The organism is Wenjunlia vitaminophila DSM 41686 (assembly GCF_000380165.1).
GTDB classification, from domain to species: Bacteria; Actinomycetota; Actinomycetes; order Streptomycetales; family Streptomycetaceae; genus Wenjunlia; species Wenjunlia vitaminophila.
Genome location: NZ_KB904659.1, coordinates 1 through 100,812 on the forward strand (window position 1 = coordinate 1; position 100,812 = coordinate 100,812).

Sequence of the window (100,812 nt, forward strand, 5' to 3'; positions counted from 1 at the left end):
GCGTACTGCAACGCCACGGTGCCGCGGGTCTCGCTGGTGCTGCGCAAGGCCTACGGCGGCGCGTACATCGTGATGGACTCCCGGTCCATCGGCGCGGACCTGACCTATGCCTGGCCGGGGAACGAGATCGCGGTGATGGGCGCCGAGGGCGCGGCCAACGTGATCTTCCGGCGGGAGATCGCCGCGGCTGAGGACCCGGAGACCACCCGCGCCGAGCTCGTCAAGAAGTACCGCAGCGAGCTGATGCACCCCTACTACGCCGCCGAGCGGGGGCTGGTGGACGACGTCATCGACCCCACGGCCACCCGGGAGACGCTCATCAGATCGCTGGAGATGCTGCGGCACAAGGACGGCACCCTGCCGTCACGCAAGCACGGGAACCCCCCGACATGAGCACCTCTTCCCCGGTGGCCGCCCCGGGTCCGTCGCTCGTCGGTCCCGCCGCGGCCACCGAACCGGGAGCGCCGGGGCAGTCCGAGCCGGACCCACCACTGCTGCGGGTGGTGCGCGGCGAGCCGACGGAGACCGAGCTGGCCGCGATGACGCTGGTCTTCGCCCTCCTGGCCGTGCGGGGTCGTGAGGAGGGCGAGGAGGGCTCCGGGCGCAAGCCGGCGCGCTGGCACCGACCCGATAGAAATCGCACCCCAGTTTCGTGGGCGTCCGGGAGCCATTCCGGCTACTAGTCGCTGTACTGTTTCCGAATAAACCATTCCGGGGGACGGCGCCAACGTTTCGCGGGTCATCGGGGAACGACTCCAAGAGAGTGATCCGTCAAGGGGTATTGGCACCCAACGAGGAAAGGAAGCAGTTACTACAGGCGATATTGAGCCCTCCCCGAGAGGTGCTCAACCCGGACATATTTGCCGGAGCGTGACCCAGTCACGCTCTAGTTCAGGTTGAGCCCTTCGTCGGACTCTCGGTGTGCACTGTGCTGTGGGACGCACACCCGCGCGTAACCGGCACCGGTGAACGGGAATCCAACTAGGGGGCGGCTTTGGCCGAGTACCGGAACTTCACCGAACTCGTGAGGGCGCACGTCACTGAAGGACCCGAAAGAGAGGCCCTGGTCCTGCTCAGCGGGGACGGGACCGAGATGCGGGCGGAGCGGGTCACCTACGCGGAGATCGACGTGGAAGCGCGCCGCCTGGCCGCCTGGTTGCAGGAGCGCGGCGCGGCCGGCCACCCGGTGATCGTGGTACAGAACTCCGGCAGGCTTTTCGCCACCAGCTTTCTCGCCTGCCTTTATGCCGGGGCCATGGCGGTTCCCGCTCCGCCTCCAGGAAACGTCAAGCACACCACCGAGCGACTGGTGGGGATCGTCAAGGACACGGCGCCGCACTCGGTGCTCACCGATGCCAGGGGCGCGCCCGGAGTGTCGCTGCTGCTGGCGCAGATCGGCTATGAGCGGGTGCCCTGTCTGGCCACCGACGCCCTGACCGCCGGAGCGGAGGACGACTGGAGTCCACCGGACATGGAGCCGGACGACATCGCGTTCCTCCAGTACACCTCGGGGTCCACCAGCGACCCCAAGGGAGTGATGGTCTCCCACGGCAACCTCATCGCCAACCAGGCCCAGATCGCCGGGGCCCTGGGCACCACCCGGGAGTCCCGGATGGGGAGCTGGCTGCCGTTCCACCACGACATGGGGCTGATCGGACACCTCCTGCACCCGCTGGCGGTGGGCGGCGCCAGCGTGCTGCTACCGCCGACGCTCTTCGTGCGGCACCCGGTCCGCTGGCTCCAGGCGATAACCGAGTACGGCGTCACCTCGGGCGGCGGTCCCAACTTCGCCTACGACCTGTGCGTCAGGCGGATCACCGAGGAGCAGATGGCCGGTCTCGACCTGTCCCGCTGGGAGAACGCCTGCAACGGCGCGGAACCGGTGCGCGCCGAGACCGTGCGTGCCTTCACCCGCAAGTTCGCCGCCGTGGGCCTGCGGCCTGACGCCATGTGGCCCTGCTACGGGCTGGCCGAGGCCACGCTCCTGGTCACCGGAGGCACCAGGAACGGGACGGTGCGCACCATGACCGTGGACGCCAAGGCGCTCGAGCACCACCGGGTGGTCACGTCCGCGCCGGCCGAGGCACCGGTGGAGGGGGACCAGCAGCGCGAGCTGGTGAGCTGTGGCCTGGTGCACGGCGGTCTCGACCTCGTCATCGTGGACCCGACGACCCGTGCCCGGCTCCCCGAGGGCCAGGTGGGGGAGATCTGGGTGCGCGGCGACAGTGTGGCGCGGGGCTACTGGAACCGGCCCAGGGACACCTGCGAGACCTTCTCCTCGGCCACCGCGTGCGGCCAGGAGGGGTTCCTGCGCACCGGGGACCTGGGCACCCTGCTGGACGGCGAACTGTTCGTCACCGGACGGCTGAAGGACATCATGATCGTGGCCGGCCGGAACCTCTATCCGCAGGACATCGAACGGGTGGCACAGCAGGTCAGTCCGCTCTTCGGGTTCTGCACCGCGTTCTCGGTGGGGTCGGAGCGCGAGCAGGCGGTGCTGATCCAGGAGGTGCGCACCGGTGGCTCCTACGACCTGGACCTGGCCAAGCTCGCCGCCCGGGTGCACGAGACCATCTCCCAGGAGTTCGAGATCGCGGTCGCCGGGGTGCTGCTGGTCCGTCCGGGGACCGTGCGCCGCACCACCAGCGGCAAGGTGCAGCGTCCCGCGATGCGGGACCTGTTCCTGCGCGGCCGGATAGAACCGCTGCACGCCTTGCTCTCGCCCGAGGTGCGCGACCTGGTCGAGGCCGGCGGTGGGCCACGCGGGTACGGCGGTGACCGACCGTGATCGACACCCTGCGGGGACCACGCCGGGCGCTCGGAGGGGCTCCGGAACTGTCCTCCGTCGAACGGCTGGAGCGATTCCTGGGGGACCCCTGGGACCCGGGGCAGAAGGTGCGCTACGCGCGTGGACCAGTGGCGGCGCCGCTCGCCGACGCCTGCGCCCACCTCGACGCCTGGGGGCTGCACCGGTACTACGTCCCCGTCGAGCACGGTGGTGAGCTGACCAGTCTCCAGGAACTGTTCGACCTGGTGCGCACCGTCGCGCGCCGCGACCCGGCAGCGGCGGTGACCCATGCCAGGACCCTCCTCGGCGCCGCAGGTGTCTGGGTCGCCGGCGACCGCGACCAGGCCCGGCACCTGGGCTCCCTGGTGACCGCGGGGGAGACGGTGGTGCTCGGGGGCCCGGAACGCCAACACATCGGCGACCTGTTGACCGGTGAGGTCACCGCCCGCCGCAACCGGCGTGGCTACCGCCTGGACGGCGAGCGCTGGCTGCTGGACAACGCGGCCGGGGGACGCCTGATGTGTCTGCTCGCCAGGACCGTGCCGCACGGCGGGCCCCGCGGGTTCAGCCTCCTGCTGGTGGACCAGCGGGACCTGGACCCGGCGACGTTCCGACACCTGCCCGAGGTCCCCGCCGTGGGGTTGCGCGGCGCCGGCACCAGCGGGGTGGCGTTCCACCGGGCCGTGGTGGACCGGGCCGCCAGGATCGGTGCCGAGGGCCAGGGCGTGGAGGTCCTGCTGAAGGTGCTCCAGGTGGTGCGCACCATCAGCCCGGCCGTCTGCCTGGGCACCGCCGACAGGGCGCTGCGCCTGGCGGTGCGGATGGCCAGTGAACGCGAGGCCTACGGCAGCAGTCCCTACGGGCACCCACTGACCCGCCGGGTGCTCGGCGAGGCGTACGCGGACCTGCTGGCCATGGAGGCGCTCGGCGCGGTGGCAGCCCGCAGCGCGCACCTGGCCCCCGGGGAACTCAGCGTCACCTCGGCCGCGGTCCGCAGCCTGCTGCCCGCCGTGGTGGACGGGGTCCTGGCCCGGCTGCGCGAGTTGTTCACCCCGCGCTCCCTGCCGTTCGGTACCCGCCTCACCTGCCCGTTCGACCAGATGGGGCGGGACCACCGGGTGGTGACCGCGCTCGATGGAGCCACCGCCGGCTGCCACGCCCTGGTCTCCCAGTTCCGCGCCCTGGCCAGGCACCACGCGCAGGCCTGCGAACGACAGGTGCCCGCGGGAGTGTTCGACCTGGGCGCCCCGTTGCCCCCGGTGCCCTGGGCGGAGCTGAACCTGGTGGCCAGGAACGGCAGCGGCCTGCTCGGCACCCTTCCGGAGTCCGCCCAGGTGCTGCGCCGGGCGGCGCAGACCGCACCCGAGCTGGCGGCTCCCGCCCGGTTGGCGGCACGTTTCGCGGCCGCGGTGGACTCCCTCCCGGACACCCTGCCGCGCACCCCCCGCACCGCGGCCGGTCTCACCCCGAAGGACGAGGACGCCGCCCACCGCTACGCGCTGTTGCTGGCCGCCGCGGCCTGCCTGGGGGTGTGGTGCCACGCCGGCGAGGTGAACCGGGCCTGGCCGGACGGACTGTGGCTGCACGCCGTGCTGTGCCGGCTGTACGCGCGGCTCAAGCCGGGGGACCGGCCGTTCCTCGCGGTGGCCAGCCCGTGGGGCTCGGGTCGGGACGAGGAACTGTTCGAGCGGATGTCGCAGCGGCTCGCCCTGCAGTGCCAGGCCGGCGAGGCGCTGTCCCTGCTGCCGTCCCGCACCGCGGAGAGTGACCCGTGCTGAGCGCGGCGCAGCACGGTCGGAGGAGGGTTCGGCCGACTACAGCCCCGGTGGATCTGGGTACTGACCAGTTATGGCCCTGCGCACCCCGTCCTTCGACGACCTGATCCACCGTCGGCCCTGGCTCCCGTGGCCACGGGCCGAGGAGTCGTTACCCCGGGACGCCACGCTGATCCACGGCCGTGGTGACCGAAGTCCGTCAGCAACCGACCGCAGTTCCGACCGGTGGCCCTGACCGGCGGTGGCTTTCCGCCCGCCAGCACGGCGCCGCGGCCCGTCGGTGCCCCAGCCTCCGACGGTGCCCCGCGGTGCGCCGGGTCCGCTGGTCCGCTCCCCGCCCGGTGGCCTACGCGAAGGAGTTACCGATGACGATCCCGTTCCCCACGACCGAGGGTGCGGTTCTGCAGTGGCTGGCCGACCGACTGGCCGAGCGCCTCGAGGTGGCGTCCGCGGACATCGGCCGTGCCGTGCCGCTCGAGCAGTACGCCTTGGACTCCATGGCCGCGTTCACCCTGCGCAGTGCCATTCAGGACACTTTCGGTATCACCCTCGACCTGGCAGCGACCCGGCGCTACCCCACGTTGGAGGCGCTGGCACGGCACCTCGTCGAGCGCATGCGGGACGTTCGGGCCGAGGACGGGTGAATCGTTGTTGCGGTTGAACAGTTCATGACTAACCGTCAAAGTCCTTTGTTCAACTATCACATGAGACATCGAGAGCAGCACCAATCCAACTCGACTCCCGGCGTCTATTCGGCGTGATTGTGTTCTACGATTCGCCGTAACCGCGAATGCCGACGGTAGTGGTTCGGCTACCGGTACGCCGCTCGACCTGGGCAGAAGCCGACGACCCGAGCTGCACAGGATGTTGACGGGGGGAGCACGGTGATCAGGATCCTTCTGGCCGAAGACATGAACATGGTGCGGGGCGCTCTGGTCGCCCTGCTGGAGCTGGAGCCGGACATAGAGGTGACGGCGGAGGTGGAGACCGGCGACGACATCGTCCCGACGGCGCTCAAGGTCCGCCCGGACGTCGCGGTGCTGGACATCGACCTGCCCGGCATCGACGGGATCACCGCCGCCGGCGCGCTCCGCCGTGAGCTGCCCCAGTGCCGGGTGCTCATCCTCACCAGCCTGGGCAGACCGGGGAACCTGCGCCGTGCGATGGACGCCCAGGTCTCCGGGTTCATCCTCAAGGACGCCCCGCCAGACCGCCTCGCCGGAGCGATCCGGGGGGTGGCGGCGGGGCAGCGGGTGGTGGACCCGCAACTGGCGATCGCCGCCTGGGACGCCGTGGAGAACCCGTTGACCTCGCGGGAGATCGAGGTGCTGCGCCTGGCCGCCGGGGGGGCCGAGGCCGTGGAGATCGCCGCGCGGCTGTTCCTCTCCCCCGGTACGGTGCGCAACTACCTGACCGCGATCGTGGCCAAGCTCAACGCCCGCAACCGGGTGGACGCGATCCGCATGGCGCAGGAGTCCGGCTGGGTCTGACGGGCGCCGGGCCCCTTCAGGCGGCGGTGTGGTCCGCGTCCTGGTCGGACGAGGTGCCGCCGCCCTTGGCCGGCCGTTGCTCCCCACCTGCCGCGGCGCCGTCGGAATCCGGCCCGCTCCCCTCCCCGCACAGCTCCAGGGGCACCCACGCCTCGAGGTGGAACCGCCCCTCCTCGGTCAGCCCCGCCTCCAGGTCGCCGCCGAGCACCTTCACCCGCTGGGCGAGGTTCTCCAAACCGGTGCCCTGCCGACCCTGGGCGTCCCCCACCGGGGGCAGCACCCCGTCGTTGACGATGCTCAGCCGTGCCGTCCCGTCCAGGACGACGGCGCGGATCTCGCAGTGCTGGGCCTTGCTGTGCCGCAGCAGATTGGTCACCCCCTCGCGCAGGACCGTCGCCAGCACGGTGTTCACCGGGCCGCTCATCTCGTCGGTGACGACGTCGATCTCCACGTCGATGTCGGCCGCCGACAGGATCGACCGGGCCGAGGTGCACTCCGCGCCCAGGGACATCTCCCGGTAGGAACTGGACACCGCGCGCACGTCGGCGAGCGCCTGCCGGGAGAGCACGAGCACCGACTCCAACTCCTGCTTGGCCCGTGCGGTGTGCCGGTCCGCCAGCCGGTACACCAGCTCGCTCTTGAGGGTGATCGCGGACAGGCTGTAGCCGAGCAGGTCGTGCAGGTCCCGGGCGAACCGCAGGCGTTCCTGGGTCACCGCGAGTCGGGCCAGCTCGGCCCTGGTCTCGTACAGCTCCTTGACGAGTCCGGCCAGCCGGGTGAGGCCGAACACCGCGAGGCCGAGGGCCGGGGTGCTGACCAGGTAGTAGGTGGCGTCGTACAGCGAGGCGCCGAGCAGCCGGTGGATGACCGGTATGGAGACGCTGACCAGCCCGAAGACCGGCCAGGCGACCCGGCGGGGCAGCACGAGCAGTGCGGAGGCGGCCAGGAAGTAGGGGGCGCCCACCCAGCCGTTGTCCACCCACAGGAACGGTGAGTACACCAGGACGATCTCCGCCAGGAAGGTCGGTGGGCCCCAGCGGTGCCGAGCGGTGTGGTCGTGCCAGGCGAGGTGACTGAGCTGGAGGGCCGTCAGCACCAGCAGGGTGCCGGTCCCGGCCGCCGCCACGGGCAGGCTGGGTTGTCGTTGCAGCAGGTTGAAGACGGCCGCGATCGGCGAACCGATGATCATCACGGCGACGATGGTCATGGCGAACTGCGGGGCCAGTTCGGCCCGTGGGCTCACACTGTCGTCATGTCCGTCCGGCGGGAAGCCACCCCTGTCCTTAGCCACGCCGAAGCCCTGCCGGTCCTGTCGCTCGGGCGACGCGTCCGGCGCGGCCCGGCGACTCCCTCTCGAGAAACGACTGATGCCCGACATGGATCTCCTCGCGACATGGTGAAGCAAGCAGCCAGTGATCAGACGGGGGCGGCTGTCTGGAGCCTACGCGGCATTCCCCGGCTGCGAACCTGAACGTGTCATTCTCAGCTTCCCGGCGTGGAGCCGCCGCGACAGCGTACGGCCCAGTCGGCGTCGTTGACCGGCTGGGCGACCAGGTCCCGCATGCCCAGGTGGGTGGGCGCCGCACCGGCGCGGGCATCGCCTTCTTCCTGGGAACAAGGCCCCAGGATGAACTCGCCCACACTGGATTCCGTCCGCCAGTCCAGACCGAAGGCACGAGCGGCGGCATCGGAGTCGCCGCCGCCGAGCGCACACGGGGCAAGACCCATGGCTGTGGACACTAAGTACAGCGTTTGTTGGAGCACGCCTACTTCTTTCAGTATGGCGGCGTACCACATTCCGCGGTACTTCCATGACATCCGACTGAACCGCGAGGTCATGGTGAGCAGCACCGGAGGAGGGGCGAGCAGGCCTGCGCCGGTCTGTGCGGCGTAGAGCAACTCCCTGACGTCGTTCTCGTTCCGGCTCACCAGGACCAGGGCATGGCCGTGCGGGTCATAGTAGTAGATGCCGCGGTCGGTGGTTCCGTCTCCCCGGCCCAGCGTCACATAGATCTCCAGTGAGTACGCGGCCCCGCCACTGGGGTACGGACGGGAGGTGGCGATGGGGCGGCCCGAGTCCTTCTCCGAGGTGGAGAACACCGCCCGGACCCGAGCGGACCTGTACAGCAGTTCACCGAGCTGGTCCGTGGTCACCGGCGCGTCCGCGTAGCAGCGCACCGAACGGCGCTGTTCGAGCGCTGCGGTCAACGACATGTCATCCACCAGCAACTGCTCCAGGGGCGGCCGGTACAGCTCCACCCGGGGACCCTCGGGCACGGTCTTCAGCAGGGGCTCGGGGGAGACCATGCCGAGGAACGGGTAGGTGGCCCCGTAGGGCTCGTCGTGCCGACCCCGCCGGCTGCGCGTGTGGAACAGCAGGTCACGACCGGACCAGGTGATCAACGCTGGGTCGCGGTCCTCGGCGAACGACGGCCCGGCGCCCCCGTCCCCCGTCCCCGGCGGGTCCCCGGACTGCGCGAGCACCACCATGCCGGCGGCCACGAGGTACCGTACGATCTGGAGCACCGCCTCCTCGGGCAGCCCCTGGGCCCTGGCCAGGTCCTGGGCGGTGCACGGCCGGGCCAGTGAGGAGACCAGGTAGGCCGCCTCCGGACTGTGCAGCACCACCCGGTGCAGTGACATCGCGGACTCCAGGATCAACGAGCCGTCCTCGGTCCGCATCGACGCGAACCGGGAGAGCCGCGCCGGCATCGAGATGTCATCGGGCAGGGTGAACACCGCCTGCCGGGTCATCGGGACCACCGAGATCAGCGGGGGATCGGTGGACTCCACCGCCAGTGAGCGCACCACCAGGTACTGGAGTTGGTTGAGAAGTGTGTGCAACTGGGCCAGCTCGCCCCGGATCTCGCCGGCCGACCCGCCGGGGCCCTCGGCGTCCTTCAGGCGCGAGGCGACGGCGTTGTTGAGCGACACGGGGCCGAAGGTCATCCGGCGCAGCGCCTCGCGCGCCATGGTGCCGAGGTTCTTCAGGCGCACCACGCCCCATGGTGTGCGCATCAGCGCCTGGTCGGCGTCCAGTTCGAGATCGACGTCCTCGCGCAGCGACCACAGCTCGACCTGCCGCACGCGAGGGTCACCGGTGATGCACGACTCGGTGGCCACGGGTGCTCCTTCGTCGATGCCACCGGGGCCGCAGCGCCACCGGCGGCAGGGGGTGTCGTTCCAGACGGACATGTCAGACGAACATGGGAACGGGGTTGAGCTCCTCGTACGCCCGGGGGCTGGCCAGCCGCCCGAGCCGTACCGGTGCGTCGTACAGGCGGCCCGGCGCGAACCTGGCCCGGAAGTGGCGCAGCCCGGGGACCACGACCTTGACCACGGGCAGCCCGATGTCGGCTCTGGTCTGGTCCAGGACCAGCAGCTCGAGGCCGTGCGCCCGCACCAGTGACTCGATCGCCTCCACGTCGTCCCTCAGGTCGCAGCGCGGGACGAAGGAGAAGTCCCAGGGTGCCCGCGCCGGTGCCTGCGGGTCCGGGCCCACGTAGGGCTGGTCCTCCACCGTGGCCCCGGTCCACCACCGCAACAGCTCGGGGCTGCGTGAACCGTAGCCGGTGCCGTCGGGCTTGGCGTCCACCACGAACGGCAGCATCTGGTTGAGCTCGCCGACCGCTCGCCGCAGCGCGATCAGCGGGTCGAAGTGCGCCCCGAAGCCGAACACGATGTCCTGGTACCCCGTGGGGCGCCGGGAGACCGCGACCACGGTGGGGATGCCCAGGTCGGAGGTGAGGTCGAGCGCCCACAACTCCCGGTCGAGGTCGGCGTAGACCTGCCGTGTCTCCTCGACCCACGGGTCGCCGAAGGCGTCGAGGTCCAACGCGGGCTGGATGGTGCGGTTGTACCACCACAGCGCGGCGGCGTCCCGCTCCACCAGCTCGAGGAACCCGTGCACCACGGCGTCCTCCAGGCTGCTGCCCGAGGCGTTGCCGTTGGAGTCGGCGAACGTGAAGCGCCGCCCCGACGCGGCGGGTGCGCGGTAGTACAGCATCGAGGTGGGCAGCATCCGCTGCCGCCGCTCGGTCAGCGACCACAGCGGCGTCCAGTCGATCTCGGCCTCCTCGTCGAACGGCTCGACGACGCGGTGGGACGAGCCGTGCCTGGCGTTCCACGCGTGCCGGTCGGCGAACTGCCTCTCGTGGTAGAGCTGGCAGGCGTCCGGGTGCACAGCCGCGTCGCCGAGTGACCGGTACGAGGCCCGGACGCGCAGCTCGTCGCCCTGGAAGTGGCCGCAGTGCCGCTCCAGTGCCTCGCACAGCGCGCTGACCCGTGCGTGCACCGCGGTGACGCCCTTGCCGCCGTTCTCCCGGCGCAGTCCGGCGCTGATCTCCGCCAGGTCCTCGTCGCCGGTGGCGACGTTGGGCCCGGACCGGAAGACGTTGAGGTGGCCTGGTCCGCGGCGGTCCGGCTCGATCGCCTTGACCACGCCGGTGACCGGGCTGACCAGGTGCCCGTAGGCGGCGAGCATCTGCTCGGGCCGCAGGGCACGGTGATCGCCCGACAGCATGGCGACCTTGGGCCGGGAGTTGATCACCACGGGGCGGGAGGTGGCCTCCGCGACCAGGGAGGGGTCGCCGCAGGCGGAGCACTGCGGACGGGCCCGCAGCGGATGGGTACGGCTCTCGAGGGAGAGACTGTCCAGGACCCAGACGCCCTGCTGGGCCGGGTGGCGGTGGCCGGCAAGCCACTTGACCGCCTCCAGGGCCACGAGCCGTGCGCCCAGGCCGTCGAGGGCGGCGAGACCGCCGACCGGCCGCGGCACCGGGCCACTGCGGCCCAGGGCGCGCTGGACGTGCCCCTCCGCCTGGCGGTGACCCCGCAGCCGGTGCGCGAGGCAGTGCCAGCACGGGCCGCCGGCACGGAAGGCCGGGCCGACCCACAGGTCGGCGCCGACCGGCTTGGCCAACAGCCAGGGCCGGCCCGACGCGCGGTGGGCGGCGTCCACCGCGGCGAGCTCGTCGCTGAGGTAGTCCTCGCAGAGCACCACCGTGAGGTCCGCGGCGCCCACGTCCGCGGCGCCCACGTCCGCCGCGGGGCGGCAGCCGTGGGCGTCGGACGCAGCGGTGCCGGCGGTGGGCCCGTGGTCCGGGGTGGCGGTGTGGTCGGTGGGGGACTGACCGACGACCGCCTCGTCCGGCTCCACGAGCACCTCGACGCCCGAAGCGGCGAGCAGCGCGGCCACCTCGGCGGTGTCCACGGCGCCCACCGCCACCACACGGACCCGTCCGGCGGTGGTGCGGGCATGGGCCGCGACCCCGTCCAGACCCGCGAGACCCCAGTAGACCTCGGCAGCCTCGGCCCGCCGGTCCGGCTCGGCGCCCGCCGGCCGGCGCTGGAGCAGCCCGACCCGGGCGAGCCGGTCCGTCAGACCTTCGATGTCCGAGACTCCCGTGGCCCACGGGGTCTGGTCGGCGAGGGCGGCCAGATCTCGCGTGCCGTCGAGCAGAGGGGCGAGCTCCTCGAGCTCCACCCCTCGAATCACCGAGACGTTCCGTTCGGAGAAGAGGTAGGTTGCCTCTCCGCGGACCACCTCTGCGCGTAGATGACGCTTGAAACCCAGCAGTTCGCCCCCGGGGGGACGGTCATCCGCTGGTGTGGTCACGCGTGGCCGCCGGCGTGCGGTTCGTCGGGCTGCGGCGAGCTGAAGCAGTAGGCGGGCTCGGCGCTGAAGCAGTAGCCGGCACCCTCGGCGTTGAAGCAGTAGCAGAACGCCTGGGCGTCGTTCTCCCGCAGCGGCGCGCCCCACCACGGGTCGAGCTCCTCGATGACAAGCTCGGGCACGATGGTGTCCGGGGCGTCGGTGGCCATGGACGACATGATGGTGTCACTCATCTGGGTCCCCCTCATTCACATGAGCGCCGCCGGAGCGGCGGCGGCTGTCGAACAGGAGTCTGCTGTGATCCACGCCTTGGTCACCAGTGGCAATTTCATGGCCGGGGGCTGAAATCTTCATAGTGGGCGTCGGATGAGGTCAGGAAGAGTCTCATGAAGCCCTCACTGGCCCGCGTGCTCACGGCGTGACATGTTGCATCCACGGTCGGTCAAGTCCGACCGGTCCGGCGGTGCAGGACTCCTCAACTCCGACTCCTGCGAAACCCCGTCGGACTAACCCAAAGCCGGGGGACAAAACGACCATGGAGATTCGAGTACTCGGACCGCTGACGGCGCAGGAGAACGGTGTCTCGATCGTGCCCAGCGCCGGGAAGCCGCGGCAGGTCCTCGCCCTGCTGGCCATCCGGGCCAACGAGGTCATGCCTGTCCTGTCCCTGATGGAAGAGCTCTGGGGCGCCGAGCCGCCGCGCAGTGCTCCCACCACGTTGCAGACGTACATACTCCAGTTGCGGCGACGCATCGCCGACCTGCTTGAGAAGTGCAATCCCGGTAGTGGCCAGCAGGCCAAGGACGTCCTGGTGACCCGGCACGGCGGGTACCTGCTCGACGTCCAGCCGGGTTCCGTGGACGCCCACGAGTTCGACCGCCTCGCGGCAGCGGGGAGCCAGGCGCTCGAGGCCGGCGACGACGAGGCCGCGGTGCGCCTGCTGCGCCAGGCGCAGGACCTCTGGCGTGGCCCGGCGCTGGTTGACGTCCCGGTGGGCGCCCGGCTCGAACTCGAGGTCACCAGGCTCGAGGAGGACCGGCTCGGCGTGCTGGAACGCCGCATCGGCGCCGAGATGCGCCTGGGTCGCCACCACGAGCTGCTCAGCGAACTGGCGGTGCTCGCCGCCCAGCACCCGCTGCACGAGGACCTCCAGGCCCAGTACATGATCGCCCTCTACCGCTCCGGCAGGCCGTGGCGGGCGCTCGACGTGTACACCCGACTGCGCGACACCCTCGTGGGTGAGCTCGGACTTGAGCCCTCCCCGCGGCTCCAGCGGCTCCAGCGTGCCGTCCTGGCCTGTGACCCGGCCCTGGACGAGCGCGGCGGGCGCGGCGGTCGGATCCCGGAGCGCTTCGCCGTCTGACGGCGGCTGCGACGGAGCCTGTGGTTGGGTCAAGGCTCCAGCCACGCTCCGTGGGAACCCGAGTTGTATCTGAGGCGTGATCCCCAAGATTCCGACACAGTGCGTCACATTCACCGGGAGCCTGCTGCCGGGAATCCTGTGAAGGAGCGGAACATGGGGACCCCCGAGGCCGTCGACAGCGAGAGCGTTTTGCGTGACTGGTTGATCGACCGGCTGAGTCTTTACCTCCAGTGCGGTCGCGGCCGGATCGAGGTCGATGTGCCGTACGTCGAGTACGGGCTGGACTCGGTGGCCTCGCTGAGCCTCATCGGCGACATCGAAGCGGAGTTCGGACTCAGTCTCGAACCCACGCTGGCCTGGGACTATCCCACGGTCACGGCTCTGGCGGGCTTACTCGCCAGCCGGCTCTCCGCCTCTCTCGGGGCTGCGTAGTCGGCAACGGCGGTCACGGCTCAAGGCCCCTGTCGGGTGTGCCACACCTGACAGGGGCCTTTGGCGTGTCCGGTCCCGCTGGCGGTACCGCGGGGGGCGTCATCCTGGCGACCGGTCCCGCGCCGCCCGCGGCGTACCGGCCGCTCGCCGACCCGCCGCCCGCCGTGGGACCGCCCCTGTGGTTCGGGCGGGCCTCGCTGCCCGCGGGCGGTGGCCTTCCCCCGGGCGCGAGCGGATTCCGGCAGGTGCCCAGAAGGCGCCCGTGGGGGCGCGGTCTCCGGCGCCGTCGCGGCTCCCGGGTCCGTGCGGCCCTTGCGCCCGCGGGGCTCCAGCGGCGGGCTCCTCCACGGCGGTGGCGCTCGCGAGCCGTTGTGGCGTTGCCCCGGGTGGGCCGTGACGTCCCCGATCCGCCCCTTGGAATGGCCGACTCCGGGTGACAGAAGTCGTACAGGTGTGTCCGATAACCCGACAGGGTGACGTTTTCTGACGGCCGAACCCCGGTTGGGCGGCCGTTTCAGCCATGCGCCGTTCCCGCCAGCGACGTGATCCTGTCATGATCCATTCTTGTGAACCGTCATGGATGGCGCATGAACATCCACTCCCTTGACGTCCCCGTACGCTCCGCCGTCCCACCTTCCCGGTCGATCACCCTCGATGGCTGTGGCGTGTACGGACGGTGAGCGTTCCGTGTCGTTGGGGCTGGCGGGTTCCGGTGCCTGGTCTCGCCGCTTGACCGCGCCTTGAGTGCTTCCTCTCATCCTCACTTCCAATGATGTGAGGGTGTGAGGACTTGGAGGGACGGGTCTATGACGCACGAACACCTCGTCGTCTGTGTGGTCGGAGCGGGCCCGCGCGGCTTGTCGGTACTCGAGCGGCTCTGCGCGAACGCCCGCGAACTGGCCCCTGACACACGCATTGACGTGCACCTGATCGACGCACACCCGCCGGGGCCGGGACGGGTCTGGCGCCGTTCGCAGTCGCGACACCTGCTCATGAACACCGTGGCCGGGCAGATCTCCCTCTTCACCGACGACAGCGTGGACCTGCGCGGACCCCTGGAGCCCGGCCCCAGTCTCCACGAGTGGGCCAGGCTGCTGACGTTCAGCACACCGGACGAGGGTTTCGACGCGGAGACCCTCGACGAGGCCAGGCGCCTCGGCCCGGACACCTATCCGACCCGCGGTTTCTACGGCACGTACCTGGAATGGGTCTACCAGCGGGTCGTCCGCACCGCGCCGAGCCGTGTCACCATCACCACGCACCGCACCAGGGCGGTGGCGGTCGACGACCTCCCGCCGGCCGAGGGGGAACCGCCCCGGCAGACCGTGTTGCTGGAGAACGGCGTGCGGTTGTCCCACATCGACGCACTGGTCCTGGCCAACGGCCACCTGCCGGCCCTGCCGACGACGACCCAGCGGGACCTGCGGTCGTTCGCGGGGGAGCACGACCTGACCTACCTGCGACCGGTCAACCCCGCCGACGCCGAACTGGCCCGCGTCCGGCCCGGGGAACCCGTGCTGCTGCGCGGGCTGGGACTCAACTTCTTCGACTACATGGCGCTGTTCACCGTCGGTCGGGGCGGCAGCTTCCAGAGGGTGGGCGGTCGCCTGGTCTACCGCTCCTCGGGGCAGGAACCCAGGATGTTCGCCGGCTCCCGGCGCGGCATCCCCTACCAGGCCCGGGGCGAGAACCAGAAGGGAGCGACGGGTCGGCACGAGCCCCTGCTGCTCACCCCCGAGCGGATCGCCGAGCTGAGGGCCGACTCCGAACGCGCGGGAGGCATCGACTTCCGCACCGACGTCTGGCCCCTGATCGCCAAGGAGGTCCAGACCGTCTACTACCGCACCCTGATCACCAGGCGGGTGTGCGTGTGCGAGGCCCGCAGGTTCCAGGACCGGTACCTGGAGTGTCCCTGGGGCGACCCGGCCGAGGACCGGGTGCTCGACGCGTTCGGCATCCCGGAGAAGGAACGCTGGGACTGGGAGCTGATCGCCCACCCCGACCGCGACCGGGACTTCTCCGACCCGGACGACTTCCAGAACTGGCTCGGCGAGTACCTGCGCGCCGATCTGGTGGAGGCCAGGGCGGGCAACGTCGAAGGGCCGCTGAAGGCCGCCCTGGACGTCATGCGGGACCTGCGGAACGAGATACGGCTGCTGGTGGACCACGGTGGCCTGTTCGGGGAGTCGCACCGGAACGACCTGGACGACTGGTACACGCCGCTCAACGCGTTCCTCTCCATCGGTCCGCCGGCCAGCCGGATCGAGGAGATGATCGCGCTGATGGAGGCCGGCGTCCTGCGGGTCATCGGTCCCGGGATGCGGGTGGACACCGACCCGGACGGCTGGTTCACCGCCGAGTCCCCCCGGGTGCCCGGGTCACGGGTGCGGGCCACGACGTTGATCGAGGCGATGCTGCCGCCGATCACCCTGCGCCGCACCGCCGACCCGCTGCTGCGCCACCTGATCGTCACCGGCCAGGCCACCACGTACCGCATCCGGACGAGGACCGGGGGGTGGTTCGAGACGGACGGGCTGGCCATCACCCGCAGACCGTTCCGCGTGGTGGACGCCCAGGGGCGCCCCCATCCCCGGCGGTTCGCGTTCGGAGTGCCGACCGAGGCCGTGCACTGGGTCACCGCGGCCGGCATCAGGCCGGGGGTCAACTCGGTCACGCTGACCGACTCGGACGCCATCGCCCGGGCCGTGCTCACCTGCCTGGACGACCGGCCCTGCGGGGCCGACGCCACCGACCACTGACCGGAACACACGCGAAAGGCCGCCCTCCCACCGGAGGACGGCCACTTCACCAGGTGCGCCGCCAGGGACTCGAACCCCGAACCCGCGGATTAAGAGTCCGCTGCTCTGCCAGTTGAGCTAGCGGCGCTCGCTGACACGGGAATACTACCTGACCTTCGGAGATGCTCAGCACCAGGATCGGGCTCCCGGGCCGCACGACCGGGCTCAGATGGCGAGGGAGAGCAGCAGTGGCGCGGCCCGCCGGTTGAGCGTCTCGGCGGCCTCACGGAGCCGGAACGCCTGCGCGACCGGCATGGACAGGGCCAGGGCCCCGGCGGTGGCCCCGGCGGTGACCGGCACGGCGGCGCAGACGGTGCCGACCGCGTACTCCTGGAGGTCCAGCACGGGCACCGTCGCCGGGTGGCCGTCCAGCTTGGTGAGCAGGATCTCCTCGTCGGTGATGGTGTGCGAGGTGAGCGGGGCGACGCGGTGCCGGGACAGGTGCTCCCGGCGGCCCTCGTGGTCGAGCTGCCCGAGCAGGCACTTCCCGATCGCGCTGGCGTGGCCGGTGGCCCGGAAGTCCACCCACTCGCTCACCCGGGGCGCCTGCGGGCTGTCGGCGCAGTCCACCAGGGTGATCTCGCCGTCCTGGTAGCGGCTGAAGTACACGGCGGCGGAGACCTCGTTGTGCAGCGCGGTCAGGCTGGCGCGGAGTCGCTCGGCCAGGTGCTGCCTGCGGTGGGAGCCGCCGAGTCGGAGCAGGGTGTCACCCAAGACGTACCCGCCACCGGTCAGGCGGCGCAGGTAGTTCTCCCGCAGCAGCATGGCCAGCAGGTGGTTGAGCGTTCCTGCAGGCATCCGCACCTCGCGGGCGAGCTGGTCCGCGGACACCCCGTGCTCGTGCTTGTCCACGGCGTCCAACACGCGCAGTGCGTGCTGGACCGTGTGGACCGGTGCGACCTGTCCGCCCTCCAGCGACACGGTATCCCCCTCGCAGGTGTGACCGCTTGCCTCGTCGCCCCCGCCACCGGCCGCGGGTGCCGCCGTTCCCCTCGGGGCGGTGAGGTCTCGGAGCGGCGGTGGGGCCGCTTCCCACCATAGACCCAACACGTGTGCGCCAACCGGTCGTTGCCGAACCTCACGGCTCCGGCCCGCGTCGTCGTGGGGGCCGGAGGCCACGCCGCGTCCGGGGCGGGGTCAGCGCACCGCGCGCAGGAAGTCGCGGGTGCGCTGGTGGTCCGGGTCCGAGAAGATCTTCTCCGGTGGCCCCGACTCCACCACCCGTCCGGCGTCGAACATCAGCACCTGGTCGGAGACGTCCCGGGCGAACCCCATCTCGTGGGTCACGCAGACCAGGGTCACGTCGCCGGAGACGGCGATGTCCCGCAGCAGGTCCAGCACCCCGGCGACGAGCTCGGGGTCGAGCGCCGAGGTGACCTCGTCGAGCAGCAGCACCTTGGGCCGCATGGCCAGCGCCCGGGCGATGGCGACCCGCTGCTGCTGGCCTCCGGAGAGGTGGGCGCAGTGGGCGTCCGCCTTGTCGGCCAGACCCACCATCTCCAGCAGCTCCCGCGCGCGTATCTCGGCCTCGTCCCGGTCCATGCCCAGGACCCGGACGGGAGCCTCGGTGAGGTTGCGCAGCACCCGCATGTTCGGGAACAGGTTGAACTGCTGGAAGACCATGCCGATCTTCTTGCGGATGGGCCGGACGTGCTTCTCGTCGGCCGGGACGAGCTTCCCCCGGCGGACCATGTGGGTGAGGTTGTCGCCGTCCACGGTGATGCTGCCCCCGTCCGGCCGGATCAGGGTCATCAGCAGCCGCAGGATCGTGGTCTTCCCGGACCCCGACGGGCCGATCAGCGTGACGTTGCGGCCGGCGGCCACGGAGAAGTCCAGCTCGTCCAGGACGGTGACGCCGCCGAAGCGCTTGACCACCCGGTCGAACCGGATGAGCGGCGGCGTGGTGCCTCCGGTGGGCGTCCGTTCTTCGGTGGCGGAGTCAGTGGGTGCCAAGGCGTCGCTCCAGGAGTCGGATGAGCAGGGAGGTCGGGTAGGCGATGACGACGAAGAGCAGGCCGACCACTGTCATCGGCTCCAGGTAGCGGAACGATTCGGCGCCGACCTCCTGGGCCTGCTTGAGCATGTCCAGCACCGCGATGGCGTACAGCAGCGGGGTGTCCTTGAACATCGCGATGACGTAGTTGCCCAGCGCGGGGACCACCCGGCGCAGGGCCTGCGGGAGCACCACCGCCACCCAGGTGTGCGTCCGGGGCAGGCTGAGCGCGGTGGCGGCCTCCCACTGGCCCCTCGGGACCGCCTCGATCCCCGCCCGGTACACCTCCGCGGTGTAGGTGGAGTAGTGCAGGCCGAGGCCGATCACCCCGGTGACCAGCGGGGAGAACGAGATGTCCAGCGTCGGCAGCACGTAGAACAGGAAGAAGAGCTGCACCAGCAGCGGGGTGTCGCGGACGAACTCGACGACCGCCCGCACCGGCCAGCGGACCCAGCGGCTCGGCACCCGGAACAGCAGGGTCCACACCAGGCCGAGGCCGAACGCCAGCAGGGAGCCGAGGACCGTCGCCTTGAGGGTGACGACGAGGCCGTCCAGGATCTGCGGCATGAAGTCCCACACGTAGGACCAGTCCCAGTCCACTCAGATCCCCCCGCCCTGGCCGTGGCCGGTCGGTTCGGGAAGCGGCGGGGGCCCTGCCGGGGCCGTGGGCGGTTCCGAGCCGAGCGGTGCTTCGGGGCCCGTCACGAGCCGGCCGAGGCCGAGGTTCGCCTTGGCCCGGCGTTCCAACAGCCGCATCCCGCGGGTGAGGGTGAAGGCGATGACGAAGTACATCCCCAGGATGAGGCCGTAGACCTGGGCGCTCTCGCCCGTCGCCAGTCGCACCGACTGCGCCTGGAAGGTCAGGTCCCCGATGGTCACCGCGGAGGCCAGCGAGGTGGCCTTGAGCAGCTCGACGAGCTGGTTGCTGAACGTCGGCAGCATCTCCGGGACCGCCTGCGGCAGCACGACCAGGCGCAGACGCTGCCACGGGGTGAAGCTCAGGGCGGTGGCCGCCTCCCGCTGACCCGGGCTGACGGCGAGCACCGCGCCGCGGACCACCTCCGAGCCGTACGCGCCGAAGCTCAGCGACAGGGCGAGCGTCCCGGCCCACAGCGGTGCGAGCTGCCAGCCCAGCAGGGGAAGCGCGAAGAAGAGCCAGAACATCAGGACGAGGGCCGAGGTCCCGCGGAAGAACTCGACGTAGACGGCGGCGAAGAAGCGCACGGCGCGCCGGCGGGAGAGCCGGGCGAGTCCGGCGGTGAAAGCAATCAGTACGGCCAGCGCGGCGCTGAACACCAGCAACTGGATGGTGATCCACAATCCGTCGAGGAGTAGTTTGAATAGTCCGAATGTCATGGCTCGGTGGCCTCCACCTCCGGTGCCGTCCGGCGTTCACCCGATCGCACAGAGCTGCTTCGTGGTCAACGTGGTCATTTCCTTCTCGGTGAATCCGAAAGGACGGGCCAGGCTCAGTAGCTCGCCGCTCTCGCGCATGGCGAGGAGTTCCCTGTTGAACGCGGCGACGATCCGGGTCTGGCCCGGACGGAAGGCATAGCCGCCGCCGCTGATCTGACGTTTCCCGTTGATGACGGGCAGGAAGGGCGGGGTGAGTTCCACGTCGTCGTGCCCGCCGTCGCGGACCAGCAGCCGAGCCGTGATGCTGACCGCGGTGAACGCGTCCATCCGGCCCGCGCGCAGTGCCTCGAACCCACTGAGCTGGTCGCGGTAGACGCTGATCTTCTTCACCCCGGCCTCCTTGGCGAAGCCGATCTCGGCGCCTCCGCTGGCCACCCCCAGCGTGGCCCCGGCGCGGGCCACGTCCTGGTAGTCCCGCAGGTTCCCCGGGTTGCCCCTGCGCACGATCAGGGCCTCGGTGACCTGGTAGTCAGGCTCGGAGAACAGCACCTCGGCGCAGCGGTCCCGGTTGATGTACATGCCGGCCGCGATGACGTCGAAGAGCCCCGCCTTGAGGCCGGGGATCAGATTGCCGAACTCGGTGGGCACCGCCTGGACCCGCCGCACACCCAGCCGTTCGAAAACCGCCCCGGCCACTGTGGGGGCCTCGCCGGTGAGCTTTCCCTGCTTGTTGATGTAGGCGAACGGAATCTCACCGGCGATGCCGAGCCGAACGGACCCCCGGTCGCGGAGCTGTTCGAGCAGGTTCCCCCCGTGGGTCGCGTCGGCGGTGGACACCCGGCTGCACCCCATCACCAGGCCGCCGAGCGCCGAAGCGGCGAGGGCGCCACCCCGGAGCAGGGTGCGCCGCTGGGGAAGCCGAATGTTCGGCTGAATGTCGTTCCCTATCCCGGGTCTCATGCTCCTCCATCGCGTCCTTCTTTGTCGCTTTTCTCCTTAAGGCACTTTCGAATGCCGATCCGTATGCGCTCTGGGCGCGCTGGTACCCCCGATCGAGGGATGTATGCCAAGAAATTCCCGGCCACTTGGTCGTGTCGGGGCGCCAGCGAGCTCGATCGTGGAGCGCAGCGCGTTAGAAGTGGGGGAGTGAGCGTTGCGGGAGCGGGGGAGCCGCCCGCGCGGACCAGTGGCGAAGGGCGGCGGTGACCGTGGCGGACGACAGGCACGAGCGACGGGTGGTCGAGGCCGTTCCCCGGTCCCTGCTCATCGACGGCCGGTGGCAGCCCGCCGAGACGGCAGCGGAACTCCCCGTGGAGGACCCCTCCACCGCGGCCACGCTGTGCACCGTGCCCGACGCCGGGCCGCGGGACGCCCTGGCGGCGCTCGACGCCGCCGACGCCGCCCAGCCGGGATGGGCCGCCACACCGCCCCGGGACCGGGGTGAGATCCTGCGCCGGGCCTTCGAGGCCGTCATGGCCCAGCAGGACGACCTCGCCCTGCTGATGACCCTGGAGATGGGCAAACCGGTCCCGGAGTCACGGGCCGAGATCGCCTACGCCGCGGACTTCCTGCGCTGGTTCTCCGAGGAGGCGGTCCGGGTGGCGGGGGACTGGCGACACGCCCCGGACGGCAGCGGACGCATCCTGGTGATGCGTCAGCCGGTCGGGCCCGCCGTGCTCATCACCCCCTGGAACTTCCCCATGGCCATGGGCACCCGCAAGATCGGCCCGGCTCTCGCCGCCGGATGCACCATGATCGTCAAACCGGCCCACCAGACCCCGCTGAGCATGCTGGCCCTCGGCCAGATCCTCCAGCGGGCCGGGCTGCCCCCCGGGGTGCTGAACATCATCACCACCAGCCACCCCGGCGAGGTGGTGGAGCCGCTGCTGCGGGACGGCAGGACCCGCAAGGTCTCCTTCACCGGCTCCACCGCGGTGGGGCGCGCCCTGATCGAGACCAGCGCCCAGCAGGTGCTGCGCACCTCGATGGAACTGGGCGGCAACGCCCCCCTCGTGGTCTGCGCCGACGCCGACGTCGAGCAGGCCGTCGCGGGGGCCCTGGTGGCCAAGCTGAGGAACACCGGCGAGGCGTGCACCGCCGCCAACCGCTTCCTGGTGCACCGGTCGGTGGTCGGTGAGTTCACCGAGCGACTCTCCGGCGAGCTCGGCCGGGTCAAGGTGGCCCGCGGCACAGAACCCGGCGCGCAGGTCGGACCGCTGATCGACGCCCGGGCGCTGGAGAAGGTCGAGGACCTGGTGCGGGACGCCGTCAGCGCCGGGGCCCGGGTGGCCCTCGAGGGAGGCAGGACCCACGACGGGCCGGGTTACTTCTACGCCCCCGCGGTCCTGGCGGACGTGCCGGTCACCGCACGGTTGCTCCGCGAGGAGATCTTCGGGCCGGTCGCCCCCGTCGTCCCGTTCGACAGCGACGAGGAGGCCCTGGAACTGGCCAACGCCACCGAGTACGGGCTCGTCTCCTACGTCTTCACCAGGGACCTGAACCGGGCGCTGCGCTACGCCGAGGGCCTCCAGACCGGCATGGTCGGCCTCAACAAGGGGATGGTGTCCACCCCGGCGGCGCCGTTCGGCGGCGTCAAACACTCGGGCATCGGCCGGGAGGGCGGCCGGGAGGGCATCGAGGAGTACCTGGAGACCAAGTACGTGGCGCTGGCGGTCTGAGGGCCGGGGGCCGGAAGCGCCGCGTCAGCCGGCGGCCGTTCAGCGCGCCAGAGGCGCCAGCTCGACGTCCACCGGGAACGGCACGTCCACCTTGAGCCGGTCCCGCATGATGCCGGTCGAGACGTAGGCGCCGGTGGTGACCTCGAGTTCGAAGACGTGGACCACCGGTTGCGCACCCTCCCTCTCGATCCGCCAGAAGTGCGGGATGCCCGCCTGGGCGTACCGCAGCGGCTTGGTCTCACGGTCGCGCACCTCGGACTCGGGCGAGACCACCTCCACGACGAGGAGCACGTCCTCCGGCTGGTAGACGGTGATGCCCTGGTCAAAGGGACTCTCCGGGTCCTCGCGGAACACCACGATGTCTGGCTGGGGACGTTGTCGTTTCCCGAGCTTGATCGTCATCTCACTGTCAACGCCGAACCCACTGGGCGCCACCCGCTCCAGTTCGGTGGTGAGGCGGCGCAGAACCCTGCTGTGAAAGCGAGCCTGGGGCGACATGAAGATCAGTGCTCCATCGATCAACTCGACGCGCTCAGGCGCCGTAGGCGGCAGTCGGTCCAGATCCTCGGCCGTCCAGCCATCCTCCGGCGGGGGATAGAACCAGGTCGGCAGGGATTCGGCGGACATCGCCACCTCCATCGACGGCTTGCGAGCTTCGCGGACAGGTGTCGTTGTCACGCACTGTACAACCGGGGGTCCGCCACCCGGGTCACGTCGCGCCACACCGGTGTGACCCAGGGCACACTGCCCTGGGTCCGGAATACCCGACGGGGGTGGCCGGTTCGGCTCGGGCGAAGGGACGTGTCAGGAACGCCGCCCGCCCGTGCGGGGCCCTCCTGCCGTCCACCGGACGAAGGAGCCCAGCAACGATGAGCAGCCCCGCCGCGGAACGCCCGACCACCACCCCCACGGCGCGCACCGCCGGCGACCCGGTGCGCGGCGTGGCGCGGGGATCGGCACCCGTCCCGCTGTCCGTGCTCGACCTGGCCACCGTCGGCACCGGCCACACCGCCGGTGACGCGCTGCGCACCAGCACCGAGCTGGCCCGACGCGCCGAAGCGTGGGGGTTCCACCGGTTCTGGGTGGCCGAACACCATTCGATGCCGGGGGTGGCCAGCGCCTCGCCGGCCGTGCTCATCGCCCACCTGGCCGCGGCCACCCGCACCATCCGCCTGGGCTCCGGCGGGGTGATGCTGCCCAACCACGCACCGCTGGTGGTGGCCGAGCAGTTCGGCACCCTCCAGGCGCTGCACCCCGGCCGGATCGACCTGGGCCTGGGGCGGGCCCCCGGGACCGACCCGGCGACGGCCCGGGCGCTGCGCCGGGGGACCGACTCGCTGTCCGCCGACGACTTCCCACAGCAGCTCGCCGAGCTGACCGGGTTCCTGGACGACGCGTTCCCGGAAGGACACCGGTACTCCGGGGTCCACGCGGTGCCGGGGCCGGTGCAGGGCAAGGTGCCCGGAGGGGTGCAGGGGCCGGACCGCCCGCCGATCTGGCTGCTGGGTTCCAGCGGGTTCAGCGCCAGGCTCGCCGGTTCGCTGGGGTTGCCGTTCTCGTTCGCGCACCACTTCGCGCCGGCCAACACCCTCGCCGCGCTTGAGCTGTACCGGGGGTCGTTCCGCCCGTCCGCGGTGCTCGACCGCCCGTACGCGATGGTCGCGGCGGGGGTGGTCGCCGCGGACACCGAGGCGGAGGCGGTGCGTCAGGCCCGGGCGGGGGCGCTGGCGATGCTCCGGCTGCGGACCGGCCGGCCGGGGCTCGTGCCCTCGGCCGGCGAGGCGGAGGCCCACCCGTTCTCCGCGGTGGAGGAGGAGTTCGTCGGCGGGTGGCTGGCGAACCTGGTCCACGGGGACAGGGACGGGGTCCGCGCCGGCCTCGACGCGCTGCTCGACCGCACCGGGGCGGACGAGCTGATGATCTCCTCCAACGTCCACGGGCACCAGCGGCGGCTGCGGTCGTACGAACTGGTCGCCGAGGGCTACGGGCTCGTCTGAGCCGGCCCCACCTGGGTGTCCCTGACCGTGACCCGGGGGACCTGCCGCGCCGCGGTGGGGCGCACCGGTGCCTGACGCAGCATCGACCCGATCTGCTCCGGGGGCAGGGCCCTGGCGTAGAACCAGCCCTGCGCGGTGTCACAGCCGATGGCGTGCAGCCGTTCGGCCTGCTCCGCGCTCTCCACGCCCTCGGCGGTGACGGTCAGTCCGAGTTGGTGGGCGAGCTTGACCAGCGCGGTGACGATGGTCTCGTCCGCCGGGTTGGGGTGCTGGTCGCTGCCGAACCCGCGGACGAACGACCCGTCGAGCTTCAGTGCCCCGACCGGGAGCCGACTGAGATAGGCCAGGTTGGAGTAGCCGGTGCCGAAGTCGTCGATGGCGATCCGCACCCCCATCTCCGACAGCGCGCGCAGGGTCTGCAACGGCCGGCCGGCCGAGCCCATGACCGCGCTCTCGGTCAGCTCGAGCTGGAGGAGCTCGGGGGGGAGCCCGGTCCGGGCCAGGATTCGCGCCACGTCGGCGACGAGGTCGGAGTCCCAGACCTGCCGGACGGCGATGTTGACGCTGACGAACGGGGCGTTGCCCGGGTGCTCGAGCTGCCAGGTCCGGGCCTGCCGGCAGGACTGCTCCAGCACCCAGCGGCCGAGCTGCACGATGGCGCCGTTCTCCTCGGCCAGCCCGATGAAACGATTCGGGGTGAGCCGGCCCAGGTCCGGGTGCTGCCAGCGCACCAGCGCCTCGACGCCGCGCAGCACACCGTCGCCGAGCCCCACCAGCGGCTGGTAGTCCACGGTGAACTCGTCCCGCTCCACCGCCGACCGCAGCGTGCTGGACAGGGCGAGACGGGTCATCCGGTGGGCGTTGCGCTCCGGATCGAAGAGCGTCCAACGGCCCTTGCCGTCCTCCTTGGCCCAGTACAGCGTGGTGTCCGCGGCCTGCATCAGGGCGGTGGCCGTGGTGCCGAGCACCGGCCGCTCCACCACGCCGACGCTGGCCGAGATGGTGAGCCGCTGTCCCTCGATGTCGAACGGGGCCGTCAGGACGGCCAGCACCGTCTCGGCCAGCGCGGTGGCCTGGGCGGTGCCGCGGGAGCCCTCGATCAGCAGGGCGAACTCGTCCCCGCCGAGCCTGGCCACCAGGTGGCCAGCGGGCCGCACGCAGTGCTCGAGGCGATTGGCCACCTCGGTCAGCAGCCGGTCACCGACGTGGTGCCCGAGCGTGTCGTTGACCGCCTTGAAACCGTCGACGTCCAGGTAGCAGACCCCGACCCGGCTGCCGGCGGCGTCCTCGCCCAGTGCTTCGGAAAGACGTTCGAAGAAGAACTCACGGTTGGGCAACCGGGTCAGCGGGTCGTGCATGCGCAGGTGCCGCAGCCGTTGCTGGAGTTCGCGTTGCGCGGTGATGTCCTCGGCGGTGAGCAGGGTCAGGCGGGGCCCGCCGTCGCAGGTGCCGAGTGGGGTGAGGGTCACCCTGGCCCACACCGTGCGCCCGTCCGGGTGTTTGCACCCGCGGGTGTAGCGGAGGCGCTGACGTTCGCCGCGCAACAGCTCCCGGTACCCCGCACAGGTGCCCGGGTCGTCGTGCGCCGTCGGCTCCCACCCGTCGCCGAGCGCGCGCAGCGCGGCGTTCTGGTCCCGGATGCGGCCCTCGAGGTCGACCAGGCCCATGGCGATCCCGGCGGCGGCCAGGGCGTCACGGAGATGCTCTGCGGAGAACGGGTAACGCTCCGTAACCGCGGTGATGGCGTCGGCCTCGTTGCTCGAACTGCCTCCTGGCCTGTCCACAGCTCGCTCCCGCATGCCAGTCGTCTCGCAGTCGTCCGAGTGCCGCACTGGAAATGTGGCGATCATAGAGGGACCCGGCGACGTCTACCAGAGCCGTTCACGGTGATTCCCGGTACCGCACCCGTTCGAACGACCTGGCGGTGTGTTCACTGACGGTAGTGCGCTGATCATTTGTTCGGTGTGCTGACGGTCCGCCTGCTGACGTGCCCTCGGGCCCGCGCCCCCGGCGTGCACCGGCTCGCCGTGCCGCGACCGGGTGTGCTGACCGCCCCGTGATCCCCGGGGCGCTCCTCTACCGGCTCACCCCTGGCGTCCAGCCGGCGTAATAAAACGGGTCGAAGCTTGACAATTGACCCCAGCATGGCGCTATGCGCACCCCCCTCTCCGGCGCCATGGCCGTCGTGGCCGCGCTGACTCTGCCCCTCGCCTCGGCCAGCCCTGCCAGCCCGAGCGGGTCGGCCGTCCGCTGTGCCCCGGTCCGCACCGACGAGCACCACTCCGAGGGCCTGGATACCTGGAACCCCTCGTACACGCGTCCGGTGGGGAGGGTGGACGCGGTCATGGTGTTCCTGCGCTTCCCCGATTCCACGCCCGAGCTGACCACCAGCCAGATAGCCGACGACCACATCCCGGACACCCGGCGCTTCTTCCACACCGCGTCGTACGGCAAGCTGGACTACAACCTGGTCCCGGTGGACGGGTTCGTGACCATGCCCGCCCCTTCCACCGCGTACCGGATAGCCCGGGACTGGGCCGACGAGCCCCGGCGCCGCTACCTCGCCGACGCCCTGGCGGCGGCCGACCGCACGGTGGACTTCCGGGACTTCGACGCCGTCTTCCTGGTGGCCGACCCGCACGCCCCCGGAGTGGACCCGGACGCCACCAAGGTCGTCAACCTCGCCCGGCCCATCGTGGCGGACGGCGTGCCGCTGTCCCACATAGGCACGATCTTCGAGGCGCACCCTCCCGACCCGCACGTGTTCGCGCACGAGACCGCCCACGTCTTCGACCTCCCCGACCTGTACCGGCGGCCGGACAGCAACGCCCCGGGCCGCGACTGGAACGACCAGGTGGGTGACTGGGACCTGATGGGCGACCAGAAGGGCCTCGCCCCCGACCCCTTCGCCTGGCACAAGTGGAAGCTCGGCTGGCTGACCCCCGCCCAGGTGGTCTGCCTCGACCGCCCGGGGTCCGTGCGGGCCAGGCTGTCCCCGGTGGAGGTCCGCGGGGGGACCAAGCTGCTGGTCGTCCAGTTGGACCGGCACACCGCGTACGCGGTCGAGGTCCGGGCCCGCAGGGGGAACGACCTGCGGACCTGCTCCGAGGGCGCGCTGGTGTACCGGGTCCGTTCCGACGTCCGTTCCGGCTCCGGGCCGGTGCGGGTGATGGACGCCCACCCGCGCCGCGCGGCCTGCCCCGACACCGCCGTCCACCCGCCGCTGGCGGACGCTCCGTTCACCCGGGGGGAGGAGTTCCGGGACCGGACGACCGGAACGGTGATCAGGGTCCTGGACCGGGACCGGCGGGGCAACTACGTGGTCCAGGCGGAACGCACCCGGGACGCCTGGACGAGACGGGGCTGAGGTGCCGGCGACCAGGGGGACCGGCCGGACGCCGGGCCTGGTGCGACGAGCCAGGACCGCGGCGGTGATCCTCGCCGTCGCCACGACGACCGCCGCCCCCGTCGCGACCCCACCGTTCACCGGGAGGTACGTGCCCGACCGCACCGGCCACCCGTGCGCCCTGCGGGCGGTCCCCGGGGTGACCATGTCGGAGGGGTTCCCTCCCGACCACTCGGTCTACGCCCGGGCCACCGGGAGGGTCAGGGCGCTGGTGCTGTTCGTGGACTTCCCCGACGCCCAGGCGCCGAGCAGCGCACAGCACCGGTACCGCGAGTTCTTCCCCGCCGCCACCCGCTGGTTCGACACCAGCTCCTACGGCAAGCTCGACTACCAGCCCCATCCGGTCATGAAGTACTTCCGGATGCCCCGCAGCTTCAGTGCCTACGGCGTCGAGCGCGGCTACGGCTGGCCGGTGCACGAGCGGATGATGCAGGACCTGCTGACGGTGGCCGACCCCGAGATCGACTTCAGCCGGTACGACCTGGTCAACGTCCTGGTCACGCCGAACGCCGGCCCGCCGGCCCAGCGCAGCGTGCTCTCGGTCACCTGGACCGGGGCCACCGCCGCGGTCAGTGACGAGGGGGCGCGGCTGGACAAGGTCTCGGTCCTCTACAGCCACGACGCGGCGGGGCACCGGGTCCTCAACCACGAGAACGCCCACATCTTCGGACTGCCCGACCTGTACGCGGAGCGGGACTTCCGGCGCACCGACCAGTGGGCGGGCCAGTGGGACATGATGTCCCTCGACTGGGGCCTGCACGGGGACTTCCTGGCGTGGCACAAGTGGAAGCTGGGCTGGATCGACGACCGCCAGGTGGACTGTGTGTACCGTCGGGGCACCACCGAGCACACCGTGACCCCGGTGGAACTGCCCGGCGGCACCAAGCTGGTGGTGATCCCCGTGCACGACTCCGGTGCCTTCGCGCTGGAGGTGCGCAGCCGGCACGGCAACGACCGGGCGGGCTGCCGGGAGGGCGTGCTGCTCTACTGGGTCCGCACCGACGTGCCGTCCGGCCAGGGGCCGGTGCGGGTCCTGGACGCCAACCCGGACACCGAGGCGTGCTCGGACAGCAGCGTGGGCTTCAACTCGCGCAACGACGCCCCGTTCGGTGTGGGGCAGGAGTACCGCCACGAGCCGACCAGGACGCTGGTGAAGGTCGTCTCCCGGGACCGCCAGGGCCGGTACACCGTGCGGGTGACCAAGGGCTGACGCCGCCTTTAACGAGAATTGAGTGACAGAGCTCACGCTGGGCGGGCACCGACGGCAGGAACTCGTGGCAGGAAACAGCCGGGCGGACCAACGTCAGCCTCGGGCGGGGAACGGGGCTGGCAGCTAGAAGACCTCTAGGCCGGCTCGAGGCCCCGGCCACGCACTCGTCTCAACATGGGTAAACGGTCGTCACCACAGGCGCACCTACCTCTACGCTCACTGCCGTGGGGCACACCGTCGGCGCCCTGGGCCGGGAGTCCGTCGCATCTCGGCCAAGGGGGTTTCGCACCATATCTCCACACCACCACCACTCTCCGCCGAATGGCGCCGGGCAACTGCTGCGGTCCCGCACGGGTCCGCGGTCCCGGCGTTCCGGACGGAGCCACCGCATGTGGTCACCGACCGCAGGACACTGAAGGAGCAGTAGATGGCCCCACCTGGTTCCGTGCGCGTGGAACCGCGGTTCCACGACCGGACGGTCACGCGCCTGAGCCGGAACCCGCACCGCACCGCCTCCCGCACGGCCCGCGCCGGGTCGGGGAGCCAGCGGTGAGCGCCGCGGCTTTGCGCCCCGGCTCCCCGGTGGCCTTCCTGTTCACCGGGCAGGGTGCGCAGTACCCGGGGATGACCGCGCGGCTCTACCGTGAGTCCCCGACGTACCGCAGGCACCTGGACGAGGCGTCCGAGGCGTTGCTGCCGTACACCGGCGAGTCCGTCTCGACGCTCCTGCTCACCGGCGACGCCCGGGTGCACCTGACCGGCTTCACCCAGCCGGCGCTGTTCGCGGTGGGGTACGCCCTGGCCCAGACGGTGCTGGAGCAGGAGGTCAGGCCCGGCGCGGTGCTCGGCTACAGCAACGGCGAGTACGCGGCCGCCTGCGTGTCGGGGGCGTTGAGCCTGGCGGACGCCGCACGCCTGGTCGCGCTCCGCGGCTCGATGATGCAGGGGCTGCCGGTGGGCGGCGGGATGCTCAAGGTCCTCGCGGGACGCGCCGAGGTGCAGCGGCTCGTGGACGCGGAACGGACCGTGGGCATCGGCGGGGTCAACGGGCCGGGCGAGATCGTGCTCTCCGGTGAGTTGGCCGCGTTGGCCAGGATCGGCGGGGCCCTGCGGGAACGCGGTCTGACCGTCGTTCCGGTTCAGGTGTCCCACGGCTTCCACTCGCCGCTGATGGAGCCGGTGGTCACCGGGTTCGCCCGGGGGGCCATCAGGGTCGGCGGCCGGGTGCCCCGGCTGGCGTTCTACTCCACGGTGCGGGGCCGCAGGCTGGTCGGCGAGCCGCTGGACGGGCCGTACTGGACCGAGCACATCAGCGCTCCCGTCAGGTTCTCCGAGGCCGCCGCGGCCATGGTCCGGGACGGCTACGGGCACCTGGTGGAGATCGGGCCGCGTCCGGCGCTGACCCGGTTGGTCAGCCGGCTCGGCGTGGCGGAACAGGTGCGGAGCTGCGGCAACCCGGTCCATGACGCGGAGTCCGGCGTGGCTGAGCTGGACCGACTGGTCAGTGAGGTGCTCCAGCGCACCGGTGAGCCGCTGGCCCCCCTGGGCGACCAGGTGCGGGAGCCGCAGGCGGTGTGAGAACGGTCAGGGCTCCCCTCGCCACGAGCGGAGCCCTGGTCGGTTGTGCGGGCCCCGGCGTCGGCCGGCCCCGACTCGCGGTGGCCGGGGACCTCCTTACCGGACCGCGCGATCCGCCCCGGAACCCCGTCGACCGGGCGGACGCGAAACGGCCCCGCGCCGGAAGCCGGACACGGGACCACGGTGGGAAGAACCAGCCGCCCTGCCCCTGCCTGATGGCCGTAGCGAGGTGAACCGGTGTGGTGCGCCGCCAGGGACTCGAACCCCGAACCCGCGGATTAAGAGTCCGCTGCTCTGCCAGTTGAGCTAGCGGCGCTCACTGACGTGGACAGAGGTTAGCACCCTCGCCGCGTCCACCAGAAATCGTTATGAGCGCACCGGCCCCCGCGGAGCCGGGTCGTCCGGGCGACCGGGCCGGGAGGGCGGCTCAGTAACAGGGCCCATACCCTTTGTGGTCGTTCTTGATCAGATCGCGACCGAATTCGATCATCTTCTTGGTGTAGTCCGGCGTCCAGTTGGCCTGCTCGGCGATGCTCTCCACCGAGAGCTGGTCGAACCGCCGGGGGTCCGCGAGCTGTGCCGCGGCGATGGCCTGGAACTCCGTGGCACGCTGGGCCGCGGCCCGGAACGCCAGCGTCAGCTCGGTGGACCGGGCCAGCAGCTCCCGTGGGTCGTCCAGCGACTCCAGGTCGAAGAAGTGCTCAGGGTCGCCGTCCGACATGCCCGGCTCGAACCGCAGCGGCGCGGGCCGCAGGCGGCGTTTCGCCTCGGCCTGCCGCTGCGGCTGGGATGGGTGCGGCTGTGGCATGCGGTGAACCTCCCTGACGTCTCTCACCCAATTGTCCCGCGAAACGCAAGTGGCCCCCTCGTGTACCCGTGGACCCTGCCGCACCACCCCCGCGGACGGCTCCCCCGGGACCGCCCACCCCCGGCCCGCCGGCGCTCACGGCCGGTACCGCACCCGGTGCTCGGCCAGATGGGCGAGCACCGCGTGGTTCGCCTCCCAGCCGTCGGGGAACCGCACCGTCACCCCGAGCTGCACCGGCTCGGTCGAGGGGTGCTCGTCGAGCAACTCGGCCACCCCGGCCCGGGAGACCACCACACAGGCGTGCCGGTGCCGGGAGGTGAGCACGCACAGCCGTCCCGTCTCCAGGTGGAACGCCGTCGCGTCCGACCGCCCGGACAGCGGGTGCAGGACCACGGTGACGTCGTACTCCCGGCCCTGCAACCGGTTGGCCGTGTCCGCGGTCACCCCGGTCACGCCGCGCTCGGCCAGGGCCGCCCGCACCGCCGCCGCCTGGTCGCGGTGCGCGGTGCCCACCGCCACCCGCTCGGCGGTCAGCGGCCCGGTGCCCCGCTCGGAGACGGTCACCCCGCCGCGGTCCAGCAGCCGGCGCACCAGCGTCGCCACCGCCGCCACGGCCTCCGGGTCGGTGCGCACCGTGCGCCGCCGCGGCAGCTCCAGCAGGCCCCAGCCGGACTCCGCGGCGATGTCCAGCGCCCGGTCCGGGGCCGAGCCGTCGCCGGCCACCCCGAACGACAGCCGCCGCACACCGTGGCCGGTGCCGGACCGGAACGGCGTGTACGGGTAGAAGGCGGCCGACACCAGCGGCGCGGCCGTCGCCGGCAGCCGCCAGGACACCGGCAACCGGTGCTGCGGCAGTCCCGGGTTGTGCGCCAGCAGGGTGACCACGGCGGACGCCGACGGGTCGTACGACAGACCGGCCCACTGCTCCGCGCCCACCACCGTGAACGGGTCGAGCTGACCCGGGTCGCCGACGAACAGCGCCCGCTCGAACAGCCCGGCCACCTTCAGCAGCGCGTCCGAGCGCATCTGGTAGGCCTCGTCCACGATGGCGTGCCGCCACACCGGAACGTCCTGCACGAAGGCCCACTTCGCCGCGGTCGCCACCACCACCGGACACTGCGCCAGGTCCCCCGCCGAGGACGACAACGTCACCGCGGGCAGGCGCGCCACGCCCGGGTCGGGCTGGGAGTCGCTGCCGTGCAACCGGCCCACGGCCAGCTCGGGGTCCTGTTCGGCGAGCCGCTTCACCAGGTCGTCCACCTGGCTGTTGGTCTGCGCGACGATCATCAGGCGTTCCCCGGCGCCCACCAGCTCCCTGGCCGCCCGCACCACCAGGGTGGACTTGCCCGCGCCCGGCGGTGAGTCCACCACCACGCCACGCCGGGTGCCGTGCAGGGTGTCGGCCAGGATGCGCTCGGTGACCGACGCCGCCCTGGCCGCCGGGTCGCCGTCCTCACGTTCGGGAGCGATCAAAGGAAGTCCTCAGCGGTGTGGGGGTCGGGGGAGAGGGGAGTGGCGTCGCCCGGCGGACCGCCGTGCGTCCACGGCGTCTCCTCCGGCGGGGGCAGTGGTGCCGCAGGACGTGGGTCGTGCTCGAAGGAGGTGAAGCACAGCCGGTCTCCCGGGGCGGGGACGCTGCCCTCCGCAGGCTCCCTGCCCCGCCCCATCCGGTTGGTCAGGCGGACCACCACGAGACCCGGCTCCACCTGGACCACCTGGGCCTCCTGGGCGGCCCCGGCCAGGGCGCGGAAGACCCGAGCGCCCGGCTCCAGGTGCGGCACGTCCTCGGTGCGCACCGACACCAGTGGCCGGGGCCTGGGCGCCCGGCCCTCGCTGTACGCCAGCTCCACCGACTCCACCACACCGGCGAACGCCTCACCGGCCAGCCGCCGCTCCGCCATCACCAGCGGATCGTCCAACGCCTCGTGGGCGTCGAGGCGGGCCTGCTCGACCTCCCGCCGCACCAGCTTGGCCGCGGCTGTCACCGCGTCGTCCCTGCGGGGTTGCGGTGGCTCACCGGCCAGGACCCGGTCCCGGTGCCCGGTGTACGACCACCGGTCGCTCTCCCACCGGGCGGCGACCCGCCCCCCGACGGGCAGCTCGCGCAGCCTGGCGAGCCCCTGCCACACCAGCTCCCAGGTGGGCCGCAACTGGCTCTCCACCAGGTCCCGCACCAGGCGCTCGGCGCCCGGCAGCCCCGCGTCGAACCGGGCCACGGCCGGAGCGAGCACCCGGTTGTCGAACTCCGGGTCGGTGGCCGGCCCTGCCGGCGGACAGTACAGCAGCCCCCGCTCGTCCCGCGCGGTCTCCACCCGTGCCGCCGCCACGGCCCCCCCACCGTCCCGTGGGGGGTCGATCCACGCCAGCAGCGCGCCCAGGTGCTGGTCCTCGAGCGCGCTCTGACCGGTGGCCCAGTGCCGGGAGAGCAGCCCGGTCACGGACAGGAGCAGACAGGACCCCGGGGTGAGGGCCCGCTCGGCGTAGTGCGTGAGCCAGCGGCCGAGCAACGGAACCCGGGAAGGCACCGGGAACGGCTCGGCCGGATCGTCCTCCGCGGTCCTGCGGAACCGGGTGGAGCGGCCCAACAGCCGCACGTAGCGCACCCCGGCCTCGTTGGGGACCAGGAGCTGCGGGGCGTCCCTGCACACCTCGCGCTGCACCTCGACCCGGGCCCCGGTCTGCGGGTCCTTCTCCTTGCGGAGCTCCACGTCGACGTCGTCCGCGCCGCTGACCAGGTGCGGCAACATGACCTCGGCCAGCTCCGCGAGGAAGGCGAACCGGAGGTCACGGTCCCTGGGCTGGGGCACCACCAGCAACCGGGGGGAGTCCCGGTCGGTGCCGACCAGGGCCCCGAGTGGCGCGCCCACCTCGCCCGCGGTGGTCAACGGGACGAACACCATCGGCCGCTCGCCCAGGTGCCGGTGCAGCACCGTGGTCAACGGCTCGGCCCGCCCGCTGCGCAGCGCCTGTACCCGTGCGAGGGTCCTGATCACTCCGGCCCGTCTCCTCCCGCGCCCCCGGGGAGCGGCCGGTCATCCCGGCCGCAGGCCAGCGCCGCGGCTCGGAGCCGGGCGGCCCGCCGCACCTGGTGGACCACCGTGTCCTCCCCCTCCAGGGCCGCCTCGGCCCCGATCTCCGACGGGGGGAGCGCGTCCAGCACCGCCCGCACCGTGTCCAACGATCCGAACTCCGCGCGCACCGAACGCCCCAGCGCCTCCAACGCCCCCTCGTCGCGGGCCCGCCGCCGGCAGTGGAACGCCAGCTCGCAGGCGGCCAGGCAGTCAGGGGCGTAGCGGGCGGGAACCGCGTCCACGGCCGCGGCCAACTCCGCGACCGGGCGGGTCGGCGCCCCGTCCGGGCCCGGGCACAGGTCGAACGTGGTGCCCTCGGGCAGCTCCGCGGCGATCTCCTCGAGGCGGGCGAGCCTGGCGAGCTGCCGTTCGGTGACGCCGAGTTGTCGGCGCACGTCCACCATCGCACCGGTCGGCAGGTTGGAGAAGTCCCGCGGGCAGACCAGCAGGACCGTGTGGTCCGGACGGCCGGCGCCCAGCGCCCGGGCGACCGAGCGCAGCGCCATCACGTAGACGGCCGCCTGGCGGGCGGCGGCACCCACCTTCGCCGGATCGGCGGAGCCGTCCAGGATCGGGAAGGACTTGATCTCCAGCACCGTCCACCGGCCGTCCGGGTGCACCAGCACCGCGTCCGGCTCCACGTACGTGGTGCACCCGGCCACCTCGAACCCGAGCAGCGGGTGGTCGAGCAACGCCCAGGCGCCCCGGCGCGTCGCCTCGGCCAGCGCCCGCCTGGTGCGCTCGGCGCGCCCGGCCAGGCCCGGGGCGCTCAGGTCGGGAGGGGTGAGCCGGTCGGGCACCGCGAGCTGGAACTGCTCGGTGAGCAGCTTCAGCAGGGCGGCGCACCCGTCGGCCTTGACGCGCGCCTCGAAGACGTTGCCCCGGACGATGGCGAACTGTGACTGCCCGAACGGCGCCGGGCTGCCCAGGTGCCGGGCGAGAGCGCCCTTGTCCGCGCCTGCCGCGTCGAGCAGGGCCCGACGGCGGCATCCGGGGTTCGCGGCGAGCGCGGCGAGGGTCCGCGCGTCCATCGGACGGGGCGGGGCCGCCCCGCGCAGGGTGTCGAGGCGCTCTCGCAGAGTGCTGGTGCTCACGCGCGGCAGTGTCGCATCCCCCTCTGACAGCGCCGGCGGCGCCACGGTTGTGTCGTTACGAGCCGGAGGCGCGGCTGGCGCCGCCCGCTCCCCGCTCCGCCTCGTGCACCGGCTCCTCCCGGGAGATCTGCCGGCCGATCAGCGTGCGCCGTCCGTCCTCGGCTCCGCTCCCGGAGGTGCCGTTGGCCGTGGTGCCGTTCAGGGCCGTGCCGTTGCGCGCCAGCCCCTTCGCCTCGGATCGGGCGCCGCTGGCCGGGTCGCCGTTCCTGCCGTTCTCGGGCGCCTGATCCGCACGGCTCGTACTGCCCTTGCGCAGGCTCGGGGACGGCTGGCCGTTCCGGTCCTCGTCGGTCCTCGACCGCCCCGGGCCGAGGATCCCGGGCGTGGTGCCGCGCAGGGCCATCCTGCGGTCCGCGAGCCGTTGCTCCGCCAAGTTCCGCCACCGGCTGGTCAGCCGCAGCGCCGGACGGACCAGCAGCAGCCCGAGCCCCATGACCAGGGCCCCGCCCACCGCGTCCAGCAGGTAGTGGTTGGCCGTGGCCATGACCACGACGATCGTCAGCAGGGGGTAGATCACGCCTAGTGCACGGACCCAGGGCGCCCGGGCGTACCGCCACAGCAGCAACCCGCACCACAGCGACCAGCCCACGTGCAGGCTGGGCATCGCGGCGTACTGGTTGGTCATCCCGCCGAGGCCGCGCGGTGCGCTGGCCTCCGCCCCCCACCAGCCGAACGAGGCGTACTGCGCCATCGTGTCCACGAACCCGTAGCTGTCGGGGAGGAGTCTGGGCGGTGCCGTGGGCAGCAGGATGAACCCGATCAGACCGAGTACGGTGGAGAGCGCGAGCCAGGTGCGGACCGCCCGGTAGCGGCCGGGGAACCGCCGCCAGACCCAGATCAGGACGGCGGGCGTGACGACGTAGTGCAACGTGGCGTACGCGAAGTCGAAGAAGACGCCGAGCGCGGTGACCCGGGTCACCACCTCGTTGAGCGCCCGCTCGGGGTTGATGTGCAGGAACTGCTCGATCTCCAGGATGCGCCGGCCGTGGTCCAGCGCGGTCTCCACGTCACCCCTGGCGAGCAGGCGCCCTGAGGAGTAGGTCGCGTAGACCAGCACGACCAGCATGATCTCGGTCCACCAACGGGGCCGACGTGCCGGAGGCATGGCGGATGGTCGTCCCGCCGTGGGCGATGTGCTCCCGTCGGTCCTCTGACGAGGCACGGCTATGGACACGGCAACGAGTCTCCTGATCGAGTGAGTTCGTGACTTCTACCGTACGACGTACGCTAGGGGCTACACCCAACAACTGCGAAGATTCCGGCCAAGTGTTTCATTGTTTAGCCTTTCCTTGACTTTTGGCAGCGGTCTTCGCCCATCGCAAGGCGTGCCACCCTCGTCCCCCAACCCACTGACTCCTCGGTCTGCGTCATGACTAGTCCGGACCCGGCCCCGCCCGTACGGCGCCGCGCGCCACGCAACACGCTCAACCGTGAGCTGATCCTCGACTCCGCACTGCGTCTGCTCGACGGTCGGGGCGCCGCAGCCTTCACCATGCGGGCCCTGGCCAAGGAGCTGAACGTGGGCGCCATGGCTCTCTACACGTACTTCCGTGGCAAGGATGAACTCTACGCTGCCGCAAGGGAGCGCCTGCTCAGCGCTTACCGCCCGCCACGGGCGGAGGGCAGCCCGTCCGAGCAGCTCAGGGCCGTTTGTCTGTCGGTGCACCGCTTGTTCACCGAGCACCCCTCCATGATCGAACTGTTGGTCGGGTGTGGACGCGGGTGTGACGCGCTGAGTATCGGGGTCGAACCGATGAACGAGCTGCTGGCCAGGTGCGGGCTCGACCGGCAGGAGGCGGAACGGGCCCGCCGGGCGCTGATGCAGTACACCCTGGGAGTGGCGCTCTGGGTGACCAGGGCCCGGGAGCGCCAGCCAGGCACCGGGGAGGCGGAACGGGCCGGGGGCGGGTCCACCGCCTTCGAGTACGGGTTGGACGCGCTGCTCGCCGGGCTGCTCGGCCACTGCGTCCCCCGCCCGGGGGAGGAGTGACGCCAGGACCCGGCGCGCACCGCCTCGACGCTCCGGTCAGCCCGGATCGAACGCGGTGTCCGGGGGACGGGGCGAGTCCACCGCGCCCGCGTCGAGCACGGGGCTGGCACCGGCGGTGAACCGGTTCAGCTCGTCGCCGTGCACCACCCGGCCGGGGAACGGGTCGCGGGCCACCCGGCCGGCGAGCCCCGTCACGTCCAGGGGCGCCGAGGAGCCCAGCAGGATGACGTTGCCGTACCGGCGGCCACGCAACACCGAGGGGTCGGCGTACGCGCAGACCTCGGGGAAGACGGCGCGGACCGTGGCCACCTGGGAACGGGTGAAGGCCAGGGGAGGGCCGTCCACCAGGTTCGCGGCGTAGGTGCCGCCCGGCCGCAGCGCCCGCGCGGCATCGGTGAGAAACTCCACGGTGGTCAGGTGGGCGGGTGTGCGCGCCCCCGCGTACACGTCGGCCACCAGCAGGTCCGCCCACCCGTCCGGCACCCGCGCCAGCCCCGCCCTGGCGTCGTCGGTGCGCACCCGGATCTGCCAGCCGCGCGGCCAGGGCAGGGCCTCGCGGACCAGGCGGACCAGCTCCGCGTCCCACTCCACGACCCGCTGGCGCGACCCCGGACGGGTGGCGGCCAGGTAGCGGGCCAGGGTGAGCCCGCCACCACCCAGGTGCACCGCCCGCACCGGCTGACCCGCGGGCGCCACGAGGTCCGCCGCGTGCCCCAGCCGCCGCTGGTACTCGAAGGACAGCCGACCGGGGTCGTCCAGGTCCACGTGGGACTGGGGGGCGCCGTCCACCAGCAGGGTCCAGGCACGCGGCCGGTCCCGGTCCGGTACCAGCTCGGCGACCCCGTGACTGACGCACACCCGGACCGGCTCGGGGGTGCGTCGTCCTGACCGCCGCGTGTTGTTCGCCACGGCCACCAGTATCCGCGCCCTCCGGCCGCCGCCGGCTCCGGGTGCACCGGGCCCGCACGGGCACGCCTGGCGGGGGCGGGGCGCTGGTGCGCGGCGGCCGCGGGCCCGCGGCTCGAGCGGCCGGGGTCGGCTCCCGGTGGTGGGTCGGGCAGGTCGGGCTGGCCACGCGGCCTACATCCGGTCGGCGGCCTCGAGGGTGACCGCCGCCTCGCCGAGCGCCCGCCGCAGCAGCACCGGGTCGGTGAACGGGGCGGTGGTGTGCGGGGGCAGCAGCCATTGGGAGTTGCTCACCGGTGGCCCGCCCGCGCGGTCGCACGGTGCGAGTGCGACGGTGCACACGCTGCCGGGCAGGTCCCAGTCGAGCGAGGTGCCCTCGGGCACCAGGAAGCCGAGGGTGTCACCGCTGGCGTCGTGGAGCACGGGACCGACAGAGGTCCGCAGCCTCAGGATGTCCACGGCCTCGAGTCCCTTCCTCGCCTCCACGGTGACCAGTTCGAAGGTCCCCGTGTCCGGCGGTGCGGCCGTCGGGGGCGCACCGGGCCCCACCACCAAGGCCTGCCTCGCCGTCCTGGGGTGCGACGCGCTGTTACTCAAGGGAACCGTCCTCCCTGTTGTCCAGTCGCTGGCCGGTTCGCCCACCTGCCGGACCGTTTTCTCACCGGCCCGCGGTCTCCTGCCAACCGACTCCCTGCCAACCGACTTCCCGCCAACCGACTTCCTGCCGGTCCGTCGCCAACCGACCCGTCCACCGGTGCCGACCCGGCCTCGAACAGCGGTGACCGTGTGGCGCGTCCGGCCGCGGACGGTTGCGTACGAACGGCACCCCGGAACGACGACGCCCGGCACGGAGTGCGCCGCCGCTGCCCACGGTCCGTGTCTGCCGTGGCTACGGCGCTCACGGACCGTGACGCCGGGGACCCGGGAGGTGGGGCCGTCCCCGCGACGGCCCGTGGAACCGGTCCACTGGCTGTGGGCTCCGTGCCGCTCCCGGTCGTTGCTGGTCGTCGGTGGTTGGTGTCGTCTTCGGCCCCGTCCGCGCCCCCGTCGGGTCCATCGTGTCCAACGCTCCGATCTGGAGACGGCCACGGTCGGACGGCACCACACCGCGTGGCATTTCATGGCGGAACAAGGACAGAGCGTGTGCTTTGCGGCCAAACCCCGGGTGAAGACCTGATCACAGCCTGTACCGTCGTCGCGCCGGCCGACGGCGGCAACTGCGACCGTACGGCCTGGGGTTACTCGGTGTCACCGACGGAACGCGCCGTGGTGCGGTGCGCCGGCGCCTGGCGCCGCGGTCAAGGATTCGAACTCCCCCGCCGGTCCGAGCCGGTGGTCCCTTGAAAGTAGGTCTGATGACGTCCTCCACAGACCGTCGCCCCACGCCCAACACCACGTTCCGCGCGCTGCGCGGGGCGCTCTCCCCGGGGGAGTTCGCCTCTCAGGTCCGCCGCGCGGCTCGGGAGATCGGTGAACAGGTCTCCTGCGACGCCCGGTACATCGGACGCGTGGAGTCAGGGGAGATCCAGTGCCCCAACTACGCCTACGAACGAGTGTTCCGGCACATGTTCCCCGGACGCACGCTGCGTGACCTCGGGTTCGTTCCCCGGGAGCTGGTGCGCGGCCGACGGACAGCCGCGGAGCTCTGCCTCGTCAACCCCGCGTCCGGAGGCGTCCGCCCGGGGACGCTGCGGCCCTGGCTGATCGACGTGGAGGACGGCGCCCCCCGGCAGGACGCGCCGGACGCGTACGACCCGTGCGACTTCGACTCCTGCGTCACCGACGCGTGCGAGGGGGCGGCGGACGAGCTGCGCCGCGCCTTCCTGGCCGGCGGCCCCCCGGAGCACGCCGTCCAGCAGGTGGTCCGCCAGATCAGGCTGTTGGACGACCAGCACGGCGCCGACGCGTTCTACGGGCGCGCCGGGCGCTCCCTGCACACCGCGTACCGGCTGCTCGAGGAGGGCGCGCACAGCCGCCGCGCGGCGAGCCGACTCCACGTCGAGACCGGTGAACTCGCGCTGTCCGTGGGCTGGCTGGCCCATGACTCGCTGCGCCCGGACCAGGCCCGCTCGTACTACTCCGAGGCGTTGGCCACCGCCCAACTGACCGGTGACCGGGGGCTTGGCGCCCACGCGTTCTGCCTCACCGCCTTCCTCGCCCGCGACCTGGGGCGGTACCGGGAGGCGGTGCACGCCGCCAGGGCCGGGCAGCACGCCGCCCGGCACCTGGCCTCCCCCCGGCTGCTGGCGCTGCTCGCCCTGCGCGAGGCGGGCGGTCTGGCCGGGCTCGGCGACCGGGCCGGGTGCGAACAGTCCCTGGCCCGCGCCGAGCGGCTGTTCGCCAAGGGCCCGCGCGACGCCGACCCCGAGTGGATGTGCTTCTTCGGCAGGGCCGAGTTGGCGGGGTTGGAGGCCCAGTGCTGGTCACGGCTCGGTGACTTCGCGAGGGCCGCGGACCGGGCCCGACGCGCCGTTGACCTCCAGCCCTGCCACTTCGCGCGGAACATCGCCCTGTTCACCGCCGAGCTGGCACATGACCTGACCGGCCGCGGCGAGATCATCGAGGCGGTCCACCACTGCTACCGGGTGCTGGAACTGCTGCGGAGACAGGTGGACTCGGCGCGGATCCGCGCCATGCTGGTCACCACGGTGCGCGCGCTGCGGGCCCACCAGTCGGTCCCCGACGTGGCGGCGTTCCTCGAGGCCTACCAGGCCTACCGCCAGGAGCGCGCCCTGCCCGTGGCGTCCGTCTAACCCTGGTCCACGGCGGGCAGCACCCCGGTGCGCGCCACCTCGGAGTACCAGCGGGCACTGGCCTTGGGAACGCGTCGCTGGGTCAGGTAGTCGACGTACACCATGCCGAACCGCTTGCCGTAGCCGTAGGCCCACTCGAAGTTGTCCAGCAGCGACCACTGGAAGTAGCCCCGCACGTCCACCCCGTCCTCGATCGCCCGGTGCACGGCGTCCAGGTGGCCGTGGAGGTAGCGGATGCGCTCCGGGTCGTGCACCGCGCCCTCGGGGGTGACGTAGTCATCGAAGGCGGCGCCGTTCTCCGTGATCATCAATGGTAGTCCCGGGCGGTCCCGGTGCACCCTGCGCAGCAGGTCGTGGAGCCCACTGGGGTCCACGACCCAGCCCATCGCGGTCTGCTCGCCGGGCGGCCGGTGGAACGCCACGTGGTCGGAGCCGGGCCAGGGGGAGTGGTCGCTCGGGAGGTGGCCGTCCGCGCCGCGTTCCCCCGTCAGGCCCGAGGACACCACCGTCGGCACGTAGTAGTTGACGCCCAGGAAGTCGATCGGTGCGGAGACGCACGCCAGGTCGCCGTCCTGGACGAAGGCCCAGTCGGTCAGCGCCGCGGTGTCGGAGAGCAGGTCCTGCGGGTAGGCCCCGTCGAACAGCGGGCCGGTGAACACCCGGTTGCTCAGCGCGTCGATCCTGCGCACCGCGTCGGCGTCCCCGGCGCTGTCGGTGAGCGGTCGCACCTCGTGCAGGTTGTGGGTGATCGACACCTGGGCGGTGGCGGGCAGGGCCGCGCGCAGCGCGGACACCGCACGGCCGTGCGCCAGGTTGAGGTGGTGGGCGGCGCGCAGGGCGGCCACCGGGTCGGTGTGGCCGGGGGCGTGCACACCCGAGCCGTAGCCGAGGAAGGCGCTGCACCACGGCTCGTTGAGGGTGGTCCAGATCGGCACCCGGTCCCCGAGTGCCTCCGCGACCAGGGCGGCGTACTCCCCGAACCGCTCCGCGGTGTCCCGCTCCGGCCAGCCGCCGGCGTCCTGCAGGGCCTGCGGGAGGTCCCAGTGGTAGAGCGTGGCGACGGGGGTGATCCCGTGCGCGAGCAGTTCGTCGGTGAGCCGCTGGTAGAAGTCGAGGCCGGCGGGGACGGCCGGGCCGCGCCCGGTGGGTTGCACCCGCGGCCAGGAGACGGAGAAGCGGTAGGCGCCCAGGCCGAGTTCGGCCATCAGCGCCACGTCGTCGCGGTAGCGGTGGTAGTGGTCGACGGCGGTGTCCCCGTTGTCGCCGTTGCGGACCTTCCCCGGGGTGCGGCAGAAGGTGTCCCAGATCGACGGGCCGCGGCCGTCCTCTGCGGCGGCCCCCTCGACCTGGTAGGCGGCGGTCGCCGCGCCCCAGAGGAACCCGGTGGGAAAGCGGCGGTCGGGGCCCGCCGGCTGGTTCTCGGGCGTGTCCCCGGTCAGGGGACCGTCGTTGCGGGGGCGGGTCCCGGTCGTGGACCGGGGCTGGTTCTGGACGGGGTTCATCGAGGACTCCTTCGTGGGGCACGGGATCGTGCCGGAGGACGGGGGGGGACGCGTCCCGGGGACCTGTGGAACGGCATGTCGTCCCGTGTGTCGGCAGCGCGCGGGGACGCGGACGCAGGGACCGGACCGGGGCGGTGTGGACGGGGGCGTGGAGGGACGGGTGGGTCTCGCCATTCACCCCTTGACCGCGCCCTGCATGATGCCGCCCACGATCTGTTTGCCCAGGACGGTGAAGAGCAGCAGCAGCGGGAGGGTTCCGAGGAGGGCACCGGCCATGATCACCGACCGGTCGGGTACGTACCCCTGACCGAGCTGGCTCAACGCCACCTGGACCGTCGGGTTGTCCGAGTTGAGCGCGATCATCGGCCAGAACAGGTCGTTCCAGGACTGGACGAAGGTGAGCATCCCGAGCACCGCCATGGCCGGCCTGGCCACCGGCAGCACCACGTGCCAGAAGATGCGCAGCGAGTGGGCCCCGTCCACGCGGGCCGCCTCGACCAGCTCGGTGGGCAGCGCCTCGGCCAGGTACTGCCGCATGAAGAACACCCCGAACGCGCTGACCAGCGTCGGCATGATGACGGCCGGCAGCTCGTTGCTCCACCCGATGTCGCTCATCAGCATGAACAGCGGGACGACGCCGAGCTGTGGCGGCACCATCATGGTGCCGATGACCAGCATCAGCAGCACGTTGCGGCCGGTGAACTCCAGCTTGGCGAAGGCGAACCCGGCGAGCGTGGCGAAGAGCACCGTGGCCAGGGCCACCGTCCCGGCGACCAGGAAGGTGTTGGCCAGGGCGGTGCCCATGTGGACCTGGGTGTAGGCCTCCTTCAGGTTGTGCGCGAGGTTCGACCCGGGGAGGAACGGCGGCGGGGTCTGCGTGATCCGGGTGTTGGACGTGGACGCGGCCACCACCGTCCAGTACAGGGGGAACAGCGAGAACAGGGCCGCGACGGTCAGCACCAGGTAGGTCAGCGGCCCGCCGTGCATCTGGCGGCCGGCCCCGGGGCGCAGCCGCAGGCGGAGACGGGCCCCCGGCCGTGGTGGCCGGGCGGGTTCCGGGACGGACGCCAGCCGGGGCGCGGTGTCGGTGGTCATGGACGCTCCCGATGGTCAGGCCCGGCGCAGCAGGCGGGTGATGAGGGCGTGGACGGCGGCGATGGCGACCAGGATCAGGAACATCGCCCAGGCGATGGCCGCGGCCCGGCCGAGGTGGAACAGCCCCCATCCCTGCTGGTAGAGCAGGACACCCAGGGTCTGGTACTGGCCGTCGGTGCCGCCGCGGGCGCCCGCGGTGCCGCCGAACAGCAGCGGTTCGCCGAACAACTGGGTCGCGCCGATGGTGGAGACGACGATGGTGAACAGGATGGTCGGCCGCAGCGAGGGGACGGTGACCTTGCGGAACTGCTGCCAGCGGGACGCCCCGTCGATCGCCGAGGCCTCGTACAGCTCGTTGGGGACGGCCTGCATGGCGGCGAGGTAGATCAGCGCGTTGTAGCCGGTCCAGCGCCAGGTGACGATGGTGGCGATGGCGATCTGCGAGGTCCACCGCCCGGCCTCCCAGTCGATGGGGGAGACGCCGAAGACGTCGAGGAACCAGTTGATCATGCCGAAGTCACGCCCGAAGACGAGCGCGAACACCAGGGTGCCGGCCGCCACCGAGGTGGCGTACGGGGTGAGGATGGCCACCCGCCAGAACGCGGAGGCGCGCAGTTTGTAGTTGAGCAGGTGGGCCAGGCCCAGCGCCATCAGCAACTGCGGAACGGTGGAGATCACGCCGATGGTGAAGGTGTTGGTCAGCGCCTTCCAGAAGCGGTCGTCGCCGAGCATGGTGGTGTAGTTGTCCAGGCCCACCCAGGTGCGCTGGTCCTGCGTGCCCAGCTCGACCTCGTGCAGGGAGATCCAGCCGGTGTAGATCAGTGGGTAGAGGCCGAAGGCCGCGAAGACCGCGAAGAACGGTGCGACGTAGGCGTACGGAGCGGCCCTGAAGTCCAGCCAGTACCGCAGGGACCGCTGGCGGCGCGGTGCGTGCGACTCGGGCGCGGGCGGTGGTGCCGGGGTGTCGGTGAGGGTGGAGGTGGCCACGGGGGCGTCCTTCCGGGAAGAGGGCGCGGCCGAGGGGGCGGTCCGCGCGCCCCGCCGCTCCACGCCGCCGTGGGGCCTGGAGTGACGGGGGCGGCAGGCCGCGCCCGCGGAAAATCAGCCCAGGACGTCCTTGTCAATGGTCTCGACGGTGGACTTCCAGGCGTCGTCGGGGTCCTTGCCCTGCTGTTCGACGAGCTGGATGCCGTTGGAGACGTTGTCCTTGATCGCGCCGTCCTTGGGGCCGAGGACGGTGACCGGGATGGACGTGGCCGACTCACTGAAGATCTTGCCGCTGGGGGCGCCGTCGAAGTACTCCAGCGTGGCACCGGAGACCTCCGGCGCCTCCATGGCCTTGGACGAGGACGGGAACAGGCCGTTCTTGGCGAAGAGCTTGGCCTGCTGCTCCGGGGCGGTCAGCCAGGCGGCGAGCTCCTGGGCCTCCTTGACGTGCTTGCCCCCCGAGGGGACGGTGAGGAAGGAGCCGCCCCAGTTGGCCCCGGCGGGGGGAGCGGCGATGTCCCACTTGCCCTTGTTCGCCTCGCCCGCCTTGTCGCTGATGTGCGCGGTCATCCAGGCGGGACAGACCACGGTGGCGAACCGGGAGTTGGAGAACCCCTGGTCCCAGGCGGTGTCGAACTGGCGCAGCTTCGCTGTGAGGCCGGCCTCGGCGGCCTCGGTGGACAGGTCCCAGGCCTTGGTGACGAGGTCGTTGTCCTTGTAGATGACCTTGCCGTCCGCGTCGTAGTACTGCTTCTCGGACGACGCGATCATGGCGTTGTAGAGGCCGCTCGCGGTGTCCATGAAGGCCACGCCGTCGTCCGGGTAGTCGGCCTTGAACTTCTTCCCCGCCTCGACGTAGCCGTCCCAGCCCGACTCCCACAGCGCGGCGACCTGCTCGCGGTCACTGGGCAGCCCCGCCTTGGCGAACATGTCCTTGCGGTAGCACAGGGCCATCGGGCCGATGTCCGTGCCCAGTCCGATGACCTTGCCGTCGGCCGCCTTGGCCTGTTGCCACTTCCAGGGCAGCCAGTCGCCCTCCTTGACACCGGGCGCCTTGGACATGTCGGTGAACTTGGCGGCGTGGGTCTCCACCACCTCGCGGATGCGCCCGACCTCGACCGCCTGGATGTCGGCGAGGCCCGAGTTGGCCGCCAGTCGGGTCTGCAGGGTGCGGTAGTAGTTCTGTTCGTCGGAGGGCGAGGTGTACTTGATCTTGATGTCGGGATGGAGCGACTCGTACTCCTCGAACAGCCCCGCCTCCTCGTAGGGCATGGTGCCGAACAGGCCGAGGTTGAGCGTGACCTTGCCGCCGTCACCGGAGTCGTCACCGTCGTCGCCGCACGCGGTGGCGAGCGTGGCGAGCAGGATCGCCGAGACGGTCAGGGCGGTGCTTCTGCGGGTTCGCTTGTGGACGGTGAGCATGCATCACTCCTCGTGCGACCGCGCGGCGTTGTGGCAGGGCCGCCCTGCGGCGCGGGTGCGGGTTTCGGGAACGTTGGAGGGACTGGTCGGGCGCGGTCGCCGGTACGGGCGGCGCGGTCGGTAGTGAGCGGGTACTACTCGTGCGAACGGGAGCGCTCCCATATAAATCGCTATGCTCCTGAAGGGAACATGTGGGAGAGTGGGCGTCTCGATGGGAGCGCTCCCATCTATGTTGGGGAAAGACTCGTACCGTGTGCGTTGCGCTGTCAAGACGTCACGGCACATGGTTTCCGGAACGATGACCACCGAGGGTGTTGACGCGCAGTCGGCGGGGGACCAGCCCACCGCCGCGGCAGGTTCACGGCAGGCCGACCGCGAGGCCGGGGGAACGAGGTACGCAGATGAGTCAGCCGGGTGCGGTGGGACGCCGGCCCACACTGGAGGCCGTGGCCGCCCTCGCCGGGGTCGGCCGGGGCACGGTCTCCCGGGTCATCAACGGCTCGCCCAGTGTGAGCGAACGGGCCAGGGCGGCGGTGGAGAGCGCCATCGCCGAACTGGGCTACGTGCCCAACCGGGCCGCCCGTTCCCTGGTGACCAGCAGGACCGACTCCATCGCCCTGGTCATCCCCGAGCCGGAGACCAGGCTCTTCGCCGAGCCGTACTTCTCCGACATCATCCGCGGGGTCAGCGGCGTGCTGGCGGACACCGACATGCAACTCCTGCTCACCCTCATCCGCACCTCGCACGAGCGGCAGCGACTGGCCCAGTACCTGACCGCGCACCGGGTGGACGGGGTCCTCATGGTGTCGGTCCACGAGGACGACCCGTTGCCCGACCTGCTGGACCGGATCGAGATGCCGGCGGTGCTCTCCGGACGGCGCTCCGACCTGGAGTCGGTCAGCTACGTCGACGCCGACAACGTCGCCGGCGCCCGGTCAGCGGTGCGGCACCTGCTGCGCCGGGGCTGCCGCGCCATCGCCACCGTGGCCGGTCCGCCGGACATGTACGTGGCCAGGTGCCGGCTGGACGGCTACCGGCAGGCGCTCGCCGAGGAGGGCCTGGAGCACTCCGACGACCTGGTCGCCACCGGCGACTTCACCGAGGACAGCGGTCGCGCCGCGATGCGGGCCCTCCTGGAACGCCGACCCGACGTGGACGGGGTCTTCGCCGCCTCCGACGTGATGGCGGCGGGTGCCCTGCTGGTGCTGCGGGAGTCCGGTCGGTCGGTGCCGGACGACGTGGCCCTCGTCGGCTTCGAGGACTCGGTGGTGGCCCGGCACACCGACCCCCCGCTGACCAGCGTCCGCCAACCCACCGAGGAGATGGGGCGCACCATGGCCCGCCTGCTGCTCGACGAGATCTCCGAACCGGGGCGGCTGCGCCGGCAGGTGGTGCTCCCCACCGAACTGGTCCGCCGCCAGTCGGCATGAGGGGCCGGCCGACCGGCGGCGGGGGGCGCGGACAGGGGGCGGGTGTGACGGCTGCGCGCCTCGTCCGTTCGGCGTCGCGCCTGCCAGCGCCTAGATATCCCGCCTGACCCGGTCCTTGGCGTTCCGGCTCCCGTCCCGCACCCCCGTTCCGCGCTCGGCTCGTTCCCGCGTCCCGGGGGACGCCTCGAGTTCCGACTTCAGCGCCGCCAGCCGCGACCGCCAGAACGCCTTGGACTCGGCCACCTCGTCGGGGCCGGAGAGCCGGTCGTGCTCCAGGGCCACCACGCTCTTGGCGTCGCCCTTCCCGGAGAGGGTGACGTAGATCCGGGTCCGGCCGTCCAGCCAGTCCGCGCGCAGTGACCTCGGCGCGGTGGCGGTGCGGATGGTCAGCTCCCCGACCAGCCAGCGCGCCCGCCGCCCAGGATCGGCGAACGCCTCGAACAGCCGCTCCACCGACACGTTGACCGTCCTGCTGCAGGTGGTCCGGAACCGTCCGTCGCTCGCCTGCCCCGGCACCCGCAGCCCACGTGCCTGCTCGTAACTGACGGTGACGCTCTGCGCCCACCAGCCCGGCACCCCGTGTTCCACGGTGAGCCAACGGGCGATCTCGGTGTGCGTGCGCCGTGCCGCGTCCCAGGCGTCGAGGAGCGCGAACCACTCCTGGCGCCCACGGCCGGTGGCCGCGCGCACCCGCTCGTCGGACACCGTGTCGCTCGTCGCGGCCGGGGTGTCGCCGCGCCCAGCCGGGGGTGGCGTGGCCGGCTCGGCATGCTCCGTGTCGTGGCCCGGCGGCCGGGCCGACCGCTCCAGGAGCTGCCGCCGTGCGGCGGTGTAGCTCTCCCCGGTCTTTCCCATCCGGGACCTGACGCGCGCCTTGAACGACCTGCCTCGGGTCATCATGTCCACCTTGCCCCGGCGCGGGCGAAGGACTCACGCTCCACCGCACCTCACCGGACAGGCGAACGGACAGCCAGTCGGCGCCCCGAGAACACCAGGTCCCCTTTACCCCCACAGGGCCCGGTGGCGTGAGCACCGGAACGGAGGTCAGGCGCGGGACGGCGCCGTCCGCCCACAGTAGGCGAGGGGGACCGAGGGGTGCAATGCCCTGCGCGGGGCTCGGGGTCGGTTCCCCGGGCCCCGCTCGGTCGGCGTGCCCGGTCAACCCGACAGGGACGCCGGCCCCGGCGTGTGGGCCGCGGCCAGCTCCGCCAGCCTGGTCACGGTGTTCCAGTTGCGCGCCGTGCACGTGCCCGGGGCCCGCCGTTCCACCAGCTTGGGCAGTTTGGCCCGGTGGATTCCGTCGGGCAGGTCCAGGTAGACCTCCCGGCCCGTGGCCCGCATCCGCTCCGGGGCGAAGGCCGCCGGGTCCACCTCACCGAGCCAACCGGGGCTGACCGGCTCGCTGAGGAACACCACCAGGAACCGGGCGGGGTCCGACACCGCCAGCGGATTGCCCTCGACCACCGTCCGCAGCTCCTCGGCGGTGCGCACCGTCACCGCCACCCGGCGTCCCAGGGCGTCCTCGAGCTGCCCCTCCACCGCGGCGGCTACCCGTTCCGGCTGGCCCTCGGCCGCGGTGAACACGGCGTTCCCGCTCTGGAGGTGCGTCACCACGTCCAGATACCCGAGCCCGGTGAGACACGCCCGCAACTCCGCCATGGAGACCCTGTTGCGGCCGCCCACGTTGACCCCGCGCAACAGCGCTGCATACCTGGTCACACGCATGGTCCTCCCCGTCTGTGGTGACACGCGTCGGGACCGGGACGGCCCAGGCCCGGAGCGGGATGCGGAACGGTACCAGCACCCATGGGCAGAAAAGAACACAGCGCTGACCGGTCTCCCGGGTCAGCGCTGTGATTATCGGGGTGGACGACGGGACTCGAACCCGCGACCACCTGGACCACAACCAGGTGCTCTACCAACTGAGCTACGCCCACCATCGGCCCGCACTCACCGGTGCTGGCCGAGAAAAAGTGTACAGGGTCGTACCGGGTGCTCGCTCCAGGCTTTCCGGGGGCCACCGGGCGTTGTGCCGGACGGCGCTCAGGACCGCGGCAGGACGTGCTTGGCCGCGATGGCCCTGGCCGTGTCGGTGTCCGGTCCGGGCTGCGGGACGAAGACGGCCTCCCGGTAGTACCTCAGCTCGGCGATGGACTCGCGGATGTCCGCCAGCGCGCGGTGGTTGCCGTTCTTCTCGGGGCTGTTGTAGTACGCCCTCGGGTACCACCGGCGGGCCAGTTCCTTGATCGAGGAAACGTCCACGATCCGGTAGTGCAGGTGCCCCTCGAGCGCGGGCATGTCCCGGGCGAGGAAGCCGCGGTCGGTGGCGACGGAATTGCCGCAGAGCGGGGCCTTGCGCGGTTCGGCCACGAACTGGCGCACATAGGCGAGCACCCGCTCCTCGGCCTCCGCGACGGTCACCCCGTTGTCCAACTCGGCCAGGAGCCCCGAGGCGGTGTGCATGTCGCGCACCACCTCGGGCATCTGCCGCAGCGCCTCGGCGGGGGGGCGGATCACGATGTCCACCCCCTCGCCCAGGATGTTCAGCTCGGAGTCGGTGACCAGGGCCGCCACCTCGACCAGGGCGTCGTGGCGCAGGGAGAGGCCCGTCATCTCGCAGTCGATCCAGACCATGCGGTCGTTCATACGTCTCACCCTACGGCGCGGTCACGCTGTCCCGGGAGCACGGGTCCGCGGCCGGGCCGTGCCGGCATGCCCCGCCCCGGGGCGGCCGACTCCGCGCGGCCACGGTGCCTCCCTCCTTCCGGCTGGTCGGGGCGGCCCACGGGGGCGTCCGCCCAGGCGTGCTGCTCCGGAACCCTGGTCGCGTACGTGTCGGACTGCGGTTTGCCCGACCCGGACCCACCCGCGGCGTCCGCCCGGTCCACGGCGTCCTCCTGGCCGCGCCGGGACCGGTAGGCCGCCCGGTACGACGCTGGGGAGGCCCCGAGCTGCCGGCGGAAGTGTCCGCGCAACGCCACCGGGGAGCGGAAGCCGCAGCGCTGCGCCACCTCGTCCACCGAGTAGTCGGAGGTCTCGAGCAGCCGCTGGGCCTGCAGGACCCGCTGGGTGATGAGCCACTGCAGCGGAGCGCTCCCAGTGAGCGAACGGAAGCGCCGGTCGAAGGTCCTGCGGCTCATGTAGGCGCGGGCGGCCAGGGTCTCCACGTCGAACTGCTCGTTGATGTGCTCCAGTGCCCAGGCCACGACCTCGGCGAGCGGGTCACCACCGATCTCCTCAGGTAATGACCTGTCCAGGTAACGCTCCTGCCCGCCCGGCCGGCGGGGTGGGACCACCAGCCGGCGCGCCAGCGCGCTGGCCGCGTCCACCCCGTGGTCGGTGCGGACCACGTGCAGGCACAGGTCGATCCCCGCCGCGGTGCCGGCGCTGGTGAGCACGTCGCCGTCGTCCACGAAGAGCTCCCTGGGGTCCACGTGGACCGTCGGGTACCGCTTGGCGAGCGTCGGTGCGTACATCCAGTGCGTGGTCGCCGGCCGGCCGTCCAGCAGTCCGGCTGCGGCCAGGACGAACGCCCCGGTGCACAGCCCGATGATCCGCGCCCCTTCCTCGTGCGCCCGGCGCAGGGCGGCGAGCGCCTCGGCGGGCGGAGCCTGGGAGATCGACCGCCAGGCCGGGACGACGACGGTACCCGCACGGGCGACGGCGTCCAGGCCGTGTGGGGCGGTCAGCTCGAGTCCGCCCGTGGTGCGCAGGGCCCCCTCCTCGCCGGCGCACACCAACAGCCGGTAGCGCGGCACTCCGGCGTCCTGGCGGTCCACGCCGAAGACGGACAGGGGAATGGAGCTCTCGAAGATGGGTCCGCCGCTGAACAACAGCACCGCTACCACTTCGCGGCGCCGACGTGCGGAAAGTTTGCGCCCCGCGGCGCCGATCGCTGATGTCACGGGGCGGGGAGACACAACCGCACCATCCGGTGCAATACCGGTCATGGAGTCCTGGCTCATGGCCCTAAAGCCCCCCTCGCTTGTTCCGCCTCCAGCGCCGGTAGGCCCGCTTATCCGGGAAGCCGGCGACTGGCTCTCCAGTCATGCATCTCTGTTCTCCCCCGACGTGTTGCCCAAGATCGAATCTACTGCGTTCGAAGAGGTTGGTGTGACAAGTTCACCACTCACCGCTATGTCGACATGGACACGTGGCGTGAAGCATTCGATCACGAACTGTTGCATTGGTGGGGCTTGGAGGGAAGTGGGCCTAAGTCCGTCTTCCGTGGTGTGGAGGGACCTTGCCCGGTCCCGGCAGTGGTCGCCCGGGGCAGCACCCCTGTTCGGACAGCATGCGGGGAACGGTTGTCGGCCGTCTGGAAGTTGGCCGAAAAAAGAGGGTGGTGGTCGGACTCTGGCGCGTTCGCGCTAGGTCGTGCGCCGGCGTGAGCGCCCCCTCCTCCGTGCGCCGTGTTCGGCGTCTCGATCGGTGTACTGAGCGGCGGCGAGGTCCCGGAGGAGTCCCAGACGGAGTTGCCCGTCGGAGTTCCCGGTGGGGGTGGGTGCGGAAGGTCTGCGGCAGCGCCTGCCGCGGACCCGGGGGAAGGTGCCTGTCGCTGCCCCGGGGCGCCGGCTCGGAGGCGGTCGACGGGCCCTGGCCGGAAGGGTCGGCTGGGGTCGGGGTTCCGGGGGCAGGTCAGGGGCCGGCGGGAGGAGGCCGGTGGGGCCGGGGCCCGGGCGGTCCCGGCGGTCTCGCTGGGAGTGGTGGGGCGCGTCCGGTGGGGTGCCGGCGCACTCGGTGGCGCCGCGCCGGCCCGTGCTACCGGGTGTCGCACCCAGGTGGCCGGTCACCGCGAGTGCCCGGACATCGTCTGTCCTGTGACACGGCGCGCGGCCGAACCGCGGGTGCGTGAGAATGTCACCCCGGCCAGGTTGGGACAACCGGCCCATTGCGGAATTGCCGCTCCTCCGGCATGCTCCGTGCACGACCTGAAGCGGGGGCGGTCGCGGGGTGTCGCACGCCCCGGCAAAGGCAGACGAATCGCAGGATTCGTACGCTATGCGCCTATGCCGGGACGTTGTGTCGCCGTACTCTGGGGGTAAGAGACCAGGGAAGGCGATTCCTAGCCCTTCTAGCTTCAACAGTCCTGTTCCGCCGAGACATTGGCCCAACGCCGAAGCGACCTCAGATGGCCGGTTACGAGAATCCCGACCCCGCAGACGGCAAGAAGCCGCTCAAGCCCCTGGCCGACCCCACATCGGGACCGGAGGCGGCGAGCGAGCCCGATCCAGCCTGCGACCCGGCGTTCCAGCATGGAGTGGTAGTGGGCTTCGACGGCTCGCTGTCCAGCGAACGCGCACTCGCCTACGCCATCGGGATAGCCCGGAGATCCGGGTCCGGTCTGGTCATCGTGCACGTGGCCAACCGGCTGCCGGCCACGGTGTGGGCGGGCTGTGAGCCCCCGGTCTTCGTGGACATCCCCGACCACCGCACCGAGGTGCTGGGCCTCGAGCTCGCCTGTGCGGACTACCTGGAGGAAGTGCCCTGGATTCTCGTCGAGCGCGGCGGTGACATCTGCCACGAACTCGAGGAGGTGGGCAGGGAGTACGCTGCCGACGCGATCGTCGTCGGCAGCACTCATGGCGTCATCGGCAAGATCTTCGGTTCTGTCGCCGCCCGTCTGGCGCGAAGGGCCCAACGCCCCGTGATCGTGGTGCCGTAGGACCCAGGGGAGCACATCGCCGGTCGCGTCTCCGGCGGGGCGAACAGGGAGCCGGGCAGGCCGCCCGCGGCACGCCCTCGAGGAGGGCGTGCCGGACAGGAGGGACAGCTCAGCCGGTGAGGCCCAGCTCGCGGGCGATCAGCATCCGTTGGACCTCGCTGGTGCCCTCACCGATCTCCAGGATCTTGGAGTCACGCCACATGCGGGCCACCGGGTACTCGTTCATGAAGCCGTAGCCGCCGTGGATCTGCGTGGCCTCTCGGGCGTTGGTGACCGCGATCTCAGACGAGTAGAGCTTGGCCAGTGCGGCCTCCTTCTTGAACGGCTCCTCGTGCAACAGGCGGGATGCCGCGTCACGCCAGGCCAGCCGGGCGGTGTGCGCCCGCATCTCCATGTCAGCGATCTTGAACTGGATGGCCTGGTTGTCGCCGATGGGCCGGCCGAACGCCTCGCGGGTCCTGGCATAGGTCACGGACTCGTCCACACAGCCCTGGGCCAGCCCCGTGGCGAGGGCCGAAATCGCGATCCTGCCCTCGTCCAGAATCCGCAGGAACTGGGCGTAGCCACGGCCGGGCTCCCCCAGCAGATTGGCTGCCGGAACCCGGCAGTCGTCGAAGGACAGCTCGCGGGTGTCCGAGGCGTTCCACCCGACCTTGCTGTACTTCTTGGCCACGGTGAACCCCGGAGTACCGGACGGCACGATGATCGAGGAGATCAACGGGCGTCCGTCGGGCTTGCGGCCGGTGACCGCGGTGACGGTGACCAACCCGGTGATGTCGGTCCCCGAGTTGGTGATGAAGCACTTGGTGCCGTTGATCACCCACTCGTCGGTCTCCGGGTCCAGGCGGGCCGTGGTCCTGGTCCCGCCCGCGTCCGAACCGCACTCCGGCTCGGTCAGTCCGAAGGCGCCCAGCATCTCGCCCGAGCAGAGCTTCGGCAGCCAGGTCCGCTTCTGCTCGTCGGTGCCGAACCGGTAGATCGGCATGGCGCCGAGGGAGACCCCGGCCTCCAGGGTGATGGCCACGGAGGAGTCCACCCGGGCCAGCTCCTCAAGGGCCAGGCAGAGGGCGAAGTAGTCCCCGCCCATCCCGCCGTACTCCTCCGGGAAGGGCAGGCCGAACAGGCCCATGCGGCCCATCTCCCGCACGATCTCGTAGGGGAACTCGTCCTGCTCGTAGTACTCGCCGATCTTCGGGGCCACCACGTCGTGAGCGAACTGCTCCACGGTGCGGCGCAGCTCTTCGTATTCGGCGTCGAGGCGGTGGTCGAGAGTCATGACTCTTGCTCCTGGTGAGGGGAGAGGGCACGGACGGTGCGGGACGGGCTCGGTCGTCCCAGCCGCTCAGCCATCCACACGCTCGTGGCGGTGAGGCGGCCGAGATCGACGCCGGTGTCGATGCCCAGTCCGGTGAGCATCCACACCAGGTCTTCGGTGGCGAGGTTGCCGGTTGCGCTCTTGGCGTACGGACAACCACCGAGGCCTCCGGCGGAGGCGTCCACCGTGGTCACCCCGCGCTGGAGGGCGGCGAGGGTGTTCGCCAGGGCCTGGCCGTAGGTGTCGTGGAAGTGCACCGCGACACGCTCCACCGGGGTGCCGCCGAGGACCAGGGCGTCGAGCAGCGCCGTGACATGCCCCGGGGTGGCGACCCCGATGGTGTCACCCAGGCTCAACTCGTCACAGCCGAGCCCCAGGAGGCGGTGGCAGACCTCGGCGACCCGGGACACCGGTACCGGGCCCTCCCAGGGGTCGCCGAAACACATCGACAGGTAGCCGCGCACCCGTAGCCCCGCCTCCTTCGCCCTGGCGACGACCGGCGCGAACATCGCCAGCGACTCGTCCACGGTGCGGTTGAGGTTGGCCTTGGCGAAGGACTCCGTGGCACTGCCGAAGACCGCGATCTCGGTGGCGCCCAGAGCCAGCGCGCGGTCGAGCCCGCGCTCGTTCGGGACGAGCACCGGGAGCCGGACGCCGGCGTCGGCGAGGGCGGTCAGCCGTGGCATCAACTCCTCGGCGTCGGCGAGCTGCGGCACCCATCGCGGGTGGACGAAGCTGGTGGCCTCGATGGTGGTGAGCCCCGCGGCGGCCAGCCGTTCGATGAACTCGGCCTTCACCTCGACCGGCAGCACCGCCTTCTCGTTCTGGAGCCCGTCGCGCGGCCCCACCTCGTGGATGCGGACCCGCGAGGGCAGCCCCTCGACCGGCACGGCCATGGGCAGTCCACTGCTCACCGCTGCTCCCCTCCGGTGGAATCCGCGTGCGGAACGACCACGGCGAGCAGCTCGTCCATCGCCACCTGCGCGCCGCTGCTGACGGTGAGCCGGGTGAGGACGCCGTCGTGCGGGGCGGCGATGACGTGCTCCATCTTCATCGCCTCGACGACCAGCAGGCCCTGGCCAGCCGTGACCTCGTCACCGACCGAGGCCTTGACCACGGTCACGGTGCCGGGCATCGGCGCGGTCAGGCTGTCCTCCCCGCCGGTGGCCACCCCGCGCAGCGTGGCCTCAACGGGGTCGTGGGTGCGCACCTGCCAGGTGTCGCCGTCCCGGCCCAGCCAGTCGCCCCGCTGGTGGAAGGTGTGGGTGACGCCGTCCCAGAGGAGGTGGAGTCGGCCGTCGGTGCCGGCCCGCAACCGGGCGGCCACCGGCGCGGACTCGCCCACCGCCACCTCGGCGGAGTCGGCCCTGCCCCGGACCCGTACCGTCATGGGGTCCGCTCCGGCCACCCGCAACTGGTGGACCGTCCAGGCGTCCTCCCCGATCCGCCAGCCGGTGGGCACGGTGAACGGGTCCGTCCACCCGACGCTGTCCGGCTCCAGCGCGAGCTGCCTGGCCAGTGCCGCGGTGCCCCACACCTCCGCGGGGACCCCGGGCTCCACCAGGGCGTCGAGCTCCCGCTCCACCAGGCCGGTGTCCAACTCGCCGGCGACCACATCGGGGTGGGCCAGCAGCCGGCGCAGGAAGCCGATGTTCGTGGGGACGCCGAGCACCACGGTCTCGGCGAGGGCGGCCCGCAGTCGGCGCAGCGCGGTCGCCCGGTCGGGTCCGTAAGCGATGACCTTGGACAGCATGGGGTCGTAGGCGCTGCCCACCTCGGTGCCCTCGACCAGCCCCGAGTCGGTGCGCACATCGGAGCCCTGGGGCTCGCGGAGGGCGAGGACGGTGCCTCCGGAAGGGAGGAACCCCCGGGAGCCGTCCTGGAGGGACACCGACTCGGCGCACACCCGGGCCTCCACGGCGTGCCCGGCCAGCCGCACCCGCTCCTGCTCGAGGGGGAGCCGTTGACCAGCGGCCACCCGGATCTGCCACTCGACCAGGTCGAGGCCGGTCACGTACTCGGTCACCGGGTGCTCCACCTGGAGCCGGGTGTTCATCTCCATGAAGTAGTACGCCGCCGGGTCCCCCCCGGGAACGATGAACTCCACGGTGCCCGCGCCGGTGTAGCCGCACGCCTTGGCGGCCCGCACCGCGGCGGCCCCCATCGCCTGCCGGGTCTCCTCGTCCAACAGGACGGAGGGCGCCTCCTCGATGAGCTTCTGGTGGCGGCGTTGCAGGCTGCACTCCCGCTCGCCGAGGTGCACCACGTGTCCGTGGCCGTCGGCCAGCACCTGGATCTCGATGTGCCGGGGCCGGTCGATCCAGCGTTCCAGGAGCAGGGTGTCGTCACCGAAGGCGCCGCGTGCCTCACGCCGCGCGGCAGCGATCTCCTCGGGGAGCGCGGACAGGTCCCGCACCAGCCGCATGCCCTTGCCGCCACCGCCAGCCGACGGCTTCAGCAGCACCGGAGTGCCGATCCGGCCCGCGGCGGCCATCAGCTCGGCATCGCTGAGGCCCGTGCCACTGCTCCCCGGGACCACGGGCACCCCGGCCGCCCGCACGGTCTCCTTGGCGCGGATCTTGTCGCCCATCAGCTCCACGGCGTCCGCCGGGGGGCCGATGAAGGTGAGTTGGGCGTCGGCGCAGGCCCGCGCGAACGCGGCGTTCTCCGCGAGGAAGCCGTATCCCGGGTGCACGGCCTGGGCGCCGGTGCGCCGCGCGGCGTCCAGGAGCCGCTCCGCCGACAGGTAGCTGAGCGCCGCCGTGGTGGGGCCGATGTGCACCGCGGTGTCGGCCTCCCTGACGTGGCGGGCGTCGACGTCGGCGTCGCTGTGCACGGCCACCGAGCGGATGCCGAGGCGGCGCAGGGTGCGGATGATCCGTACGGCGATCTCCCCGCGGTTGGCCACCAGAACGGTGTCGAACAGCCCGGCGCCGTCTCCCGCTCGCGCGGTGGCGGTGCCCGGAACGCCGGGCGGCGCGTCGTCTCGGGGGCTGTGGACCGCCCCGGGCGGGCTGCTGGTGCTGGTGGGGGCGGCGGCCGGGCCCACGGGGCCTGACGAGCCGGTGGTACCGGTGTTGGTGCTGGTCACGACGGGATTCCCCTCACATCCGGAAGACGCCGTAGCCGGGCGCGGACGGGTCACGCTGTGGGATGGGCGCGTTGGCGCACGCGGTCAGGGCGAGGCCGAGCACCGTGCGGGTGTCCATGGGGTCGATCACGCCGTCGTCCCAGAGCCGGGCGGTGGCGTAGTAGGCGTTCCCCTGGGTTTCGTACTGGGCACGGATGGGCGCCTTGAACTCCTCCTCGTCCTGCGTCGGCCAGGACTCGCCGCGGGCCTCGAGCTGGTCACGCTTGACGGTGGCGAGCACGGAGGCGGCCTGCTCCCCGCCCATCACCGAGATCTTGGCGTTGGGCCACATCCACAGGAAGCGGGGGGAGTAGGCCCGCCCGCACATCGAGTAGTTGCCGGCACCGTAGGAGCCGCCGATGACCACGGTCAACTTGGGGACCCGGGTGCAGGCGACGGCGGTGACCATCTTGGCGCCGTGCTTGGCGATGCCGCCTGACTCGTACTGGCGACCCACCATGAACCCGGAGATGTTCTGGAGGAACACCAGGGGGATGCCGCGCTGGTCACAGAGCTCGATGAAGTGTGCGCCCTTCATCGCGGACTCGCTGAACAGGACGCCGTTGTTGGCCACGATCCCCACCGGATGACCGTGGATCCGGCCGAAGCCGGTGACCAGGGTGGGCCCGTACTCGGCCTTGAACTCCGCGAACCGGCTGCCGTCCACGACCCGAGCGATCACCTCGCGCACGTCGTACGGGGTGCGCGGGTCCACGGGGACCGCCCCGTACATCCCCGCCGGGTCCACCTGCGGATCTTCCACCGGGGCCACGTCCCACGGCCGTGGCGCTCTGGGCGCGACGGTGGAGACGATGGTGGAGACGATGCGCAGGGCGTGCTCGTCGTTCTCCGCGAGGTGGTCGGTCACCCCGGAGATCCTGGAGTGCACCTCGCCCCCGCCCAGCTCCTCCGCGGTGACCACCTCGCCGGTGGCGGCCTTCACCAGTGGCGGGCCACCGAGGAAGATCGTGCCCTGGTTCCGCACGATGACCGCCTCGTCGCTCATCGCGGGGACGTAGGCGCCGCCCGCGGTGCAGGAGCCGAGAACGGCGGCGATCTGTGGGATGCCCCGGGCGGACATGGTGGCCTGGTTGTAGAAGATCCGGCCGAAGTGCTCCCGGTCGGGGAAGACCTCGTCCTGCATGGGCAGGAAGGCCCCTCCCGAGTCCACCAGGTAGACGCACGGCAGCCGGTTCTCCAGCGCCACCTCCTGGGCCCGCAGGTGCTTCTTCACCGTCATCGGGTAGTAGGTGCCGCCCTTGACGGTGGCGTCGTTGGCGATCACCATCACCTCGCGGCCGGAGACCCTGCCGATGCCGGCGATCACGCCCGCGGCCGGGGCCTGGCCGCCGTACAGGCCGTCCGCGGCGAGCGGGGCGAGCTCCAGGAACGGTGAGCCGGGGTCCAGGAGGGTGTCCACCCGGTCCCGGGGCAGCAGCTTGCCCCGCGCCACGTGGCGGGCGCGGGAGCGCTCCCCTCCGCCCTGCCGGGCGGCGGCGAGCTTGGCCCGCAACTCGGCGACGAGCGCGGCATGGGCCTCGGTGTTGCTCCGGAAGGCCGCCGAGGCCGCGTCGGCCGTGCTGCCGAGAACGGGGGCACGGGTGTTCCCGGGGGCGAGGACGGTCTGCTGTCCCATCGCCGGCTCCTCAAGTTCGCTGGTGAACGGCATCGTTGACTAAACGGCGTCGTTGGCTGAACGCCGTCGTTGGCTGAACGGCGTTGTGGGCCGAACGGCATCGTTGGCCGAACGGCGTCGTTGGCCGAACGGCGTCGTTGGCCGTATGGCTGTCAGGGCGTGTCCGCTGGTAACGGCCGACCGGAGGCCCGGGTCACGCCTGTGCGGCGGTGCGGGTGCGTGGTCGGTGCTGCGTGTCGAAGTGCGCGGTCCAAGTGCGTGGTCGAAGGTGCGAGGTGGTGGTGCGAGAGCGAGGTGTTAGTGGTCGTTAACGTCCGTTCAGGTTAACGCACACTAACTCCGGGTGTCTACAATGGTCAGATGTCCAGTTCCGTGACCGACCAGACAGGCGGGACCGACCGGGGTGACGACCGGGCGGACCGCGCTGGCTCGCGCCGTGAGCAGATCCTGCGCGAAGCCGCCCGGCTGTTCGCCTCCCGCGGGTTCCACGGTGTCGGGGTGGACGAGATAGGCGCCGCCGTGGGGATCAGCGGTCCCGGCCTCTACCGGCACTTCCCGGGCAAGGACGCGATGCTGGCCGAGCTGCTCGTCGGCATCAGCGGGCGGCTGCTGGCCGAGGGCCGGCGGCGCAGGGCGGCGGCGGGGGACGCCGGGGACACCCTGGACTCGCTGGTCCGTGGCCACATCGACTTCGCCCTCGACGATCGGCCGCTGATCACCCTGCACGACCGCGAGCTGGACCGGCTGCGGGACTCCGACCGAAAGCTGGTGCGGCAGCTCCAGCGCCAGTACGTGGAGCTGTGGGTCGAGGTGGTCCGCGAGGTGCACCCGCACGTGGCGGAGGCCCAGGCCAGGGCCGCGGTGCACGCGGTCTTCGGGCTGCTGAACTCCACACCGCACAGCGCCGTCCCCCGCGGCGGGGCCGTGCCGGACCGCACCGCGATGGCGGACCTGCTGCACCGGCTGGCCCTGGGCGCCTTCTCGGCCGTCGGCGGCGAGTAGCCCCCGCCGGCCGGCGCGGGCCCCACCGGTGAGCGCACCGCGACGCGGTGTATCGTTACTGTCCCCGCGGCCGTTCCGCGGACTGTCCCGAGGCAAGGGAGGTTGATGAACATGGCCCGCCAGCCAGTTCCTCAGCATGTCCTTGTCCGGGTCGCACGGGGATAACCAGCGACCCGGTCGTCCAGAACGACCAGGAGCGTCGCGTGTCTCCCTTCTTCCGCACCGGTAACGACCTGACCACTGACCGCCTGTTGCTGCGGCCGTGGTCTTCCGACGATCTCACCGCCGTCCTCGACGGCACCCGACTGCCGCACTGGGCGGAGGACTTCCCCGCCGAGGGAGACCGGGTCATTGCCGGCTTCCTCACCGAGCGACCCGAGGGCCTGCACGAGTACGGCCACCGCCTGGTCGTCGAGCGGTCCAGCGGGCTGGTCGTCGGGTCCATCGGCCTGTTCTGGCCGCCCAGTGAAGGCCTGATCGAGATCGGGTACGGCATCGTCGTGTCCCGGAGGGGCCGCGGCTACGCGTCCGAGGCCACCCGTGCCCTCGTGGCGTTCGCCCTGACCGCACCCGGTGTGCGCGGCGTGCAGGCACAGACCGATCCTTCCAACCCGGCATCGGTCCGCGTGCTGGAGAAGGCGGGGATGCAGCGCTGCGACGGCGATGCGTCCGCCGTCCTGCTCCGTTTCCGCACGGCGACGGTTCCGCCCCGCCCGTAGCCCTCCTGTGGGCAACTCCGCGGTGGGCCGCCGGCACAGGACCACCACCATCACCACGAAAACTGACGAACGGACGTCTTCACATCATGAGCCACACGTGGATCACGCGCGCCGAGACCGGCGCCGACATCCCCGCCATTCGTGACATCGACCTCGCTGCGTTCGAAACCCCCCTGGAAGCCGACCTGGTGGAGGCGCTCCGCGCCGACTCCTCCTGGATCGACGGCCTGTCCGTCGTCACCACGGACCGGGACGGACGACCCGTCGGCCACGCCCTGCTGACCCGTTGTCACATCGGCGACGCACCGGCCCTGTGCCTGGGGCCCGTGGCGGTGCTCCCCGAGCACCAGGGCACCGGCGTCGGGTCGGCGGCCGTCCGTGCCGCGCTCGAGGCCGCCGACGGGATGGGGGAGGCCCACGTCGTCGTGCTGGGACACCCCACCTACTACCCCAGGTTCGGGTTCGCCCCCGCGTCCCGGTACGGCATCCGGGTGACCATCGACGTGCCGGACGAGGCGCTGATGGCGCTGACCCTGCGTGCCGACCGACCGCTCCCCGGCGGAACCATCCGCTACGCGGCGCCGTTCGGCATCTGACCGGAGGGGCGGGGGTGCGGTCGCACCCCCGCCCCGTCCCCGTACCCCTTGCCGCCCCCGCCCCGTCCCCGCGCCTCCCGCCTACCGGCACCGGGCCGTTCGGCCGGGGCCGCCCCGGGCGTCGGCGCGGCCGGACGGCGGGCGGATCACTCCTCGTGGAGCAGCCCCGCGGTGTCCAGCAGGTAGGCGGTCATCGGTGCGTAGAACTGCGGCGGCACGTTGTCGTCCAGCGGTACCACCGCTGCCAGGGTTCCCTCCGCCTCGCCCAGGAACAGCGCGGGGTCGTTGCAGTCCGCGAAGCCCACCGTGCTGATGCCGCACTGACCGGCGCGGCCCGCCCAGCCGTGGTCGGCCAGGACCAGGTCCGGCAGCGGCTCGCCGTCCTCCTCCAGCGCGGCCAGGATCGTGGCCATCGGTTCCGGCGAGTGGGTGTGCATCAGACTGCCCTGGCGGTGGATCATCGCGACGTCGCCCACCTGGCGGATGTCGCCCTCGTCCGCGTAGAGCTTGCGGGACGGCAGCGCGTACAGGGTGCAGCCCACGGCCTTCAACGCGACGGCCACCGCCTGGTGGACGGGGAGCAGCCCCGCCGGGTGGCCGGTGGCGACCAGCACCCGGTGCCGGCCCTCGGCGGCCTTGCGCAGGGCCACCGCCATCCGGTCGAGGGCGTCCACGGTCAGCTCGGGATCGATGGTGTCCTGACCCACCCGGTAGTCGGGGTCGGCCACCACGCCGCAGCGTTCCGCCATGACCGAGAGGACGGCGTGCTCGTCCGTCCAGCGGTCACCGAACTCCAGGCCGAGCCAGTAGTGACGGTTTCCCTCGACCAGTTCCTTGTAGTGCGCGCGGTTGTTCTCACGGGGAGTGGCCACGTCGCCGGCTATCCGGGTCCTGACCAGGTGATCGATGAGCTGGGTTCGGGTGGGGACGGGGGCGGGGACGGGAGGTGTCGACATGCTGACATTGTCCAACGCCGACGACGATCCCCGGCCGGGCCGCGCCCCACCGCGCGGGTGGCACGCGTCACTTCCTGTCCGCTCCTGTCCGGTCCGCACACCGTCCGCCCGGCACGGTCGATCCCGCATCCGGGCCGGTCGGGAATGGAAGGTCCGGTGGACCGGTTGGAGTCCTCGGACGGGTGTGCGGGTACGGAGGTGGCGGGTGACAGGGCGGACTCAGGGCTGGTTGCAACGGCTGTCCCAACAGTGTTGGCGGTACCGCCGGAACGTGCTGCTGGCGTTCGGAGCCTCCCTCCTCGGGATGGGCGTGACCGCGCTGGTCCCGCTGATCCCGAAGCTGATCATCGACGACGTCATCGTGGACGGCTCCCGCCCCCTGGCGCCCTGGGCGGTGCTCCTGGTGGTCGCGGCGCTCGCGGTCTACGGGCTCACGTACGTCCGGCGCTACTACGGCGGGCGTCTCGCCCTGGACGTGCAACACGACCTGCGCACGGCCATGTACCGGTCGCTCGGCCGACTGGACGGCGCGCGTCAGGACGAACTGGACACCGGGCAGGTGGTCGGGCGCGCCACCTCGGACCTCCAGCTCATCCAGGGACTCCTCTTCATGCTGCCGATGATGATCGGCAACGTGCTGCTCTTCGTGTTGTCCCTGGTGGTGATGCTCACCCTCTCCCCGATGCTCACCCTGGTGGCGTTGGCCGTCGCTCCGGCGCTGTGGTTCCTGGCCGACCGCAGCCGCAAGCGGCTCTACCCCGCCACCTGGTACGCCCAGGGCCAGGCCGCGGCCGTCGCCGGGATCGTGGACGGGGCGGTGACCGGGGTCCGCGTGGTCAAGGGGTTCGGGCAGGAAGAACAGGAGATGGCCAAGCTGCGGCGGGTCAGCCGCAACCTGTTCGGTGCCCGGCTGCGCACCATCAAGCTCACCAGCCGCTACAACCCCGGGCTCCAGGCCGTCCCGGCGCTCGGCCAGGTCGGCATGCTGGCACTGGGCGGCTGGATGGCGACCCGGGGGCAGGTCACCCTGGGCACGTTCGTGGCGTTCTCCACGTACCTCGCCCAGCTCACCGGGCCGGTGCGGATGCTGACCATGATCCTCACCGTGGGCCAGCAGGCCCGCGCCGGCGTGGAGCGGGTCTACGAGCTGATCGACACCGAGCCGCTGATCCACGACCGCCCGGACGCCCGGGCACTGCCGAAGGACGCCCCGGCGACCGTCGAGTTCGACCGGGTCACCTTCGGGTACGACGAGCAGCGCCCCGTCCTGCGGGACCTGAGCCTGCGCATCGAGCCGGGGGAGACCCTCGCGGTGGTCGGCGCGTCGGGGTCCGGCAAGTCCACCGTCTCCATGCTGCTGCCCCGCTTCTACGACGTGACGTCGGGAGCGGTGCGGCTCGGCGGCCATGACGTGCGCGACCTCACCAGCGACTCGCTGCGCGCGGCGATGGGCATCGTGCCCGAGGACAGCTTCCTGTTCTCCGACACGGTGCGCGCCAACATCCTGTTCGGCCGCCCGGACGCCACGGAGGAGCAGATGCTCGCCGCGACCCGGGCCGCCCAGGCCGACGGGTTCATCCGGGCCCTGCCCGGCGGCTACGACACCGTCGTCGGCGAGCAGGGCCTGACCCTGTCAGGTGGGCAGCGCCAGCGCATCGCCCTGGCCCGGGCGATCCTCACCGACCCCCGGCTGCTGCTGCTCGACGACGCCACCTCGGCGGTGGACGCCCAGGTCGAGGCGGAGATCCATGACGCCCTGCGCGAGGTCATGCGCGGGCGCACCACCCTGCTGATCGCCCACCGCCGCTCCACCCTGCTGCTCGCCGACCGGATCGCGGTACTGGACTCCGGGCGGCTGGTGGACGTGGGGACCCACGACGAGCTGGAGCAGCGTTGCCCCAGGTACCGGGAGCTGCTCACCGACCCGGACGCGCTCGCCGGGGAGGTGCGCGCCCCCGATCCGGCGGCGCTGGCGCTGGCCGGCGGGCAGCCCACCGGCCGGAACGCGGTGGACGGGCTCACCCCCGAGCTGTGGCGCCGGGAGGAGACCCCCGAGGGGGGCGGCGGGGCTGCCGCCGGAGCCGCCACCTCGACGCCGGGTCCGGCGGGGCCCGCGGGTCCGCCCGGGGTCGCCGCCGCCCTGGCGGGGATGCCCGCCACCCCGGAACTGCTGGAGCGGGTGGCCGCCCTGCCCCCGGCGGACGACCTCCCCCAGGTGGACGAGGGGGCCGCCAGGGCCGCCGATTCCGACTTCGGCCTGCGCAGCATCCTGCGGGACTTCCGGCGCCCCCTGCTGCTGAGCTTCCTGCTGGTCGCGGTGGACGCGCTCGCCGGACTGCTGCTCCCGGTGCTGATCCGGCACGGCATCGACGAGGGCGTGCAGCAACTGGCGCTCGGCGCGGTGTGGACCGCGTCACTGGCGGGGGTGGCCGTCGTCCTGGTCCAGTGGGCCGCCCAGACGGGGGAGATCCGGACCACCGGGAGGACCGGCGAGCGCGTCCTCTACGCGCTGCGGGTCAAGATCTTCGCCCAGTTGCAGCGGCTCGGCCTTGACTACTACGAACGCGAGCTGTCCGGCCGCATCATGACCCGGATGACCACTGACGTGGACGCGCTGTCCACGTTCCTCCAGACCGGTCTGGTCACGGCGGCCGTCAGCCTGTTCACGTTCGGCGGGATCTTCGTGGCGTTGCTCGTCCTCGATGTGGAACTGGCCCTGCTGGTCTTCGCCACGCTGCCCCTCCTCGTGCTGGGCACGTACTACTTCCGGCGCGCGGCGGCCGCGGCCTACGAGCAGGCCAGGGAGCGGGTCGCCGTGGTCAACGCGGCGCTCCAGGAGAACGTCGCCGGCCTCCGCGTGGTCCAGGCGTTCCGCCGGGAGGAGGCCAGTGCCCAGGCGTTCGCCGCGGAGAGCGACGGCTACCGGCAGGCCCGCATCCGGGGGCAGTGGTACATATCGGTGTACTTCCCCTTCGTCCAGCTCCTGTCGTCCCTGGCCGCGGCCCTGGTGCTGATCGTGGGGGCGGGCCGGGTCAGCGGAGGAACGCTCTCGGCGGGCGCCCTGGTCGCCTACCTGCTCTACATCGACCTGTTCTTCGCCCCGGTGCAGCAGCTCTCCCAGGTGTTCGACGGTTACCAGCAGGCCGCGGTCTCCCTCGGCCGCATCAGGGAACTGCTGCGGCTGCCCACGGCGACCCCGCAGTCGGCCCAGCCGGTGCCGGTGCCCGCCCTGGACGGCACGGTGGAGTTCCAGGACGTGCGGTTCTCCTACGCAGGGGACAAGAACGAGCAGCAGGCGCTGGACGGGGTGTCGCTGAGCATCCCCGCGGGGCAGACGGTGGCGTTCGTCGGGGAGACCGGCGCGGGCAAGTCCACGCTGGTCAAACTGGTCGCCCGGTTCTACGACCCGACCTCGGGCACGGTCCTGGTGGACGGCGTGGACGTGCGCGACTTCGACCTGACCGGGTACCGGCAGCGCCTGGGCGTCGTCCCCCAGGAGCCGTTCCTCTTCCCCGGCACGGTCCGCGACGCCATCGCGTACGGCCGTCCGGACGCCACCGACGAGCAGGTGGAGGCCGCGGCCCGGGCGGTGGGTGCCCACGCCATGGTCGCCACCCTGGACGGTGGCTACCTGCACCGGGTGAGCGAGCGCGGGAGGAACCTCTCGGCCGGACAGCGGCAGCTCCTCGCGCTGGCGAGGGCCGAACTGGTCGAACCGGACCTGCTGCTGCTCGACGAGGCCACCGCGGCACTCGACCTGGCCACCGAGGGCCTGGTGAACCAGGCCACGGAACGCCTCGCCGGCCGCCGCACCACCCTGGTGGTGGCGCACCGCCTCACCACCGCGGCCCGGGCGGACCGGGTGGTGGTGCTGGACCACGGCAGGGTCGTCGAGGACGGCACCCACCAGGAGCTGCTGGCGGCCGACGGGCGTTACGCGCGGCTGTGGCGCACCTTCACCGGGGAGGCGGAGCAGGCGGCGGAGGCCGTGGTCTGACCACGGCGGTCCGAGTCTGACCACGGCGGTCCGACGGCGGCCCGGCCGCCGTCGGACCGCGCTCGACCTCACCAGCGCAGGCCGTGCCCCAACGGGTACAGCGTCGCGTCCGGGTCGTCGGCGCTGGGGATCGGGACGGGGAGCTTCCCGGTGGGCGAGACCTCCCCCGCGATCACCTTGGCGACGGCCCGCATCGCCACGTCCGTCCAGGAGTAGGTGGCCAGGGACACCCCGACCTCCGTCAGGTACGCGAGGTCGTACGGCTTCCTGATGGCCAGGTGCACCACCGGCCGACCTGCGGCGACCAGCGCCCGCACCAGCGCCTGCTGACCCGACTCCGCGGCGACGTCGGCCGTGGTGACCACCACGACGTCATGGGTGCCGGCCGCGGCCACCGCCCGGTCGATCGTCGCGCGGTCGGGCGTGGTGCCGGTGGACAGCGCGTCCGCGGGGTGGCCCAGCGCGGTCAGCGCCCTGGCCAGCACGGTGGTGGGCGGGCCACCGGTGCCCGAGGGGGAGGCCGGGTCGGCCCCGACCACCAGCACCGTGCGGTGGCGATCGGTGAGCGGCAGCAGCCCGCCCTCGTTGCGCAGCAGGGTGGTGGTCCGCTCGGTGATCTTGTCCGCCGCGGCGAGGTGCTGGGCGTTGCCCACCGTGCGCTGCACCTCCGCGTGGGACACGTACGGTTCGCGGAACAGGCCCCGGCGCAGCTTCAGCTCCAGGATGCGCCGCAACGACTGGTCGAGGCGCTCCTCGGTGAGTTCCCCGCGGTGGACGGCGTCCAACACCGCGTTCCAGGCCACGTTCAGGTTCGGCGGGTTGAGCAACTGGTCACAGCCGGCCTTCAGGGCCAGCACCGGCACCCGGTCGTCCCCGTACTTCTCCCGGACCCCCTCCATGCCGAGGGAGTCGGTGATCACGACTCCGTCGTAGCCCAGCTCCTCGCGGAGCACCCCGGTCAGGATCGGCCGGGACAGCGTCGCCGGGTCGCCGGACGGGTCGAGGGCCGGCACCACGATGTGCGCCGTCATGATGCTGTCGATGCGCCGGTCGATCGCCGCGCGGAACGGCGGGGCGTCCAGCCGCTCCCACTCCTCGCGGGTGTGGTGGATGATCGGCAGCTCGAAGTGACTGTCCTTCCGGGTGTCGCCGTGGCCGGGGAAGTGCTTGGCGCAGGAGGCGATCCCGGCCCGCTGGTAGCCGTCCACCTGGGCGGCGACCAGGTCTGCGACGGCCTCGGGGTCCGCGCCGAACGAGCGGATGTGGATGACCGGGTTGGCCGCGTTGACGTTGACGTCGGCGACCGGGGCGTAGTTCTGACGGACGCCCATCGCGGCCAGCTCGCTCCCGGCGATCAGCGCGGCGATCCGGCTGTCCCTGGCGCGGCCGTCCGCACCCAGGGCCATGGCCCCGGGGAACATCGTCGCCGGCGCGCCGATCCTGGCCACCGAGCCGTGCTCCTGGTCCACGGAGATCATCAACGGGATCGGCGTGCGCTGGGCCTGGCCCGCCCGCTGGATGCCGTTGGACAGGTCCGCGATCTGGTGCGGGTCGCGGGTGTTGTGCGCCCAGGCGAAGTAGATGATGCCGCCCACGTGGTACCGCTCGATGAGCTGGACGGCGTTGTCGACGCCGATCTCCTTGCGGTTGGCCGCCACGTCCTCCGGCGCGGGATCGCTGGCTGACGACCCGTAGACCCGCATCACGAAGAGCTGGCCGACCTTCTCCTCCAGGCTCATCCGGCCCAGGAGCGCCGCGACCCTGTCGCGGTCGTCACCGGCGTCGCCGGTCTGGCTGCCCGTGGCTCCCACGGCGAACGCGGGTCCGGACAGGGAGGCGAGCGACGCGGTGGCCACCGCGGTGGCGGTCAACAGGGTGCGGCGGGAGGGTCTGTGGCGGGGGTCTTGGTGCTGCACTGGTGCTCCTTCCGGCCAGAACAGGGCTCGCCCGGTGCGGCCGTCGTGTCCTGACGGCCCGTCCTGGATCTGGGTGACCGGCCGTCAGGCAGCCGGCATCCAGCGGCCAACCGTCCGGGGGCCGTCCGTCCGGACATCGGCGATCCGGGGCGGGAAGCCCGGAACGGGTCCCGGGCACCCGGCCCCAGGGAGGGCGGGTCCTGGGTGCCGTGCCGCCCGGGGAGTGAAGGAAACTTGCAGGTGCATCAGTGTTGTTCGAAAGTAATTTCCGGTCAATCCCCTGGCGTCGAGTCTCGTTGGACCGCCTCGGCCGGGCACCTGCGCGCGGGGGCGTCCGCTCGGGTCAGCGCGGGGGGACCGGCGCCAGCGATGCGGGAACGGTGAAGACCGCGACGTAGTGCTCGGCGCGGACGCACCGCACCGTCTCGCCCCCGACGGGCCGCACGGCCAGCGGGCCCTCCTCCGACCGCACCAGCTCGGCGCCGGTCAGTCGGCAGCCACTGACGACGAACGCCAGGCGCCGTTCCTGCTCCGGGACGGTGCCGCCCGCCACCTCGCGGCGCAGCTCGTCGGCGGTCCGGGACGGCAACCGCGCCAGGTAGCCGTCGAGACGGGCCCCGTCGGTGACGTCCGCCTGCGGCTCTACCCGGGGCTCGACCGCCCCCTCGACCTCGGCGAAGGCGACCAGCCTCGCCGGGGCGGGCGGATCGGGCGCCTCCCGGTCGGGGCCGAAGACGGGGTCGGCGGGCATCCGGTCCCTGTCCACCTCGAACAGTGCCGTCACGGCGTTCGGGGCGTAGCACTCGGGCGGCGGGGCGGGGTGGTCGAGCAGGCGCAGGTCGAGCTGGTTGCCCGAGGCGACGAGCTCGGCACCGCCGGCCGTGCCGCACCCGGTGTCGGTCGTGTAGGCCACCACGACGTTCCGCGACAGGTCGGCCTTCCGCAGACCGGCGGCGATGCCCTCGGCCATCGTGCTGTCGCCGGACGGCCGGGCGAACCAGTCGGGGAAGCGGGCGACGTCCTCGCGCGTCCGCAGGACGGTGCGGACCTGCTGCGGTGGACGATCGCTGTTCTGGAAGTACAGCGGTGGGGAGGCGATCCGTTGCGGGGCCGGGCCCTTCCCGGACTCGGCGCCCGCTGGCGTGCCACCGCAGGCGGCGGCGCCGGCGGCCAGTGCCGCCAACAGCCCGGCCGCTGCGATGCGGGCAGGTGTGAACATGGCCATGGGACGGGGACGCCGCGGTTTCGGTTCCCCGGAGTGAGCGGGCACCTGGTCATTTTGCGCTGTCCACGTGGAATGTCGGGGCTTGGACACGCCCGATGTCCTCCTCGTGTGCCGGGGGCGGCCGGTGGCGGTCCCGTCCCGTTCAGAGTGGCAGCCGCCAGTCCTGACTCTCCAACTCCTTCCCGTAGGCCCGGCACGGCGTGCTCGACTCGAGGACGAACCCGGCCCGCCGGTAGATGCGGTGGGCCGCGTGCAGGTTGGCCATGGTGAACAGACGCAGCTCGCGGTAGCCCGCGGCGCGGGCGAAGGCGACGCACTCCTCGACCAGGCGGCCACCGACGCCCAAGCCGCGCGCCCTCGGCTCCACCAGCAACAACCGCAGCAGGGCGACGCCCTCCTGCTCGCCGCGGACCGCGAACACGCTGCCCGCGGGCTCCCCGTCCACCTCGGCGATCCAGGCGCGTTCCCGCCGGGGGTCCCGCCGTTCGGCGAACTCGGTGGCGATCCGGGCCACCAGGGCCTCGAACTCGCCGTTCCAGCCGTACTCCGCGGCGTAGACGGCGCCGTGACGGTGGATCACCCAGCCGATGTCGCCCGGGGCGGGCTCCCGCACCAGGTAGCCGCGGGGGCGGTCGGCGGCGGCCCCCTGGAGCACCCCGCTGACCGTGCGCATCCCGGCGGTCAACCGGGCGCGGTCGGCGGGGGAGAGGGTGGCGAGGAGCCCCGAGACGGCTGCTTCGGAGCGGTGGTCCAGCAGGGCCGCCTCCTCCCGGCCGGACGCGGTGAGCCGCACGAGTTGCCGCCGGGCGTCGGAGGCGGAGCGCTCCCTGACGACCAGGCCCCGTTCCTCGAACCGGCCGAGCAGCCGGCTGAGGTAGCCGGCGTCCAGGGACAGCGCCGAGCGCAGGGCCGGCACCTCGGTGACCTCCCGTCGCGCCAGCTCGTAGAGCACCCTGGCCTCGGTCAGGGAGTAGGGCGTACCCAGGTGGCTCTCGTAGTCCAGGGCGCCGATGACCCTGGTGTAGTAGCGGTTGAACTCACGGACGATCGCAACGGTCATCGCCTACCCCACGAAATCCCTTGACTGAGTCAACGTTATAGCCGGGGTGGCGCCCGGAGGGAAAGGGGATTCGCGGAAACGGTCGTGCGGGAGCTGCCGGGCGCACCCGCCCGCTGTCTGTCGTTGCATAGAACTACAATGAAATGTATGGATTTCCGGACGGTCTCCTTCGGTCACCCCGACGCCGTGGCCCTCAACGACCGGGTGCAGCTCGAGTACGCCGAGCGGTACGGGGACGACGGCGACGCCACGCCCCTCGCCCCGGCCATGTTCGACCCGCCGCGGGGCCTGTTCCTCGTCGTCTACGACGGCCAGGGCACCCCGATCGCCACCGGGGGCTGGCGCAGCCAGGACGCCAACGGCGAGGGGTACGTGGACGGCGACGCGGAGATCAAGCGCATGTACGTGGTCCCCGAGGCGCGCGGTCGCGGACTGTCCCGGAGGGTGCTCGCCGCACTGGAGGACGACGCGCGAGCCGCGGGTCGTACCCGGATGGTCCTGGAGACCGGCACGAAGCAGCCGGAGGCCATCTCCCTCTACCTGTCCAGCGGCTACCAGCCGTGCGCGAAGTTCGGCTTCTACCGCTTCGCGAAGCTCAGCCGCTGCTACGCGAAGCCGCTGCGGCCCGCCGTGCCCCCGCCGCCCGCCGGGCCGAGGAGCGCGGTCCGCTGACCGGACCCGGGGCGCCTCCAGGGGCGGAGGGGCGCCTCACGGGCGCCGGGGCGGGGCGGTCGAGTCGCGGCGGACCACCTCGGCCGGGATGGTGACCAGGCCGTCGGGCGGCGGTGACTCGTGTCCCATGAGCAGGCGCCCGGCCAGGGCGCCCGCCTGGTAGAGCGGCAGTCTCACGGTGGTGAGCCCGGGGAACGCGTCCGCGCTGAACGGCAGGTCGTCGAAGCCGGTCACCGAGACGTCGTCGGGGATGCGCAGCCCCCGTTCGCGCAGCGCCGCGCACACGCCCAGGGCCATGGTGTCGTTCGCGGCGGCGATGGCGGTCAGCCCCGGTTCCGCGTCGAGCAGCGCCAGGGTCGCCCGCCGGCCCGAGGCGCGGTCGTAGGCGCAGTGCGCGATCAGTCGTCCGGAGCCCGCGCCCATGCCGCGTGCCGCCAGTGCGGCCCGGTGTCCCTCGAGGCGGTGACGGGTGGTGGTGCGGTCGGCGGGACCGGCGACGTAGCCGATCCGTCGGTGGCCGAGGGCGAGCAGGTGCTCGGTGAGTTCCCTGGCGCCGTCCCTGTTGGCGAACGCCAGGGTGGCGACCTTCGCGTCGTCGCCGCCCCCGGCGAGGCCGGGCAGCGGGGGACGTCCGCACAGGACGATCCTGGTGCCGGCGGCGGCCAGCCGGCGGAGACGTTCGGTGACGGCGTGGATGTGCTCGGGTTCCTCGATCGCGCTGCCGCTGAGCACGACGCCGGCGGCCCGTTGGCGCTGGAGCAGGGTGAGGTAGTTCAGCTCCCGGTCCGGAGCCCCGGTCGTGTTGCAGACGACGGCCAGCTTGTCCCCGCCGGTCTCCGACTGCACGCCACTGGCGATCAGCCCGAAGAACGGGTCCGCGACATCGTTGACCAGCACCCCGATCAGGTCGGACGTGCTGGCCGCGAGCGCCCTGGCGTTGCCGTTGATCACATACTCGAGTTCCTGGACGGCGCGCAGCACCCGCTGGCGGGTGGCCGGGGCCACCGGGTAGTTGTCGTTGAGGACCCGGGAGACCGTCGCCGCCGAGACGCCCGCGCGTCGTGCGACATCGGCGAGGGTTGCTGCCACACGCTGGCCTTTCCTTCGGTCGTCGCTCCTGGCGAACCATGGTCTCACCCTCGTCCTGGTGGCCCCCGGGGCTTGAAGAGGCCCGCACGGAGGGTTACCGTTGCCCAGGGAAAGAAAGCGCTTTCTACCCTCGGGGCCGGCGGGTCCGGCCCGTCGAGGCAGCACACCGATACATCGGGGCGAAGGGGACGAGTACGTGACGCGCAGGACCGTGGGAGTGGCCATGAACGGCGTGACCGGCCGCATGGGCTACCGCCAGCACCTGGTCCGCTCCCTGTTGGCCATCCGCGAACAGGGCGGGTTGGACCTGGGGGACGGACAGGTGGTGTGGCCGGAGCCACTGCTGGTCGGGCGGAACGAGGCCAAGCTCCGCGCCATGGCCGAGCGGCACGGCCTCTCCCGGTGGACCACCAGCCTGGACGACGCCCTGGCCGACCCGGACGTGGAGGTCTACTTCGACGCACAGGTGACCTCCGCCCGGCAGTCGGCGGTGCGCAGGGCCATCGCCGCGGGCAAGCACGTCTACTGCGAGAAGCCCACCGCGGTGGACCTCAACGGAGCCCTGGAACTCGCCCGGTTGGCCCGCGCGGCCGGGGTGAAGAACGGTGTGGTCCAGGACAAGCTGTTCCTGCCGGGACTGCGCAAGCTCAAGCGCCTGGTGGACGGCGGGTTCTTCGGGCGGATCCTGTCCGTGCGCGGGGAGTTCGGCTACTGGGTGTTCGAGGGCGACTGGCAGGAGGCGCAGCGCCCGTCGTGGAACTACCGGGCCGAGGACGGCGGCGGGATCACCATGGACATGTTCCCGCACTGGGAGTACGTGCTGCACGAGCTGTTCGGTCCGGTGCGCTCGGTGCAGGCGTTGGTCACCACACACCTGCCGGTGCGCTGGGACGAACGGGGGCGGCAGTACGCCGCCACGGCCGACGACGCCGCGTACGGGACCTTCGAACTCGAGGGCGGCATCGTGGCGCAGATCAACTCCTCGTGGTCGGTCCGGGTGGACCGGGACGAGCTGGTGGAGTTCCAGGTGGACGGCACCCACGGCAGCGCCGTCGCCGGACTGCGCCAGTGCCGGGTGCAGCACCGTTCGACGACCCCCAAGCCGGTGTGGAACCCCGACCTGCCCGCCACCGAGTCGTTCCGCGACCAGTGGTCGGTGGTGCCGGACAACGCCGGGTTCGACAACGGGTTCAGGGCGCAGTGGGAGCTGTTCCTGCGCCACGTGGTGCTCGACGAGCCGTGGTCCTGGGACCTGCTGGCCGGCGCCCGAGGCGTGCAGCTCGCCCAGCTCGGGCTGGAGTCCTCGGCGACCGGGCGCCGACTGAACGTTCCGGCGCTGGAGGAGATCCGGTGATCAGGCTGCCCGACGCCCACGGCCGACTCGTCCCCCACCGGCCGCGCGCCTCCGCCCCCCGGTCCTCCGGGGCCGCGGGGCCGCTGCGCAGCCGCCGGGTGTTCTCAGCCGCGCACGTGGTCGCCGACCCGCTGGGCGAGGTGCACTTCGGCGGCGCGGGGAGCGGACGGGCCGCGGTGGACTGGGACGCGACCCTGGCTTTCCGCCGGCACCTGTGGGGTCTGGGGCTCGGGGTGGCCGAGGCGATGGACACCGCGCAGCGGGGCATGGGCCTGGACTGGCCGACGGCGGCCGAGCTGATCCGTCGCTCCTGCGCCGAGGCCGCCTCGGTCGGCGGGGCGATCGTCTGCGGGGTCGGCACCGACCAGCTCGACCAGGTGAAGGACCTCCACGCGGTGCTCGCCGCGTACGAGGAGCAGTTGGAGGTGGTGGAGGGAGCCGGCGGCCGGTCCGTCCTGATGGCCAGCCGGGCGCTGGCGGCGGTGGCCCGCGGCCCCGAGGACTACCTCGAGGTCTACGGGCGGCTCCTGCGGCAGGCGTCCGAGCCGGTGATCCTGCACTGGCTCGGGCCCATGTTCGATCCGGCGCTCGAGGGCTACTGGGGCAGCGCCGACCTGGACGCGGCCACCACCACGTTCCTCCAGGTCATCGCCGAACACCCGGACAGGGTGGACGGGGTGAAGATCTCCCTGCTGGACGCCGAGCGGGAGGTGGACCTGCGGCGGAGGCTGCCGCACGGGGTGCGCTGCTACACCGGCGACGACTTCCACTACCCGGAGCTGATCGAGGGCGACGGCCGGGGGTTCAGCCACGCCCTGCTGGGCGTCTTCGATCCGCTCGCCCCGGTGGCCGCGGCGGCCGTCCGGGACCTCGACCGCGGGGACGCCGCGGCGTTCCGGCGGGCGCTGGACCCCACGGTGGAGCTGTCCAGGCACCTGTTCGAAGTACCGACCAGGTACTACAAGACCGGGGTGGTGCTGCTGGCGTGGCTCGCCGGCCACCAGGACCACTTCCACATGGTGGGCGGGCTGCACGGTGCCCGCTCGGTCCCGCACCTGGCGCGCGCCTACCGACTCGCCGACGAGCTGGGACTGTTCCCGGACCCCGGGCTCGCGGAGGCCCGGATGCGCTCGCTCCTCGACGTCGCGGGGGTGCCGGCGTGACCGGGGACCACCGGGGCGCCGCGACCCGCCCGGGCAGCCCGGGCCTGTCCCGGCTGAGCCTGAACCAGGAGACCGTCCGGCAGTGGTCCCTGGACGAGCTGACCGCGGGTTGTGCCGCCGCCGGCGTGCCGGGGGTCGGGCTGTGGCGGGACCCGGTGCGCTCCTACGGGGTGGACCGGGCGGCGTCCCTGGTGCGGGCGGCGGGGCTGAGGGTCACCAGCCTGTGCCGGGGCGGCTTCTTCACCGCGGTCGATCCCGCGGAACGGGCGCGGGCGCTGGACGACAACCGGGCCGCCATCGACGAGGCAGCGACCCTGGGCACCGACACGCTGGTGCTGGTCAGCGGGGGTCTGCCGGCGGGGGACCGGGACCTGGTCGGGGCCAGGGAGCGGGTCGCGGACGCGCTGGCCGAGCTCGCCCCGTACGCGGCGGAGCGCGCGGTGCGGCTCGCCGTGGAGCCGCTGCACCCGATGTACGCCGCCGACCGCTGCGTGGTGTCCACGCTCGCCCAGGCCCTCGACCTCGCGGAACGCTTCCCGGTCGAGCAGGTCGGCGTGGTGGTGGACACCTACCACCTGTGGTGGGACGACACGGTGGGCGACCAGCTCGCCAGGGCGGGGGACCGGATCGCCGCCTTCCAGCTCGCCGACTGGGTCACCCCGCTGCCGGAGGGCGTGCTGCTGGGCCGGGGACAGCTCGGCGACGGGTCGGTGGACTTCCGCTGGTTCGCCGAGCGGGTCGCCGCGGCGGGCTACCGCGGGCCCGTCGAAGTCGAGATCTTCAACCCCGCCCTGTGGGCGCGTGACGGCACCGAGGTGCTGGCCGAGGTCGTCTCCCGCTACCAGGAGGTGTGCGCGGTCCCCGGCTGATGCCCAGTGGCCCGGCCCGGTGGGTTATCCACAGGCCCCCGCGGGGTGTCGCGCACCGGAGGTAACGTCGGACCGCCAGCCGCGGGAGAGGGGGTCCGGCCGTGAAGACCGCTGGGACAGGCGGGGACACCGCACGCTTCGCCGTGGTCGAGGGGGTGCTGGAGCGGATCACCTATGCCAACGAGGAGACGGGTTACACGGTCGCCCGGGTGGACACCGGCCGGGGCGGCGGGGAGCTGCTGACGGTCGTCGGCGCGCTGCTCGGCGCCCAGCCGGGGGAGTCGCTGCGGCTCCACGGCCGCTGGTCGTCGCATCCCCAGTACGGCAGGCAGTTCACCGTTGAGAACTACACCACCGTGCTGCCCGCCACCATCCAGGGCATCCGGCGCTACCTCGGCTCGGGGCTGATCAAGGGCATCGGGCCGCGGATCGCCGACCGGATCGTCGAGCACTTCGGCCTGGACACGCTGGACGTGATCGAGCAGCAGCCACAGCGGCTGGTCGAGGTCCCCGGGCTGGGCCCCAAGCGCACCAAGATGATCGGCGCCGCCTGGGAGGAGCAGAAGGCGATCAAGGAGGTCATGGTCTTCCTCCAGGGCGTCGGCGTGTCCACCTCGCTGGCGGTGCGGGTGTACAAGAGCTACGGGGACGCCTCGATCTCCGTGGTGAAGGACGAGCCGTACCGGCTGGCGGCGGACGTGTGGGGGATCGGCTTCCTCACCGCGGACAAGATCGCCCAGTCGGTCGGCATCCCGCACGACAGCCCCCAGCGGGTCAAGGCGGGGCTCCAGTACGCGCTGTCCCAGTCCAGTGACAGCGGGCACTGCTACCTGCCGGAGCAGCGGTTGATCGCCGACTCGGTGAAGCTGCTCCAGGTGGACACCGGGCTGGTGATCGAATGCCTGGCGGAGCTGGTCGAGGAGGGCGGGGTGGTCCGGGAGGACGTCCCGGACGCCGACGGGCAGCCGGTGGTCGCGGTCTACCTGGTCCCCTTCCACCGGGCGGAGATCTCGCTGGCCAACCAGGTGCTGCGGCTGTTGCACGCCGACACCGACCGGATGCCCGGCTTCGCCGGCGTGGACTGGGACCGGGCGCTGGCCTGGCTGCGCGGTCGGACGGGAGCTGAGCTGGCCCCGGAGCAGGAGGCAGCGGTCCGGTTGGCGCTCACCCGCAAGGTCGCCGTGCTCACCGGGGGGCCGGGCTGCGGCAAGTCGTTCACCGTGACGTCCGTGGTCACCCTGGCCCGGGCGAAGAAGGCGAAGGTGCTGTTGGCGGCCCCCACCGGCCGGGCCGCCAAACGGCTCGCCGAGCTCACCGGCTGTGAGGCGTCCACGGTGCACCGGTTGCTCGAGCTGAAGCCGGGGGGTGACGCCGCCTATGACCGGGAGCGCCCACTGGACGCCGACCTGGTGGTGGTGGACGAGGCGTCCATGCTCGACCTGCTCCTGGCGAACAAGCTGGTCAAGGCGGTGCCGCCCGGTGCTCACCTGCTGTTCGTGGGGGATGTGGACCAGCTACCGAGCGTCGGCGCCGGCGAGGTGCTGCGGGACCTGCTGGCCCCGGGGAGTCCGGTGCCGGCGGTGCGCCTGACGAAGATCTTCCGACAGGCCCAGCAGTCCGGGGTGGTGACCAACGCGCACAGGATCAACGCCGGACTGTCGCCGATCACGGAAGGGATGTCGGATTTCTTCTTCTTTGTCGAGGATGACACGGAAGAGGTGGGCAGGCTTACGGTGGATGTGGCGGCCCGTCGCGTGCCGGCGAGATTCGGCCTCGACCCGCGGCGGGACGTGCAGGTGCTGGCTCCCATGCATCGGGGGCCGGCCGGAGCGGGCACCCTGAACGGGTTGCTCCAGCAGGCCGTGACCCCGGCCCGGCCGGACGTGCCGGAGCGTCGTTTCGGCGGTCGGGTTTTCCGGGTCGGTGACAAGGTCACTCAGATCCGAAACAACTACGAGAAGGGGCAGAACGGGGTCTTCAACGGAACGGTCGGCGTCGTCACCGCGCTGGACGCGGAGGCCCAGCAGCTCACCGTCCGTACCGACGAGGACGAGGAGGTGTCCTACGACTTCGACGAACTGGACGAACTGGCCCATGCCTACGCGGTCACCATCCACCGGTCGCAGGGCAGCGAGTACCCAGCGGTCGTGATTCCGGTCACCACCGGGGCGTGGATGATGCTTCAACGCAATCTGCTCTACACCGCAGTAACCCGGGCAAAGAGGCTCGTGGTGCTGGTCGGGTCGCGTCGTGCGGTGAGTCAGGCCGTCCGTACGGTTTCCGCAGGTCGGCGCTGTACCGCCCTTGATCATCGGCTCAGGCGGCAGCCGGCCGGAGCGGGGGCGCTGACCATCGGGTGACGCACCGCGAGTAGCCCTTCGTAGACACTGCGTGCCACTCCATTACGGTTTTTGCGACCCCGAGTGCACTGTCCTGGTCCAAATAGGGGAAGGTAGTAGTCAGTCAGGGCTTCCTCGAAGAAGAGGCATATTCGTCGGTGAGGGATGACGTGAGCGACAACTCTGTAGTACTGCAGTACGGGGACAGCGAGTACACCTACCCCGTGGTCGAGAGCACGGTGGGTGACAACGGCTTCGACATCGGCAAGCTGCGCGCACAGACCGGTCTGGTCACGTTGGACAGCGGCTACGGCAACACCGCCGCGTACAAGTCCGCCATCACGTACCTCGACGGCGAAGAGGGCATCCTGCGCTACCGCGGGTACCCGATCGAACAGATCGCCGAGCGCGGTTCGTTCCTCGAGACCGCCTACCTGCTGATCAACGGTGAGCTGCCCACCGTGGACGAGCTGGCGGCCTTCTCCGACGAGATCACCCAGCACACCCTGCTGCACGAGGACGTCAAACGCTTCTACGACGGGTTCCCGCGCGACGCCCACCCGATGGCCATGGTGTCGTCCGTGGTCAGCGCGTTGTCCACCTTCTACCAGGACAGCCTCAGCCCCTTCGACGAGCAGCAGCGCCACATCTCCACCGTCCGGCTGCTGGCCAAGCTCCCGACGATCGCCGCCTACGCCTACAAGAAGGCGATCGGTCACCCGTTCGTCTACCCGAGCAACGACCTCGGCTACGTGGAGAACTTCCTGCGGATGACCTTCTCGGTGCCCGCACAGGAGTACGACCCGGACCCGGTGGTGGTCGGAGCGCTGGACAAGCTGCTGATGCTGCACGCGGACCACGAGCAGAACTGCTCGACCTCCACGGTCCGCCTCGTCGGCTCCAGCCAGGCCAACCTCTTCGTCTCCATCTCCTCCGGGATCAACGCGCTGTGGGGGCCCCTGCACGGCGGCGCCAACCAGGCGGTGCTGGAGATGCTCGAGGACATCCAGGCCAGCGGTGGCAACGTCGCGACCTTCATCCGCAAGGTGAAGAACCGCGAGGACGGCGCCAAGCTGATGGGCTTCGGCCACCGGGTCTACAAGAACTTCGACCCCCGGGCCAAGATCATCAAGGCTGCCGCCCACGATGTGCTCTCCGCCCTCGGCAAGTCCGACGAACTGCTGGACATCGCCCTGGCCCTGGAGGAGCAGGCGCTGGCCGACGACTACTTCGTCGAGCGCAAGCTCTACCCCAACGTGGACTTCTACACCGGGTTGATCTACCGCGCGATGGGCTTCCCGACAACGATGTTCACCGTGCTGTTCGCACTCGGCAGGCTGCCTGGATGGATCGCCCACTGGCATGAGATGATCAAGGAGCCGGGTGGACGCATCGGTCGTCCTCGCCAGGTGTACACCGGCGTCGAACTGCGCGACTACGTTCCCCTCGAGGCTCGCTGACTCGTCAACGGCCCGTCGGGACCAAGCCCCGGGTCGTGTTGGTGGCGCCCCGCATCCGGACCCCCCACGGTTCCGGATGCGGGGCGTCCCCGTTCCGGCCACAGAAACCCCATGGGTCCGTGGCTCGGAAGAACGCCGCACGCCGCCGGGGTGGAGGGCGGGAGGGCCGCTCAAGCTCCCCGACGTGCTCCGCCCCGGCCTTCTGCGCGTGTGAGCCGTCCCCCAAGACGGCTCACGCCACCTCACCGGGGTCCGCCGGGGCCCCGGTGGCAGGCCTCGTCGAAGGCGCCGGTCTCCGGGTCGGCCTGCACCGACTAAGACCCTCGAATGTGCCTTGAGGTTACGTTCGACAGGGTGTGATCTGCGTCTCTTCGCCCGGCCGTCGGGGCCGCCGCTGATCGTGGTCCGGGCATCGCGTAGCGTGTTCGCCGCAGGTGCGAACAGACCTGCGGAACAAGGAAGTTGCTGCACGAAAGAGCGGGCGAGGTGCGATGAACGAGGCGGCTGGCCGCAACGTCGTGGTGACCGGTGGTGGCACCGGCATCGGCCGGGCGGTGGCGCGGAAGTTCGTCGAAACGGGTGACCGCGTGGTCATCGTGGGGCGCCGCGGTGCGGTGCTCCGGGCCGCGGCGGACGAGCTGCGGACGCCCGGGGGACACCCGGTCACCCCGGTGGTGTGTGACCTGGCCGACCCGGACGCCGTGGAGGCCGTGCTCGAGGTGCTGCCCGAGCGGATCGACGTCCTGGTGAACGGCGCGGGCAGCCGGGAGGTCGCGGTGGGGGCCGGGCCGCACGGGGTGCTGGCCCGCTGGCGCGGGGACTTCGAGCGCAACGTGCTGACCGCGGTGCTGCTGACCGATTCGGTCCGGGACCGGCTCACCCCCGACGGGGGCCGCGTGATCACCGTCTCCTCGGTCGCGGCGCTCCGTGGCGGCGGCTCCTACGGTGCCTCCAAGGCCGCCCTGCACGCCTGGAACCACTCCCTGGCCACCCAGTTGGGCCACCAGGGCGTCACCGCGAACGTCGTCGCCCCCGGTACCGTCGCGGGCACCGGGTTCTTCGGCGACCGGCTGAACGAGGCCGAGCTCACCCGGCGCGCGGGTCGCACCCTGATCGGCCGGGTCGGGCAGCCGGAGGACGTGGCGTCCGCGGTGTTGTTCCTGGCGTCCCCGGAGGCGGGGTTCATCACCGGGGAGATCCTGAACTGCAACGGCGGCGAGCTGCTCGGCCGCTGAGCCGCTCGGGTGCCCACGGGGCGACCAGCCCCGTGGGCGGCGCTGACCCGCTCAGGCGCGGCCCACCAGCTCGTACCCGGCCTCGTCGACCGCGGCGCGCACCGCCTCGTCGTCCAGTGCCCCGGTGGCGGTGACGGTCACCCGGCCGCTGCTGGCGTCGGCCGTCACCGAGGTGACCCCGACCAGCGCGGACAGCTCCGCGCCCACGGCGTTCTCGCAGTGGCTGCAACTCATGCCCGAGACGGTGTAGACGATGGTGGTGGGTGCGGCGGCCGGCGTCGTGGTCGCGGGGTCCGCGGGGGTCGGGTGGGACATGGGTACCTCCGTGCTTGGCGGGAAGTCGATGCCTGAGTATGCCCCCCAAGGGTATGGAAGTTCCGAGTGGCGTGGGCGGTGTGTCGCCTTTCCCGAGGGGGTCCGTGGGAATGCGACCAGGGGTGGAGGCGTTGGGCCCGAACGTACGGCCGAGGTAGGTCCCGTCGTCATCCCTGAGTACGGGATGCCCGGACACCACCCCAGGTTTGGCTGAAATCGATTGACGTGGCCTTTTTGGGACGCCAGCGTGGACACGTCGGACCTGGGTGCGACCGGCACGCACCGGACGAACACCCGCCACGGACGGGGGAAGAGGGGGCCAATGAGTTGGCAGTCATGGCTGTCCGATCTCTCCGCCGTGGACGTGACCGAACCCCTGGCCGCGCACCTGGCCGGCAACACCCTGGTCGCCTACGGCATCCTCGGGGCCACCACGCTGCCCCCGCTCGTCCCCAACTCGGCGATCCTGGTCACCGGGGGCGTGCTGGCCGCCCAGGGGCGGCTGAACATCGTTGCCGTGCTGGCCGTGGTGGCGCTGAGCGCCCTCCTGGGGGACATGCTGATCCACCGGGGTGGCGCGGCGATGAACCAGGGGGTGGTGCGCCGGGTGTACCGACGCCCACGGCGCAGAGCGCTGATGGAGTGGACGGCGCAGCGGATGGACCGGCACGGGGTTCCGTTCGTGATCGCGTGCCGCTTCCTGCCCAGCGGGCGCCTCTTCGGTGGGCTCACCGCCGGCGTGGTGCGCTTCCCCACGCGCCGCTACCTGCTGGGTGTGCTGATCGCGGAGATGGTCTGGGCGAGCTACTCGGTGGGCCTGGGGTACTTCGGCGGTCAGGCCACGTCCAGTTCGATGTCCGCCGTGGTGCTGGGGATCGGGGTTTCCTCCCTGGTGGCGGCGGTCGGCGCGGTGGCCCAGTGGGCCGCCCGCCGCGGCGACCGGCACCCACGAGGCCCGGTCCCCGGCACGTCGCCGCCCGGCCACACACCCCCGGCCTCCCGTGGTGGTGAGCCACTGCCCGCAGCGGGGGCAGCACCTGACGCCCCCCAGGCACCCGAGGCCTCCGGAGCAGGGCCCGCCCGGACGTCCCCGCAGACGGTGCCACCGGACACCGGGGGGAGCCCGGGGTCGCCCTCGAGCGCAACGGGGTCCGCCACCCCCGACCGCGTTCAGCTCCCCCGCCCGCCCGGCCCGCACGCCGTGGCGCCCCGGACGGGCACGTGCCCCGGGGCGGGGATCGGGTCGGGGGCGGCCGGCCACCCTCCCCGGGAGGCGGCCGTCGGATGCGCGCGGACCCGGACGCGTTGCACCGGCCGCTTCCCCTCGTACCTCCGTTGAGCCACGGCCCCGCCGGGATCGGGGAGCCACCGACCGGGCCGCCTCTGGTCCCGGGGGTGCTCCCGGCCAACCCGGCTGCGTCGGCCGGGGAGGGAGCCGCAGCGGGCAACGGACGAACCGGTCCGGGCAGCGACGGAGTTCAGTGGGCCTGGGACGGCCGAGTGGCCGTGGGCACACACCCACGTGCTGCCGGCTCGGGCCCCGCCGGTCCCTGGCCGGCGGCCCCGGTTTCCTGGTGTCCGCCCCGCCGGGCGCCACCCGGGCCGGGGCCCAACCGACAACCGCCGACGGCTACCGGCTGGACACGTGGACCCGGGCCGGCGTCGCCCGCACCCTGGTCCGCACCGCCGACGGCGCCTTCGCCGCGCGCGGCCAGGCCGCCATCACCGGCCCCGTGTTCGTCGTCGACCAGGTCGAGACCGATCCCGCTCACCAACGCCGTGGTCTGGGTCGCCTGGTGAACCACGTGCTCGCCGACCTCGCAGCCGGCCGGGGCGCCACGGCAGGTGTGCTGGTCGCGACCCCGCGGGGCCGGGCTCTGTACGAGACGGTGGGATGGCGCGTGCTGGCCCCGCTGACCGGCGCCGTCCGGAGCTGAGGCCGGCCCGGTACCGGATCGGGTTCACGTCGGCCGCGCACACCGCGCCCTCCGGAGGGCCACCTTGACCCGGATCGACGGACGGTGAGGTATGAGGATGTGTCCGGAGCAGGCTCGATAGTCGTTCGCTCGGCGTGTAGTCGTCTGGCAGAGTCGTGCGATGCACGAGACTCCCGAGGACCTGGAACGGCTTCAGCGCCTGATCGATTCTTCGTACGCGTCGGCTGGCGCCCACCTGCGCTCGATCGTCACCGCTGATCGACGGCTCGACGCCGCGGGCGTGGTCGCCGAGATGGGCTCCATGCGCGTGATGGCCCTCGCCACCACCACTGCCAGGGGGGAGCCGCGGGTCGGGCCCGTTGACGGGCTGTTCTACCGGGGACGTCTGCACTTCGGCTCGGGCGCTGATTCCCTACGCGTTCGGCACCTGCGTGCCCGTCCCGCTGTCTCGGCTTCGGTCATCGACGGTGAGCGGCTCCAGATCACCGTGCACGGCACGGCGCGGGAAGTGAGTCCGGCTCAGGAACCAGGGCTGGAGGCGTTCCTGATCTCGGTGTACGGGCGCGAGGCATGGGGGAGCTGGATGCGGGACCTGCCGTGGGCCCGGATCGAGCCCGACCGGATGATCACTTTCCGCAGTTCGACCGCGGGCGAACGGTAGCGGGACGTGATGGCGCCCTGCCGCAGCCACTGGTGGACGACCGCGACGAGGACGGCCGCCGCGGCGCGGACCGTGAGCAGGCACCGGCCGCCCGTCGCGCGGCCGGGCCGGTGTGGTCCCGCGTCATCCACGTACGCGGTTGCTGGGGCGCTGGGCGCTCCAGTCCCGGATGGTGTCGGCGTACCAGAACGGCCTGCCGCCCTCCACCAGGTCGGGCGGGGGCAGGTGCCCGTGCTTGCGGTACGAGCGGACGGTGTCCGTGCGGACCCGGATATGAGCGGCGATCTCAGCGTAGGACCACAGCGACCAGTCGGACATTCACGCACCTCCCAGGGCGGGGCCGGCAGGACGGCGGGGGCCGTCGGGGACGGCGCGGCAGGGACGACGGACGCTCACGGAGGGTCGCCGGTCGGCCGCGCTCGGTGCGACAGCCTGCCGTGCCCGTCCGACGGGCGAGCCGGCGGCGACGGGCTGTACCGAGGCTGTGACGTGATGCCCGAGTAATGGTGACAATTGGCGATGAAAGCCAAGGACTCCAGTTCGCTGACCCACTCGTGCGTGCGATGGGCCGGCCCTCGTCGGCCTCCTGTCGCCCTCAGCCGGGCAGGCTGTCGATCGCCTTGGTGATCCGTTTGTCCGAAACCGGATAGGGCGTGCCGAGGCCCTGGGCGAAGTAGCTCACCCGCAGTTCCTCGATCATCCAGCGGATGCGCGACAGCTCGGGTCCCGGCGGGGTGCCCGGTGGCAGCTTGTCCACCAGCCGCTGGTACTCCTGCCACATGCGATCCACCTTGGCGGTCAGCTCCCGGTCCCGCTGGGGCCCGTTGGGCAGGCGCTCGAGGCGGTGCTCCACCGCCTTGAGGTAGCGCAACACGTCGGCCAGCCGCTCCCAGCCGGTGGCGGTGACGAATCCCGGGTAGACCAGGCCGGCGAGCTGCTCGCGGATGTCGGTGAGCGCGGGCACCAGCGCCAGGCTGGTGGTCCCCTTCATCCTGCGGTCCACCCGGTGGGCCACCGCGAGCACGCTGGCCACCTTCAGCACCGTGTCGGCGGCCACCTGGTACAGCTCGGACCGCACGTGGTCCCGCAGCGCGGCGAAGCCGGCGGCGTCCCAGGCGGGGCCGCCGCGGTCGGCCATGAGCCTGTCCACCGCGCAGGCCACGCAGTCCTCGAACAACGCGTCGGTGGACGGGTAGGGGCTGTGGCTCAACGCCAGCTTCGCCTGGGTGCCCAGCCGTTGCTGGATGGACTTCACGGGGGAGTTGACGGTGAGCAGCAGCAGTCTCCTGGTGCCCCGCCACATCGCCTGTTGCTGCTCCTGCTCCGTCGGGTAGATCCGCACGGCCACCGAGTCGCCCTCGTCGGCGAGCGCGGGGAACCCCTTCATGGTGTGCCCGTCCCGCCGCTCGGTGAAGGTGCGCGGCAGCTCCCCGAGGTCCCAGCTCCGCAGGCCGGTGCGGACGAACCCCGGGGCGGCGGCGGTCATCGCCTCCCTGGTCCTGGGGGCGAGGCGCAACCGGAGCGCGGCCAGGTCCTTGTCCTCGCCGAGCCGCCGGTGACGGCCGTCCACCACCCGGAACGTGATCCGCAGGTGGTCCGGCACCCGGGACGGGTCCCAGGCGTCGGACGGCACCACCACGCCCCTGAGGGACCTCAGGGCGCCCGCCACCGCGTCGGTCAACGGCCCCTCGCCAGGGGTGAGCCGGGACAGGACCGCCCGCGCCACGTCCGGCGCCGGAACCAGGTTGCGCCGGATCGGCTTGGGCAGCGACCTGATCAGCGCGGTCACCAGTTCTTCGCGCAGCCCCGGGATCTGCCAGTCGAAGCCCTCGGCGCTGACCTGGTTGAGCACCGCGAGCGGGACGTGCACGGTCACCCCGTCCGCCTCGGTGCCCGGCTCGAACTGGTAGGTGAGGCGCAGCCGCAGGTCCCCCTGCACCCAGTGGTCCGGGTAGTCGGCTTCGGACACGTCGCCGGCCCGCTCGCTGATCAGCATCGACTTCTCGAAGGCCAGCAGGTCCGGCTGCTCGCGGCGGGTCTTCTTCCACCAGGAGTCGAAGTGCCGGGCGGAGACGACCTCGCGGCCCACCCGCTGGTCGTAGAAGTCGAACAGCGTCTCGTCGTCCACCAGGATGTCGCGGCGGCGTACCCGGTGCTCGAGGTCCTCGACCTCCTCGAGCAGTGCGCGGTTCTCGTGGAAGAACGCGTGGTGGGTGCGCCACTCGCCCTGGACCAGGGCGTGCCGGATGAACAGCTCCCGGGACAGCTCCGGGTCGATCCGGCCGTAGGAGACCTTCCGACCGGCCACCAGGGGCACCCCGTAGAGGGTGACCTTCTCGTAGGCCATCACCGCGCCGCGGTCCTTCTCCCAGTGCGGCTCGCTGTAACTGCGCTTCACCAGGTGCTGGCCGAGGGTCTCCGCCCACTCCGGTTCGATCCTGGCCGCCACCCGCCCCCACAGCCGGGAGGTCTCCACCAGCTCGGCGGCCATCACCCACCGCGGTGGCTTCTTGAACAGCGACGACCCGGGGAAGACGGCGAACCGCGCGCCCCGGGCGCCCAGGTACTCCCGCTTCTCCGGGTCCATCAGACCGATGTGCGACAACAGCCCGGCCAGCAGCGACTGGTGCACCCGCTGGGCGTCCGCCGGCGCGGCGTCCTCCAGGGCTATCCCCAGGGCCCTGGCCGTGGAGCGGAGCTGGCTGTAGATGTCCTGCCACTCCCGCACTCGCAGGTAGTTCAGGAACTCCGCCTTGCACAGCTTGCGGAACTGGTTGGAGGACAGTTCCCGCTGCTGCTCGCGCAGGTGGTTCCAGAGGTTCAGGAAGGCCATGAAGTCCGACGCCTCGCCGTCGCCCGCGGCGGTGAACCGGCGGTGCTTCTCGTCCGCGGCCTGCTGCTTGTCCACCGGCCGCTCCCGCGGGTCCTGGATGGACAGCGCCGCGGCGATCACCATCACCTCGTGCACGCAGCCGTTCTCCTCGGCCGCGAGCACCATCCTGGCCAGCCGGGGGTCCACCGGGAGCTGCGCCAGCTTGCGGCCCAGGGGGGTCAGCCGGCGGCGCGGGTCCTGCTCGTCGGTGTGGAGGGCGCCGAGCTCCTCGAGGAGCTGCACCCCGTCCTTGATGTTGCGCCGGTCGGGGGGCTCCACGAACGGGAACGCGGCGATGTCGCCGAGGCCGATCGCGGTCATCTGGAGGATGACCGACGCGAGGTTGGTGCGCAGGATCTCCGGGTCGGTGAACTCCGGGCGGCCGAGGAAGTCCTCCTCGGAGTACAGGCGGACGCAGATGCCCTCGGAGACCCGGCCGCAGCGTCCCTTGCGCTGGTTGGCCGACGCCTGGGAGATCGCCTCGATGGGGAGGCGCTGCACCTTGAGCCGGTGGCTGTACCGGGAGATCCGGGCGGTGCCCGGGTCGATCACGTACTTGATGCCGGGGACGGTCAACGAGGTCTCCGCGACGTTCGTCGCCAGGACCACCCGGCGCCCGGTGTGCCGCTGGAAGACCCGGTGCTGTTCGGCCGCGGACAGCCGGGCGTACAGCGGCAGCACCTCGGTGTTGCGCAGGTTGCGCTTGGCCAGCGCGTCGGCGGTGTCCCGGATCTCCCGTTCCCCGGAGAGGAAGACCAGGATGTCGCCCGGCCCGGCGGCGCAGAGCTCGTCCACCGCGTCCAGGATCGCCTGGACCTGGTCGCGGTCCTCCTCCTCGGCGTCCTCGGACACCAGCGGCCGGTAGCGGACCTCGACCGGGTAGGTGCGTCCGGAGACCTCGATCACCGGGGCGCCGTCGAAGTGCCGGGAGAACCGCTCCGGGTCGATCGTCGCCGACGTGATCACGACCTTGAGGTCGGGGCGCCGGGGGAGGAGCTGTTTGAGGTAGCCCAGGATGAAGTCGACGTTGAGGCTCCGCTCGTGCGCCTCGTCGATGATCAGTGTGTCGTACCGGGTGAGCATCCGGTCCTGCTGGAGCTCGGCCAGCAGGATGCCGTCCGTCATCAGTTTGACCAGGGTGCTGTCGCCCACCTGGTCGGTGAACCGCACCTTCCAGCCCACCGCGCCGCCCAGCGGGGTGCCCAGCTCCTCGGCGACCCGCTCGGCGACGGTCCGCGCGGCGATCCTGCGGGGCTGGGTGTGGCCGATCACCCCGCGGACGCCGCGCCCCAGCTCGAGGCAGATCTTGGGGAGCTGGGTGGTCTTGCCGGAGCCGGTCTCCCCGGCCACGATCACCACCTGGTGGTCCCGGATCGCGGCGAGGATCTCGTCCTTCTTCTGGCTGACCGGGAGCTGCTCGGGGTACCTGATCTCGGGCACGGCTGAGCGCCGCCGCTCCAGCCGCGACTCGGCGGCGGCGACGGCGGCGGCGATCTGCTCGGCCGCGGCCCGTTGCCGGGACCCGTCACCCATCCGGCGGACGCCGGCGATCCGGCGGCCGAGGCGGTGTTGGTCCTGCGGCATCAGGTCGGGCAGGCGCGCCTGGAGATCAGCGAGCAGGTCCGGGGTGGCGAGCGGGGTACCCATACACGGGCAAGGATAGGCATGGGAGTGCGTGGTCTGGCCACCGCATTTCCCCGTGGCTCAGCGCGCGTCGGCCGCGCGGCGTTGGCGGGCCGCCTCGTAGAGCACCACCGTGGCGGCGTTGGCCGCGTTGAGGGAACTGGCGGAGCCGGTCATCGGGATGCCGACCAGGTGGTCACAGTGCTCCCGCCAGGCCGCGCTCAGCCCGGACGTCTCGTTCCCGACGAGCAGCAGCACCGGACCGGTCAGGTCGAACCCGGCGACGTCCACGTCGCCCCGCTCGTCGGTCCCCACCACGGCCACCCGCCGGCCGCGCGCCCGTTCGCCGTGCAGCCAGGCCAGCACCTCGCGGTGGGAGGGGCTGCGCACCACCGGCACCGAGAACAGCGAGCCGGTGCTGGCCCGCACCGCCTTGGGGTCGTACACGTCCGCCGCGTGCCCGGCCACCACCACGCCGTGGGCGCCGAAGGCGTCGGCCGAACGCACCAGGCTGCCGATGTTGCCCGGCTGGGTGGGGCGGTCGAACGCCACTCCGAGGAAGTCCGAGGGGACGGGTATCCGGGAGAGCTCGTCCGGGGGCATCCCGACCACCGCGAGCACCTCGGGCGCCCCCTCCTGTTTCTCGCCCAGCTCGGCGAGCAGCTCCGGCGCCATGGCCACCCGCTCGGCGGTCACCCCGTCCAGCAGCTCCTCGGCCCACCGGGACAGCGGCCGGTCCCCGTCGTACAGCACCGCCGAGACGGTCCAGCCGCACCGCACCGCCATGGTGATCGGTCGCACGCCCTGGACCAGGAACTCCCGTGCGCGCTGCCGCTTGCCGCGGTTGTGCAGCAGCGCCTGCCACTGCTGGAACCGCGCGTTGCGCGTCGTGACCCGCCGTACCGCCACCCGTGCTCCCCACCGAGGTCGTCCCCGTGTCGTGGACCTGCGGGCAGGGTACCGGCAGCCGGAGTTCCCGCCGGGAAGGTCTATTTGTAGACGTTGGCCAGTGTTGGCTATGCCGCACCGCTTCCGTGGGGCTCGGGGCCGGGCCTAGAGTTCTGCGACTGGGCCCGGCTATTCATGCTCACGTCAAATTCGCCCTCCCTGTCGTTGTTCCTCCGGCCGGGGCCCCGCACGGCCAGGCGCGTGGTGGGCGGCGCCTGGCGCTCGGAGCAACGGCGCTCCGGGCTTCCTCTCCACAAGGAGCTGGTGATGAAACGGACCGTGATGGTGGCCGGGGTCTCCCTGGCGATGATCATGGGCATGACAGGCTCGGTGACCGCTCTGGCGGCGTCGGCGGACTCCTCCGCAGAGGCCAAACCGGCGGCACCCTCCATGTCACGCGCGATAGCCGCGGCTGACCAGGCTGCCAACAGCGGCCTCGACAGCCTGACCAGGGGACCCTACGAGCGGTACGACAGACAGAAGGTCATCCCCTGGATCAAGGGGATGTACTCCATCGCCTACGAGCGGACGTACCGCGGACTGCCGGTGGTCGGCGGGGACGCGGTCGTGATGGCCGACACCCAGGGCCGGGTCCGCGGCGCCCAGTCCGCCTCGTCCGCCGAGATCGACATCTCGACTCAGGCGGCGGTCAGCGCGCAGCAGGCGATGGAGACCAGCAGGAAGCAACTGAAGACGGTCGAGAAGACCGAGTCGCACCGCCTGGTGGTCCACATCCAGGACGACACGCCCCGGCTCGCCTGGGAGACGGTCGTCGCCGGTGCCACCGCCGAGGCGCCCAGCCGCCTGCACGTCTTCGTGGACGCCCAGACCGGCAAGGTCATCGACACCCACGACGACGTCAGGTTCGGGACCGGCACCAGCAAGTGGAACGGCCCCAACCCGCTGACCATCGACACCACCGCCTCCGGCGGCAGCTACTCGCTGCGCGACCCCAACCGTTCGGGTCTGAGCTGCGCCGACTACAGCACCAACCAGGTCTTCACCAAGTCGACCGACTCCTGGGGCACCGGCAACCCCACCAGCAAGGAGACCGGATGCGTCGACGTCATGTGGGGGGCCCAGAAGCAGTGGGACATGCTCGCCAACTGGCTGGGGCGCAACGGCCACGACGGCAACGGCGGAAGCTGGCCGGTGTACGTCGGTGTGAACGACGTCAACGCCTGGTGGGACGGCAGTAGCGTCACCATCGGCCACAACGACGCCAACGAGTGGATCGGCTCGATGGACGTCGTCGCCCACGAGTTCGGCCACGGGATCGACCAGTTCACCCCCGGCGGCAACAACAACGAGTCCGGGCTCGGCGAGGGCACCGGCGACATCATGGGGGCGCTGACCGAGGCGTACGCCAACGAGCCCGCCCCGTACGACACGCCGGGTGACTACCTCGTCGGCGAGATGATCGACCTCGTCGGCACCGGCCCCATCCGGAACATGTACAACCCGTCGCTGGTCAGCGGGCACCCCAACTGCTACTCGTCCTCCATCCCGAACACCGAGGAGCACGCGGCGGCCGGCCCGCTCAACCACTGGTTCTACCTGCTCGCCGAGGGCTCCAACCCCGGCGGCGGCAAGCCGACCAGCCCGACCTGCAACAGCTCCACGGTCACCGGCGTCGGCATCCAGAGCGCCGGCAAGGTCTTCTACGGCGGCATGCTGCTGAAGACCAGCGGCATGACCTACAAGAAGTACCGCACCGCCACGCTCACCGCGGCGAAGAACCTCGACGCGAGCTGCGGCCTGTTCAACCGGACCAAGGCGGCCTGGGACGCGATCAGTGTCCCGGCCCAGTCGGGGGACCCGACCTGCACCGCCTCCGGCCAGGAGTTCTCCATGGCCGTGAGCCCGGCGTCGGGCAGCGTCAACCCCGGTGCCTCCGCCACCGCGACCGTCAGCACCACCACGGTCAGCGGCGACGCCCAGACGGTGAACCTGACCGCCTCCGGCGCCCCGTCCGGGGTGTCGGTGACGTTCAGCCCGTCCTCGGTGACCTCGGGGAACAGCTCCACCATGACGGTGGCCACCACGTCCTCGACGTCCCCGGGCACCTACACCATCACCGTCAAGGGTGACGGCGTCACCAGCCACACCGCCCAGTACCTGCTCACCGTGGGCTCGGGCAACCCCGGCGGTGACATCCCGGACATCGACGTCGCCAACGTCCAGACCCACCTGTCCGCGCTGAACACCATCGCCACCAACAACGGCGGCAACCGCCGCGCCACCACCAAGGGCTACCTGGACTCCGTCGCCTACGTGAAGGGCAAGCTCCAGGCCGCCGGCTACCAGGTCACCGAGCAGCCCTGCACCTCCGGCTGCACCTCCGGCGCGGGACCCAACCTGATCGCCGAGTGGCCGCAGGGTGACGCCAACAGCGTGTACATGTTCGGCGCCCACCTGGACTCGGTCTCCGCAGGCCCCGGCATGAACGACAACGGCTCCGGCTCGGCCGCCCTGCTGGAGACCGCCCTGGTGCTCGCCCAGCAGAACCCGAACATGACCTCCAAGGTCCGGTTCGCCTGGTGGACCGACGAGGAGCAGGGCCTCAACGGCTCGCAGTTCTACGTGGACCAGCTCACCAGCAGCCAGCGTTCGGCGATCAAGGCGTACTACAACTTCGACATGATCGCCTCGACCAACGGCGGCTACTTCATCAACCACATCAGCTCCACCGCCGCCCAGCCGATGAAGGCGTACTGGGACTCCCTCAACCTCCAGCCCGAGGAGAACACCGAGGGCGCCGGGCGGTCCGACGACTACCCGTTCGAGAACGCCGGCATCGCCACCTCCGGGTACGCGATGGGCGCCAGCTACACCAAGACCACGGCGCAGGCGACCAAGTGGGGCGGCACCGCAGGCCGGGCGTACGACCCCTGCTACCACAGCTCCTGTGACAACCTCAGCAACATCAACGCCACCGGTCTGAACCGCGCGGCGGACGGCATCGCCTACACCCTGTGGAAGCAGGCCGTCTCCAGCGACCAGCCGGTGAACGACTTCTCCATCTCCACCAACCCGACGTCCGGCACCACCGACCCGGGCACCACGGTCACCACCACCGTCAGCACGGCCACCACCGCCGGTTCCGCGCAGACGGTGAACCTGACCTCCTCCGGCGCCCCGTCCGGCGTCAGCGTCACCTTCAGCCCGACGTCGGTGACCTCGGGGCAGAGCTCCACCGCGACCATCTCGGTGGGCGCGAGCACCGCTCCCGGCACCTACACCATCACCGTCACCGGCACGGGCACGGCGACCCACAGCACCACCTACAGCCTGAAGGTCAACGGGACCGGCGGCTGCACCGGCGGCCAACTCATCGTCAACGGCGGGTTCGAGAGCGGCACCTCGCCGTGGACCGGGAGCACCGGGGCGATCGGGAGCTACACCGGCCAGGTGGCGCACTCCGGCACCCGGTTCGCCTGGCTCGCCGGGTACGGCTACTCGGCGACCGACACCATCAACCAGACGGTGACGGTGCCCACCGGCTGCGCCGCCCAGCTCAGCTACTGGCTGCACATCGACACCGACGAGTACGGCTCGACGGCGTACGACACCTTCGAGGTGCAGGTGAACGGCACCACCCTGACCACCCTGTCCAACGTGAACGCGGCCTCCGGCTACCAGCAGCGGACCCTCGACCTCAGCGCCTACGCCGGCCAGCAGGTCGAGGTGACCTTCACCGCGACCGAGGACGCCTACCTCCAGACCAGCTTCGTGGTGGACGACGTGACGCTCCAGACGAGCTGACCACCGCGAGCAGGTGACTGACCCGCGCGGGCGGGGCACCCACGGTGCCCCGCCCGCTTTGCACCACCATGACCCGACGGGCCCTGGACGTGGGTTGCGCTCCAGCAGATGATGAGGCCATGCCAGACCAGCACCTCCTCGGGCCGTTGGGTCTGGGCGAGAACGAGAGCGCCCTGTACCTGTACCTGTTGTCCACGCCGCGCTGCACCGCCCACCAACTCGTCGAGGCAACGGGACTGACGGTGTCGCGAGTGAGGCGGAGCCTGACGAGGCTGACCGAAGCGGGGCTGGTCACCCGCCTGGCGGTGACCCCGGCGCGCTATGTCGCCGCGCCGCCGGAGACCGCGGTGGACAGCCTGGCCCGCAAGCGCCAGGAGGAGCTCGAGCAGGTGCGCGCGCAGATCCGCGAGGTGGCCCGCAAGCACCAGGGAGCCAGCGTGGGCACCCCCGACGACCTACTGGAGCTGATCGAGGGCAACGCCCAGATCACCCACCGGGTCCAGCAGCTCCAGCTCGGCACCCAGGAGGAGTTACTGGTCGTCGACTGTCCGCCCTACTTCGACATGACCGCCCAGCACGCGAACCCGATCGCCCTGCAACTGCTGCGCCGTGGGGTCTCCGTGCGGGTCATCTACCACCAACCGTCACTGGAGTTCTGGGTACAGGCGGCGACCGAGTGCATAGCCGCGGGCGAACAGGCCAGGGTGTTGCCCTCGGTGCACATGAAGATGGCCGTCGCGGACCGCAGCGCGGCGATGATCCCGTTGAACTTCGGAGCCTCGGAGACCACCGCCGCCCTCTACCTCCACCCCTCGCCGCTGCTGACCACGCTGATCAACTGCTTCGAGATGCTCTGGGAGCGGGCGACGCCCCTGGTGCCGAGCGAGGTGGCGCAACAGGAGCTGACCGAGCAGGACCGCAAACTGTTGCAGATGCTGGCCAGCGGGATGAAGGACGCCGCCATCACCCGGGCGCTGGGTGTCACCCAGCGCACCACCACCCGGCGGATCGCCCACCTGATGTCCGTCCTCGGCGCCCAGACCCGCTTCCAGACGGGGCTCCAGGCCAGCCGGCGCGGCTGGCTGTGACCGCGCCGCCCCGGCGTCGGGTCAGCGGCCGAGCCACACGGCGGTGTCGCTGGGCAGCCGGCCGTCCTCGAGCGGCCCGCTGGTCAGCAGCACCTCGTGGTGCGAGGGCAGTTCCACCGCCCGCGGGGAGAGGTTGACCACGCACCTGAACCCCGGCTCCCGGCTGAACGACAGCACACCGACCGGCGCGGTGTCGTCCCAGTCCAGGGTGCCGTCCCCGAGGGCCGGGTGCTCCCGGCGGACCCGCAGCGCGGTCCGGTACAGCTCCAGCATGGAGTCGGGGTCGTCCTGCTGCGCCTCGGGGGTGAGCGACGCCCACGCCTCGGGCTGGGGCAGCCACGGCTCAGCCGCGGCGCCGTCCGGGCTGTAGCCGAACGGGGGCCGGTCCCCGCTCCACGGCAGCGGCACCCGGCAGCCGTCCCGACCGGGGTCGGTGTGCCCCGACCGCTCCCAGATGGGGTCCTTGAGCAGTTCCGCCGGGAGGTCCTCGACCTCCCAGAGCCCGAGTTCCTCGCCCTGGTAGACGTACGCGCCACCGGGCAGCGCGAGGGTGAGCAGGGCGGCTGCCCTGGCCCTGCGGGCGCCGAGCTCCAGGTCGGCGGGGAGGCCGGCGAGGTCGGCGAGGGAGCGGACCTGCCCGTCCGGCTGGGGACGGGCGTAGCGGGACAGGTGCCGGGCGACGTCGTGGTTGGACAGCACCCAGGTGGCCGGGGCGCCGACCGCGCCCAGCGCGCCGAGCGAGTCGTCGATGACCCGCCGCAGGTGGTCGGCCCGCCAGGGCGCCATCAGGTAGTCGAAGTTGAACGCGGTGTGCAGCTCGTCCGGCCGCACGTAGCGGGCGAGCCGACGGGGGTTCTCGGCCCAGGCCTCGGCGACGAACACCCGCGGGTCGGCGTAGGAGTCGGCGACCGCGCGCCAGCCCTGGAAGATCTCGTGCACGCCGTCGCGGTCCCAGTAGGGGTGGTCGTCACCCCTGGCGACGTGTATCAGCTTGCCGTCGAGTGACCCCAGGTCGGGCAGGCCGGGGGCCTTGACCAGACCGTGCGCCACGTCGATGCGGACGCCGTCCACCCCCCGGTCGAACCAGAACCGCAGGATCGACTCGAACTCCTCCTTGACCTCGGGGTGGTCCCAGTTGAGGTCGGGCTGCTCGGGGGCGAACAGGTGGAGGTACCACGGGCCGGGGGTGCCGTCGGCCTCGGTGATCCGGGTCCAGGCCGGCCCGCCGAAGTTGCTGGACCAGTTGTTGGGCGGCTGGTCACCGTCGGGCCCGAGCCCAGGACGGAAGATGTAGCGGTCCCGGGCGGGCGCCCCGGGGCCGTCCGCCAGCGCCTGGCGGAACCAGACGTGCTCGTTCGAGGTGTGGTTGGGCACGATGTCGATGATCAGCTTCAGCCCGTGCCGGTGTGCCTCGCCCACCAGGGCCTCGGCGTCGGCCAGGGTGCCGAAGTCCGGGTCGATGTCCCGGTAGTCGGAGACGTCGTAGCCGCCGTCGGCCTTCGCGGAGGGGTACCAGGGGTTGAGCCAGAGGGCGTCCACCCCAAGACCGGCGAGGTAGGGCAGGCGCTGCCGCAGCCCGGCGAGGTCACCGATGCCGTCGCCGTTGGCGTCGGCGAAGCTGCGGACGTAGACCTGGTAGATGACGGCGCTGCGCCACCAGGGGCCGGTGGTGCTGGCTGGGGCCACGGGTGTCTCCTGAGAATGTGAACGGCGATGCCAGGAGATTAAGCGTCGATCTGAAAATAGTCCACAGTGAGCTGACGGCTTTCGGTCAGTCCTTGCAATTGGCTGGCATGTGGAACGGCCGGTTCAGGCGGTGCGCGGCCGGGCCGCCGCCGTGCTGCCCCGCACCACCAGCTCCGGCTCGAAGAGGAACTCCTGCTCGCTGTCGGTCAGACCGTTGACGCGGTTCCCCAGGAGGGTGACCACCGCCTTGCCCATCGCCTCGATCGGCTGCCTGACGGTGGTCAGCGGGGGGTTGGTGAGCGTGACGACGCCCAGGTCGTCGTAGCCCACCACGGAGATGTCGTCGGGGACCTCCAGCCCCATCCGCTGGCAGGCCCGGACCGCCCCGAGCGCCATCAGGTCGCTGCCGCAGACCAGCGCCGTCGCCCCCCTGGCGACGAGCTGGCCGGCGGCGGCGGCCCCGCCCTCGGCGGTGTACATGGTGTGGGTGACCAGGTCGTCGGCGTCAGGCACGGCACAGTGCTCGGCGAGTGCCTTGCGGAACGCCGTCTCCTTCCGCATCGCCGGCAGGTGGTCCTCGAACTCGCCCAGTGCCAGGCCGATCCGCCGGTGGCCGAGCGAGGCCAGGTGGCGCACCGCGAGCCGGGCGGCCAGCTCGTCGTCCGAGGACACGCAGGTGATCGGCAGGGTGTCCACCATGCCGTTGACGGCGACCACCGGCAGCCCCCGCTCCAACAGCCGGCCGTAGTGGCTGTGGTCGGCCCGGGCGTGGGAGTGCAGCCCGCAGATGAACACGGCGCCGGAGATCTGGTGCTCCAGCAGCATGTCCACGTAGTCGCTCTCCGAGACGCGGTCGAAGGTGCGGGTGCACAGCACCGGGGTGAACCCGCGCTGCGCCAGGGCGGAGCCGATCACCTCGGCGAAGGCCGGGAAGACGGGGTTGCTCAGGTCCGGTGCGACCAGCCCCACCAGGCGGTTGGCCCGCCCGCGCAGGGGCCGCGGCCGCTCGTACCCCAGCACGTCCATCGCGCTGAGCACGGCCGCCCGGGTGGACTCGGCCACCCCGGGCTTCCCGTTGAGGACCCGACTCACCGTCGCCTCGCTGACGCCGGCGTACTCGGCGACCTCGGCCATGCGCTTCACCATGCCTGAAATTCTATGGAAGTCTTTCAGGTACTTGCAATACACCTCCTCCGTCTCTCTTCTCCCTGCCGTTTCCTTGCAAGCGCGGCTCCGGGTGTCCTCCCGTTCTCCACGGCCCGGCCCGGGTGCCCTACGCCCGCGGGTCCGCGTAGGCGCGGACCGCCACCACGTGGGCGCGCGGAGCGCCGTGGGTGCCGTCCACCGCCAGACGCAGCGCGCGGGCGCGGACCGGGTGCGGTCCCTCGAAACGGTGCACCCGGTGGCGGCGCCGGTTGTCGTGGACGTCCGCCAGGGTGTGCCAGATCCCGTCGGCGTCCTCGGCCTGGAGGCGGTAGTCCCGCACCAGCTCGGGGATGACGTCGAACGGGCACCGGTGCAGGTGCAGGTTGTTCAGGTACTCGTCCACGTCGTCGTCGAAGACCAGGTGGACCGTGCGCAGGTCACGGACGTCGTCCCAGTCCAGCCGCAGCCACTCCCGCATCAGCGAGGGATCGGCCACCGAGGCCGAGGACCACATCTGCGGTCCGCCGTAGGTACGCGCGTAGCCGCCCACCGCCTTGTCCGGGGCGAAGGCGGAGGTGGCCGGGGTGGTGCGGAAACAGAGGGAGCGGCGGCGCAGTTCGCGGGCCGACCACTCCAGCAGCCGCTGTCCCTCCGCCTCGTGGGTGAGCCCGTCCTCCGGCTGCTCCACCGGTCGGTGGACCAGCATCAGCGCCCCGTCGGAACGGTGCGGCACCAGGCGCAGGCGCACCCGGGGCTCGGCCCTGACCACCACCACGACCTGTTCGGGGACCGCCGGGTCCCGCCGTTGGTGGTCGAAGCGCGCGGTCACCCAGCTCGGGTCGCCCCCGGGCACCGCAACCGTCACCCGGTCCAGTCGTTCCACCGGGACCGCGTTCTCCGGGAGCCCGGTGGACCACAGCTCGACGGTCAGCCCGGTGCCCCCGGGTTCGTCGCAGGAGGCGAGGAACGCGACGGTGTCCAGGCGCGGATCGACCGGCAGCAGCACCCCGACGTCACTGGTGAGCGGGTAGGGCTCGACCGTGTCGGGGTCCGGTTCCGCACGCAGCGTGTCGAGGGTGGATGACGCGCTGACCACGGCGGAGCGGGCCAGGTCCGCGGGGTCGGCCGCGGTCAGGCCGACGACCGAGGCGTCCTGGCGCAGCAGGGTGCGGCTGAGCAGGTCGGCCCGGGTGGTGGCGAGCTCCCTGGGGGACAGGCGCTGTTCGACGCAGAGCGCGGCGGCGGTGCCCGCAGCCTCACCGAGCGTGGCGCAGGTCGCCATGACCCGGGTGGCTCCGAACGCGACGTGGCTCGCCGAGATGTTGCGGCCGGCGAACAGCAGGTTGGTCACGTTGACGGAGTACAGGCAGCGCAACGGGATGTGGAAGACGCCGTCCGGGTGGCGCTGCCGGGCGCCCGGCTCCTCGGCGTACACGCCCTTGACCGGGTGCAGGTCGATGGACCAGCCCCCGAACGCCACCCGGTCGGGGAACTGCCGTTGCTCCAGGACGTCCCGTTCGGTCAGCACGTGGTCGCCGACGAACCGCCGGTACTCGCGCTTGCCGGGCAGGGAACCAACCCACTCCAGGGTGAGCCGGTCCGCCTCGAACTCGCCGGAGTTCTTGATGTGGTCCCAGATACCCATGATCACCGCGTGCAGCTCGTCGCGGATGCGCTCGTTGTCGTGGACGGTGTCCAGCTCGCCGCCCCACTCGATCCACCAGTAGGCACAGCCGTTGTCACCGGTGCGCAGCACCCGGTTGCGCAGCACCGGTGTGGTCGAGAGGTCCTTGGCGTACGAGGGCGGCACGAACCTCACGGGCCTGCCGACGTCCTTGGTGTAGAACAGGATCGTCGAGCCGAGCAGCTCGTCGTCGGCCGCCAGGGGCGCCCAGGACTCACCGAACTCGTCACGTGCCTCCCGCCCGATCCGGTAGCGGGCCCCGGCGAGGAACCCCACCAGGCCGTCGCCGGTGCAGTCCAGGAAGTACGGGGCGCTGAAGGTGATCCGGCGTTCCGACCCGGTCATCCAGCCGGTGACCGACCGCACCGTCCGGGCGTCGGCCGGTCCTGTCGCGTCCACCTCGTGCACCTCGGTGTTGAGGTAGAGGTCGAGCAGCGGCTCCGCGAGCACCGCGTCGAGGACCACCTGGTCCCAGTAGTAGGGGTTCCCCTCCGGGTTCCGGTACTGGTTCTCGGTGTACAGCTCGCCCATGATGCCGGTCTCCCGGGCGTACCGCTGGGCGCCCTGCGCGGTGGCCCCGCACACCCACACCCTGATCTCGCTGCTGGAGTTGCCGCCGAGGACCGGCCGGTTCTGCACCAGGGCCACCCGGCGGCCGAGCCGGGCGGCGGCGATCGCCGCGCACACCCCGGCGAGGCCGCCGCCGACCACGACGACCTCGTACCGGACCTCTTCTCGCCTCACGGCCGCTCCTCCGCGTTCCGCGCCAGCCGCAGCGTGACGATCTCGAAGGGGCGCAGCCGCAGCACCACCGCGTCCCGCTCCACCGCTGCCTCCGCGTCGGGCAGCGGGCGTTCCAGCAGGTCGGTCACGGTGACCGAGGCCACGGGGAAGGAGGCGACCAGGCGGCCCCTGGTCCGGGTGCCGTGCGCCTCGTGGAGACGGACCACGACGTCGCCGCTGCCGTCGTCGGCGAGCTTGACCGCGGTGACCACGAGGGCCTCGCCGTCCACGGTGACCAGCGGCGCCACCGCGCCGTCCGCGGTGCCCTCGAGCCGGCGCTGGGGCAGGTTGATCCGCCATCCCTCGCGGACCGCGTCGGGCAGGCCCGCGCCGGGCAGCAGGGCGTACCGCAGTCGGTGCAGGCCCTGGTCGGTCCGGGGGTCCGGGTAGCGCGGCGCCCGCAGCAGGGACAGCCGGACCGTGGTGGTGGTCCCGCCGTCCTCCCGCACGGTGCGGGACACGTCGTGCCCGTAGGTGGAGTCGTTGACGACGGCCACGCCCCACCCGGGCTCCCCGACGTGCAGGAAGCGGTGCGCACAGATCTCGAACTTGGCCGCCTCCCAGGAGGTGTTGGTGTGCACCGGCCGTTCCACGTGCCCGAACTGGGTCTCGGCGACGGAGCGTTCGGCGCGCACGTCCAGCGGGAAGGCGGCCTTGAGGAACTTCTCCCGCTCGTGCCAGTCCACCTCGGTCTCGACGTCCAGCCGGCACACCGCGGCGGGCAGGCTGAGCCACTGCGTCACCCGGGAGGAGCCGAAGCGGCGGACCACCTCGACGGCGTCGCCGACGCGGCGCACCGACTCGGCTTCGGTGAGGTCGGTGACCCGGTTGCGGTAGAAGGCGTCCACGTCCCAGGCGTCCCACTTGTTGGGCAGGTCGGGGTGGAGCTGGAGCAGGTTGGCAGCGGTGCCGGGGGCGACGCTCTCCCGCCCGGTGGCCAGGTCCACCGCGGACACGACCAGGCCCCGGCCGTCCACCACCACCCGCAGCAGGCCGTTGTCGAGGACGTGGCCGCCGTCGGGGGTCTCCGTGCAGAACCGGTTCTCGGGTGCCCCGGCCACGACCGCGCCACCGTGCGCCGGCGCCTGGCCACCGGCGTGCGGCGCGGAGTTGAACACCACGCTGCCGGTGCCCTCGCCGGCCAGCGCCCGCTGCGCGGCGCGCACGATGCCCTCGAGTTCCCCGGTGACCGCCGCGTAGGTGGCCTCGGCCTCCCGGTGCACCCAGGCGATGGACGAACCGGGCAGGATGTCGTGGAACTGGTGGAGCAGCACCGTCTTCCAGAGCCGGTCCAGGTCCTGGTACGGGTA

The 100,812-nt window shown here is 71.9% G+C and carries 77 protein-coding genes and 3 tRNA genes; 34 read left to right on the plus strand and 46 right to left on the minus strand.

Going from position 1 to position 100,812, the window contains the following annotated elements; genetic code table 11:
- The 6 genes from A3IG_RS29170 to A3IG_RS0109670 form a co-directional block, all read left to right on the plus strand.
- The coding region (locus tag A3IG_RS29170; RefSeq protein WP_040911154.1) for a carboxyl transferase domain-containing protein at positions 1–393 on the plus strand (393 nt) is incomplete at its 5' end.
- Entirely contained in the window at positions 390–683 is a 294-nt protein-coding gene (locus A3IG_RS29175; RefSeq protein ID WP_040911155.1) for an acyl-CoA carboxylase subunit epsilon, read from the plus strand. The genes A3IG_RS29170 and A3IG_RS29175, both read left to right, overlap by 4 nt.
- Positions 684–994: 311 nt before the next feature.
- Positions 995–2,788 (plus strand): fatty acyl-AMP ligase, encoded by a 1,794-nt coding sequence (locus A3IG_RS0109650; protein WP_018383356.1) that lies wholly within the window; start codon positions 995–997, stop codon positions 2,786–2,788.
- Positions 2,785–4,566, plus strand: coding sequence for an acyl-CoA dehydrogenase family protein (locus A3IG_RS0109655; protein WP_018383357.1), 1,782 nt, complete (start codon positions 2,785–2,787; stop codon positions 4,564–4,566). Before A3IG_RS0109650 ends, A3IG_RS0109655 begins: the two co-directional genes overlap by 4 nt.
- 362 nt (positions 4,567–4,928) lie before the next feature.
- Positions 4,929–5,207, plus strand: a complete 279-nt coding sequence (locus A3IG_RS0109665) for an acyl carrier protein (RefSeq protein WP_018383359.1) — start codon at positions 4,929–4,931, stop codon at positions 5,205–5,207.
- 240 nt (positions 5,208–5,447) lie between these two features.
- Positions 5,448–6,053 (plus strand): response regulator transcription factor, encoded by a 606-nt coding sequence (locus A3IG_RS0109670; protein WP_018383360.1) that lies wholly within the window; start codon positions 5,448–5,450, stop codon positions 6,051–6,053.
- Positions 6,054–6,069: 16 nt separating this feature from the next.
- Here A3IG_RS0109670 and A3IG_RS29180 read toward each other — a convergent pair whose 3' ends face one another.
- The 4 genes from A3IG_RS29180 to A3IG_RS0109690 all read right to left on the minus strand — a co-directional run bounded on the left by A3IG_RS29180 (position 6,070) and on the right by A3IG_RS0109690 (position 11,900).
- A complete protein-coding gene (locus A3IG_RS29180) occupies positions 6,070–7,296 on the minus strand; it encodes a sensor histidine kinase (RefSeq protein WP_018383361.1) in 1,227 nt (408 codons plus the stop codon).
- A gap of 239 nt (positions 7,297–7,535) precedes the next feature.
- Positions 7,536–9,176 carry a SagB/ThcOx family dehydrogenase gene (locus A3IG_RS29185; RefSeq protein ID WP_018383362.1) on the minus strand — a complete coding sequence of 547 codons (1,641 nt, stop codon included), beginning with the start codon at positions 9,174–9,176 and terminating at the stop codon, positions 7,536–7,538.
- A 73-nt stretch (positions 9,177–9,249) separates the two neighbouring features.
- Entirely contained in the window at positions 9,250–11,670 is a 2,421-nt protein-coding gene (locus A3IG_RS0109685) for a TOMM precursor leader peptide-binding protein (RefSeq protein ID WP_051087441.1), read from the minus strand.
- Positions 11,667–11,900 (minus strand): hypothetical protein, encoded by a 234-nt coding sequence (locus tag A3IG_RS0109690; RefSeq protein ID WP_157862325.1) that lies wholly within the window; start codon positions 11,898–11,900, stop codon positions 11,667–11,669. The genes A3IG_RS0109685 and A3IG_RS0109690 overlap by 4 nt, the downstream gene beginning before the upstream one ends.
- Before the next feature lie 302 nt (positions 11,901–12,202).
- On the opposite strand from A3IG_RS0109690, the gene A3IG_RS0109700 reads away from it, so the two are divergent.
- The 3 genes from A3IG_RS0109700 (at position 12,203) to A3IG_RS0109710 (ending at position 16,221) form a co-directional block, all read left to right on the plus strand.
- Complete coding sequence (locus A3IG_RS0109700; protein WP_018383366.1) at positions 12,203–13,030, plus strand: AfsR/SARP family transcriptional regulator; 828 nt, start codon at positions 12,203–12,205, stop codon at positions 13,028–13,030.
- A 153-nt stretch (positions 13,031–13,183) separates the two neighbouring features.
- The gene (locus A3IG_RS0109705; protein WP_018383367.1) at positions 13,184–13,462 is read left to right on the plus strand and encodes an acyl carrier protein; all 279 of its coding nucleotides are present in this window, start codon (positions 13,184–13,186) and stop codon (positions 13,460–13,462) included.
- An 806-nt stretch (positions 13,463–14,268) separates the two neighbouring features.
- Positions 14,269–16,221, plus strand: coding sequence for an FAD/NAD(P)-binding protein (locus A3IG_RS0109710; RefSeq protein ID WP_018383368.1), 1,953 nt, complete (start codon positions 14,269–14,271; stop codon positions 16,219–16,221).
- A 54-nt stretch (positions 16,222–16,275) separates the two neighbouring features.
- On the opposite strand, the gene A3IG_RS0109715 is transcribed toward A3IG_RS0109710, so the two are convergent.
- The 6 genes from A3IG_RS0109715 to ehuB form a co-directional block, all read right to left on the minus strand.
- Positions 16,276–16,348: transfer RNA gene (locus tag A3IG_RS0109715), tRNA-Lys, on the minus strand.
- Positions 16,349–16,425: 77 nt separating this feature from the next.
- Positions 16,426–17,181 carry an IclR family transcriptional regulator gene (locus A3IG_RS0109720; protein ID WP_018383369.1) on the minus strand — a complete coding sequence of 252 codons (756 nt, stop codon included), beginning with the start codon at positions 17,179–17,181 and terminating at the stop codon, positions 16,426–16,428.
- Between the two features lie 216 nt (positions 17,182–17,397).
- On the minus strand, positions 17,398–18,213 hold the full coding sequence (gene ehuA / locus A3IG_RS0109725; protein ID WP_018383370.1) for an ectoine/hydroxyectoine ABC transporter ATP-binding protein EhuA: 816 nt from the start codon (positions 18,211–18,213) through the stop codon (positions 17,398–17,400).
- Positions 18,200–18,853, minus strand: a complete 654-nt coding sequence (gene ehuD / locus A3IG_RS0109730) for an ectoine/hydroxyectoine ABC transporter permease subunit EhuD (RefSeq protein ID WP_018383371.1) — start codon at positions 18,851–18,853, stop codon at positions 18,200–18,202. Before ehuD ends, ehuA begins: the two co-directional genes overlap by 14 nt.
- The gene (gene ehuC / locus A3IG_RS29190) at positions 18,854–19,609 is read right to left on the minus strand and encodes an ectoine/hydroxyectoine ABC transporter permease subunit EhuC (RefSeq protein ID WP_051087442.1); all 756 of its coding nucleotides are present in this window, start codon (positions 19,607–19,609) and stop codon (positions 18,854–18,856) included.
- A gap of 36 nt (positions 19,610–19,645) precedes the next feature.
- Complete coding sequence (gene ehuB / locus A3IG_RS0109740) at positions 19,646–20,569, minus strand: ectoine/hydroxyectoine ABC transporter substrate-binding protein EhuB (protein WP_018383373.1); 924 nt, start codon at positions 20,567–20,569, stop codon at positions 19,646–19,648.
- Positions 20,570–20,811: 242 nt separating this feature from the next.
- Here ehuB and A3IG_RS0109745 point away from each other — a divergent pair, with 242 nt between their 5' ends.
- Positions 20,812–22,287 (plus strand): NAD-dependent succinate-semialdehyde dehydrogenase, encoded by a 1,476-nt coding sequence (locus A3IG_RS0109745; RefSeq protein WP_018383374.1) that lies wholly within the window; start codon positions 20,812–20,814, stop codon positions 22,285–22,287.
- A 39-nt stretch (positions 22,288–22,326) separates the two neighbouring features.
- Here A3IG_RS0109745 and A3IG_RS0109750 read toward each other — a convergent pair whose 3' ends face one another.
- A complete protein-coding gene (locus tag A3IG_RS0109750; protein WP_026220085.1) occupies positions 22,327–22,914 on the minus strand; it encodes a Uma2 family endonuclease in 588 nt (195 codons plus the stop codon).
- 242 nt (positions 22,915–23,156) lie between these two features.
- Here A3IG_RS0109750 and A3IG_RS0109755 point away from each other — a divergent pair, with 242 nt between their 5' ends.
- Entirely contained in the window at positions 23,157–24,284 is a 1,128-nt protein-coding gene (locus tag A3IG_RS0109755; RefSeq protein WP_018383376.1) for an LLM class flavin-dependent oxidoreductase, read from the plus strand.
- Here A3IG_RS0109755 and A3IG_RS0109760 read toward each other — a convergent pair.
- Positions 24,269–26,083, minus strand: a complete 1,815-nt coding sequence (locus tag A3IG_RS0109760; RefSeq protein WP_040911156.1) for a putative bifunctional diguanylate cyclase/phosphodiesterase — start codon at positions 26,081–26,083, stop codon at positions 24,269–24,271. The genes A3IG_RS0109755 and A3IG_RS0109760 overlap by 16 nt on opposite strands.
- 353 nt (positions 26,084–26,436) lie before the next feature.
- Between A3IG_RS0109760 and A3IG_RS29195 the strand changes: the two genes are divergently transcribed.
- From A3IG_RS29195 to A3IG_RS0109780, 3 genes are all read left to right on the plus strand, one after another.
- Positions 26,437–27,651 (plus strand): M6 family metalloprotease domain-containing protein, encoded by a 1,215-nt coding sequence (locus A3IG_RS29195; protein WP_018383378.1) that lies wholly within the window; start codon positions 26,437–26,439, stop codon positions 27,649–27,651.
- A 40-nt stretch (positions 27,652–27,691) separates the two neighbouring features.
- On the plus strand, positions 27,692–28,900 hold the full coding sequence (locus A3IG_RS0109770) for a M6 family metalloprotease domain-containing protein (protein ID WP_236719227.1): 1,209 nt from the start codon (positions 27,692–27,694) through the stop codon (positions 28,898–28,900).
- Between the two features lie 549 nt (positions 28,901–29,449).
- Complete coding sequence (locus tag A3IG_RS0109780; RefSeq protein ID WP_018383381.1) at positions 29,450–30,478, plus strand: acyltransferase domain-containing protein; 1,029 nt, start codon at positions 29,450–29,452, stop codon at positions 30,476–30,478.
- 240 nt (positions 30,479–30,718) lie between these two features.
- On the opposite strand, the gene A3IG_RS0109785 is transcribed toward A3IG_RS0109780, so the two are convergent.
- From A3IG_RS0109785 to A3IG_RS29200, 6 genes are all read right to left on the minus strand, one after another.
- Positions 30,719–30,794 (minus strand) — tRNA-Lys (locus A3IG_RS0109785).
- A 111-nt stretch (positions 30,795–30,905) separates the two neighbouring features.
- Entirely contained in the window at positions 30,906–31,286 is a 381-nt protein-coding gene (locus A3IG_RS0109790; protein ID WP_018383382.1) for a hypothetical protein, read from the minus strand.
- Between the two features lie 135 nt (positions 31,287–31,421).
- The gene (locus tag A3IG_RS0109795; protein WP_018383383.1) at positions 31,422–32,759 is read right to left on the minus strand and encodes an AAA domain-containing protein; all 1,338 of its coding nucleotides are present in this window, start codon (positions 32,757–32,759) and stop codon (positions 31,422–31,424) included.
- Positions 32,756–34,279 (minus strand): hypothetical protein, encoded by a 1,524-nt coding sequence (locus A3IG_RS0109800; RefSeq protein WP_018383384.1) that lies wholly within the window; start codon positions 34,277–34,279, stop codon positions 32,756–32,758. The genes A3IG_RS0109795 and A3IG_RS0109800 overlap by 4 nt, the downstream gene beginning before the upstream one ends.
- On the minus strand, positions 34,276–35,451 hold the full coding sequence (locus tag A3IG_RS0109805) for a hypothetical protein (protein WP_018383385.1): 1,176 nt from the start codon (positions 35,449–35,451) through the stop codon (positions 34,276–34,278). The genes A3IG_RS0109800 and A3IG_RS0109805 overlap by 4 nt, the downstream gene beginning before the upstream one ends.
- Before the next feature lie 55 nt (positions 35,452–35,506).
- Positions 35,507–36,616 (minus strand): phosphatase PAP2 family protein, encoded by a 1,110-nt coding sequence (locus A3IG_RS29200; RefSeq protein ID WP_051087443.1) that lies wholly within the window; start codon positions 36,614–36,616, stop codon positions 35,507–35,509.
- Between the two features lie 264 nt (positions 36,617–36,880).
- Here A3IG_RS29200 and A3IG_RS29205 point away from each other — a divergent pair, with 264 nt between their 5' ends.
- Positions 36,881–37,501: a TetR/AcrR family transcriptional regulator gene (locus A3IG_RS29205; RefSeq protein WP_018383387.1), complete on the plus strand. Its 621-nt coding sequence runs from the start codon at positions 36,881–36,883 to the stop codon at positions 37,499–37,501.
- Between the two features lie 36 nt (positions 37,502–37,537).
- Here the strand turns inward: A3IG_RS29205 and A3IG_RS0109820 are convergent, their stop codons facing one another.
- Positions 37,538–38,416: a spermidine synthase gene (locus tag A3IG_RS0109820; protein WP_018383388.1), complete on the minus strand. Its 879-nt coding sequence runs from the start codon at positions 38,414–38,416 to the stop codon at positions 37,538–37,540.
- Positions 38,417–38,581: 165 nt separating this feature from the next.
- Positions 38,582–38,959, minus strand: a complete 378-nt coding sequence (locus tag A3IG_RS0109825; protein ID WP_018383389.1) for a hypothetical protein — start codon at positions 38,957–38,959, stop codon at positions 38,582–38,584.
- A gap of 803 nt (positions 38,960–39,762) precedes the next feature.
- Between A3IG_RS0109825 and A3IG_RS0109830 the strand changes: the two genes are divergently transcribed.
- A complete protein-coding gene (locus A3IG_RS0109830) occupies positions 39,763–41,160 on the plus strand; it encodes a hypothetical protein (protein WP_018383390.1) in 1,398 nt (465 codons plus the stop codon).
- Here A3IG_RS0109830 and A3IG_RS0109835 read toward each other — a convergent pair.
- The 4 genes from A3IG_RS0109835 to A3IG_RS0109855 form a co-directional block, all read right to left on the minus strand.
- The gene (locus tag A3IG_RS0109835; protein ID WP_018383391.1) at positions 41,157–42,662 is read right to left on the minus strand and encodes a GH1 family beta-glucosidase; all 1,506 of its coding nucleotides are present in this window, start codon (positions 42,660–42,662) and stop codon (positions 41,157–41,159) included. The genes A3IG_RS0109830 and A3IG_RS0109835 overlap by 4 nt on opposite strands.
- 174 nt (positions 42,663–42,836) lie before the next feature.
- Positions 42,837–43,757, minus strand: a complete 921-nt coding sequence (locus tag A3IG_RS0109840; RefSeq protein ID WP_018383392.1) for a carbohydrate ABC transporter permease — start codon at positions 43,755–43,757, stop codon at positions 42,837–42,839.
- 15 nt (positions 43,758–43,772) lie between these two features.
- The gene (locus A3IG_RS0109845; RefSeq protein ID WP_018383393.1) at positions 43,773–44,744 is read right to left on the minus strand and encodes a carbohydrate ABC transporter permease; all 972 of its coding nucleotides are present in this window, start codon (positions 44,742–44,744) and stop codon (positions 43,773–43,775) included.
- Positions 44,745–44,858: 114 nt separating this feature from the next.
- Positions 44,859–46,166 (minus strand): ABC transporter substrate-binding protein, encoded by a 1,308-nt coding sequence (locus tag A3IG_RS0109855; RefSeq protein WP_018383395.1) that lies wholly within the window; start codon positions 46,164–46,166, stop codon positions 44,859–44,861.
- Positions 46,167–46,567: 401 nt separating this feature from the next.
- Between A3IG_RS0109855 and A3IG_RS0109860 the strand changes: the two genes are divergently transcribed.
- A complete protein-coding gene (locus A3IG_RS0109860; RefSeq protein WP_018383396.1) occupies positions 46,568–47,596 on the plus strand; it encodes a LacI family DNA-binding transcriptional regulator in 1,029 nt (342 codons plus the stop codon).
- Positions 47,597–47,686: 90 nt separating this feature from the next.
- Here A3IG_RS0109860 and A3IG_RS29210 read toward each other — a convergent pair whose 3' ends face one another.
- The 5 genes from A3IG_RS29210 to A3IG_RS0109885 all read right to left on the minus strand — a co-directional run bounded on the left by A3IG_RS29210 (position 47,687) and on the right by A3IG_RS0109885 (position 51,561).
- Positions 47,687–48,493 (minus strand): DUF4287 domain-containing protein, encoded by an 807-nt coding sequence (locus A3IG_RS29210; RefSeq protein ID WP_018383397.1) that lies wholly within the window; start codon positions 48,491–48,493, stop codon positions 47,687–47,689.
- A gap of 261 nt (positions 48,494–48,754) precedes the next feature.
- Positions 48,755–49,321: a DUF1697 domain-containing protein gene (locus tag A3IG_RS0109870; RefSeq protein WP_040911157.1), complete on the minus strand. Its 567-nt coding sequence runs from the start codon at positions 49,319–49,321 to the stop codon at positions 48,755–48,757.
- A 139-nt stretch (positions 49,322–49,460) separates the two neighbouring features.
- Positions 49,461–49,533, minus strand: a tRNA-His gene (locus A3IG_RS0109875).
- 106 nt (positions 49,534–49,639) lie between these two features.
- Entirely contained in the window at positions 49,640–50,242 is a 603-nt protein-coding gene (orn, locus tag A3IG_RS0109880; RefSeq protein WP_018383399.1) for an oligoribonuclease, read from the minus strand.
- 5 nt (positions 50,243–50,247) lie between these two features.
- Complete coding sequence (locus tag A3IG_RS0109885; protein WP_078500237.1) at positions 50,248–51,561, minus strand: GlxA family transcriptional regulator; 1,314 nt, start codon at positions 51,559–51,561, stop codon at positions 50,248–50,250.
- Positions 51,562–52,727: 1,166 nt separating this feature from the next.
- Here A3IG_RS0109885 and A3IG_RS0109890 point away from each other — a divergent pair.
- On the plus strand, positions 52,728–53,261 hold the full coding sequence (locus tag A3IG_RS0109890; RefSeq protein ID WP_026220090.1) for a universal stress protein: 534 nt from the start codon (positions 52,728–52,730) through the stop codon (positions 53,259–53,261).
- 109 nt (positions 53,262–53,370) lie between these two features.
- On the opposite strand, the gene A3IG_RS0109895 is transcribed toward A3IG_RS0109890, so the two are convergent.
- The 4 genes from A3IG_RS0109895 to A3IG_RS0109910 form a co-directional block, all read right to left on the minus strand.
- Positions 53,371–54,537, minus strand: a complete 1,167-nt coding sequence (locus A3IG_RS0109895) for an acyl-CoA dehydrogenase family protein (protein WP_018383402.1) — start codon at positions 54,535–54,537, stop codon at positions 53,371–53,373.
- A complete protein-coding gene (locus A3IG_RS0109900) occupies positions 54,534–55,472 on the minus strand; it encodes a hydroxymethylglutaryl-CoA lyase (RefSeq protein ID WP_040911169.1) in 939 nt (312 codons plus the stop codon). Before A3IG_RS0109900 ends, A3IG_RS0109895 begins: the two co-directional genes overlap by 4 nt.
- A 14-nt stretch (positions 55,473–55,486) precedes the next feature.
- Positions 55,487–57,502, minus strand: a complete 2,016-nt coding sequence (locus tag A3IG_RS0109905) for an acetyl/propionyl/methylcrotonyl-CoA carboxylase subunit alpha (RefSeq protein ID WP_026220091.1) — start codon at positions 57,500–57,502, stop codon at positions 55,487–55,489.
- A gap of 178 nt (positions 57,503–57,680) precedes the next feature.
- Entirely contained in the window at positions 57,681–59,342 is a 1,662-nt protein-coding gene (locus tag A3IG_RS0109910) for a carboxyl transferase domain-containing protein (RefSeq protein WP_026220092.1), read from the minus strand.
- 360 nt (positions 59,343–59,702) lie between these two features.
- On the opposite strand from A3IG_RS0109910, the gene A3IG_RS0109915 reads away from it, so the two are divergent.
- From A3IG_RS0109915 to A3IG_RS0109925, 3 genes are all read left to right on the plus strand, one after another.
- Complete coding sequence (locus A3IG_RS0109915; protein ID WP_018383406.1) at positions 59,703–60,344, plus strand: SACE_7040 family transcriptional regulator; 642 nt, start codon at positions 59,703–59,705, stop codon at positions 60,342–60,344.
- A gap of 203 nt (positions 60,345–60,547) precedes the next feature.
- Complete coding sequence (locus tag A3IG_RS0109920; RefSeq protein ID WP_018383407.1) at positions 60,548–61,063, plus strand: GNAT family N-acetyltransferase; 516 nt, start codon at positions 60,548–60,550, stop codon at positions 61,061–61,063.
- 86 nt (positions 61,064–61,149) lie between these two features.
- Positions 61,150–61,659: a GNAT family N-acetyltransferase gene (locus A3IG_RS0109925; RefSeq protein ID WP_018383408.1), complete on the plus strand. Its 510-nt coding sequence runs from the start codon at positions 61,150–61,152 to the stop codon at positions 61,657–61,659.
- 146 nt (positions 61,660–61,805) lie between these two features.
- On the opposite strand, the gene A3IG_RS0109930 is transcribed toward A3IG_RS0109925, so the two are convergent.
- Positions 61,806–62,615 carry a phosphatase gene (locus A3IG_RS0109930; RefSeq protein ID WP_018383409.1) on the minus strand — a complete coding sequence of 270 codons (810 nt, stop codon included), beginning with the start codon at positions 62,613–62,615 and terminating at the stop codon, positions 61,806–61,808.
- Positions 62,616–62,820: 205 nt separating this feature from the next.
- Between A3IG_RS0109930 and A3IG_RS0109935 the strand changes: the two genes are divergently transcribed.
- A complete protein-coding gene (locus A3IG_RS0109935; protein ID WP_026220094.1) occupies positions 62,821–66,612 on the plus strand; it encodes an ABC transporter ATP-binding protein in 3,792 nt (1,263 codons plus the stop codon).
- Between the two features lie 68 nt (positions 66,613–66,680).
- Here A3IG_RS0109935 and A3IG_RS0109940 read toward each other — a convergent pair whose 3' ends face one another.
- The 3 genes from A3IG_RS0109940 to A3IG_RS0109950 form a co-directional block, all read right to left on the minus strand.
- Positions 66,681–68,528: a glycoside hydrolase family 3 protein gene (locus tag A3IG_RS0109940; RefSeq protein WP_018383411.1), complete on the minus strand. Its 1,848-nt coding sequence runs from the start codon at positions 68,526–68,528 to the stop codon at positions 66,681–66,683.
- A gap of 343 nt (positions 68,529–68,871) precedes the next feature.
- A complete protein-coding gene (locus tag A3IG_RS0109945; protein WP_157862326.1) occupies positions 68,872–69,747 on the minus strand; it encodes a hypothetical protein in 876 nt (291 codons plus the stop codon).
- Between the two features lie 148 nt (positions 69,748–69,895).
- On the minus strand, positions 69,896–70,813 hold the full coding sequence (locus A3IG_RS0109950; RefSeq protein WP_018383413.1) for a bifunctional helix-turn-helix transcriptional regulator/GNAT family N-acetyltransferase: 918 nt from the start codon (positions 70,811–70,813) through the stop codon (positions 69,896–69,898).
- A 147-nt stretch (positions 70,814–70,960) separates the two neighbouring features.
- Here A3IG_RS0109950 and A3IG_RS0109955 point away from each other — a divergent pair, with 147 nt between their 5' ends.
- Positions 70,961–71,485: a GNAT family N-acetyltransferase gene (locus tag A3IG_RS0109955; protein ID WP_018383414.1), complete on the plus strand. Its 525-nt coding sequence runs from the start codon at positions 70,961–70,963 to the stop codon at positions 71,483–71,485.
- Positions 71,486–71,521: 36 nt separating this feature from the next.
- On the opposite strand, the gene A3IG_RS0109960 is transcribed toward A3IG_RS0109955, so the two are convergent.
- Positions 71,522–72,574 (minus strand): LacI family DNA-binding transcriptional regulator, encoded by a 1,053-nt coding sequence (locus A3IG_RS0109960; protein WP_018383415.1) that lies wholly within the window; start codon positions 72,572–72,574, stop codon positions 71,522–71,524.
- A gap of 196 nt (positions 72,575–72,770) precedes the next feature.
- On the opposite strand from A3IG_RS0109960, the gene A3IG_RS0109965 reads away from it, so the two are divergent.
- From A3IG_RS0109965 to A3IG_RS0109990, 6 genes are all read left to right on the plus strand, one after another.
- Positions 72,771–73,928, plus strand: coding sequence for a Gfo/Idh/MocA family protein (locus A3IG_RS0109965; RefSeq protein ID WP_026220096.1), 1,158 nt, complete (start codon positions 72,771–72,773; stop codon positions 73,926–73,928).
- Entirely contained in the window at positions 73,925–75,091 is a 1,167-nt protein-coding gene (locus tag A3IG_RS0109970) for a dihydrodipicolinate synthase family protein (protein ID WP_018383417.1), read from the plus strand. The genes A3IG_RS0109965 and A3IG_RS0109970 overlap by 4 nt, the downstream gene beginning before the upstream one ends.
- Positions 75,088–75,960 (plus strand): sugar phosphate isomerase/epimerase family protein, encoded by an 873-nt coding sequence (locus A3IG_RS0109975; protein ID WP_018383418.1) that lies wholly within the window; start codon positions 75,088–75,090, stop codon positions 75,958–75,960. Before A3IG_RS0109970 ends, A3IG_RS0109975 begins: the two co-directional genes overlap by 4 nt.
- Before the next feature lie 101 nt (positions 75,961–76,061).
- A complete protein-coding gene (recD2, locus tag A3IG_RS0109980; protein ID WP_018383419.1) occupies positions 76,062–78,320 on the plus strand; it encodes an SF1B family DNA helicase RecD2 in 2,259 nt (752 codons plus the stop codon).
- A gap of 149 nt (positions 78,321–78,469) precedes the next feature.
- Positions 78,470–79,759 (plus strand): citrate synthase, encoded by a 1,290-nt coding sequence (locus A3IG_RS0109985; RefSeq protein ID WP_018383420.1) that lies wholly within the window; start codon positions 78,470–78,472, stop codon positions 79,757–79,759.
- A gap of 491 nt (positions 79,760–80,250) precedes the next feature.
- Positions 80,251–80,994 carry an SDR family NAD(P)-dependent oxidoreductase gene (locus tag A3IG_RS0109990; protein ID WP_018383421.1) on the plus strand — a complete coding sequence of 248 codons (744 nt, stop codon included), beginning with the start codon at positions 80,251–80,253 and terminating at the stop codon, positions 80,992–80,994.
- A gap of 51 nt (positions 80,995–81,045) precedes the next feature.
- Here the strand turns inward: A3IG_RS0109990 and A3IG_RS0109995 are convergent, their stop codons facing one another.
- Positions 81,046–81,309: a heavy-metal-associated domain-containing protein gene (locus A3IG_RS0109995; RefSeq protein ID WP_018383422.1), complete on the minus strand. Its 264-nt coding sequence runs from the start codon at positions 81,307–81,309 to the stop codon at positions 81,046–81,048.
- 322 nt (positions 81,310–81,631) lie between these two features.
- Here A3IG_RS0109995 and A3IG_RS35095 point away from each other — a divergent pair, with 322 nt between their 5' ends.
- From A3IG_RS35095 to A3IG_RS0110010, 3 genes are all read left to right on the plus strand, one after another.
- Positions 81,632–82,648, plus strand: a complete 1,017-nt coding sequence (locus tag A3IG_RS35095; protein WP_086019924.1) for a DedA family protein — start codon at positions 81,632–81,634, stop codon at positions 82,646–82,648.
- Positions 82,649–82,883: 235 nt separating this feature from the next.
- On the plus strand, positions 82,884–83,246 hold the full coding sequence (locus tag A3IG_RS29220; protein WP_201787523.1) for a GNAT family N-acetyltransferase: 363 nt from the start codon (positions 82,884–82,886) through the stop codon (positions 83,244–83,246).
- A gap of 160 nt (positions 83,247–83,406) precedes the next feature.
- On the plus strand, positions 83,407–83,907 hold the full coding sequence (locus A3IG_RS0110010; RefSeq protein ID WP_018383424.1) for a pyridoxamine 5'-phosphate oxidase family protein: 501 nt from the start codon (positions 83,407–83,409) through the stop codon (positions 83,905–83,907).
- 123 nt (positions 83,908–84,030) lie between these two features.
- Here A3IG_RS0110010 and A3IG_RS0110015 read toward each other — a convergent pair whose 3' ends face one another.
- From A3IG_RS0110015 to A3IG_RS0110025, 3 genes are all read right to left on the minus strand, one after another.
- Positions 84,031–84,225, minus strand: coding sequence for a MerR family transcriptional regulator (locus tag A3IG_RS0110015; protein ID WP_018383425.1), 195 nt, complete (start codon positions 84,223–84,225; stop codon positions 84,031–84,033).
- 277 nt (positions 84,226–84,502) lie between these two features.
- Entirely contained in the window at positions 84,503–88,426 is a 3,924-nt protein-coding gene (gene hrpA / locus A3IG_RS0110020) for an ATP-dependent RNA helicase HrpA (RefSeq protein ID WP_018383426.1), read from the minus strand.
- A 57-nt stretch (positions 88,427–88,483) separates the two neighbouring features.
- Positions 88,484–89,311 carry a TrmH family RNA methyltransferase gene (locus A3IG_RS0110025; protein ID WP_018383427.1) on the minus strand — a complete coding sequence of 276 codons (828 nt, stop codon included), beginning with the start codon at positions 89,309–89,311 and terminating at the stop codon, positions 88,484–88,486.
- Between the two features lie 306 nt (positions 89,312–89,617).
- Here A3IG_RS0110025 and A3IG_RS0110030 point away from each other — a divergent pair, with 306 nt between their 5' ends.
- Together A3IG_RS0110030 and A3IG_RS0110035 are read left to right on the plus strand one after the other, a co-directional pair.
- Complete coding sequence (locus tag A3IG_RS0110030) at positions 89,618–93,115, plus strand: M28 family peptidase (protein ID WP_018383428.1); 3,498 nt, start codon at positions 89,618–89,620, stop codon at positions 93,113–93,115.
- A 119-nt stretch (positions 93,116–93,234) separates the two neighbouring features.
- Positions 93,235–94,203, plus strand: coding sequence for a helix-turn-helix domain-containing protein (locus A3IG_RS0110035; protein WP_018383429.1), 969 nt, complete (start codon positions 93,235–93,237; stop codon positions 94,201–94,203).
- A 21-nt stretch (positions 94,204–94,224) separates the two neighbouring features.
- Here the strand turns inward: A3IG_RS0110035 and A3IG_RS0110040 are convergent, their stop codons facing one another.
- The 4 genes from A3IG_RS0110040 to A3IG_RS0110055 all read right to left on the minus strand — a co-directional run.
- Entirely contained in the window at positions 94,225–95,889 is a 1,665-nt protein-coding gene (locus A3IG_RS0110040; protein ID WP_018383430.1) for a glycoside hydrolase family 13 protein, read from the minus strand.
- A 123-nt stretch (positions 95,890–96,012) separates the two neighbouring features.
- Positions 96,013–97,035: a LacI family DNA-binding transcriptional regulator gene (locus A3IG_RS0110045; RefSeq protein ID WP_026220099.1), complete on the minus strand. Its 1,023-nt coding sequence runs from the start codon at positions 97,033–97,035 to the stop codon at positions 96,013–96,015.
- Between the two features lie 127 nt (positions 97,036–97,162).
- Positions 97,163–99,463, minus strand: coding sequence for an FAD-dependent oxidoreductase (locus tag A3IG_RS35685; RefSeq protein ID WP_018383432.1), 2,301 nt, complete (start codon positions 99,461–99,463; stop codon positions 97,163–97,165).
- Positions 99,460–100,812 (minus strand): alpha-mannosidase (locus A3IG_RS0110055; RefSeq protein WP_018383433.1); only part of this gene is annotated, 1,353 nt, incomplete at its 5' end. The genes A3IG_RS0110055 and A3IG_RS35685, both read right to left, overlap by 4 nt.

What these genes read in the sequence shown, in the direction of transcription:
- hrpA (WP_018383426.1), bottom strand. Translation starts at nt 88,426, where the DNA reads ATGGGTACCCCGCTCGCCACCCCGGACCTGCTCGCTGATCTCCAGGCG.
- A3IG_RS29205 (WP_018383387.1), top strand. Translation starts at nt 36,881, where the DNA reads ATGACTAGTCCGGACCCGGCCCCGCCCGTACGGCGCCGCGCGCCACGC.
- A3IG_RS0109990 (WP_018383421.1), top strand. Translation starts at nt 80,251, where the DNA reads ATGAACGAGGCGGCTGGCCGCAACGTCGTGGTGACCGGTGGTGGCACC.
- A3IG_RS0109755 (WP_018383376.1), top strand. Translation starts at nt 23,157, where the DNA reads ATGAGCAGCCCCGCCGCGGAACGCCCGACCACCACCCCCACGGCGCGC.
- A3IG_RS0109930 (WP_018383409.1), bottom strand. Translation starts at nt 62,615, where the DNA reads ATGTCGACACCTCCCGTCCCCGCCCCCGTCCCCACCCGAACCCAGCTC.
- A3IG_RS0109895 (WP_018383402.1), bottom strand. Translation starts at nt 54,537, where the DNA reads ATGACTCTCGACCACCGCCTCGACGCCGAATACGAAGAGCTGCGCCGC.
- A3IG_RS0109665 (WP_018383359.1), top strand. Translation starts at nt 4,929, where the DNA reads ATGACGATCCCGTTCCCCACGACCGAGGGTGCGGTTCTGCAGTGGCTG.
- A3IG_RS29175 (WP_040911155.1), top strand. Translation starts at nt 390, where the DNA reads ATGAGCACCTCTTCCCCGGTGGCCGCCCCGGGTCCGTCGCTCGTCGGT.
- A3IG_RS29200 (WP_051087443.1), bottom strand. Translation starts at nt 36,616, where the DNA reads ATGCCTCCGGCACGTCGGCCCCGTTGGTGGACCGAGATCATGCTGGTC.
- A3IG_RS0109950 (WP_018383413.1), bottom strand. Translation starts at nt 70,813, where the DNA reads ATGACCGTTGCGATCGTCCGTGAGTTCAACCGCTACTACACCAGGGTC.
- A3IG_RS0109700 (WP_018383366.1), top strand. Translation starts at nt 12,203, where the DNA reads ATGGAGATTCGAGTACTCGGACCGCTGACGGCGCAGGAGAACGGTGTC.
- A3IG_RS0109835 (WP_018383391.1), bottom strand. Translation starts at nt 42,662, where the DNA reads ATGAACCCCGTCCAGAACCAGCCCCGGTCCACGACCGGGACCCGCCCC.
- A3IG_RS0109910 (WP_026220092.1), bottom strand. Translation starts at nt 59,342, where the DNA reads ATGGGACAGCAGACCGTCCTCGCCCCCGGGAACACCCGTGCCCCCGTT.
- A3IG_RS0109840 (WP_018383392.1), bottom strand. Translation starts at nt 43,757, where the DNA reads ATGACCACCGACACCGCGCCCCGGCTGGCGTCCGTCCCGGAACCCGCC.
- A3IG_RS29195 (WP_018383378.1), top strand. Translation starts at nt 26,437, where the DNA reads ATGCGCACCCCCCTCTCCGGCGCCATGGCCGTCGTGGCCGCGCTGACT.
- A3IG_RS0109860 (WP_018383396.1), top strand. Translation starts at nt 46,568, where the DNA reads ATGAGTCAGCCGGGTGCGGTGGGACGCCGGCCCACACTGGAGGCCGTG.
- A3IG_RS29210 (WP_018383397.1), bottom strand. Translation starts at nt 48,493, where the DNA reads ATGACCCGAGGCAGGTCGTTCAAGGCGCGCGTCAGGTCCCGGATGGGA.
- orn (WP_018383399.1), bottom strand. Translation starts at nt 50,242, where the DNA reads ATGAACGACCGCATGGTCTGGATCGACTGCGAGATGACGGGCCTCTCC.
- A3IG_RS0109870 (WP_040911157.1), bottom strand. Translation starts at nt 49,321, where the DNA reads ATGCGTGTGACCAGGTATGCAGCGCTGTTGCGCGGGGTCAACGTGGGC.
- A3IG_RS0109690 (WP_157862325.1), bottom strand. Translation starts at nt 11,900, where the DNA reads ATGAGTGACACCATCATGTCGTCCATGGCCACCGACGCCCCGGACACC.
- A3IG_RS0109945 (WP_157862326.1), bottom strand. Translation starts at nt 69,747, where the DNA reads ATGTTCACACCTGCCCGCATCGCAGCGGCCGGGCTGTTGGCGGCACTG.
- A3IG_RS0109955 (WP_018383414.1), top strand. Translation starts at nt 70,961, where the DNA reads ATGGATTTCCGGACGGTCTCCTTCGGTCACCCCGACGCCGTGGCCCTC.
- A3IG_RS0110030 (WP_018383428.1), top strand. Translation starts at nt 89,618, where the DNA reads ATGAAACGGACCGTGATGGTGGCCGGGGTCTCCCTGGCGATGATCATG.
- A3IG_RS0109790 (WP_018383382.1), bottom strand. Translation starts at nt 31,286, where the DNA reads ATGCCACAGCCGCACCCATCCCAGCCGCAGCGGCAGGCCGAGGCGAAA.
- A3IG_RS0109830 (WP_018383390.1), top strand. Translation starts at nt 39,763, where the DNA reads ATGACGTCCTCCACAGACCGTCGCCCCACGCCCAACACCACGTTCCGC.
- A3IG_RS0109925 (WP_018383408.1), top strand. Translation starts at nt 61,150, where the DNA reads ATGAGCCACACGTGGATCACGCGCGCCGAGACCGGCGCCGACATCCCC.
- ehuC (WP_051087442.1), bottom strand. Translation starts at nt 19,609, where the DNA reads ATGACATTCGGACTATTCAAACTACTCCTCGACGGATTGTGGATCACC.
- A3IG_RS0109885 (WP_078500237.1), bottom strand. Translation starts at nt 51,561, where the DNA reads ATGAGCCAGGACTCCATGACCGGTATTGCACCGGATGGTGCGGTTGTG.
- A3IG_RS0109995 (WP_018383422.1), bottom strand. Translation starts at nt 81,309, where the DNA reads ATGTCCCACCCGACCCCCGCGGACCCCGCGACCACGACGCCGGCCGCC.
- A3IG_RS0109900 (WP_040911169.1), bottom strand. Translation starts at nt 55,472, where the DNA reads ATGGCCGTGCCGGTCGAGGGGCTGCCCTCGCGGGTCCGCATCCACGAG.
- A3IG_RS0109705 (WP_018383367.1), top strand. Translation starts at nt 13,184, where the DNA reads ATGGGGACCCCCGAGGCCGTCGACAGCGAGAGCGTTTTGCGTGACTGG.
- A3IG_RS0110045 (WP_026220099.1), bottom strand. Translation starts at nt 97,035, where the DNA reads ATGGTGAAGCGCATGGCCGAGGTCGCCGAGTACGCCGGCGTCAGCGAG.
- A3IG_RS0109750 (WP_026220085.1), bottom strand. Translation starts at nt 22,914, where the DNA reads ATGTCCGCCGAATCCCTGCCGACCTGGTTCTATCCCCCGCCGGAGGAT.
- A3IG_RS0109760 (WP_040911156.1), bottom strand. Translation starts at nt 26,083, where the DNA reads ATGCGGGAGCGAGCTGTGGACAGGCCAGGAGGCAGTTCGAGCAACGAG.
- A3IG_RS35095 (WP_086019924.1), top strand. Translation starts at nt 81,632, where the DNA reads ATGAGTTGGCAGTCATGGCTGTCCGATCTCTCCGCCGTGGACGTGACC.
- A3IG_RS0109890 (WP_026220090.1), top strand. Translation starts at nt 52,728, where the DNA reads ATGGCCGGTTACGAGAATCCCGACCCCGCAGACGGCAAGAAGCCGCTC.
- A3IG_RS0110015 (WP_018383425.1), bottom strand. Translation starts at nt 84,225, where the DNA reads ATGTCCGACTGGTCGCTGTGGTCCTACGCTGAGATCGCCGCTCATATC.
- A3IG_RS0109710 (WP_018383368.1), top strand. Translation starts at nt 14,269, where the DNA reads ATGACGCACGAACACCTCGTCGTCTGTGTGGTCGGAGCGGGCCCGCGC.
- ehuB (WP_018383373.1), bottom strand. Translation starts at nt 20,569, where the DNA reads ATGAGACCCGGGATAGGGAACGACATTCAGCCGAACATTCGGCTTCCC.
- A3IG_RS0110010 (WP_018383424.1), top strand. Translation starts at nt 83,407, where the DNA reads ATGCACGAGACTCCCGAGGACCTGGAACGGCTTCAGCGCCTGATCGAT.
- A3IG_RS0109855 (WP_018383395.1), bottom strand. Translation starts at nt 46,166, where the DNA reads ATGCTCACCGTCCACAAGCGAACCCGCAGAAGCACCGCCCTGACCGTC.
- A3IG_RS0110035 (WP_018383429.1), top strand. Translation starts at nt 93,235, where the DNA reads ATGCCAGACCAGCACCTCCTCGGGCCGTTGGGTCTGGGCGAGAACGAG.
- A3IG_RS0109915 (WP_018383406.1), top strand. Translation starts at nt 59,703, where the DNA reads ATGTCCAGTTCCGTGACCGACCAGACAGGCGGGACCGACCGGGGTGAC.